General features: G+C 70.0%; 107 protein-coding genes and 1 pseudogene (2 of these 108 cut by a window edge). 53 read left to right on the forward strand and 55 right to left on the reverse strand.

Features of this window, described 5'->3' with window-relative positions; all coding sequences use genetic code 11:
• The 3 genes in view from ACIBQX_RS27485 to aceB are tightly spaced (at most 47 nt apart) and all read right to left on the reverse strand, a layout consistent with a single transcriptional unit that may run on beyond the window.
• On the reverse strand, positions 1-60 hold the 5' portion of the coding sequence (locus ACIBQX_RS27485; RefSeq protein WP_397009336.1) for an FAD-binding oxidoreductase. Its footprint begins 1,179 nt before the window's first position; the window shows 60 of its 1,239 coding nt (coding positions 1-60); it begins with the start codon at positions 58-60; the stop codon falls past the left edge of the window.
• On the reverse strand, positions 60-1,499 hold the full coding sequence (locus ACIBQX_RS27490; protein ID WP_397009338.1) for an FAD-linked oxidase C-terminal domain-containing protein: 1,440 nt from the start codon (positions 1,497-1,499) through the stop codon (positions 60-62). The genes ACIBQX_RS27485 and ACIBQX_RS27490 overlap by 1 nt, the downstream gene beginning before the upstream one ends.
• A 47-nt stretch (positions 1,500-1,546) precedes the next feature.
• On the reverse strand, positions 1,547-3,124 hold the full coding sequence (aceB, locus tag ACIBQX_RS27495) for a malate synthase A (protein WP_397009340.1): 1,578 nt from the start codon (positions 3,122-3,124) through the stop codon (positions 1,547-1,549).
• Between the two features lie 162 nt (positions 3,125-3,286).
• Between aceB and ACIBQX_RS27500 the strand changes: the two genes are divergently transcribed.
• The 7 genes from ACIBQX_RS27500 to ACIBQX_RS27530 all read left to right on the forward strand — a co-directional run bounded on the left by ACIBQX_RS27500 (position 3,287) and on the right by ACIBQX_RS27530 (position 13,157).
• Entirely contained in the window at positions 3,287-3,976 is a 690-nt protein-coding gene (locus ACIBQX_RS27500; RefSeq protein ID WP_397009342.1) for a DUF4097 family beta strand repeat-containing protein, read from the forward strand.
• Between the two features lie 83 nt (positions 3,977-4,059).
• Positions 4,060-5,472 (forward strand): GTPase HflX, encoded by a 1,413-nt coding sequence (gene hflX / locus ACIBQX_RS27505; RefSeq protein ID WP_397009804.1) that lies wholly within the window; start codon positions 4,060-4,062, stop codon positions 5,470-5,472.
• A 416-nt stretch (positions 5,473-5,888) separates the two neighbouring features.
• Positions 5,889-7,097 (forward strand): imidazolonepropionase, encoded by a 1,209-nt coding sequence (gene hutI / locus ACIBQX_RS27510; protein WP_397009344.1) that lies wholly within the window; start codon positions 5,889-5,891, stop codon positions 7,095-7,097.
• Between the two features lie 13 nt (positions 7,098-7,110).
• Positions 7,111-7,917 carry a DegV family protein gene (locus tag ACIBQX_RS27515; RefSeq protein ID WP_397009345.1) on the forward strand — a complete coding sequence of 269 codons (807 nt, stop codon included), beginning with the start codon at positions 7,111-7,113 and terminating at the stop codon, positions 7,915-7,917.
• 265 nt (positions 7,918-8,182) lie between these two features.
• Positions 8,183-8,905, forward strand: coding sequence for a helix-hairpin-helix domain-containing protein (locus ACIBQX_RS27520; RefSeq protein WP_397009347.1), 723 nt, complete (start codon positions 8,183-8,185; stop codon positions 8,903-8,905).
• A gap of 73 nt (positions 8,906-8,978) precedes the next feature.
• On the forward strand, positions 8,979-11,483 hold the full coding sequence (locus ACIBQX_RS27525) for a ComEC/Rec2 family competence protein (protein ID WP_397009349.1): 2,505 nt from the start codon (positions 8,979-8,981) through the stop codon (positions 11,481-11,483).
• A 393-nt stretch (positions 11,484-11,876) separates the two neighbouring features.
• Entirely contained in the window at positions 11,877-13,157 is a 1,281-nt protein-coding gene (locus ACIBQX_RS27530) for a hypothetical protein (protein ID WP_397009351.1), read from the forward strand.
• On the opposite strand, the gene ACIBQX_RS27535 is transcribed toward ACIBQX_RS27530, so the two are convergent.
• Both ACIBQX_RS27535 and ACIBQX_RS27540 read right to left on the reverse strand, forming a co-directional pair.
• Complete coding sequence (locus ACIBQX_RS27535) at positions 13,141-13,542, reverse strand: hypothetical protein (RefSeq protein WP_397009353.1); 402 nt, start codon at positions 13,540-13,542, stop codon at positions 13,141-13,143. The genes ACIBQX_RS27530 and ACIBQX_RS27535 overlap by 17 nt on opposite strands.
• Positions 13,543-14,243: 701 nt before the next feature.
• The gene (locus ACIBQX_RS27540) at positions 14,244-15,143 is read right to left on the reverse strand and encodes an alpha/beta hydrolase family protein (RefSeq protein ID WP_397009355.1); all 900 of its coding nucleotides are present in this window, start codon (positions 15,141-15,143) and stop codon (positions 14,244-14,246) included.
• Between the two features lie 116 nt (positions 15,144-15,259).
• Between ACIBQX_RS27540 and ACIBQX_RS27545 the strand changes: the two genes are divergently transcribed.
• Positions 15,260-15,838, forward strand: a complete 579-nt coding sequence (locus tag ACIBQX_RS27545; protein ID WP_397009357.1) for a TetR/AcrR family transcriptional regulator — start codon at positions 15,260-15,262, stop codon at positions 15,836-15,838.
• Between the two features lie 112 nt (positions 15,839-15,950).
• Positions 15,951-16,922 (forward strand): DNA polymerase III subunit delta, encoded by a 972-nt coding sequence (gene holA, locus ACIBQX_RS27550; protein WP_397009359.1) that lies wholly within the window; start codon positions 15,951-15,953, stop codon positions 16,920-16,922.
• Between the two features lie 18 nt (positions 16,923-16,940).
• Here holA and ACIBQX_RS27555 read toward each other — a convergent pair whose 3' ends face one another.
• The 6 genes from ACIBQX_RS27555 to ACIBQX_RS27580 form a co-directional block, all read right to left on the reverse strand.
• On the reverse strand, positions 16,941-17,639 hold the full coding sequence (locus tag ACIBQX_RS27555) for an ABC transporter ATP-binding protein (protein WP_397009361.1): 699 nt from the start codon (positions 17,637-17,639) through the stop codon (positions 16,941-16,943).
• Positions 17,629-18,552: an ABC transporter ATP-binding protein gene (locus ACIBQX_RS27560; RefSeq protein WP_397009363.1), complete on the reverse strand. Its 924-nt coding sequence runs from the start codon at positions 18,550-18,552 to the stop codon at positions 17,629-17,631. The genes ACIBQX_RS27555 and ACIBQX_RS27560 overlap by 11 nt, the downstream gene beginning before the upstream one ends.
• Positions 18,549-21,152 (reverse strand): FtsX-like permease family protein, encoded by a 2,604-nt coding sequence (locus tag ACIBQX_RS27565; RefSeq protein WP_397009365.1) that lies wholly within the window; start codon positions 21,150-21,152, stop codon positions 18,549-18,551. The genes ACIBQX_RS27560 and ACIBQX_RS27565 overlap by 4 nt, the downstream gene beginning before the upstream one ends.
• Positions 21,149-24,253, reverse strand: a complete 3,105-nt coding sequence (locus ACIBQX_RS27570) for an FtsX-like permease family protein (protein WP_397009367.1) — start codon at positions 24,251-24,253, stop codon at positions 21,149-21,151. The genes ACIBQX_RS27565 and ACIBQX_RS27570 overlap by 4 nt, the downstream gene beginning before the upstream one ends.
• Before the next feature lie 193 nt (positions 24,254-24,446).
• The gene (rpsT, locus tag ACIBQX_RS27575) at positions 24,447-24,716 is read right to left on the reverse strand and encodes a 30S ribosomal protein S20 (protein WP_397009369.1); all 270 of its coding nucleotides are present in this window, start codon (positions 24,714-24,716) and stop codon (positions 24,447-24,449) included.
• Positions 24,717-24,847: 131 nt separating this feature from the next.
• Positions 24,848-25,840 (reverse strand): hypothetical protein, encoded by a 993-nt coding sequence (locus ACIBQX_RS27580; protein ID WP_397009371.1) that lies wholly within the window; start codon positions 25,838-25,840, stop codon positions 24,848-24,850.
• A gap of 14 nt (positions 25,841-25,854) precedes the next feature.
• Between ACIBQX_RS27580 and lepA the strand changes: the two genes are divergently transcribed.
• The gene (gene lepA, locus ACIBQX_RS27585; RefSeq protein ID WP_397009373.1) at positions 25,855-27,726 is read left to right on the forward strand and encodes a translation elongation factor 4; all 1,872 of its coding nucleotides are present in this window, start codon (positions 25,855-25,857) and stop codon (positions 27,724-27,726) included.
• Between the two features lie 23 nt (positions 27,727-27,749).
• Here lepA and ACIBQX_RS27590 read toward each other — a convergent pair whose 3' ends face one another.
• On the reverse strand, positions 27,750-29,249 hold the full coding sequence (locus tag ACIBQX_RS27590; RefSeq protein ID WP_397009375.1) for a DUF6297 family protein: 1,500 nt from the start codon (positions 29,247-29,249) through the stop codon (positions 27,750-27,752).
• Between the two features lie 64 nt (positions 29,250-29,313).
• A complete protein-coding gene (locus ACIBQX_RS27595) occupies positions 29,314-29,943 on the reverse strand; it encodes an ATP-binding cassette domain-containing protein (protein WP_397009377.1) in 630 nt (209 codons plus the stop codon).
• 190 nt (positions 29,944-30,133) lie between these two features.
• Here ACIBQX_RS27595 and ACIBQX_RS27600 point away from each other — a divergent pair, with 190 nt between their 5' ends.
• Entirely contained in the window at positions 30,134-30,445 is a 312-nt protein-coding gene (locus ACIBQX_RS27600; protein ID WP_397009379.1) for a hypothetical protein, read from the forward strand.
• 158 nt (positions 30,446-30,603) lie between these two features.
• Here the strand turns inward: ACIBQX_RS27600 and ACIBQX_RS27605 are convergent, their stop codons facing one another.
• The gene (locus tag ACIBQX_RS27605) at positions 30,604-31,860 is read right to left on the reverse strand and encodes a glycoside hydrolase family 18 protein (protein ID WP_397009381.1); all 1,257 of its coding nucleotides are present in this window, start codon (positions 31,858-31,860) and stop codon (positions 30,604-30,606) included.
• Positions 31,861-31,968: 108 nt separating this feature from the next.
• Between ACIBQX_RS27605 and hemW the strand changes: the two genes are divergently transcribed.
• Positions 31,969-33,189, forward strand: coding sequence for a radical SAM family heme chaperone HemW (gene hemW / locus ACIBQX_RS27610; RefSeq protein WP_397009383.1), 1,221 nt, complete (start codon positions 31,969-31,971; stop codon positions 33,187-33,189).
• Here the strand turns inward: hemW and ACIBQX_RS27615 are convergent.
• Genes ACIBQX_RS27615 through ACIBQX_RS27625 form a run of 3 tightly spaced genes read right to left on the reverse strand, consistent with a single transcriptional unit; the run spans position 33,182 to position 35,700 of the window.
• Positions 33,182-34,015, reverse strand: coding sequence for a DUF4870 domain-containing protein (locus ACIBQX_RS27615; RefSeq protein WP_397009385.1), 834 nt, complete (start codon positions 34,013-34,015; stop codon positions 33,182-33,184). The genes hemW and ACIBQX_RS27615 overlap by 8 nt on opposite strands.
• Positions 34,012-34,821 carry a DUF3097 domain-containing protein gene (locus ACIBQX_RS27620; protein WP_397009387.1) on the reverse strand — a complete coding sequence of 270 codons (810 nt, stop codon included), beginning with the start codon at positions 34,819-34,821 and terminating at the stop codon, positions 34,012-34,014. The genes ACIBQX_RS27615 and ACIBQX_RS27620 overlap by 4 nt, the downstream gene beginning before the upstream one ends.
• 18 nt (positions 34,822-34,839) lie before the next feature.
• A complete protein-coding gene (locus ACIBQX_RS27625; protein ID WP_397009389.1) occupies positions 34,840-35,700 on the reverse strand; it encodes a hypothetical protein in 861 nt (286 codons plus the stop codon).
• A 154-nt stretch (positions 35,701-35,854) separates the two neighbouring features.
• On the opposite strand from ACIBQX_RS27625, the gene hrcA reads away from it, so the two are divergent.
• A complete protein-coding gene (gene hrcA / locus ACIBQX_RS27630) occupies positions 35,855-36,874 on the forward strand; it encodes a heat-inducible transcriptional repressor HrcA (protein WP_397009391.1) in 1,020 nt (339 codons plus the stop codon).
• Between the two features lie 11 nt (positions 36,875-36,885).
• Entirely contained in the window at positions 36,886-38,025 is a 1,140-nt protein-coding gene (dnaJ, locus tag ACIBQX_RS27635; RefSeq protein ID WP_397009393.1) for a molecular chaperone DnaJ, read from the forward strand.
• Here dnaJ and ACIBQX_RS27640 read toward each other — a convergent pair.
• The gene (locus ACIBQX_RS27640) at positions 38,012-39,892 is read right to left on the reverse strand and encodes a nitrate- and nitrite sensing domain-containing protein (protein ID WP_397009395.1); all 1,881 of its coding nucleotides are present in this window, start codon (positions 39,890-39,892) and stop codon (positions 38,012-38,014) included. The genes dnaJ and ACIBQX_RS27640 overlap by 14 nt on opposite strands.
• 108 nt (positions 39,893-40,000) lie before the next feature.
• On the opposite strand from ACIBQX_RS27640, the gene ACIBQX_RS27645 reads away from it, so the two are divergent.
• A complete protein-coding gene (locus ACIBQX_RS27645; RefSeq protein WP_397009397.1) occupies positions 40,001-40,726 on the forward strand; it encodes a 16S rRNA (uracil(1498)-N(3))-methyltransferase in 726 nt (241 codons plus the stop codon).
• 9 nt (positions 40,727-40,735) lie between these two features.
• Here ACIBQX_RS27645 and ACIBQX_RS27650 read toward each other — a convergent pair whose 3' ends face one another.
• The gene (locus ACIBQX_RS27650; protein WP_397009399.1) at positions 40,736-41,392 is read right to left on the reverse strand and encodes a hypothetical protein; all 657 of its coding nucleotides are present in this window, start codon (positions 41,390-41,392) and stop codon (positions 40,736-40,738) included.
• Positions 41,389-41,901 carry a SigE family RNA polymerase sigma factor gene (locus ACIBQX_RS27655; protein WP_189145064.1) on the reverse strand — a complete coding sequence of 171 codons (513 nt, stop codon included), beginning with the start codon at positions 41,899-41,901 and terminating at the stop codon, positions 41,389-41,391. Before ACIBQX_RS27655 ends, ACIBQX_RS27650 begins: the two co-directional genes overlap by 4 nt.
• 271 nt (positions 41,902-42,172) lie before the next feature.
• Between ACIBQX_RS27655 and ACIBQX_RS27660 the strand changes: the two genes are divergently transcribed.
• The 8 genes from ACIBQX_RS27660 to era all read left to right on the forward strand — a co-directional run bounded on the left by ACIBQX_RS27660 (position 42,173) and on the right by era (position 48,123).
• Positions 42,173-42,517 (forward strand): HIT domain-containing protein, encoded by a 345-nt coding sequence (locus ACIBQX_RS27660; protein WP_397009401.1) that lies wholly within the window; start codon positions 42,173-42,175, stop codon positions 42,515-42,517.
• A 119-nt stretch (positions 42,518-42,636) separates the two neighbouring features.
• Entirely contained in the window at positions 42,637-43,665 is a 1,029-nt protein-coding gene (locus tag ACIBQX_RS27665) for a PhoH family protein (protein WP_397009403.1), read from the forward strand.
• Positions 43,662-44,138, forward strand: a complete 477-nt coding sequence (gene ybeY, locus ACIBQX_RS27670) for an rRNA maturation RNase YbeY (RefSeq protein WP_397009405.1) — start codon at positions 43,662-43,664, stop codon at positions 44,136-44,138. Before ACIBQX_RS27665 ends, ybeY begins: the two co-directional genes overlap by 4 nt.
• Positions 44,111-45,430 carry a hemolysin family protein gene (locus ACIBQX_RS27675; RefSeq protein ID WP_397009407.1) on the forward strand — a complete coding sequence of 440 codons (1,320 nt, stop codon included), beginning with the start codon at positions 44,111-44,113 and terminating at the stop codon, positions 45,428-45,430. Before ybeY ends, ACIBQX_RS27675 begins: the two co-directional genes overlap by 28 nt.
• 307 nt (positions 45,431-45,737) lie before the next feature.
• On the forward strand, positions 45,738-46,376 hold the full coding sequence (locus tag ACIBQX_RS27680) for a hypothetical protein (protein WP_397009409.1): 639 nt from the start codon (positions 45,738-45,740) through the stop codon (positions 46,374-46,376).
• Between the two features lie 10 nt (positions 46,377-46,386).
• Positions 46,387-46,719, forward strand: coding sequence for a cytidine deaminase (locus ACIBQX_RS27685; protein WP_397009411.1), 333 nt, complete (start codon positions 46,387-46,389; stop codon positions 46,717-46,719).
• A gap of 7 nt (positions 46,720-46,726) precedes the next feature.
• Positions 46,727-47,197, forward strand: a complete 471-nt coding sequence (locus tag ACIBQX_RS27690) for an NUDIX domain-containing protein (protein WP_397009413.1) — start codon at positions 46,727-46,729, stop codon at positions 47,195-47,197.
• A 17-nt stretch (positions 47,198-47,214) separates the two neighbouring features.
• Positions 47,215-48,123, forward strand: a complete 909-nt coding sequence (era, locus tag ACIBQX_RS27695; RefSeq protein ID WP_397009415.1) for a GTPase Era — start codon at positions 47,215-47,217, stop codon at positions 48,121-48,123.
• On the opposite strand, the gene ACIBQX_RS27700 is transcribed toward era, so the two are convergent.
• From ACIBQX_RS27700 to ACIBQX_RS27730, 7 genes are all read right to left on the reverse strand, one after another.
• A complete protein-coding gene (locus ACIBQX_RS27700; protein ID WP_397009417.1) occupies positions 48,114-48,620 on the reverse strand; it encodes a hypothetical protein in 507 nt (168 codons plus the stop codon). The two genes, era and ACIBQX_RS27700, sit on opposite strands and share 10 nt — an antisense overlap.
• Before the next feature lie 94 nt (positions 48,621-48,714).
• Positions 48,715-49,500 carry an urease accessory protein UreD gene (locus ACIBQX_RS27705; protein WP_397009419.1) on the reverse strand — a complete coding sequence of 262 codons (786 nt, stop codon included), beginning with the start codon at positions 49,498-49,500 and terminating at the stop codon, positions 48,715-48,717.
• A gap of 1 nt (position 49,501) precedes the next feature.
• Positions 49,502-50,164 (reverse strand): urease accessory protein UreG, encoded by a 663-nt coding sequence (gene ureG / locus ACIBQX_RS27710; protein WP_397009421.1) that lies wholly within the window; start codon positions 50,162-50,164, stop codon positions 49,502-49,504.
• A 12-nt stretch (positions 50,165-50,176) separates the two neighbouring features.
• On the reverse strand, positions 50,177-50,887 hold the full coding sequence (locus tag ACIBQX_RS27715; protein WP_397009423.1) for an urease accessory protein UreF: 711 nt from the start codon (positions 50,885-50,887) through the stop codon (positions 50,177-50,179).
• Positions 50,887-52,593 (reverse strand): urease subunit alpha, encoded by a 1,707-nt coding sequence (locus ACIBQX_RS27720; RefSeq protein ID WP_397009425.1) that lies wholly within the window; start codon positions 52,591-52,593, stop codon positions 50,887-50,889. The genes ACIBQX_RS27715 and ACIBQX_RS27720 overlap by 1 nt, the downstream gene beginning before the upstream one ends.
• The gene (locus ACIBQX_RS27725) at positions 52,586-52,897 is read right to left on the reverse strand and encodes an urease subunit beta (protein ID WP_397009427.1); all 312 of its coding nucleotides are present in this window, start codon (positions 52,895-52,897) and stop codon (positions 52,586-52,588) included. Before ACIBQX_RS27725 ends, ACIBQX_RS27720 begins: the two co-directional genes overlap by 8 nt.
• On the reverse strand, positions 52,894-53,196 hold the full coding sequence (locus tag ACIBQX_RS27730) for an urease subunit gamma (protein WP_397009429.1): 303 nt from the start codon (positions 53,194-53,196) through the stop codon (positions 52,894-52,896). Before ACIBQX_RS27730 ends, ACIBQX_RS27725 begins: the two co-directional genes overlap by 4 nt.
• 227 nt (positions 53,197-53,423) lie before the next feature.
• Between ACIBQX_RS27730 and urtA the strand changes: the two genes are divergently transcribed.
• Genes urtA through urtE form a run of 5 tightly spaced genes read left to right on the forward strand, consistent with a single transcriptional unit; the run spans position 53,424 to position 57,860 of the window.
• Positions 53,424-54,599 carry an urea ABC transporter substrate-binding protein gene (urtA, locus tag ACIBQX_RS27735; protein ID WP_397009806.1) on the forward strand — a complete coding sequence of 392 codons (1,176 nt, stop codon included), beginning with the start codon at positions 53,424-53,426 and terminating at the stop codon, positions 54,597-54,599.
• Positions 54,599-55,447, forward strand: coding sequence for an urea ABC transporter permease subunit UrtB (urtB, locus tag ACIBQX_RS27740; RefSeq protein ID WP_397009431.1), 849 nt, complete (start codon positions 54,599-54,601; stop codon positions 55,445-55,447). The genes urtA and urtB overlap by 1 nt, the downstream gene beginning before the upstream one ends.
• Positions 55,444-56,460, forward strand: a complete 1,017-nt coding sequence (gene urtC / locus ACIBQX_RS27745) for an urea ABC transporter permease subunit UrtC (protein WP_397009433.1) — start codon at positions 55,444-55,446, stop codon at positions 56,458-56,460. Before urtB ends, urtC begins: the two co-directional genes overlap by 4 nt.
• Positions 56,444-57,187, forward strand: a complete 744-nt coding sequence (gene urtD, locus ACIBQX_RS27750) for an urea ABC transporter ATP-binding protein UrtD (protein ID WP_397009435.1) — start codon at positions 56,444-56,446, stop codon at positions 57,185-57,187. Before urtC ends, urtD begins: the two co-directional genes overlap by 17 nt.
• Positions 57,171-57,860 (forward strand): urea ABC transporter ATP-binding subunit UrtE, encoded by a 690-nt coding sequence (gene urtE, locus ACIBQX_RS27755; RefSeq protein ID WP_397009437.1) that lies wholly within the window; start codon positions 57,171-57,173, stop codon positions 57,858-57,860. Before urtD ends, urtE begins: the two co-directional genes overlap by 17 nt.
• A 5-nt stretch (positions 57,861-57,865) precedes the next feature.
• Here the strand turns inward: urtE and ACIBQX_RS27760 are convergent, their stop codons facing one another.
• The 3 genes from ACIBQX_RS27760 to ACIBQX_RS27770 form a co-directional block, all read right to left on the reverse strand.
• The gene (locus tag ACIBQX_RS27760; protein WP_397009439.1) at positions 57,866-58,594 is read right to left on the reverse strand and encodes a Mut7-C RNAse domain-containing protein; all 729 of its coding nucleotides are present in this window, start codon (positions 58,592-58,594) and stop codon (positions 57,866-57,868) included.
• On the reverse strand, positions 58,582-59,586 hold the full coding sequence (locus tag ACIBQX_RS27765) for a GNAT family N-acetyltransferase (RefSeq protein WP_397009441.1): 1,005 nt from the start codon (positions 59,584-59,586) through the stop codon (positions 58,582-58,584). The genes ACIBQX_RS27760 and ACIBQX_RS27765 overlap by 13 nt, the downstream gene beginning before the upstream one ends.
• Before the next feature lie 65 nt (positions 59,587-59,651).
• Entirely contained in the window at positions 59,652-59,897 is a 246-nt protein-coding gene (locus tag ACIBQX_RS27770; RefSeq protein WP_397009443.1) for a DUF2630 family protein, read from the reverse strand.
• Between the two features lie 38 nt (positions 59,898-59,935).
• Here ACIBQX_RS27770 and ddaH (ACIBQX_RS27775) point away from each other — a divergent pair, with 38 nt between their 5' ends.
• Entirely contained in the window at positions 59,936-60,682 is a 747-nt protein-coding gene (gene ddaH, locus ACIBQX_RS27775; RefSeq protein ID WP_397009445.1) for a dimethylargininase, read from the forward strand.
• Positions 60,683-60,952: 270 nt separating this feature from the next.
• On the forward strand, positions 60,953-62,659 hold the full coding sequence (gene leuA, locus ACIBQX_RS27780; RefSeq protein WP_397009447.1) for a 2-isopropylmalate synthase: 1,707 nt from the start codon (positions 60,953-60,955) through the stop codon (positions 62,657-62,659).
• 124 nt (positions 62,660-62,783) lie between these two features.
• On the opposite strand, the gene ACIBQX_RS27785 is transcribed toward leuA, so the two are convergent.
• From ACIBQX_RS27785 to ACIBQX_RS27800, 4 genes are all read right to left on the reverse strand, one after another.
• Positions 62,784-62,909 (reverse strand): hypothetical protein, encoded by a 126-nt coding sequence (locus ACIBQX_RS27785; RefSeq protein WP_397009449.1) that lies wholly within the window; start codon positions 62,907-62,909, stop codon positions 62,784-62,786.
• 464 nt (positions 62,910-63,373) lie between these two features.
• Positions 63,374-65,566, reverse strand: coding sequence for a hypothetical protein (locus tag ACIBQX_RS27790; RefSeq protein ID WP_397009451.1), 2,193 nt, complete (start codon positions 65,564-65,566; stop codon positions 63,374-63,376).
• Complete coding sequence (locus ACIBQX_RS27795; protein WP_397009453.1) at positions 65,563-65,805, reverse strand: hypothetical protein; 243 nt, start codon at positions 65,803-65,805, stop codon at positions 65,563-65,565. The genes ACIBQX_RS27790 and ACIBQX_RS27795 overlap by 4 nt, the downstream gene beginning before the upstream one ends.
• A gap of 555 nt (positions 65,806-66,360) precedes the next feature.
• A complete protein-coding gene (locus ACIBQX_RS27800) occupies positions 66,361-66,540 on the reverse strand; it encodes a DUF397 domain-containing protein (protein ID WP_397009808.1) in 180 nt (59 codons plus the stop codon).
• A 199-nt stretch (positions 66,541-66,739) separates the two neighbouring features.
• Here ACIBQX_RS27800 and ACIBQX_RS27805 point away from each other — a divergent pair, with 199 nt between their 5' ends.
• Positions 66,740-67,087 carry a hypothetical protein gene (locus ACIBQX_RS27805; RefSeq protein ID WP_397009820.1) on the forward strand — a complete coding sequence of 116 codons (348 nt, stop codon included), beginning with the start codon at positions 66,740-66,742 and terminating at the stop codon, positions 67,085-67,087.
• Positions 67,088-67,091: 4 nt separating this feature from the next.
• Positions 67,092-67,356, forward strand: a pseudogene (locus tag ACIBQX_RS27810) (transposase family protein); the annotation flags it as partial.
• 234 nt (positions 67,357-67,590) lie between these two features.
• Here ACIBQX_RS27810 and ACIBQX_RS27815 read toward each other — a convergent pair.
• Both ACIBQX_RS27815 and ACIBQX_RS27820 read right to left on the reverse strand, forming a co-directional pair.
• Entirely contained in the window at positions 67,591-67,803 is a 213-nt protein-coding gene (locus tag ACIBQX_RS27815; RefSeq protein ID WP_397009454.1) for a DUF397 domain-containing protein, read from the reverse strand.
• Entirely contained in the window at positions 67,791-68,618 is an 828-nt protein-coding gene (locus ACIBQX_RS27820) for a helix-turn-helix domain-containing protein (protein WP_397009456.1), read from the reverse strand. Before ACIBQX_RS27820 ends, ACIBQX_RS27815 begins: the two co-directional genes overlap by 13 nt.
• Before the next feature lie 197 nt (positions 68,619-68,815).
• On the opposite strand from ACIBQX_RS27820, the gene ACIBQX_RS27825 reads away from it, so the two are divergent.
• The 6 genes from ACIBQX_RS27825 to ACIBQX_RS27850 all read left to right on the forward strand — a co-directional run bounded on the left by ACIBQX_RS27825 (position 68,816) and on the right by ACIBQX_RS27850 (position 75,364).
• Complete coding sequence (locus tag ACIBQX_RS27825) at positions 68,816-69,244, forward strand: ATP-binding protein (RefSeq protein ID WP_397009458.1); 429 nt, start codon at positions 68,816-68,818, stop codon at positions 69,242-69,244.
• 485 nt (positions 69,245-69,729) lie between these two features.
• Positions 69,730-70,152, forward strand: coding sequence for a hypothetical protein (locus ACIBQX_RS27830; RefSeq protein ID WP_397009459.1), 423 nt, complete (start codon positions 69,730-69,732; stop codon positions 70,150-70,152).
• 329 nt (positions 70,153-70,481) lie between these two features.
• Positions 70,482-70,769 carry a hypothetical protein gene (locus ACIBQX_RS27835; protein WP_397009461.1) on the forward strand — a complete coding sequence of 96 codons (288 nt, stop codon included), beginning with the start codon at positions 70,482-70,484 and terminating at the stop codon, positions 70,767-70,769.
• 248 nt (positions 70,770-71,017) lie between these two features.
• A complete protein-coding gene (locus ACIBQX_RS27840; RefSeq protein WP_397009463.1) occupies positions 71,018-72,403 on the forward strand; it encodes an MFS transporter in 1,386 nt (461 codons plus the stop codon).
• Positions 72,400-74,745 (forward strand): PEP/pyruvate-binding domain-containing protein, encoded by a 2,346-nt coding sequence (locus ACIBQX_RS27845; protein WP_397009465.1) that lies wholly within the window; start codon positions 72,400-72,402, stop codon positions 74,743-74,745. The genes ACIBQX_RS27840 and ACIBQX_RS27845 overlap by 4 nt, the downstream gene beginning before the upstream one ends.
• 10 nt (positions 74,746-74,755) lie before the next feature.
• A complete protein-coding gene (locus ACIBQX_RS27850) occupies positions 74,756-75,364 on the forward strand; it encodes a TetR/AcrR family transcriptional regulator (protein WP_397009467.1) in 609 nt (202 codons plus the stop codon).
• Here ACIBQX_RS27850 and ACIBQX_RS27855 read toward each other — a convergent pair.
• Complete coding sequence (locus ACIBQX_RS27855; RefSeq protein ID WP_397009469.1) at positions 75,318-76,031, reverse strand: TetR/AcrR family transcriptional regulator; 714 nt, start codon at positions 76,029-76,031, stop codon at positions 75,318-75,320. The two genes, ACIBQX_RS27850 and ACIBQX_RS27855, sit on opposite strands and share 47 nt — an antisense overlap.
• A 114-nt stretch (positions 76,032-76,145) precedes the next feature.
• Between ACIBQX_RS27855 and ACIBQX_RS27860 the strand changes: the two genes are divergently transcribed.
• The 3 genes from ACIBQX_RS27860 to ACIBQX_RS27870 are packed head-to-tail and all read left to right on the forward strand — an operon-like array spanning position 76,146 to position 78,303.
• The gene (locus ACIBQX_RS27860; protein WP_397009470.1) at positions 76,146-76,499 is read left to right on the forward strand and encodes a YrdB family protein; all 354 of its coding nucleotides are present in this window, start codon (positions 76,146-76,148) and stop codon (positions 76,497-76,499) included.
• A gap of 2 nt (positions 76,500-76,501) precedes the next feature.
• Positions 76,502-77,413 (forward strand): NAD-dependent epimerase/dehydratase family protein, encoded by a 912-nt coding sequence (locus tag ACIBQX_RS27865; protein WP_397009472.1) that lies wholly within the window; start codon positions 76,502-76,504, stop codon positions 77,411-77,413.
• Complete coding sequence (locus tag ACIBQX_RS27870) at positions 77,410-78,303, forward strand: Gfo/Idh/MocA family protein (protein ID WP_397009474.1); 894 nt, start codon at positions 77,410-77,412, stop codon at positions 78,301-78,303. Before ACIBQX_RS27865 ends, ACIBQX_RS27870 begins: the two co-directional genes overlap by 4 nt.
• Here ACIBQX_RS27870 and ACIBQX_RS27875 read toward each other — a convergent pair.
• From ACIBQX_RS27875 to ACIBQX_RS27890, 4 genes are all read right to left on the reverse strand, one after another.
• Positions 78,281-79,114 carry a trypsin-like serine peptidase gene (locus tag ACIBQX_RS27875; RefSeq protein ID WP_397009476.1) on the reverse strand — a complete coding sequence of 278 codons (834 nt, stop codon included), beginning with the start codon at positions 79,112-79,114 and terminating at the stop codon, positions 78,281-78,283. The two genes, ACIBQX_RS27870 and ACIBQX_RS27875, sit on opposite strands and share 23 nt — an antisense overlap.
• Before the next feature lie 101 nt (positions 79,115-79,215).
• Positions 79,216-79,440 carry a zinc ribbon domain-containing protein gene (locus ACIBQX_RS27880; protein ID WP_397009478.1) on the reverse strand — a complete coding sequence of 75 codons (225 nt, stop codon included), beginning with the start codon at positions 79,438-79,440 and terminating at the stop codon, positions 79,216-79,218.
• A complete protein-coding gene (locus ACIBQX_RS27885; protein WP_397009480.1) occupies positions 79,346-79,873 on the reverse strand; it encodes a helix-turn-helix domain-containing protein in 528 nt (175 codons plus the stop codon). Before ACIBQX_RS27885 ends, ACIBQX_RS27880 begins: the two co-directional genes overlap by 95 nt.
• A gap of 271 nt (positions 79,874-80,144) precedes the next feature.
• Positions 80,145-81,416, reverse strand: coding sequence for a Glu/Leu/Phe/Val dehydrogenase (locus ACIBQX_RS27890; RefSeq protein WP_397009482.1), 1,272 nt, complete (start codon positions 81,414-81,416; stop codon positions 80,145-80,147).
• Positions 81,417-81,722: 306 nt separating this feature from the next.
• On the opposite strand from ACIBQX_RS27890, the gene ACIBQX_RS27895 reads away from it, so the two are divergent.
• The 3 genes from ACIBQX_RS27895 to ACIBQX_RS27905 all read left to right on the forward strand — a co-directional run bounded on the left by ACIBQX_RS27895 (position 81,723) and on the right by ACIBQX_RS27905 (position 85,129).
• Positions 81,723-83,219: an alkaline phosphatase D family protein gene (locus tag ACIBQX_RS27895; RefSeq protein ID WP_397009484.1), complete on the forward strand. Its 1,497-nt coding sequence runs from the start codon at positions 81,723-81,725 to the stop codon at positions 83,217-83,219.
• A gap of 124 nt (positions 83,220-83,343) precedes the next feature.
• A complete protein-coding gene (locus ACIBQX_RS27900; RefSeq protein WP_397009486.1) occupies positions 83,344-83,877 on the forward strand; it encodes an RNA polymerase sigma factor in 534 nt (177 codons plus the stop codon).
• A complete protein-coding gene (locus ACIBQX_RS27905) occupies positions 83,870-85,129 on the forward strand; it encodes a CU044_5270 family protein (RefSeq protein ID WP_397009488.1) in 1,260 nt (419 codons plus the stop codon). Before ACIBQX_RS27900 ends, ACIBQX_RS27905 begins: the two co-directional genes overlap by 8 nt.
• 60 nt (positions 85,130-85,189) lie before the next feature.
• Here ACIBQX_RS27905 and rocD read toward each other — a convergent pair whose 3' ends face one another.
• From rocD to ACIBQX_RS27920, 3 genes are all read right to left on the reverse strand, one after another.
• Positions 85,190-86,398, reverse strand: coding sequence for an ornithine--oxo-acid transaminase (gene rocD / locus ACIBQX_RS27910; protein ID WP_397009490.1), 1,209 nt, complete (start codon positions 86,396-86,398; stop codon positions 85,190-85,192).
• Positions 86,395-87,195 carry a dimethylargininase gene (gene ddaH, locus ACIBQX_RS27915; protein ID WP_397009492.1) on the reverse strand — a complete coding sequence of 267 codons (801 nt, stop codon included), beginning with the start codon at positions 87,193-87,195 and terminating at the stop codon, positions 86,395-86,397. Before ddaH (ACIBQX_RS27915) ends, rocD begins: the two co-directional genes overlap by 4 nt.
• Before the next feature lie 124 nt (positions 87,196-87,319).
• The gene (locus ACIBQX_RS27920; protein ID WP_397009494.1) at positions 87,320-87,817 is read right to left on the reverse strand and encodes an Lrp/AsnC family transcriptional regulator; all 498 of its coding nucleotides are present in this window, start codon (positions 87,815-87,817) and stop codon (positions 87,320-87,322) included.
• Positions 87,818-87,910: 93 nt separating this feature from the next.
• Here ACIBQX_RS27920 and ACIBQX_RS27925 point away from each other — a divergent pair, with 93 nt between their 5' ends.
• Together ACIBQX_RS27925 and ACIBQX_RS27930 are read left to right on the forward strand one after the other, a co-directional pair.
• The gene (locus tag ACIBQX_RS27925; protein WP_397009496.1) at positions 87,911-90,256 is read left to right on the forward strand and encodes a GH1 family beta-glucosidase; all 2,346 of its coding nucleotides are present in this window, start codon (positions 87,911-87,913) and stop codon (positions 90,254-90,256) included.
• Between the two features lie 66 nt (positions 90,257-90,322).
• Positions 90,323-91,507 (forward strand): hypothetical protein, encoded by a 1,185-nt coding sequence (locus ACIBQX_RS27930; RefSeq protein WP_397009498.1) that lies wholly within the window; start codon positions 90,323-90,325, stop codon positions 91,505-91,507.
• A gap of 10 nt (positions 91,508-91,517) precedes the next feature.
• On the opposite strand, the gene ACIBQX_RS27935 is transcribed toward ACIBQX_RS27930, so the two are convergent.
• The 5 genes from ACIBQX_RS27935 to ACIBQX_RS27955 form a co-directional block, all read right to left on the reverse strand.
• Entirely contained in the window at positions 91,518-92,924 is a 1,407-nt protein-coding gene (locus ACIBQX_RS27935) for a glycoside hydrolase family 16 protein (protein ID WP_397009500.1), read from the reverse strand.
• Positions 92,925-93,078: 154 nt separating this feature from the next.
• The gene (locus ACIBQX_RS27940) at positions 93,079-93,786 is read right to left on the reverse strand and encodes a hypothetical protein (RefSeq protein ID WP_397009501.1); all 708 of its coding nucleotides are present in this window, start codon (positions 93,784-93,786) and stop codon (positions 93,079-93,081) included.
• Positions 93,787-93,796: 10 nt separating this feature from the next.
• Positions 93,797-94,813 carry a hypothetical protein gene (locus tag ACIBQX_RS27945; RefSeq protein WP_397009503.1) on the reverse strand — a complete coding sequence of 339 codons (1,017 nt, stop codon included), beginning with the start codon at positions 94,811-94,813 and terminating at the stop codon, positions 93,797-93,799.
• A gap of 146 nt (positions 94,814-94,959) precedes the next feature.
• On the reverse strand, positions 94,960-95,679 hold the full coding sequence (locus ACIBQX_RS27950) for a DUF5941 domain-containing protein (RefSeq protein ID WP_397009505.1): 720 nt from the start codon (positions 95,677-95,679) through the stop codon (positions 94,960-94,962).
• Entirely contained in the window at positions 95,676-97,214 is a 1,539-nt protein-coding gene (locus ACIBQX_RS27955; RefSeq protein WP_397009507.1) for a CDP-alcohol phosphatidyltransferase family protein, read from the reverse strand. The genes ACIBQX_RS27950 and ACIBQX_RS27955 overlap by 4 nt, the downstream gene beginning before the upstream one ends.
• A 149-nt stretch (positions 97,215-97,363) precedes the next feature.
• Here ACIBQX_RS27955 and recO point away from each other — a divergent pair, with 149 nt between their 5' ends.
• Together recO and ACIBQX_RS27965 are read left to right on the forward strand one after the other, a co-directional pair.
• The gene (recO, locus tag ACIBQX_RS27960; RefSeq protein ID WP_397009509.1) at positions 97,364-98,098 is read left to right on the forward strand and encodes a DNA repair protein RecO; all 735 of its coding nucleotides are present in this window, start codon (positions 97,364-97,366) and stop codon (positions 98,096-98,098) included.
• Positions 98,095-98,868 (forward strand): isoprenyl transferase, encoded by a 774-nt coding sequence (locus tag ACIBQX_RS27965; RefSeq protein ID WP_397009511.1) that lies wholly within the window; start codon positions 98,095-98,097, stop codon positions 98,866-98,868. The genes recO and ACIBQX_RS27965 overlap by 4 nt, the downstream gene beginning before the upstream one ends.
• Positions 98,869-99,669: 801 nt before the next feature.
• On the opposite strand, the gene ACIBQX_RS27970 is transcribed toward ACIBQX_RS27965, so the two are convergent.
• Entirely contained in the window at positions 99,670-100,218 is a 549-nt protein-coding gene (locus tag ACIBQX_RS27970; RefSeq protein ID WP_397009513.1) for a CGNR zinc finger domain-containing protein, read from the reverse strand.
• A 69-nt stretch (positions 100,219-100,287) separates the two neighbouring features.
• On the opposite strand from ACIBQX_RS27970, the gene ACIBQX_RS27975 reads away from it, so the two are divergent.
• Positions 100,288-101,205, forward strand: coding sequence for a DMT family transporter (locus ACIBQX_RS27975; protein ID WP_397009515.1), 918 nt, complete (start codon positions 100,288-100,290; stop codon positions 101,203-101,205).
• Here the strand turns inward: ACIBQX_RS27975 and ACIBQX_RS27980 are convergent.
• The 5 genes from ACIBQX_RS27980 to ACIBQX_RS28000 form a co-directional block, all read right to left on the reverse strand.
• Positions 101,145-101,534 carry a Fur family transcriptional regulator gene (locus ACIBQX_RS27980; protein WP_397009517.1) on the reverse strand — a complete coding sequence of 130 codons (390 nt, stop codon included), beginning with the start codon at positions 101,532-101,534 and terminating at the stop codon, positions 101,145-101,147. The two genes, ACIBQX_RS27975 and ACIBQX_RS27980, sit on opposite strands and share 61 nt — an antisense overlap.
• Positions 101,531-102,403, reverse strand: a complete 873-nt coding sequence (locus ACIBQX_RS27985; protein ID WP_397009519.1) for a metal ABC transporter permease — start codon at positions 102,401-102,403, stop codon at positions 101,531-101,533. Before ACIBQX_RS27985 ends, ACIBQX_RS27980 begins: the two co-directional genes overlap by 4 nt.
• On the reverse strand, positions 102,400-103,191 hold the full coding sequence (locus ACIBQX_RS27990) for a metal ABC transporter ATP-binding protein (protein ID WP_397009521.1): 792 nt from the start codon (positions 103,189-103,191) through the stop codon (positions 102,400-102,402). The genes ACIBQX_RS27985 and ACIBQX_RS27990 overlap by 4 nt, the downstream gene beginning before the upstream one ends.
• The gene (locus tag ACIBQX_RS27995; RefSeq protein ID WP_397009523.1) at positions 103,179-104,141 is read right to left on the reverse strand and encodes a metal ABC transporter substrate-binding protein; all 963 of its coding nucleotides are present in this window, start codon (positions 104,139-104,141) and stop codon (positions 103,179-103,181) included. Before ACIBQX_RS27995 ends, ACIBQX_RS27990 begins: the two co-directional genes overlap by 13 nt.
• A 287-nt stretch (positions 104,142-104,428) precedes the next feature.
• Positions 104,429-105,406, reverse strand: a complete 978-nt coding sequence (locus tag ACIBQX_RS28000; protein WP_397009525.1) for a 2-dehydropantoate 2-reductase — start codon at positions 105,404-105,406, stop codon at positions 104,429-104,431.
• A 253-nt stretch (positions 105,407-105,659) separates the two neighbouring features.
• Here ACIBQX_RS28000 and ACIBQX_RS28005 point away from each other — a divergent pair, with 253 nt between their 5' ends.
• The 4 genes from ACIBQX_RS28005 to ACIBQX_RS28020 form a co-directional block, all read left to right on the forward strand.
• Complete coding sequence (locus ACIBQX_RS28005; protein ID WP_397009526.1) at positions 105,660-107,324, forward strand: thiamine pyrophosphate-binding protein; 1,665 nt, start codon at positions 105,660-105,662, stop codon at positions 107,322-107,324.
• A 13-nt stretch (positions 107,325-107,337) separates the two neighbouring features.
• On the forward strand, positions 107,338-108,561 hold the full coding sequence (frc, locus tag ACIBQX_RS28010) for a formyl-CoA transferase (protein ID WP_397009528.1): 1,224 nt from the start codon (positions 107,338-107,340) through the stop codon (positions 108,559-108,561).
• Positions 108,561-110,687, forward strand: coding sequence for an acetate--CoA ligase family protein (locus ACIBQX_RS28015; protein ID WP_397009530.1), 2,127 nt, complete (start codon positions 108,561-108,563; stop codon positions 110,685-110,687). Before frc ends, ACIBQX_RS28015 begins: the two co-directional genes overlap by 1 nt.
• Positions 110,688-110,844: 157 nt before the next feature.
• Positions 110,845-112,060 carry the 5' portion of an Nramp family divalent metal transporter gene (locus tag ACIBQX_RS28020; RefSeq protein ID WP_397009532.1) on the forward strand. Its footprint extends 191 nt past the window's final position, so 1,216 of the gene's 1,407 nt are visible here — the first part of the coding sequence; its start codon is at positions 110,845-110,847; its stop codon lies beyond the right edge, outside the window.

Raw genomic sequence — 112,060 nt, forward strand, 5'->3', positions numbered from 1 at the left:
GTCGTCGGGACCGGCTTCCCTGAGCGTCACGCCGGTCCTCGCCAGCTCCCGCGCCGGCATCAGAACTGCTCCGCCCGTCCGGACTCCACCAGCGGATGCACGCCCTTGCGCACGCCCGGCACCTCGCCGCAGAGCCGCGGGGTGGGGAACACCTTGCCCGGGTTGGACAGGCCGCGCGGATCGAAGGCGCACCGGACCAGCTGCATGGTGTCGAGATCCGCCTCGGAGAACATCTTCGGCATGTACTTCGCCTTGTCCACACCCACCCCGTGCTCTCCGGTGATCGAGCCGCCGTGCTCGATGCACAGATCCAGGATCGCGCCCGAGACCGCCTCGGCCCGCTCGCCGGCCCCCGGCTCGGCGTCGTCGAACAGCACCAGCGGATGCAGGTTTCCGTCACCGGCGTGGAAGACGTTGGCCACCCTGATCCCGTACGCGGCCGAGAGCCGGTCGATCTCGGCCAGCACCCGGGGCAGCGAGGTGCGCGGCACCACGCCGTCCTGCACGATGTAGGCGGGGCTGATCCGCCCGACGGCCGCGAACGCCGACTTGCGGCCCTTCCAGATCGCCGCCCGTTCTGCCGGATCCGCCGCCACCCGCAGCTCGAACGCGTCGGAGCAGATCTCCTCCAGCCGGGCGAACTGCCGCTCGACCTCGACCGCGGGCCCGTCCAGCTCCACGATCAGCACCGCGCCGGCGCCGGCCGGGTAGGCGCAGGCCACCGCCGCCTCGGCCGCCTCGATGGACAGGGCGTCCATCATCTCGATCGCGGCGGGCACGATGCCCGCGCCGATGATCGCCGACACGGCCTTGCCGCCCTGCTCGATGCTCTCGAAGGCGGCCAGCACCGTGGTGACCGCCTGCGGCGCGCGGCTCAGCCGTACAGTGATCTTGGTCGCGATGCCCAGCGTGCCCTCGGAGCCGACGAACGCGCCCAGCAGGTCGTAGCCGGGGTCCATCCGGTCGAGCGTCACCAGGTCGCCGTCGGGCGTGACGATCTCGCAGGCTTCGACGTGGTTGACGGTGAAGCCGTACTTCAGGCAGTGGGCGCCGCCGGAGTTCTCCGCCACGTTGCCGCCGATGGAGCAGATCTGCTGGCTGGAGGGGTCGGGCGCGTAGTAGTAGCCCTCGTGGCGCACCGCCTCGGTGATCGCCAGGTTGGTGACGCCCGGCTCCACCACCGCCCGGCGGTTGGGCAGGTCCACCTCCAGGACGCGGCGCATCCTGGAGGTGACGATCAGCACGCCGTCCTCGCGCGGCAGCGCCCCGCCGGACAGGCCGGTGCCGGACCCGCGGGCCACGAACGGCACCGCGAAGTCGTTGCAGAGCACGACCACCCGCGCGACCTGCTCCGCGGTGTCCGGCAGCACGACCACGCCGGGCGTGGCCCGATGGTAGGTGAGTCCGTCACATTCATAGGTACGCAACCGCACCGGGTCTGTGATCACCGACTCGGCGGGCAGCGCGCCACGCAGTGCCTCGATCAGCGTGTCCAGCATGACGCCTCCCGCATGCTCGCCCTATATACGTAAATATATGGCGACACTTACGGCATGCGGGCGTAGGCCGGAAGCGTCAGGAACTCGGCGAAGTCGTCGTCCAGTGCCACCTCCTTGAACAGCGCCGTCGCCTGGCCGTACAGCTCTTCGTCGTAACCCGGCTCGGCCGCGATCCCCGCCAGCTCCTCCGCGATGATCCGCTCGACCAGCTCCTTGGTCACCGGCGCGCCGGTGTCGGCGAGCGTGATGCCGTTGTGGATCCACTGCCAGATCTGCGACCGGGAGATCTCCGCCGTGGCCGCGTCCTCCATCAGGTTGTGGATCGCCACCGCGCCGAGCCCGCCCATCCAGGCGGCCAGATAGCGCAGCGCCACGTCCACGTTGTTGCGCAGCCCGGTCTCGGTGATGTCACCCGGCGTCTCGGAGACGGCCAGCAGGTCGGCGGCCGAGACGCTGACGTCCTCACGCAGCCGGTCGAGCTGGTTCGGCCTGGAGCCGAGCACGCCGTCGAACACCTCCCGGCACACCGGAACCAGGTCCGGGTGGGCCACCCAGGACCCGTCGAAGCCGTCACCGGACTCGCGCGTCTTGTCGCCGCGCACCTTCTCCAGCGCCGTCGCGTTCACCTCGGGGTCGCGGCGCGACGGGATGAACGCCGCCATCCCGCCGATCGCGTGCGCGCCGCGCTTGTGACACGTACGCACCAGCAGCTCGGTGTAGGCGCGCATGAACGGCGCGGTCATCGTCACCGCGTTACGCTCCGGCAGCAGGAACTCGCGGCCACGGGTACGGAACTTCTTGATCACGCTGAACAGATAGTCCCAGCGGCCCGCGTTCAGCCCCGCCGAGTGGTCGCGCAGCTCGTAGAGGATCTCCTCCATCTCGAACGCCGCCGGGTAGGTCTCGATGAGCACGGTCGCCCTGATCGTGCCCTGCGGGATCCCCAGCAGCTCCTGCGCCCGGACGAACACCTCGTTCCACAGCCGCGCCTCCAGGTGCGACTCCAGCTTCGGCAGATAGAAGTACGGTCCCCGCCCCTTGTCGATCTGCCGCTGGGCGCAGTGGAAGAAGTAGAGGGCGAAGTCGAACAGCGAGGCCGCCACCGGCCGCCCGTCCACCAGGGCGTGCTTCTCGTCCAGGTGCCAGCCGCGCGGCCGGACCACGACCGTGGCCAGCTCGGCGTCCGGCTTGAGCGCGTACGTCTTGCCGCCGCTCTCGAAGTCGATCGTCCGGTCGAGGGCGGCACGCAGGTTGAGGTGGCCGCTGACGCAGTTGGCCCACAGGGGGGAGTTGGCGTCCTCGAAGTCGGCCAGCCACACCTTGGCGCCGGAGTTGAGCGCGTTGATGGTCATCTTGCGGTCCACCGGGCCGGTGATCTCCACCCGGCGGTCCTCCAGGCCGGGAGCCGGCGGCGCGACGCGCCAGTCACCCTCCCTGACGGCCTTGGTCTCCGGCAGGAAGTCCAGCGTGCCGCCCGCCGACAGCTCCGCCTGCCTCGCCTGGCGCGCGTCGAGCAGCTCAAGGCGCCTGGCGCCGAACTCCCGCTGCAGAGCCGCCACGAAGTCCAGCGCCTCCGGCGTCAGGATCTCGTCGAACCGGTCGAGCATCTGGCCGGTGATCTCCATGGGCCCCTCGTCTCTTTTCCACTAGATGGAAACCGAGTTTTGTATTATGGAAGTGAAGTTATGCCATGGGGGTTCGACGGGTCAAAGGCGGGGGAAACCCCGGGTGGTGTTCGGGGGCATCCCCGATGTACGGAGGGCATAACACGGGCGATCATTCAAGGCATGAAGACGATCGCGATCGCGGGTGGACTCCTCGCATCCGCCGCCCTCCTGTCGGGCTGCGGCCTCGCCGGCCTCGGCGGCCCGACCAACCAGGACACCGTCAGCTACGAGGTGACCGACAAGGTGGCCAAGCTCCACGTCAAGAGCGGGGCCGGCGACACCGTGATCACCGAGACGGACGGCAGCGCCATCCGCGTGGTCGAGACGCTCCAGTGGCGTGACAACAAGCCCAACGCCGAGCACTCGGTCGACGGCGACACGCTGTTCGTCAGGTACGACTGCGAGCAGGACTGGGGCAGCTGCAGCGTCAACTACAAGATCGAGATCCCCAAGGGGCTGGCGGTGGACGCCGACGCCGGATCGGGCGACATCACGCTCAGGTCCCTGACCGGCCCGCTCAACCTCACCGTGGGTTCCGGCGACGTGGACGCCTCCGGCCTGGCGGGCAAGAAGGTCTTCGCCGAGGCGGGATCGGGCAACATCGAGCTCAAGTACACCGCCGCGCCCGACAGCGCGGAGCTCGAGGCCGGCTCCGGTGACGTGACCCTGCACGTGCCCGACGGCGCCTACGACGTCAAGACCCAGGTGGGCTCCGGCGACACGAACGTGGCGGTCGACAAGGACCCGAACTCGCCGCGCAAGGTGTCGCTCACCACCGGCTCCGGGAATGTCAGCGTGATCGCGGGATAACCAGGTGATTACATCTGGGATGTCGTGTCACCATCGGGGAAGACACTGAGGTGTCCAGACGTTGCCTATTAGAGATGACACGAATGCACGAATACTCCGCGCTCGACGAGTTCGAGAACGGCGACATGGACCTCGAGGAGCGCCAGGCGCTGCGCCGCGTGGCGGGCCTCTCCACCGAACTCCAGGATGTCTCCGAGGTCGAATACCGCCAGCTGCGGCTCGAGCGGGTCGTCCTGGTAGGCGTCTGGACCTCCGGGACCATCACCGACGCCGAAAACTCACTCCAGGAGCTGCGGCTTCTGGCCGAGACCGCAGGCTCCCTGGTGCTCGAAGGCCTCATCCAGCGTCGCCAGTTCCCGGACCCCGCCACCTATATCGGCTCCGGCAAGGCGCTGGAGCTGCGTGACGTGGTCGAGACGACCGGCGCCGACACGGTGATCTGCGACGGCGAGCTGAGCCCCGGCCAGCTCCGCCAGCTCGAGGAGACGGTCAAGGTGAAGGTCATCGACCGCACCGCCCTGATCCTCGACATCTTCGCCCAGCACGCCAAGAGCCGCGAGGGCAAGGCCCAGGTCGAGCTGGCCCAGCTGCAGTACCTCATGCCGCGCCTGCGTGGCTGGGGCGGCAACCTGTCGCGCCAGGTCGGCGGTCGCGCCGCGGGCGGCGTCGGCATCGGCGGCCGTGGCCCCGGTGAGACCAAGATCGAGCTGGACCGCCGGCGCATCCGCGAGCGGATGGCCAAGCTGCGCCGCCAGATCAAGGGCATGTCCACCTCACGCGACACCATGCGGCACCGGCGCCAGCGGCGCGAGGTGCCCGCCGTGGCCATCGCCGGCTACACCAACGCGGGCAAGTCCTCACTGCTCAACCGGATTACCGGTGCGGGCGTGCTGGTCGAGGACGCGCTGTTCGCCACCCTCGATCCGACCGTGCGCCGCGCTCGCACGCCCGAAGGCAGGGTGTTCACGATCGCCGACACCGTCGGCTTCGTGCGCCATCTGCCGACGCAGCTGGTGGAGGCGTTCCGGTCCACGCTGGAGGAGGTCGCCGACGCCGACCTGATCCTGCACGTGGTCGACGGCTCGCACCCCGACCCCGAAGGCCAGCTCACCGCCGTGCGCGAGGTCTTCGCCACCATCGAGGGCGTGGGTGACGTGCCCGAGATCGTGGTGATCAACAAGGCCGACGCCGCCGACCAGGAGGTGCTCGACCGGATCGCCAGGCGCGAGCGCGACAGCATCGTGGTCTCCGCGCGCACGGGCGCCGGGATCGGTGAGCTGTTGGAGCTCATCGAGCGCCGGATGCCCCAGCTGGATCACGAGGTCTCGCTGCTGATCCCGTACGACAGAGGCGATCTGATCTCGCGCGCCCACAAGGAGGGCGAAGTGATCTCCGTCGACCACGTCGGCGACGGCACGATCCTGCACGCCCGCGTGCTGCCCAGCCTCCATCAGGAGCTGGAGCGGGTGGGCAAGCCGGTCGAACGCGTCTCTTAGCGGTACTCCTGGGCAGCTCTCGCTCGAAAGGGCGCAGGGCTGCCCAAATGCCGCAGTGGTCCCGCAACGCTGGGATTGCTAGGATTAGCGCAGCCTTACCGATCTAAGGCACAGGTTTCGGATGATGACTCCTGCGATCCAGGACACACGCGGGAGTCTGTGGACGAAGGTGTGGCAGGGTGACGGTTGGGATCAGTGAGCTTTCTTCCGAATAACCCTGTACAGCGAGCGCACCTGTGAAATAACGTAACTGAACTGAAATCGCCGGATCATGAGTCTAGCGATACGGTCACCGCAAGCTTTTCGCGGATGAGAGCAGGAGACCCCCCCATGTCGTCCGGACCCGGAGCGGACTCAGTGGGCGCGGCGCAAGCAGCCGTGCGCTGCGTGCTGCTCAAGCGTGGGGCGGTGATGCGGTGACCGTTCGGCTTCTGACCAACATCGGCCGCCTCTGGACCGGAAACGAAGTCCTCAGCAACGCGGCCATTCTCGTGCACAACGACCGCATCGCGTGGGTCGGGCGAGCGCCCGACCTGCCGCAGAGCGTGCCCGGCGTCGTCGACGACATCGTCGACGTCGACCATGTCGAAAACCTCGGCGGCGCGCTCGTCACGCCCGGCCTCATCGACGCCCACACCCACCCGGTCTACGCCGGCAACCGCTACGCCGAGCTGGCCATCCGCACCGGCGGCTCCACCTCCGCGTCGATCGCCGCCGCAGGCGGCGGCGTGGGCTCCACCGTCACCGTGACCCGCGGCACCGACCCCTGGACGCTCTGCAACGGCGTCCGCGAGCGTCTGCGCGACTGGCTGCTCGACGGCACCACGACCGTCGAGGCCAAGACCGGCTACCACCTCACCCGCGACGGCGAGCTCGCCGACGTGCGGCTCCTGCGCGAGCTGGAGAAGGAGCCGATGATGCCGCGGGTGCACGTCACCTTCCTCGCGGCGCACGTGGTTCCTCCCGAATACTTCGGCCGTCAGCGCGAGTACGTCGAGGCCGTGGGCGCCTGGTGCGCCGACGCGGCGGCGGCCGGCGCCGACAGCGTGGACGTCTACTGCGACGAGGGCCACTTCACCACCGAGGAGTCCCGCTGGGTCCTCGCCTCCGGCCGTAACGTCGGCCTGCTGCCGCGCATCCACGCGGGCCTGTTCAGCCGGCGCGGCGCCGTTCAGCTCGCCGCCGAGCTGGGCTGCGCCTCCGCCGACGGGCTGCACAACATGTCCGAAGAGGACATCGCGATCATGTCCCGCTACGGCGTGCCCGCCGTGGTCTGCCCGGCCACCGCGCTCCAGCGCGGCAAGCTCCCGCCCGTCCGCCAGATGATGAAGCACGGCGTGCAGATCGCGCTCGGCAGCGACCACAACCCGGGCCACTGCGGCATCACCTCGATGTCACTGGTCATCGCGATGGCCGTGTCGGCGTTCGGGATGAGCGTCAACGACGCTTTGCGCGCCGCCACACTCGGTGGCGCCAACGTGCTCGGCGCTCCCGACCGGGGCGTCCTGGCGCCGGGCCGCCTGGCCGACATCGTCCAGTGGGACGCCGACCACGAAGGCGCCTTCGCCTGGTCCTTCGGCCTCAAGCCGCGCCGCGTCTGGCGGGGTGGGACACCGGTTCAGTAGCCGACCTCGGTCCATGCCGCCAGCCGTCGCCGTAGTCACCGATTCCACCGCCTATCTGGCCGACCTGCCTGGCGTCACCGCCGTCCCCGTACAAGTGATTTGCCAGGATAAGTCCTGTGATGAGTGGGATTTTTCCGGAGATTTCGCGTTAGCGACCACTTCGCGCCCTTCTCCCGCGCGTTTCGCGCGCTGCTACGACGAGCTCGCCGCAGCCGGTGCGACGGGCGTCGTCTCCATCCACCTGTCGGGCGAGCTCTCCGGTACGGTCCACTCCGCCCTGACGGCGGCCGTGGACGCTCCCGTGCCGGTCGAGGTGATCGACAGCCGCTCCATCGCCATGGGCCTCGGTTTCCCGGTCCTGGCGGCGGCCCGCGCCGCGGCGGCTGGCGACCCCCTGGAGTCGGTGGCGGAGGCCGCCAGGCGGTGCGTCGCGCAGACCCGCTCGTTCTTCTACGTCGACACCCTGGAGCACATCCGCAGGGGTGGCCGCATCGGGGCCACGGCGTCGCTGGTGGGCTCGGCGCTCATGATCAAGCCACTGCTGCACCTCGTCGACGGACGAATCTCGCTGCTGGAGAAGGTCCGCACCTCCAGCCGTGCCCTTGCCCGGCTGGAGGATCTGGCGGTACAGGCCGCGGGGGAGGGGGCCGTGGAGATCGCGGTCCAGCACCTGGCAGCCCCGGACCGCGCCGCTTCCTTGGCGGAGCGTTTGGCCAAGCGGGTGCCTGGGCTGGTGCGGTCGCGGGTGGTGGAGGTGGGGGCCGTGGTGGGGGTACATGTGGGGCCGGGCATGCTGGGCCTTACGGTCACGTCGGCTTGACTGCCATGCCGGCTGGCAACTTCGACCGGCCGGTCACGATCGCCTGGGGTTTGACGGTCGCCTGGCCGGTCACGGTCACCTGGGGTTTGACGGTCACCTGGCCGGTTGCGGTCACTTGGGTTTGACGGTCATCTCGACTGGCTTCGGCTTGCTGGTTGTTTGGGTTTCGAGGTTGTCCACAGCGCTGTGGCCGACCGTTCTCCGTTGTCCACAGAACCCTGTTCGGTGGGATGCATAGGGTCAGGGGCCACGTAGGTTCTCCGCCGTGCGCACTCCAGATCCCACCGCTGAGCGGACCATAGCCGAGTCCCGGCTGCGATCCATCACCACTCCTGAGCGCGCTCCCCTCCTCGCCCACATGCCGGCCACCTTCCAGGAGTTCCGCGCGGCCGTGACCGCACCGGGCCTGGACCCGGGCAGACCAGGTCTGCGAGTCCTGCTGGCACTGGCCGCCGCCGCCGTGATCGTCGCCGGCTTCTTCCTCTGGCGTTCCCAGCCCACCTTGGAGCCACTGGCCGCCCCCACCCCCATCTCAAGCCCTCCCCCCGCCGCCTCGTCCCGGCCATCCTCGACGGCCCAAGTGACGGTTCACGTAGCAGGCAAGGTCCGCAGACCAGGCGTCTACTCCCTCCCCATGGGCGCCCGGGTGACCGACGCGGTCACGGCCGCCGGAGGCGTGCGCAAAGGAGCCCCCCTCGGCCCTGTCAACCTGGCCAGACGCCTGACGGACGGCGAGCAGATCTTGGTGGGCGCCACCGCCCCAGCCGCCGTAGCCGGCGCCGCTCCGCCGGAAACAGCCATCCTGGACCTGAACTCAGCCACCCCGGACCAACTGGAGCAACTGCCAGGCGTAGGCGAAGTCCTGGCCTCTCGCATCGTGGACTACCGCACCACCCACGGCGCCTTCACCACGATCGACCAACTCCGCGACGTAAGCGGCATAGGGGCAAAGAAGTACGAGGAGATCAAACCAAAGGTCCGCGTCTGACATGCCCCCGAGAAACGGAAGCCGCTCTCCGCATGCCGATCCTCCGGACGGTGGCCCGGACGACGCCATCGTCTTGGGACGCGTCTGGCCGCTCACCTTCCCCGCCCTGGCGGCCTGGGTCAGTGCTCTCATCCTCCTGGGCTGCCCCGCCACCGTCGGAGCGACGGTGGCGGCCCTGGCCGCTGCCGGCGCCGGCTTCGCCGCATGGCTGGCCCGCTCGTCTTCCCACCGCAACGTGACGATCGCCGTCCTGGTGTGCCTAGCGGCGACGGCCGCCTCGATCGCCCTCCGCGTCCACGCGGTCACCACAGGCCCGACGGTCGCACTGGCAGCCAGGGGCGCCACCGTCACCGCCGAGATCACCCTGACGAACGACCCCAAGATCAGGCGCTCCAAGACCGCCTACTTCACCCGCGACAGTGTCATAGCCGAGGCCACTCTGGAATCACTCCGAACCGGACGCCAACGCATGGTCGTACACACCCCGATCGTCGTGTTCGCCAACGGCTCCGAGTGGCGTGACCTCCTGCCCAGCCAGCGCCTGCGCGTATCGGGCCGCCTGTCCGCACCCACCTCGGGCCACCTGACAGCCGCCGTCCTCCTGGTCCGAGGGCCACCTCGAATCCTCACGCCCCCTTCGTGGATCCAGACCGCAGCGGGCGCTTTCAGGCAAGGCCTCCGCAGAGCCGCCGACGTCCTTCCCCCGGACCAGCGCGGCCTCCTCCCCGCCCTGGTAGTAGGAGACGTCTCCCGCATCGACCAGCAGGTGAACTCCAACCTCCAGGAAGCTGGCCTAAGCCACCTGAATGCCGTAAGCGGCGCAAATCTAGCAATCGTCGCGGGAGCCGCCCTCGCTCTCTCCCGCCTCGCCGGCCTGCCCCTAGCCCCCCGAGCCGCCTTCGCGGCCCTCGCCATGCTCGCCTTCGCCATTGTGGCCAGACCCTCGCCCAGCGTCCTACGAGCCCTCCTCATGGGCCTGGTGGCGGCCGCCGCCCTCGGCACCGGCCGAGCCAAGGACGGCATGGCGGCCCTGTCGGTGACCGTCCTCCTGCTGATCCTCTTCGCCCCCGAACTGGCCCGCTCCTACGGCTTCGCCCTATCGGTAACCGCCACCGCCGGCATCCTCCTCCTAGCTCCACGCTGGCGCACCCGCCTCACGGGCTCCGCCCCCACCCCCTCGAACAACGACACCCCCACCCCAGACATCGTCCCGTCGGGTTCACGCTGGCGCGCCCATCTGGTGGGCTTCGACCCCACTGACACCTCCACCACAGCCAGCACGCCTGTGGAGGCGCGCGTGACGGCATCGGGAAGGCCGGTGGGAGAGACGGGGAGACGCCTGCGGCTGCCCCGGTGGGCGGCGGAAGCCGTGGCGGTGCCTGCGGCGGCGCAGGCCGCCGTCACGCCGGTGCTGGTGCTCATGTCGGGCCAGGTGAGCCTCATAGCCGTCCCGGCCAACCTGCTCGCAGGCGTGGCCGTGGCCCCCGCGACCCTGCTCGGGTTCGTCGCCGCACTGATCGCGCCCTTCTGGCCCGAGGCCGCCCAGGTCCTGGTGATCCCGGCGGGGTACGCGGTGGGCTGGATCATCATGGTGGCGCAGTGGGCCGCGAACGTGCCCATGGCCAATCTCCCGTGGCCGGCGGGCCTGGCAGGGTTGGGCCTGCTGGTGGTCGTCGTGGCGGTCGCGGTGCCGGTGATGAGACGGCGCGCGTGGCGGACAGTCACCCTGACGGTGGTGGGAGCGGCCCTCGCCGCGATGCTCGTTCTACGACCGATCATGGCCCCCTGGCCGCCTCCGGGGTGGCTGATGGTGATGTGTGACGTCGGCCAGGGCGACGGGCTGGTGATCGCGGCAGGCCCACAACAGGGAGTGGTCGTCGACGCGGGTCCGGACCCTTCCGTCATGGACGGCTGCCTACGCAGAATCGGCATCCGTGACGTGCCGTTGGTGATCCTCACACACCCGCACGCCGATCACGTGGACGGTCTGACGGGCGTGCTCCGGCACAGGCGCGTAGGGGCGGTCCTGACCAGCCCGTACCAAGAATCCCCGCCACAGAGTGCCCACTTCACCGCAGACCTCGCCCGCCGTCGCATCCCGACATGGACCGCACACCCGGGCACCAGATGGCGATTCGGCCCGTCGGAGCTGACGGTCCTGGCCCCCGACCCGGCGAACGCCCAAGCAGGCGGACAAGGAGAGGGCAGCGCCGCCAACAACTCCAGCGTCGTGATCCACGTACGCTGGCCCAAAGGCTCGGCCCTCCTCTGCGGCGACATCGAGTCCGAAGCCCAGGAGGACCTGCTCCGGGGCCCCCTGCCGCAGGCCGACATCCTCAAGGTGCCCCATCACGGCTCGCCACGCCAAGTCCCCGCCTTCTTCAACGCGATCGACCCCCGCGCCGCGCTGGTCAGCGTAGGCGCGGACAACGGCTACGGTCACCCCGCCCCGAAGACGCTTGCCGCGCTACGCCACCTCGGAGCCCGCATCTACCGCACCGACAAATCCGGCGACCTCGCCATCGTCGCCACAGACACCGGCCTGGCGGTGGTAGCTCGGGGTTCTCGCGCACGGTGATCTGGTGGTACTGCAGCGAATCAACCCGAGCAGCGGCGTCACCGAGGCCGACTACCGCGTTCTTCTGGAGTGGCTGCGCAGCATCGACGCCACTCCGCCATCGAGTGCCTCCTGAGAGCCTTGGAATCATGGGGACGGCGGAAGACGATCAGCCCCTTGCCGCATTCCTGGCGGCCGTGGACGTTGGCGACACCCTCGCCGGCACCGTGGCCGACGTCACGCGATCGGGGGCACCTTCCCACGTTCGGCTGGTGGGATCCGGCAGGTCGGCGACCGGGTGTCTGCCGAGGTCATCGCCGTCGATTCTCAGGGCGGGCACGTCCTGCTCTCCCGATCAGCCGCCGAGAACCCCCCACTCTGGGCGTTCCCAAGGCATTGCGACCGGGACAGCGCTTGTTCGGCACCGTGGCGGCTATCGAGAGTTTCGTCATCTTCGTCGATCCGGACGACGGGCCGAGGCATCCCGTCTTCCCCGGCGTCGGCTTCATCACCATGCCCGAGCCGTCCTGGCGCAGATGCGAGGACCCGTCCGAGATCGTCTCGATGGGACAGCACATCACCTGCGAAGTCCGCACATTCGATATCACCAACGGTGAGGCCGGTTCCGGCATACTCGGCAGCATGTCGACCGCCCATATCACCCTCGACGAGTGGCTCCACTTCGACCGAAAGGCGGCTGCAGCCACGGCCGAGGCTACCGCTCAGGCCGTAGGCGGTGTCGTCACGTCCGTCCACCTGCACGAATTCGCCGGACGAACCGCCTACAACGCGATCATCGAGGTCGACGGGAGGTCGTTCGCCTTCGTCCCCGGCGGACACGCTCAGCTCGGCTTCGACCCCGAATCCTGGACGCCGACCGACGAGGAGGTTCTTTCCTATCTCGGTAGCCACGCAGCGTTGGATCTGTTCCCCGAGTCCGCCGACCTTGAGCCGGATGACCGAGCTGAGGCCCTCGCCCGCCGGACCGACAGTACTGTCGACGGGATCCGCGAACACATCGCCGCGATCACCTCGCGCCCCCGTGCTGCGCATGTGAAGGCGTTCCTCGCCGCAGTGCACGCTGACGAGGCCGGTGTGAGTGAGGCTCCCCTCGATCACCCGATCATCACCGCGCTCATCCAGAAGTGGAAGCCTGGATACCAGGAACTCGTCGACGATCTCATCCTGCCCGAAACCGACACGGGCACCCACGGCAGAGTCCGCTTCGCCCCAGGCGGAAAACCCACGGCGGCGTGGCTGGCGGCCCACACCACCTACGACACGATCACCGATGAGCTGGGACGGACCGGCCGACGTCTGCCCACTCCCAATGAATGGGAACACGCCTACGCATTCGGCGCACGAAGCCTGTTCCCCTGGGGCGATCGCATGCCGACCCGATGGCTTGAGGACGGCAACACCCTGGTCATGCCCGACGGCGTCCGCGTGGCCGGAGCATCGCCGACGCTGTCAGGACTGCACATGGCCCAAAACCCCTACAAGTGGGAACTGACCGCCGACCGCCGCGAGGTCCGCGGCGCCGACGGCGGTGGTGCCGAGTGCGGTGGCGAACCCTGGTTCACCAAGTGGTTGATTCAGGCAAGTGCCTATCGCGACCCCGAACACGGCGAATTCGTTGCGAAACGCCCGCACACACGCGGCACCCTCGTCAGGCCTGTCATCCCGCTGGATTGATGAGGTGGTCGGCCCCCAACGGCGCGTCGCCTCGAACCTCGCGGGCGAAGGCGGCGCTGGTCACAAGCAGCGCGGCCCCCGTCACATAGTTCAGGAAGGGGCCGAACCAGACGGCGTCCCAGAGGGAGAACCGGATCGTCTCACGGCACCCGACCTCGACGACCTCGATCGCGAACGGGATCGAGAACACCACCGCGCCCACGAGAAAGAGCCCGGCCCCCGCCCACGCCGCGATCGCGCTCCACCGGCCCCTCAGCGCGATGACGGCGGCCAGAGCGAGGGCCATCACACCGGTCGGCCGGCCGTTCAGCTCCGCCGAGATTGTCGGCCAGTTGATCGCCAGGAGCCAGTCGACGTCGGTGCTCGCGTATGGTTCGGCGCTCAAGGGACAGGTGAAACCCTCTGCCGTGAAGACGGGCCCCTCAGGGAGGTACCACCACGTTGTCCGCAGAGCGGGGGCGGCCAGCGCGGCCAAGGCGGACACGATGACGAGCCGCAGCGGGAGGAGGGGCGGTAACGGGAGCACGGAACCCCTCACATCTCATGATCAGCGAGGGCCTCAGCATAGAGCGTCGTGCGGCCTGCGGCCTGCGGCCTGGAGGATGCCGGGTCGTCCGCTGCAACCCAACCGGGTGATCCCCGATGGTAGATGATCACCGATGAGGACTACGGCCGCACCTAGAGCTGCGGGAACCTCTATGGGTTTCCAACGTGTTCACGGCGTAGTCCGTCCGGTCTGGCCGGTTCAAAGGACAAGGTCTCCTTTCCGCCCGCACGCCATCCGGTGCCCAGCCCGTGTCCTGCATGCCCGTCGTGCCCATGCGGCGTGTCCTGCCCGTGCGGGCTGGCAGGTTCGGAGGTCGTGCCGAGGGGGACGCGGGTGTCCGTAGACGGCGTCATCGGGATCGGATAACCGGCTCAGTCCGAGGCGGAGACTTCCCAGCGAGGAGCGACTGGTGATCGGGGCTTCGGTGAGCCGCAGTAGTCGAAGGTCACGGTGGGCCGGGTAGCGTGCTGCGGGCGTGTGGGGCTGGGCCCACTGAGCAGTTTGCGAGAGCGCGTTCACCCGGTCCGGTGGCGTGGGTTCTATTTGGAGTCGAGGTGGCCCAAAGCGCTGTCCACCGAAGCCGGCCAGGTGGAGTCCTTGAGGCCGAGGGTGTCGCGAAGGTAGGCCCAGGTGAGGCGCTGGATCAGGGCGACCCGTTCGGGGCTCTCGTCCGTCGTCTCGGTGGATTCGTAGGCGGAGATGCCACCGAGCGAGTGCTCCGCCCCGGCCAGGGTGAGCAGGCTCTTGCCGGCCGGGCTCAGGTGGTACGCGTCGGTGAACCAGTCCGGCCCCCGGAGCGACAGCGGGGAGTCGTCCTGGTCGCCTGCGACGATGAGGGCCGGGGTGGTCATGTCCGTGAAGCTCGGGCTCATGAAGGGGAAGTGCTCGGCCGCGAACGGGGACAGGTCGGCTCCTCCCGTGCCTGTCACGGCCAGCAGGACGCCGGCCTTGATCCGTGGGTCCGACATGTCCTCGCCGGGGGTGCCGTCGGCGTTGAGCACCCGGGCTCCCAGCAGGGTGCTCGCCGTCTGGGCGCCCCAGGAGTGCCCGGCCACGGCGATGCGGGTGCGGTCGAGGCGTCCGGCGAGGCCGGGGACGGACGTCTCCAGGAGGTCGAGTCGGTCGAGAACGAGCTTCAGGTCGTCGACCCGGAGCTTCCAGATGAGTGGTGTACGCGGGTCGTCAGACGGGAGGTTCAGCGTCCGCGAGTCGAGGTGGGTGGGCTGGATGACGACGAAGCCGTGGGAGGCCCAGAAGTCGGCCAGCGGGGCGTAGCCGGTCGCGGACTGGCCGAAACCGTGGGAGAAGACGATGACGGGCAGTTCGTGGCCGGTCACGGGTGCGGAGATCCGTACCCGCAGATCCTCGCCGCGATCCGGCGCTGGCAGCGTGGTCGGGTGCACCGAGACGACCGGCGTGGGCTCTGGCATTGCGTGCATGGTTGTTCCTTCGCGACTTGGCATCGGCCTGCCGGGCTGGCATCCTGTCAATGCGGAACTTGGTTCCGACTGGAATATACGGAACAGTGTTCCGTTTTGCAAGACGGGAGTGGACGATGGCCGGCGCCAGTGGCGAATCGGTGGCTCCGAGGAGACGGGCTGACGCCCGGCGTAACGAGAAGGCGCTGCTGGACGCGGCCGCCTCGGTGTTCGTCGCCTCCGGCGTCGACGCCCCGGTGCGGGAGATCGCCGGCAAGGCCGGCGTCGGCGTCGGCACGATCTACCGCCACTTCCCGACACGGGCCGATCTCATCGTCGCGGTCTACCGTCACCAGGTGCAGGCGTGTGCCGACGCAGGCCCGGCGCTGCTGGCGGAGAGCGCCACACCGCACGCCGCACTGGCGAGCTGGATCGACCTCTTCGTCGACTTCCTGGTCACCAAGCACGGCCTGGCCGAGGCGCTGCAGTCCGACCAGGAGGCGTTCCAGACGCTGCACGCCTACTTCCTGGACCTCCTCGTCCCCGTCTGCGCGGACCTGCTCGACGCCGCCGCCACAGCGGGCGAGATCGTCCCCGACATGGACGCCCTCGTTCTGATGCGCGGCATCGGCAATCTCTGCATCGGGGCCGAAAGCCCTCGCTACGACGCGCGCCGCATGGTCGGGCTCGTCATCGAAGGACTGCGGCTCCGCTAGGCGTGCTGCGTGGCGGCCGGCGGCGGTCCCGCCGCGCGTTCCATCCAGTACGACCACACGACTCACCAGGGTGAGTTCCGGGTTGTCGGTGGGGCGTGGCATGCTGCCTGACATGGCGGGAACCGATCCAGCACCTGTGACCCTGGTGGTCGGCGACGAGGAGTTGCTGGCCGAGCGGGCGGTGGCCGCCGTCGTCGCGGCGGCGCGGGCCGGGGGAGACGGGGCGGAGGTGCACGATCTGGTCGGATCCAAGGTGACGACCGGTGAGCTGACCCAGCTGACGTCGCCCTCCCTGTTCGGGGATCGGATCGTGGTGGTGATCCGGTCGGCACAGGATCTGGTGAAGGATGTCAGCGCCGAGGTCCTGGCCTATGCCAAGCAGCCCTCCGACGACGTCGTCCTCGTGCTGGCGCATCCGGGAGGGGCCAAGGGCAAGGCACTGGTCGACGGGGTCAAGAAGGCCGGCGCCAAGGTGGTCACCATCACCAAGGTGACCAAGGCCGGGGATCGGCTCGACTTCGTCAAGAGCGAGGTCAAGAGGGCCGGCCGTAGCATCGCGCCAGATGCGGCTCAGGCGCTGCTCGACGCGGTGGGCAATGATCTGCGGGAGCTCGCGGCGGCCTGCAGCCAGCTGGCGTTCGACACGCAGGACAAGACCATCAACCTCAATGCGGTGGCCCGCTATCACAAGGGGCGGGCCGAGGTCACCGGGTTCAACGTGGCGGACTCGGCGGTCGAGGGGCGGCTGGGGGAGGCGCTGGAGCAGCTGCGCTGGGCGCTCGGCACCGGGGTCGCCCCGGTGCTGCTGGTGAGCGCGCTGGCCGGCGGGCTGCGGTCCATCGCCAAGGTCGGGGGCGCGCCTCGTAATCTGCGTGGTGGGCAGCTGGCCAGCCACCTGGGGATGCCGCCGTGGAAGATCGACCGGGTCAAGCGGCAGCTGAACGGCTGGGGTCCAGAAGGGCTCTCGCAGGCCATGCAGGCAGTCGCCGACGCCGACGAGCAGGTCAAGGGCGGCGGCGCCGACCCCGCCTACGCTCTCGAACACACCGTCCAGGTCATCGTGGCGAGCCGCACCGGCCGCTGACCGCAGCCGCCTCGGGGGTCAGGTCTCCTGCAGGGCGGTCTCGCGCAGGACGCCGTCGCCGATCTCCAGGACCCGGTCCGCGAGTGTGATCAGGTTCGGGTCGTGGGTGGCGACCAGGGCGGTGACGCCCTCGCTGCGGACCAGGGCTCTCAGCAGGTGCATGATCTGTCGTCCGGTCTGTGAGTCGAGTTGCCCGGTCGGCTCGTCGGCGATGAGCAGGCGGGGACGGTTGGCGAGCGCGCGGGCGATGGCGACGCGCTGCCGCTGGCCGCCGGACAGCTCGTAGGGACGCTGATTCACGTGCTGCTCCAGGCCGACGAGGGAGAGCAGCATGCGGACGCGTTTGTCCCGTTCCGGCACGGGCGTGCGCGCCAGCCGCATGGGGACGCCGACGTTCTCGGCCGCCGACAGCACCGGGATGAGCCCGAACGACTGGAACACGAACCCCACCACGTCGCGCCGCAGCGCCAGCAGGTCGTTCTCCGCCATCGCGGTCACCTCGTGCCCGGCCACGAGCACCCGCCCGGCATCAGGCTTGTCCAGCCCGCCGATCTGGTTGAGCAGGGTGGTCTTGCCCGATCCGGACCGTCCCCGGATGGCGATCAGCTCGCCGGGGAACGCCTCGAAGGACACCTCCCTCAGGGCGACGACCTCCTGCGGGCCGCTGCGGTAGACCTTGCGCAGTCCTTCGACGACGACCAGGGGCTCACTGCTCATCGGAGGGCTCCTCTCGTGCCGGCCATACCCCGATATGGTCGGCTTCCAGCTCAAGGCGTACGCGGCGTTCCATGTCGAGGGCGTTCATGAAGTCGCGGGGGAGCTGGAGCCTGCCGACGCGGTCGAGCACGGCGTACTCCTCGGCGATGATCTGACCCTCGGCGTCCTCGCGTCTGAGCGTCTCGCTGCTGGTCCGCCCGTCACGGATGCCGACCGTGCGGTCCACCTGCTCCGACACCAGGGGGTCGTGGGTGACGACGACCACGGTCACGCCCAGCTCCCTGTTGGCCTTGCGCAACGCGTCGAACACCTCCTCCGACGTCTCGCTGTCGAGCTCGCCGGTCGGCTCGTCGGCGAGGATGAGCTGCGGCGAGTTGGCCAGCGCGACCGCGATGGCGACGCGCTGCTGCTCGCCTCCGGACATCTCGGGCGCCTTCCGGCCGGCGCAGTAGCCGACGCCCAGCAGCTCCAGCAGCTCCGCCGCCCGGCCCCGGCGGGCCTTGCCCGCGAGCTTCATGGGCAGCTCGACGTTCTCCCGCGCCGACAGGTAGGGCAGCAGGTTGCGCGCGGTCTGCTGCCAGATGAATCCGACCACCTCGCGCCGGTAACGCAGCCGGTCCTTGGCGGTCATCGCGAGCAGGTCCATGCCCGCCACCTTGGCCAGCCCGGCGGTGGGGACGTCGAGCCCGGACAGCACGTTCAGCAGCGTCGACTTCCCCGAGCCGGACGCGCCCACGATGGCGAGCAGCTCGCCCTTCTGGACGAGCAGGTCGAGCCCCTGCAAGGCGACCACCTCCACGCCCTCGGTCTTGTAGATGCGCACCAGGTTGTCGCAGACGATGTGCGCGTCGCCGCCGAAGGCGGCCTTGCGCTCGCCGGCCTGCGCCTCCAGTTCGGACAGGGTCGGGTTCAAGTCAGGTCACCCACTCTGAGTACGGCGCCGAGGCTGCGGCGGCGGCTGATGGCGGTGTGCGCGTAGGCGCCGAGCACGGCGACGACCGCGAGCCCGGCGGCCAGCGCGGTCGGCGTGACCAGGTCGAGCTCGTAGTCGCCGACGGGCAGGCCGCCCGCGTAGGCGGACAGGTCGACGCCGGGCCCGAGCGCGGCGGGCAGACCCAGGCCGAGTGCGAGGCCGGCCAGTGCGGTGACGACGATCATCGGGAGGATCTCCAGCACGGTCAGCCGCTCGGCCTGCCGGTCGGACAGGCCGAGGGTGCGCAGGAACGACAGGGCCTTGGCCCGGTCAGCGGCGCCGATCACCAGCGTGATGACGACCGCGACCAGCGCGTAGCCGGCCAGCGCGACCGTCACCACGAGGAGCGTTCCGCTCACGGTGCTGGTCAGCGGGTCGTGCTGGATGGCGGCCAGCGCCCCGGCCCGGGACTCGACCCGGCCCTGCGGGACCACCCGCGCCAGCGCGGTCTCCTGGGCGTCGCCGCTGATCAGCAGAGTGTTGACCACCGGCCGCTGGTTGACGTCGAACGGCACGACGATGAACTTGCCCTCGGTGAAGAAGCCGGGCAGCGCCGGGATCACGCCCTGGGTGGTGATCCGCAGCCGTGACTGCCAGCCGATCTCGAACGTGCCGCGCCCGTGCAGCTCCTGCGAGACCAGCGCCGGGATGCCGGAGGAGGCGGCGGGCACCGAGGGCAGGCTGATCGGCGTGCCCGTGAGCAGCTCCCGCCACCGCGCCAGGTCGACCGCGATGATCTCGGCCCGTTCGGCCGTGTGGCCGACCTGCACCGTGGCGGTCTGCGCGGGCACCACCCGCGTCACGCCGGGCACCTGGCGGACGCGCTCGACCACGTCGGCGGGCAGCTCACGCTCGGACGTGATCTTGACGGGCGCGCCCACGCTCTGCCACGCCGCCAGCCCCTGGGTGCCGGCGACCCCGCTGGAGATCACCGACGCGAACACCGACACGCCCAGCGCCGGCAGCAGGATCAGCACCGGCAGCACGCTGAACGAACGCGCCCTGGCAGCCCGGGTCAGCCCCAGGAAGGGCACCGCCGGCCGCGTCCGGGCCGTCAGCCGTACGAGAAGCCGAAGAGGGTACGGATAGCAGCGCATGGTGATCAGCGCGGCGGCCAGCGTGAGCGCGAGCGGCACCAGCAGCAGGAACGGATCCTGCCCGTCCTGCGCCACCTGGGTGGTGAGCCCGCGCGTGCGCAGCAGGTACGCCCCGGCCAGCGCGAGGCCGATGACCAGCACCTCCAGGGTGATCCGCCGGGCGGAGGGGCGGGCGGCCACCACGTCGTCGCGCCGCTCGTGCAGCGGGGCCCGGTGCGTGACGGCCACCCGTGCGGCGGCGAACGCGACCGCCGTGCCGACCACCACGACCGGCCCCAGGTGCACGAGCGGCAGCATCGGGCCGGGGAAGAGGTACGACAGCGCGTATCCGGCCAGGGCGCCGGGCGCGACGGCGAGCCCGGTCAGTCCGGCGGCGGCCCCCGCCACCTGCGGCAACGAGCCGCCACGCGCCCGCGTCAGGGTGAGCCCGTGGTCCATCCGCTCGGTCAGGAGCCGCACGGCCAGCACGATCACGCCGAGCGAGACCACCAGCAGCCCGCCGAGCACCAGGAACATGATGGTCTGCGCGGTGGCGAGCGCGGTCCGGAACTCGCCGAGCAGCGTCGGCAGCCCGGTGGACAGCGTGCTTCCGGCGTAGACGCCGGGCTGCAGCCTCATCAGCCGCTCGAACTCGTCCACCGCGGCGTCGTAACCGGGGACGTCGAGCGCGCCGGCCGAGCGGTGGTCGATCGGCAGGACCCACTGGTAGGAGAGGTTGCGGTCATCGCCGGAGAGCCTGGTCAGGGCGGCGTCGGGGATCAGCGCGGTGGTGTACCACTCCAGGTCCAGTTTGCCGGTCTGCTGCACCTGGCGGACGTTCAGGATGTCGCCGTTGTGGCTCCAGTAGCGATCGGCGGCGTCCTTGGCCCTGAAGATACCGACGATCTTGATGGCGGCGTAGTCGCTCTCACCGAGGATCTTCGTCTCGCCGAGGCCGAGCCCCATCCTGTCCCGGGCCTCGCCCACGACGCCGACCTCGAAGAGCGGGATGGTCGTCCCGCGCCAGCGCATCTGGCTCACCTCGCGCGGCGCCCTGCCCTCGACCCAGTCGACCCGCCGGTCGCCGTCGGACAGCCAGCCGAGGTTGACGAACGTCCGCCCGCCCGATGCGTACACCGGCGTGTTGTAGGTCTTGGCGCTGGCGTGGCCGGCGGGCGCGAGCAGGCCGTTGAGCGGCGCGGGCACGAGCGTGCGCAGCCGCTCGTCCTGCACCTGGAACAGGGCCGGCTCGCGCAGGTCCTGGTCGCCGCCGTTGGATCTCAGGACCGCGGTCAGGTCCGCGTGCTGGGCGGGCGCGGTGGCCAGTGACTCGCGCAGTGCCTGGTCGAAGGCCGCCTGCATCACTCTCGGCAGGCCCGACACGAGCAGGCACGCGCTCAGCGTGAGCAGGAGCAGGACGGCCACCGCGCCGAGATGCACCCGGGCGAGCAGCAGAAGCCTCACTGGGACTCTCCCATCCGCAGCACCTGACCGGGCTCCTGTCCGGGCCCCTGTCCGCGCAGGCTGCGCGCCAGCCCGGCGACGATGGCGAACAGCACGGCGGCGACCAGCGCCAGCATGACCGCCGTCGCCGCCCACGGGATGTCGAGCAGCACGCCGGGTGTCACGGCCGACGCCTGCCCGGTCAGCACGATGTGCGGGACCACCAGGCCGCCCACGACGGCGGCGAGCGCGGTGCCCGCGACCAGGGACAGGCCGATGACGAACGCCTGCTCGACGGCGAGCAGCCCGAACATCTGCCTGAAGCTGACGCCGAGCGCGCGCAGGATGGTGAACTCGGCCATCCGCTCGCGGGCCGCCACGGCGGCGTTGACGACGAAGCCGAGGACGGCGAAGAACAGCGCGGCCGCGAAGCCGAGGATCAGCGCGCCCTGCAGGCCGCTCGCCAGCGGGTCGTCGCGCAGCTCCGTGGCGAGCCGGCGCTGGTCGACGGCGGTGACGTCCCACTCCGGGTTGCGCTTGAGCGCCGCGTGGGCGGGGCCGGTGTCACCGCCTTCGCTCGCGAGCCACCATTCGGTGGCGGGCCGGGGCGGCTGCCCCGCCGCCTGCCCGTGGGCCTGCAGCGCGGCCCAGTCGGCGAGGACGGCGGGCCGGCCGGGCTCCGTGGTGGGCATCTGGTCGACGATCCCGGCCACCTTGACGTCGATGACCCGGCGGTCGAGGTTGATCTGCCCGGTCTGACCGACCGTGAGCTTGTTCGCGGCGGCGAGATCCGCGGTCAGGACCACCGGCAGGGGGCCGGGCGCGGGGAGCGGGGCGAAGGCGGCCACGACCGGATGGGCGCCCGTCGCCCGTAGCGTGACCTCGGGCGCGCCGAGGTCACGGCCGTCGGCGCTCAGGCGGGTCAGCCTGACGTTCACCGCGCCTTTCTCCGGCGGGGTGGCGACGAAGCCGCGGACCGAGAGCGGGTAGGTGATCTTCCCGCTCCGGCCCGCCGGCGCCTTGAGGTCCACGCCGAGCCGGTCCGCACCGCGCGCGGTCAGCGGCAGCTCGCGCCAGACGCCGAGCGCGTCGGAGATCTGTACGCGCAACGGCAGCTCACGGTCCAGATGAGCCTCCACCGTGAGCGTCGCGGGCTCGCCGGGCAGCTCCAGCGCGCCGGCGCCGGCGCGGCTCGCGCCCAGCGCGCGGGCCATCTCGTCCACGGACCGCGCCGACAGGTCGGGACGCAGCTGGAAGATCCGCGTCAGCTTGCCGGCGTCCAGGCCGAGCAGGGTGGCGGTGTCGCCGCCGACGTCGGCCTGGCCCCGGAAGGCGGGCGAGGCGGCCGTGACGCCCGGCAGCGCCGCGAACGCGCTGCCCCGGCCGAACGTGCCCAGCTCCGGCCCGTCAGGCGGACCGGACAGCCGCAGGTCCGCGCCCGCCTGATGGCGTGCCTGGTCGAGCTGGGAGGTGCGCCAGGTGGAGGCCGTCGCCATGGACACGATGCCGATCGCGATCGCCATGGTCAGCAGCAGCGCGGGCCCGGCGTACCGGAGCGGGCGCCTGCTCACCTGCCACGCGCCGAGCGCGGGCGCCAGGCTCGGCCGCCTCGTGGTGAGCCGCTCGGCCAGCCTGGAGATGCGCGGGACCAGCCGCAGGCCCAGCATGCCGCCGGTGAGCAGCGCCAGCGCGGGCCCGGAGACGATGAGCGGGTCGATGCCGAGGGCGCCGCCCGCGGTGCCGGTGACGGGCGCCCCGTAGTGCCGCAGCTGCCAGATGGCCAGCGCCGCCACCACCAGCAGCGCGACGTCGGCGCCCGCCCGCTCCATCAGGCCGCGCCCGCCGCCGCGACCGCGCGAGGTCTGCTCCTCGACATAGGTACGGCGAGCACCGGTCAGGGCGGGCAGCATGAGCAGCACGGCCGAGGCCAGCGCCACCGCGATCGAGACCAGGAACGTGCCCAGATCCGCCGCCGGCGCGAGCCGGACGCCGGAGGCATCGATCCACGGCAGCGCATGGACCAGCGAGAGCAGCGGCGGCGCGAGGAACGGCGCGGCGACCGCGCACGGGACGGCCACCAGCAGCGCCTCACCGCCCGCCAGCGTGGCCAGGCTCAGCGTGCCCGCGCCGCGCGAGCGCAGCAGCGCGACCTCCATCCGCCGGTGGTCGGCGAGCAGCCGGGCGGTCAGCATGAGCGCGTACGTCGCCAGCAGCAGCAGTTGCAGCACCGGGATCAGCATGGTGGAGCGGGCCACCAGGGAGGCGGTGTCGAGCTGGGTGAGCATGTCCGGCAGGCGCGTGACGGAGGTGCAGGCCGGGCAGCCGTTCGCCTTGAGCGCCTCGGGCAGCTCGGCCACCCCGGCGGCCAGCGGGCGCAGCCCTTCGGGCGTCAGCTTCCGCAGGTCGGGGACGGCGGTCCAGGTGGCGCTGACGTTCGTGGCGAAGCGGGCCAGGAACGTCTCGCGCGCCACCGTCAGCGGGCCGTACGTGGTGAACTCGCCCGTCTCGACGCCCCGGCCGAGCAGTTGCTCACCGGCCCACCGGTCGCCGAACGGGTCGTCGAGCTGGAAGACCCCGGTGATGCGGACCTTGACCGGCCGGCGGTCGAGGCGGCCTTCGACGGTGATCTCCCGGCCGGTCTCGAACCCGGCCGCCGACGCCGCGGACAGGGAGATCACGGCCTCGACAGTGTCGCCTGGGCCTGTGGTGGGGCGTGGCCAGGCGCCGGAGATCAGCCTGGCGTGCTCGCCGAGGTCGTCGTAGCTGCCGAACCTGAGCAGCTCCGGCACCTCGCGGCGCTCCTGGCCGGGCATCACGTACGAGTCGGAGCGGAAGCTCGTGGAGATCTCGGCGGCGGCGCCGGTGAAGGCCGCGGCCACCTGGGATCGCACGGCCCGGTCCCGATCCTGGAACGTCTCGGCCGTCACGGGGGCGCCGACGGTGACGGCCACCTGGCTCAGCGGCGCGGTCTCCATCGTCCGGCGCACTCCCGCCTCGGCGATGGAGGAGGCGTACATCGTCAGCGCGACCAGGGTGGTGGTGGCGAGCAGGATCGAGCAGAACGCCGCCAGCAGGAGCAACGGCTCGCTGAACGCCCGCTTGACGACCAACGGCCCCCGCATGCGACCCCCTTCACCCCGATACTCGAACCATCGGGGAGGGAAGCCGGAGAGGGCAAGGAGATCGTTTCAACGGAGACGCAGCCGATACGCTGCGGCGATGCGCACGTGATATCGAAATCGTGACAAAGTCACCAAGTCCAGACAGCAGAAAACGCCGCACCCGGATGGGGGTGCGGCGCTCCGGTGAGCAGACCTACTTGGCGGAGAGCGCCGCGGCCTGCTTGGCGATCGCCGACTTGCGGTTGGCGGCCTGGTTCTTGTGGATGACGCCCTTGCTGGCTGCCTTGTCGAGCTCGCGGGACGCGGCGCGCTGCAGCGTCGCGGCCTGCTCAAGGTCGCCCTGCTCGGCAGCCTCGCGGAACTTGCGGACAGCGGTCTTCAGCGAAGACTTGACATGCTTGTTGCGCAGACGGGCCTTTTCGTTCTGCCTGTTGCGCTTGATCTGGGACTTGATGTTCGCCACGAAGAAGCCTCGGTGAAAGTCTGGGTGATGGATGGGCGCGCGGGCTCGATGAGAGGGCGCGCCACACGCAAGTGAACAGAGTATCAATAACCCGGGAGGCTGCTCAAATCAACGCCCAGGGTTGTGGCCTTTCAGGATAGCCACCCGGCGGAGTATTCCTGCCAGTCCTGCTCGGTCGCGGCGAAATCCACGTAGAGCGCCAGGCCGAACCGCTCGCGCCTGCCGTGGTCCGACAGGGCCAGCTTGGCGCCCTGGGCCGCCAGGGCGACGCTCTCGGCCGCGTCGCTCCAGGGGACGCCGTGGTCGTGGTAGGCCGGGGCGCCGATGACGACGCTCTTGGCCTCCGGGACCAGGTCGAGGGCGAGCGCCGCCTGCCGTACGACGTGGCCGCCGTAGAGGCTCTGCAGGGGCATGCCGGAGTCGTAGGACATGACGGCCACCTGGTCGACGCGGTCGACGACCTGCTTGAAGTAGCCCTGGGACCAGTACTTGTCGTGGTCGATCGCGGCTCTGGCGGCCACGCGCATCAGTGGGTACGGCTCGATCTGCGGGGTCGACGTGGACAGCAGGCTCGTGTGCTGCCTGGTCAGGTCGAGCAGGTCGAGGAAGTCGGTGTCGCCGTCGCTCAGGGGCTCGAAGTTGTAGTGGATGCCGTCGTAGCCGGTCTTCATGATGGCGGCGACGCCGTTCAGGATGTTCTGACGGGCCTTCGGGTCGGTCATGTCGAGTCGTCCGTGGTCCACCTTCTGGCCGAGCCAGGCGGAGACGCGGGTGCCGGGTAGCTCTTTCTTCACCCATTTGACGAAATTTCCGGCGTTGGGGTATTTGGCTGGATCTAAGCGGCCATCCATCGTGAACGGGCCGGAGTGGACGTACAGGTCCTTGATGCCTGTGGGGCGGAGGCGGGCCGCCAGGCGCGCCACGTCCTGCTCGGTGCGGCGGCCGTCGACCCACATGTGACCCAGCCACAGGGCGTCATTGCCGGTGCTCTTCGCCCAGCCCTCCGGCGCGCCGGTAAACTGAAGGCGGAACGCGCCGGCGATGACGACGACCAGCGCGACCAGGACGGCCAAGGCAAGCGCGAGGACGCGCAGGCCACGGCGGATGACGGTTCGGGCAATCACCCGGGCATGTCACCATGAAAGACTGCTCGACCTCAACCCTGTCGAAATGGACTTCGGTGCGCACTCAGCCTGGCCAGACCGACCCCGCGTTGATCCGCAACTTCTGCATCATCGCGCACATCGACCACGGCAAGTCGACCCTTGCCGACCGGATGCTGCAGATCACCGGGGTGGTGGACGACCGCTCCATGCGCGCTCAGTATCTCGACAGGATGGACATCGAGCGCGAGCGCGGCATCACGATCAAGTCGCAGGCCGTGCGGCTGCCCTGGGACGGGCACGTGCTCAACATGATCGACACCCCCGGCCACGTCGACTTCACCTACGAGGTGTCCCGGTCGCTGCAGGCGTGCGAGGGCGCGATCCTGCTGGTCGACGCCGCCCAGGGCATCGAGGCGCAGACGCTGGCCAACCTCTACCTGGCGATGAACAACGACCTGCACATCATCCCGGTGCTCAACAAGATCGACCTGCCCGCGGCACAGCCGGAGAAGTTCGCCGAGGAGCTGGCCGGCCTGATCGGCTGCGACCCGTCCGACGTGCTGCGGGTGTCGGGCAAGACCGGCGTGGGCGTGCGCGAGCTGCTCGACCACGTGGTCCAGACCGTTCCGCCGCCCATCGGCGACGCCGAGGCGCCCGCCCGCGCGCTGATCTTCGACTCCGTCTACGACACCTACCGGGGCGTCGTGACCTACCTTCGGGTGATCGACGGCCACCTGGGCAAGCGCGAGCGCATCCTCATGATGTCCACCAAGGCCGCGCACGAGACGCTGGAGATCGGCGTCATCTCGCCCGAGCCCAAGCCGTCCGACCTGGGGCTGGGCGTCGGCGAGGTCGGCTACCTCATCAGCGGCGTCAAGGACGTCCGGCAGTCGCGGGTCGGCGACACCGTGACCACGGTCGTCAAGCCCGCCGAGGAGATGCTGGCCGGCTACGACCATCCCCGCCCGATGGTGTTCTCCGGCCTGTACCCGATCGACGGCGACCAATATCCCGAGCTGCGCGAGGCGCTCGACAAGCTCCAGCTCAACGACGCCTCCCTCATCTACGAGCCGGAGACCTCGGCCGCGCTCGGGTTCGGCTTCCGGGTCGGCTTCCTGGGCCTGCTGCACATGGAGATCATCCGTGAGCGGCTGGAGCGGGAGTTCGACCTGACGCTGATCTCCACCGCGCCCAACGTCGTCTACCGGGTGGTCATGGAGGACGGCAGCGAGCTGACCGTCACCAACCCGTCGGAGTTCCCCACCGGCGGCAAGATCGCACAGGTCTTCGAGCCGGTCACCAAGTCGACGATCCTGGCCCCGGCCGAGTTCATCGGCGTGATCATGGAGATCTGCCAGGGCAGGCGCGGTCAGCTCCTCGGCATGGACTACCTGTCGGAGGACCGCGTCGAGATCCGCTACACGCTGCCGCTCGGCGAGATCATCTTCGACTTCTTCGACCAGCTCAAGTCCCGCACCCGAGGCTATGCCTCGCTGGACTACGAGCCCGCCGGCGAGCAGGAGTCCGAGCTGGTCAAGGTGGACATCCTGCTGCAGGGTGAGGCGGTCGACGCCTTCAGCGCCATCGTGCACAAGGACAAGGCCTACGCCTACGGCGTCGACATGGCCAAGAAGCTGCGCGAGCTGATCCCCAGGCAGCAGTTCGAGGTGCCGATCCAGGCCGCGATCGGAGCCCGCGTCATCGCCCGCGAGAACATCCGCGCCATCCGCAAGGACGTCCTGGCCAAGTGCTACGGCGGCGACATCTCCCGCAAGCGCAAGCTGCTGGAGAAGCAGAAGGAAGGCAAGAAGCGGATGAAGATGGTCGGTCGCGTCGAGGTGCCCCAGGAGGCCTTCGTCGCCGCCCTGTCGACCGACGGCGGCGCCGACAAGGCCAAGAAGTAGTTCCTTCCCGGCGCCGGGGGTGCCTACCGGGGCCGGGCCGGGCGGGCGCGCAGTACGTACGTGACGAGCACGGCGGCGCCTGTCACCGCCTGCGCGGCCAGCAGGGCGGCGAGGCCGGCGGGCGGCGCCGTCAGGGCCACGAAGGCGGGTAGACAGCCGACCAGCGCCAGATCGACCCCGGTGAGCGCCCAGAGCACCGGTCCGGTCGGGATCGCGCCGCCCGGAGTGTCGATGACGGGCATCGCATGGTCGACCGGCGCCCTCCTGGCCATCCTCAGGGCCGCCGCCGCCAGCACGGGGGCGGCCAGCGGCCCGAACAGCCACAGCGCGCCCACGCCTGCGGGCTGGACCAACCCTGCGGCCGCCAGCGCCGTCGCGATCCAGAGGCCGCTGAGCAGCGCGGGCAGCAGGGCCCGCGCCAGCACGGCCGGACGCGTCCCCACACCGAGCAGCCGGGCCAGCGCCGGATTGTCCTGGTCCCTGCGCGTGCCGGACACGCCGGTGGCGGCCACCGCCAGCCCTCCCGCCAGTACGGTCACCCCCACCAGGGCGCTGCCACCGCCCGCCTGCGCGAGCACGGCGGGCAGCGCGGCGCAGGCGGCCACCACCGCCAGCCGCCCCGGACGGCGCGCGAGCCGGACCCAGTCCAGCCACGCCATGGCGAGCGGCGCGGGCATCGACGGCCAGCGGGCCGAGCGCAGCTTGCGGCCCCGCCAGTGGTTGTCCTCGGCGATCCAGGCCAGCGCGCCGGGATCCAGCACCGCCGCCGCCGTCGCCACATGCCCGGCCCTCGTGGAGGCGGCCAGCAGGGACCTGGCGGGAATCCGGCCGAGCATCGTCCACGCACGCCGTACCAGAAGAGCGGCGAACAGCGCCGCGCCCGACGCGGCGGCGGCCACCGCCGTCACCGGCGCACCCGCGACGGCGGCGAGCGGCGCGCGCACCGGCCCGAACGCCGCGGCCACGGCCACGACCAGGAGCACCACCAGCGCCACCGACAGCCACGCGTGCCACGTCTGGGACGCCTGGCCGAGCACGGCCAGCGCCATCCCTCCCGCGCTCGCGGAGACGCCCAGCACCAGCGCGCCGACGAGCCGCCACCCGAGCTGGTCGGGCGCGCCCAGCACGGCCACCAGGCCCAGCCCCAGCAGGCCGCCCGCCACCAGCGCGACCAGCGCCAGGACCCGCGCCGAGCGGCCCAGCACACTTCGCCGATCCAGCGGCGTCAGCACCAGCCACGCCGCGTCGGACGCGGGGAGCGTGACCGGCCCCAGGGCCCGCGCCGCGGCCAGGCCCACCGCCAGCGACAGCGCCAGCAGCGCCACCCCCGCTCCCATCCGGGTCAGATCCGCCTGACCGGCGAGCCCCTCCACCGCACCCGAGAGGGGCCGGCCCAGCACCGCCGCCAGCAGCGCCAGCATGAACCCGGAGGTGTAGCGGTCGCTCAGGCTGGGGGAGACACGCCGCCGCGACCGGACGAATGCCCGCACCTCGCGCACGGAGCCGAGAGGGTGAGCGCTCATGTGGCCTTCCTCGTGGTGTGGGGGTGTCGACTGGCGGTGTTCGGTGTCATGCGCGTGCGTGCCGTCATGCGGTCAGCCGGCCGCCGGTAGGGGTGACCTGGCGGGCGCGCGCGGCGAGTGCGGTGTCGTGGGTGGCCATGACGACGGTGCCGCCTCCGGCGGTGTACTCCTCCAGCAGTACGGCCAGCCGCTCGCGGAAGGCGGCGTCCAGGCCGCGTTCCGGCTCGTCCAGCAGCAGGAGCTCGCTGGGCCGCAGCAGCGCGGTGGCGAGGAGCAGGCGCTGGCGCTGGCCCGTGGACAGGTTCAGCGGCGGCGCGTCGGCGCGCACGGCCAGGTCGAACAGCTCCAGCGCGGCGTCCACGGTCAGGCGCGGTCCGGCGTGCACCGTGTGCGTGAGCTCCAGGTGCTCGCGGGCGGTGAGGCCCGGATACCAGGCCGGCTCCTCACTCACCAGCGTCGCCCGCCGCCAGAAGGCCGGCTCGTCTACAGGCGGCGCGCCGAAGACCTCCACCGTGCCGCCGGTGGCGGGCAGGAGCCCGGCCAGGCAGCGGAGGAGGGTCGACTTGCCCGATCCGTTGGGGCCGACCACGGCGACCAGCTCTGCGGGGGCGACGGTCAGGTCCAGGTCGCGCAGGACCGGGTTGCCGCCGAGCTCCACGGAGAGACCTCTGACAGAGATGGTCATGTCGTGCATGTCCCGAGCCTAGCCACCTCACCGAGGCGGCAGGGGCTGCTGTCCGTCGGGCCACCTCGTCGGGGCGGCAGGGGTCGCGGTCCGCCGGGCCACCTCGTCGGGGAGGCCGGGATCGCCGTCGGCGCCGGGGATTCTGTCGGTGGCGGCGGCTAGCTTTTGAACCCGAACACCTGTGCGACTGGAGGGTGACATGATTGCTGCTGAGCGATTCGAGCGTGCCGCTGTTCTGGGGGTCGCCGTGGCGGAGGAGGCGCGGCGGTTGATCCGGCTGCATCTGATGCCCGCCGAGGTGGGGGCGGACGGGAAGGTCGTGGTGGACGTCCCGATGCCCGACGCCGCCGTGGTGACGGCCCTGCTCGACGTGGCGGCGGACTGTTTCGGCGAGCGGGGAGGGTCGGTCGAGGAGGCGCGCCAGGCGGCCCTGGAGACGCTCTTACAACTCGCCGACTTCGACACCGACTCCCAGCTCAACGCCTCCCCGCTGAACGCCACGCCCCCGTAGGGGCTGGGCCTCGCGCGGACACTGGCGCGTGCGTGTCCGCGCGAGGAGCGACGGGTCCTCAACAGGAGTGCTGGGCCGTCAGGGGGCGCGACGGGCCAACAGCGGGTGTGCCGGGGCCCGCAGCGGGTGTGGGGCGGGCCGTCAGCGGGAGTGCCGGCTCATCTCAGGACCGCGTGGAGGGCCGAGGTCAGGGAGGCTCGGGAGTCGTCCTGGTCGATGGACCACATCATCGCGCCGCCCAGGCCCTTGAGCCGGATGTACGCCGCCTTCTGCAGCAGCACCGCCGGGTCGTCGTAGGACCAGAACTCGTTGCCGTCGTACAACCACATCGTGCCGGTGCGCAGGTCGCGGTGGCGCTTGCCGGGCTTGGTCACCAGGTCCTTGTAGTCCTCGACGCCCGCTGCCCACTTGCCGGGGGCAGGGCCGGTGGCCGGCCGGTACAAACCGTTGCCGCCGGCCGTGACGCCGGTCCAGCCCTGCCCGTACGCGGGGACGCCGATGACGAGCTTGCGGGCCGGGGCACCGCGCTCACGATAGTCGCGGACGGTCTGGTCGACGCTGTAGCGGACCTCGTTGGGGTCGCGGCGGTCGGTGAACAGGTTGCCGTTGTGCCCGGTCCGGGTCTCCCAGCTGCCGCGCAGGTCGTACCCCTGGATGGTGGCGAAGTCGAGCTGCCTGAAGACGCGCCGCACCTCGAAACCGGAGTCGATCTTGGCAGCGGCGGCGGGGAGGAAGGCGGTGAGCTGCGCCTCGGCGGAGAACGCCGTGAGCTGGGCGCGGAGTTCTTCGACGAAGAGGGTGAAGTTGCGCTTGTCCTCGGGCCGGATGATGTTGCCTTCGGCGCCGGCCGACCCCGGCCACTCCCAGTCCAGGTCGATGCCGTCGAACACGCCCGCGCCCGCGCCCGGTTCGAGGCCGGGGAGGTTGCCGCGCAGCCACAGGTCGACGCAGGACCGGGCGAGTTCGGCGCGGGACTCGGGGGTGAGCACGGCGTCGGAGAAGTACTTCGAGCCGGTCCAGCCGCCGAGCGAGATGAGGGCCTTGAGCCCGGGGTGCTTGGCCTTGAGCTTGCGCAGCTGGTTGAGGTTGCCGTTGAGCGCCTGACCGGGCTCGTCGGCCACGCCGTCCACGCTCTGCTCGGCCGGGACGGGCCGCTGCCAGTCGGCCCAGGGGTCGGCCGAGTAGCAGGCGCCTTCGGGGTTGACGAAGCCGAAGGCGTAGTTGATGTGGGTGAGCTTGGCGGCGGCGCCGCTGGTGTCCATGTCCTTGACGTGGTAGTTGCGGGCGTACACACCCCACTGGATGAAGTAGGCGACCCGTTTGAAGCGGTCGTGCGTGCTCGTATCGGCCTGGGCGGGCAGCGGGACCGCCGTGAGGCCGAGTAACAGGGAGAGGGCGATGAGGATCTTCTTCACGGGGGGCGCCTCCCGGGGAGCATGAATTTATAGGAAACTTTCTTATAAGTTGTCCGGATCGTAGGGCCACGGGATCGGGCAGTCAATGGCAGCGGGCACACTGGTAGCGTGCCCTCCACGTTGCCTGACGGCGATCCCGCGCCCGCCTCCGGCGAGCTGCCCGACAGTGCCCTGCTCGGTCTCGGTGAGCGGCCGTTCGGCTTCTATGTGCACGTCCCGTTCTGCGTGACCCGCTGCGGCTACTGCGACTTCAACACCTACACCGCCACCGAGCTCGGCCCCGGCGCCTCCCAGCGCGACTACGCCGACACCGCCATCGAGGAGGTACGCCTCGCGCGGCGGGTCCTCGGTGACGTGGACCTTCCGGTCGAGACGGTGTTCTTCGGCGGCGGCACGCCGACACTGCTGCCGGCCGAGGACCTGTCCCGGATCCTGGCGGCCATCGACGCCGAGTTCGGGCTGAAGGCCGGCGCGGAGGTGACCACGGAGGCCAATCCCGAGTCCGTCGACCAGCGCTACCTGGAGCGACTCCGCGAAGGCGGCTTCAACCGGGTCAGCTTCGGCATGCAGAGCGCCCGCGAGCACGTGCTGAAGGTGCTCGACCGCCAGCACACGCCGGGCCGGGCCGCCCAGGCCGTGCTGGAGGCGCGCAAGGCCGGGTTCGAGCACGTCAACCTCGACCTGATCTACAGCACGCCGGGGGAGTCCGACGACGACTGGCGCGCCTCGCTGGCCGCCGCCGTCGCCGCCGAGCCCGACCACGTCTCGGCCTACTCACTGATCGTCGAGGAGGGCACCCGGCTGTCGGCCAGGATCCGCCGGGGCGAGCTGCCGATGCCCGACGACGACGTCGCCGCCGACCGCTACCTGATCGCCGACACGATGCTGGCCGAGGCCGGTTTCCGCTGGTACGAAGTGTCCAACTGGGCCACCTCGGACGAGGCGCGCTGCCGCCACAACCTGCTCTACTGGACCGGCGGCGACTGGTGGGCCGTCGGCCCCGGCGCGCACAGCCACGTCGGCGGCACCCGCTGGTGGAACGTCAAACATCCCGCCCCGTACGCTCAGCGCCTGGCCGAGGGCGTCTCACCCGCCCACGCGCGCGAGGAGCTGACCGGCGAGGACCGCGACACCGAGCGGCTGATGCTGGAGCTCAGGCTCGACACCGGCTACCCGCTCGCCGACGTCGCGCCCGCCGCCCGTCCGCGCGTCGCCTCGGCCCTGGCCGACGGGCTGCTGGAGGTCGAGGCGTTCAAGGCCGGCCGGATGGTGCTCACCCTGCGCGGACGGCTGCTGGCCGACGCCCTGGTACGCGACCTGCTCAGCTGATCAGGCGGATGCAGATGGGATAGCGGTAGTTCTCGCCCCGGTTGGCGGAGATGGCGGCCTGGATCTGGAAGATCAGCGCCACGATCCAGACGACCGGGAGCAGCACGATGCCGATGACCACGATCGTCAGGATGCCGGTGATCATGTAGGCGGCGAACGCGGTGATCTGGAAGTTGAGCGCCTCGGCGGCCTGGTCCCTGACATAGGGGGACTCGTCCTTCTTGACCAGGTAGAGGATCAGCGGGCCGACCCACGAGACCAACAGGCCGAGCAGGTGGGCCATCATGGCCATCGTGTTGTCGTCGGTGCCGGGGCGGGGACCGTACCGTCCGGGCACGTACGGCTCCTGGCGGCCGTGCGGCGCCGCGTAGCCGTACGGCGGCGGCTGCTGTCCAGGCGGCGGCTGACCGTAGCCGTACGGCGGCTGCTGACCGTACGGAGGCTGCTGGCCATAGCCGTACGGTGGCGGCTCGTAACCAGGCGGGGGCTGCTGGCCGTAGGACGGCGGTGGCTCGTAACCAGGCGGCGGAGGTGGCCCACCGTAGCCTGGCTGGGGTCCTTGCACGGGCTGGGAGCCAGGCTGAGTGCCATACTGCAGGCCATGCTCCGGGCCCGAATGAGGGCGGAACTGTGGCCCGGACTGTGGCCCGGACTGAGGGCCTCGCGCCTGCGGCCCGGACCCCGTGCCGGACCCCGTGCCGGGGTCGGGGGTCGGTTGGGGGCCCGAGTCGGGCTGCGGGGCCGGGGGTTGGGCGCCGGGGACGTCGGAGGCGGTGATGCGGCGCGTCGCGTCGTCGTCCGGCGGGGGCTGCGGATCGTGGCTCATGGTGTCTCCGTAACGAAGTCGATCAGTTCCTCGACCCGGCCGAGCAGCTCGGGCTCCAGATCGGCGAAGCTTGAGACGGAGCCCAGGATGCGCCGCCACGCGTCGGCCGGCTCCACGCGCCAGCCCAGCGCGGCGATCACACCTTCCTTCCAGGGGACCCCGCGCGGCACGTCCGGCCAGGCCGGGATGCCGACAGAGGACGGCTTGACCGCCTGCCAGATGTCGATGTACGGGTGGCCGACCACGAGCACGTCCGGGGAGGTCACCCGGGCGGCGATGCGGCTCTCCTTGGAGCCGGGCACCAGGTGGTCGACCAGCACGCCGAGCCGCCGGCCCGGCTCGGGCGCGAACTCCTCGACGATCTCCGGCAGGTCGTCCACGCCTTCGAGATACTCGACCACGACGCCCTCCACCCGAAGGTCGTGGCCCCAGATCTTCTCCACCAGGGCGGCGTCGTGCACCCCTTCGACGTAGATGCGGCTCTGCCGGGCCACCCTGGCCCGCAGCCCCTCCACGGCGATCGAGCCGGAGGCGCTGCGCCTCGGGGCACCGTCGGGCACCGCCTGTGGCCGTACCAGCGTCACGACCTTGCCCTCCAGCAGGAACGCGGCGGGGTCGAGCGGGAACAGCCGGCGCTTGCCGAAACGGTCCTCCAGCGTGACCGCCTCCTTGTCGCAGGCGACCACCGCGCCGCAGAAGCCGCTGTCGGCGTCCTCCACGACCAGATCGCGCTCGGCCGGCACCTTCGGGATCTTGCCCCGGCCCGGACGCCGCCAGTTTCCCGCTAGAACATCACCCTCGTACACACGGGGGACCGTAGCAAATCACGCGCTGACCGCAAGGCGCTTACGCTGGCTGCTGCGGCGCATCAGGACCACGATCGTCACGATGATCGCGGCCAGGATGCCGACTCCAGGGACGGCCACCAGCACGACCACCCCGCCCAGGGCGCCGCCCACGGCGCTTGAGATGTCCCGGCCGACACCGAACCGCGCGCTCGCGCCCTCCGTGACGGTGCAGGTGACCTGGTAGTCACCTGCGGAGGGTGCGTCGATCCGCAGGATCTGCTGCCACTTCGTGCCGTTCACCGTGAGGGTTTGGACGCCGGAGACGGGCAGGAGCTTCGCCCTGTTGGCGATCTGGCACTCGTAGCGCACCCGCGTGCGGCTGGTGAGGTAGAGCACTGGGCTCTGGGCCGGGTCGAGGGCGACGGTGACTCGCTCGCCGGCGGCGAACGTCCTGGTCGGCGCGACGTTGTCGACGCTGCTGAGCAAACCGCTGACGAAGAGGATGACGCCCGCGGCGATGCACAGGGCGGCGACGCCCCAGGAGACGCCGATCCACCGCAGTTGCGGCCTGAGGGTCTTCGAGTTCACTCCCGGCCCGGACCCCGGCGGGTACTGCTGGCCGAACTGCGGTTGCTTGCCGTACTGGCCGAACTGCGGCTGCTGGCCGTACTGCGGGGGTGGGGCTTGTGGGTACTGCGGCGGCTGGGCCCGTGGGTCGAAGGGCTGCCCCTGCGGGGGCCGGCCCTGCTGGTCGAAGGGAGGCGCCTGGCCGTACTGCTGCTGGACGTACTGCTGCGGCGGGCCGTACGGGGGTGGTTGTCCCTGGGGTGTCTCCCCCGGGGAATGCCCGGGCTCTGACGGGGGACCATATGACTGAGGGTGTGAATTGTCCGTCACGTTACAAGTGTGACGGGTGTGGTCGACGTTGCGCCAGCAGCCTGGGGCCCACGGCGTTATCGCACCTTGTGAGTGAGAGCCGTACACTTGGCACTCGGGAACACAGAGTGCTAGACCTGTCGTTTCCCGGAAGGCAGCGGTAGGAGGTGCTCACGTGCTCGACGATCGTAAACTCGCGGTGCTCCGCGCCATTGTCGAAGACTACGTGTCGACCAACGAACCGGTGGGCTCCAAAGCGCTGGCGGAGCGCCACAACCTGAAGGTCTCCCCGGCGACGGTCAGGAACGACATGGCCGCGCTGGAGGAGGAGGGCTACATCACCCAGCCGCACACCAGCGCCGGCCGGGTGCCGACGGACAAGGGATACCGCCTGTTCGTCGACAGGCTCTCGCAGATCAAGCCGTTGTCCGGAGCCGAGCGCAGGGCCATCGAGACCTTCCTGGCCGGCGCGGTGGACCTGGACGACGTGGTGACCCGCACGGTGCGGCTGCTCGCGCAGCTCACCAGGCAGGTCGCGGTGGTGCAGTATCCGACGCTCACCCGCTCCACGGTGCGGCACGTCGAGCTGGTCCAGCTCGCCGAGCGGCGCGTCATGCTCGTGCTGATCACCAACACCGGCCGCGTCGAGCAGCGCGTGATCGAGCTGCCCGAAGTGGTGGAGGACACCCGCATCGCGCACCTGCGCGCGGTGCTCAACAGTTGCCTGGACGGCTGCGGGCTGGGCAATGTGCCCGACCTGGTGGCCGACCTGCCCGAGCGGCTGCCGGCCGAGGATCGGCCCGTCGTGGCCACGATCCTGTCGGTGCTGCTCGAAACGCTCGTCGAACGCCACGACGAGAAGATCGTCTTCGCCGGCGCGGCCAACCTCGCGGGGGCCGGCTTCAGCGTCGGGCTGCGCGACGTGCTCGAGGCGCTGGAGGAGCAGGTCGTGCTCATGCGGCTGCTCGGCGAGACGTCCACAGACACACCGTCCGCTCTCACCGTGCGCATCGGATCAGAGAACGCCTACACCGGACTAGTGGGCACGTCCATCGTCGCCACGGGATACGGTTCAGGCGACAACCAACTGGCTCGGCTCGGCGTGCTGGGCCCCACGAGGATGGACTACCCCGTGACGATGGGCGCCGTGCGCGCGGTGGCACGCTACGTCAGCCAGATCCTGGCTGCATCTTAAGAGGTCGATAAGTGGCAAACAGCGACTACTACGCCACCCTCGGGGTGCGCCGTGACGCCAGTCAGGACGAGATCAAGAAGGCTTACCGCCGGCTGGCTCGCGAGCTGCACCCTGACGTGAATCCCGATCCCGCCACCCAGGAGCGGTTCAAGGAGATCACGCAGGCCTACGAGGTGCTGTCGGATCCGAGCAAGCGCCAGATGTACGACCTGGGCGGCGACCCGTTCGGCGGCGCGGGCGCGGCGGCCGGGGCCGGCGGTTTCGGCGCGGGGTTCCCGTTCAGCGACATCATGGACGCCTTCTTCGGCAACGCGGCCGGCGCGCGCGGTCCGCGCTCGCGTGCCCGCAGGGGTCGCAACGCGACCATCCGGGTCGAGCTCGACCTGCGCGAGACCGCGTTCGGCACCACCCGCGAGCTGGTCGTCGACACCGCCGTGCTGTGCGAGGTGTGCCAGGGCGCGGGCGCGTCCCCGGGCACCCACCCCGACACCTGTGACATGTGCAACGGGCGCGGCGAGATCAGTCAGGTCACCCGGTCGTTCCTGGGCCAGGTCATGACCTCGCGGCCGTGCCCGCAGTGCGGCGGTTTCGGGAGCATCATCCGCAACCCGTGCCAGGAGTGCTCCGGCGACGGCCGGGTGCGCACCCGCCGCACGATCAAGGTGCGCATCCCCGCGGGCGTCGAGGACGGCACCCACATCCAGCTCGCCGGCGAGGGCGAGGTCGGCCCCGGCGGCGGCCCGCCCGGAGACCTGTTCCTGGAGATCGTCGAGCGCCCGCACGAGATCTACGAGCGGCGCGGCGACGACCTTCACTGCACCGTCCAGATCCCGATGACGGCCGCCGCACTCGGCACCATCCTCACCGTCGAGACCCTCGACGGCGCCGAGGAGATCGACGTCCGGCCGGGCACCCAGTCGGGTCAGGTCATCACCATGTACGGGCGCGGCGTGCAGCGGCTCAACGAGACGGGCCGCGGCGACCTGCTCATCCACGTCAACGTCGAGACGCCGCACCGCCTCGACACCGCTCAGGAGGAGCTGCTGCGCGAGCTGGCCAAGCTGCGCGGCGAGGAGCGCCCGCCGGGCAAGTTCGCCCCGGGCCAGCAGGGTTTCTTCTCGCGGCTGCGCGACGCCTTCAACGGGCGCTGACGCCGCCGAGCAGCTCTGGCGGTTGCTCCGGTCGCGGTGGCGACGGCCGCACCGCCAGCAGCTCCTCGGGCAGCGCCACCCGCGCGGTGACGCCGCAGCGCAGCGACTCGTGCAACCACACCCGGACGCCGAGCCGTTCGGCCAGCCTGCCCACCACGTGGTGGCCCAGGCAGCGGGTGGGGGGCACCAGGAAGCTCTCCGCGCCGCGCAGCCGGGCGTTGGCCGTGGCCAGCTCCTCGGCGGTCATGCCGATGCCGTGGTCGGTGATGGTGATCCGGCACTCGCCCTCGTCCGCGCGTGCCCACACCTCCACCTTCGAATCGGGCGGCGAGTAGGTCAGCGCGTTCTCCACCAGCTCGGCCAGCAGGTGGGCGACCTCCGCCACGACCGCGCCCCTGACCGGCGCGCCGTCCACGACGCGCAGCGTCACCCGGTGATGGTCCTCGACCTCGGTCAGGGCCAGGCGCAGCACGTCCGCCACCGGTACGGGCTCCGACGAGCGGCGCGCCCCCCGCTTGCCGGCCAGGACCAGCAGGCTCTCGGCGTTGCGGCGCATCCGGCTCGTCAGGCGGTCCAGCTCGCAGAGCCTGGCCAGCGTGGCGGGGTCGGACTCGTTGTGCTGCAGCACGCTGATGAAGCTCAGCTGGCGGTGTGCCAGGTTGCGGTGGCGTACGCCGAGGTCCACCAACGACTCGGTGGCGACGCGCCGCAGGGCCGTGTGCTCGGCAGCCAGTCGTACGGCGCTGCGGTGCAGGTCACCGAGCGCGCCGGCCACCTCCGCGAACTCGTCGGCGTGGCGGCCCGGTCCCGGCTCCTGGAGACGCGCCGCGAGGGCGTGGTCCGGGGTGTCGTCGCCGTGCTCCTGGACGACCCGGGAGACCTGGTCGGCCAGCGTGTCGGCCAGCGCGCCGGCATGGTCCGAGAGCCGCCGCAGGGGCCGCAGCACCGAACGCCAGGCGAGCACGCCCAGCACGGGCATGCCGAGCACGAGCAGCGCGGCCAGGGCACCCAGCATGACCAGGTGCCGGGTGGCCTGTTCCACGGCGGCCAGCGCCGGAGCGCGCACCTCTTCGGCCACCGATCGCTGCACGCTCCGCAGGGCGTCGTCGTAGCCGATGGTGGCGTGGTGCCAGGCGCGCGGGCTCGCCGACAGCGGCGCGCCGCCGGAGCCGTCGACGGCCTGCCTCTCCATGGCGGCGAGCCTGGGGGTATGGCTCTGCTGGGCGCGGGCCAGCGCCGCCCGGCCCGCCGGGGTCGCCAGGCGCTCGAACCTGGCGAACGCGTCCGCCTTGACCGCCCGGACCTGGAGCAGGCCGAGATGCCCCGCCGAGGTGAACGACCCGGCCGTGAACGCCGCGGTCACGAGGGCGCGCTCCTGACTGGTCGCCTCCTTGGCCCTGCTGATGGCCTCCAGCGCCTGCATGCCCCCCGGCCGGGCGGCGAAGGTGGCGTCCAGGAGGGCCGAGATCGCGCCGGTGTAGGCGGTGAAGGCCTCCTGCGCCGTGGCGGAACGGGCCTTCCGGATGTCCGCGAGCGCCGTGCGCAGGCCCGGCGTGGCGGCGTCGAGCCGGGCCCTGGCCCGGTCCGTGGCACGGCGTTCGGTGTCCAGGTCGGCCGCGAACCGGTCATCGCCGGCCAGCACGCCCAGCGCCAGGCCGCGCTCCCGCTGGAGCGCGTGGACCAGCTCCTGCGCGGCGAGCGCCCGGCCGACGTGACGGACGGTCCCGGCCGCGTCGGCCCTGGCGCTCAGCCGGTCCGTGGCGCCCGCCCCCAGGCCGGCGACCAGCAGGAGCGTCGAGACGGCCAGCGGCAGCGCGAGGCGCGCCCTGACGGGCGGCGGCCAGGGGAGCCGGCGGGAGACTGTCATCGCGCTGACCCCTCGTAAAGTGACTCAGGAAAGTGCGACTGCACGTGACACGATATTGCGCCACGTGTTCGCTCGACTGCATAACGTCAAGAATCTGGAGTGCCTGGGGTGACGGTTCCGGTGTTCCTCGCGGCCGATCTGAGCGGGTCCGAGCTGGTGCTCGACGGTCCTGAAGGGCGGCACGCCGCCGCGGTCCGGCGGCTGCGGGAGGGTGAGCGGATCGACCTGACCGACGGGGCAGGCGGGGTGGCCGAGTGCGTCGTGCGCGAGGTGCTCAAGGACGCGCTCAGACTGGACGTGCTCGCCCGGCACGAGGAGCCGGCGCCGAGCCCCCGGCTGGTGGTCGTCCAGGGCCTGCCGAAGGGCGACAGGGGCGAGCTGGCCGTCGAGATGATGACCGAGGCGGGCGTGGACGTGATCGTGCCCTGGGCGGCCTCGCGGAGCATCACCCAGTGGAAGGGCGACCGGGTCGCCAAGGCGCTGCACCGGTGGCGGTCGACGGCGCGCGAGGCGGGCAAGCAGGCGCGCCGGTTCCACCTGCCCGAGGTGACGGAGCCGGCCTCCACGGCGCGGGTCGAGGCGCTGCTGGCGGACGCGGCGCTGGGGCTGGTGCTGCACGAGGAGGCGGCCGAGCCGCTGTCCCGGGTGGCGCTGCCGGTGGAGGGCGACATCGTCGTGGTGGTGGGGCCCGAGGGCGGCGTCTCGGATCAGGAGCTGGCCGCGTTCCAGGCGGCGAAGGCGGTGCCGGTCCTGCTCGGGCCGACGGTGCTGCGCACCTCGACGGCGGGAGTGGCGGCGGCGGCGGTGCTGCTCGCCCGGACCGGCCGCTGGTGACGGGTCAGCTCAGCTGCCGGGCGTGCCGAGCAGCGGGCTGAGGACGTCCGTCGGCGTGGGGGCCGGGTCGCCGGGAGGGCACTCCTCCATCGGGCACGGCGTGTCCGGCAAGGCCGTCTCGGACATCGTCGGAGTCGGTGACGGGGTGGGCGTCGGCGTGATCGTGGGGCAGTCCGACGGCAGCTCCGCCTGCTCCTCCACGGTCGACGGGCAGGGCGTCGGGGTGGGCGTGGGCTTCGGGGTGGGCGTCGACTTGCTGGTCGACCTGGCCGTCTCCGACGCGGGCTGCGGCGCCGGCGACGTGGCCGGGACGGAGACGATCCCGGGCGGCGGCACGTCCTCGCGGACGGTCGACTTGGGGGACGGCGGCCGGCTGGTCGAGGACTTGGCCGGCGGTGTGCTGCTCGAAGTGCTGCGCACCTCCTGGTAGGGCTGCTCGATCACGCGCTGGCGCAGCTCCGGGACCACCATCACGATGGTGCCCGCCACCAGCAGCGCGCTGGCGGCGGCGGCGCCCGCACGCCACCAGAACAGGTTGCGCACTCCACGCCGCTCGATGCGGGCGCGGATGATCTCCAGTCCTTCCGGCGAGGGTACGACCGCGTCCGCCTCCGCGCGGAGCGCACGGCGAAGGATCTCGCCGTGCTCGTCGGGGGGCTGGGTCATGACATTTTCTCCAGGACGGATCGCAAGGCGGCCATGCCACGTGCGGTGTGGCTCTTGACCGCGCCCTTGCTGATGCCCATGGCGTGGGCGATCTCAGCCTCGGACAGATCACCGTAGTAACGAAGGACCAGTGCCTCTCTCTGACGTGTCGGCAGGGATCTCAGTGCCTCGATGACGGCGGAGCGTTCCAGCTCGCCGATCGCGCCGTTCTCGGCGCTGGGCGCATCGGGCAGTCCCTTGGGCGCGTACTTCTCCACGACCGCGCGGTGACGCAGCACCGAACGGGATCGGTTGACGACGGACTGACGCAGGTAGGCGAGTGCTTTGTCGGGGTCACGCAGTCTGCGCCAGGCGCCATGGATGGCGACGAACGCGTCCTGCACGACTTCCTCCGCGGTTGCCATGTCGCGCACCAGCAACACAGCGAGACGCACCAATGACCGAAAATGCGCACTGTAAAGCGCGGTCACGGCCATGTCGGCATCCCACCCGACCGGCACCGCCCCCATGGACCTGTCGGCCAGGAGGGTTTCGGTGGTCACATCAGTGGGACGCGCGGCCTTGCCTGAGGGTTTACGCTCTTCCGGTTCCTTAGGGGGCATGACCCAGTCGTGTCCTCGCCAGGTGGCCTCGCCCGACCCTGAATCGTGTTTTTTCCTTGAGTGTCGCACACACACCCTAACCGCGCCGATCTTCGGACGCCACGACGGAACGGATTACCGATTCGCAACGCTGATCAGGGGCACAGGGGAATCCGGAGCCTGTCGATAGGGTGACCGGATGACCGACTGCATCTTCTGCAAGATCGCGGCCAAGGAGATCCCGGCCGAGGTCGTCCTGGAGACCGACAGAGCGCTGGCGTTCCGCGACACCAACCCGCAGGCGCCCACCCATGTGCTGGTCATCCCGAAGGCGCATCACGCCGACGCGGCCGCTCTGGCGCAGGCCGACGCCGGGCTCGCCGACGAGGTGCTCAAGACCGCGCACGCGGTGGCCGTCGGTGATGACGTGGCGGGCGCCGGTTACCGGATCGTGTTCAACACCGGTCCCGCCGCCGGGCAGACCGTCTTCCACGTGCACGCCCACGTGCTGGGCGGGCGTGAGCTGACCTGGCCGCCCGGGTGACCTGGGCACGGTGATTTGGGCCCGGATATATTGGCACGAGTAATTCCGCTGCTCCCGGCTACGATGTGGGGAGAAGAACAGCCGAACAGACCGGGAGGCATCAGGCCACTGGCCTGCCCATGTCCGAACTACACGAATCCCGACGCACGGCACCTCCATCGCGCACACAGGCCAAGGTGCTGATTCCGGACGAATACCCGATGGTCAGCCTCCTGGGCTCCCGTGACGAGCTGCTACGCGTCATCGAGGGCGCCTTCAAGGCCGACGTCCATGTGCGCGGCAACGAGATCACCGTCACCGGCAGCCCCGACGAGAGCAGCACGGTGGTGCGGCTGTTCGAGGAGCTGGTCGAGGTCCTGCGCAGCGGCGGGGAGCTGACGCCCGACGCGGTCGAGCGGAGCATCGCCATGCTGCGGATGACCTCCGACCGCCCGGCGGAGGTGCTGTCCCTGGACATCCTCTCCTCACGCGGCCGCACGATCAGGCCCAAGACCGTCAACCAGAAGCGCTACGTCGACGCGATCGACAAGCACACCGTCGTGTTCGGCATCGGCCCCGCCGGCACCGGCAAGACCTACCTGGCCATGGCCAAGGCGGTGCGGGCGCTTCAGGAGAAGCTGGTCAACCGGATCATCCTGACCCGGCCCGCGGTCGAGGCGGGAGAGCGCCTGGGTTTTCTGCCGGGCACGCTCTACGAGAAGATCGACCCCTACCTGCGGCCGCTGTACGACGCGCTGCACGACATGGTCGACCCCGACTCCATCCCCAAGCTGATGGCCGCGGGCACGATCGAGGTCGCCCCCCTCGCGTACATGAGGGGAAGGACGCTGAATGATGCCTTCATCATCCTCGACGAGGCCCAGAACTCCTCGGCCGAGCAGATGAAGATGTTCCTGACGCGGCTCGGCTTCAACTCCAAGATCGTCGTGACGGGTGACGTCACCCAGGTCGACCTGCCCTCGGGCACGACCAGCGGCCTGCGGGTGGTGCAGGAGATCCTGGAGGGCATCCCCGACATCCACTTCGCCCACCTGTCCAGCGCCGACGTGGTGCGCCACAAGCTGGTGAGCGAGATCGTCGACGCCTACGGCCGTTACGACGCGCTGCAGGACCCCAAGCCTCTCCAGCAGCGGGGGAAGCGACGATGAGCATCGAGATCAACAACGAGACGGGCGCGGAGGTCGGCGAGGAGCTCCTCGTCTCGCTGGCCACCCACGTCCTCGGCGAGATGGGCATCAACCCGCTCGCCGAGCTCTCGATCGTGATCGTGGACGAGGACGTCATGTCCGAGCTGCACGAGAAGTGGATGGGCGAGGCGGGCCCGACCGACGTGCTCGCCTTCCCCATGGACGAGCTGCGACCGGGCGGTGGGGCGCGCGGAGACGCCGACACCCCGACCGATCCGGCCCTGCTCGGCGACGTGGTGCTCTGCCCCGAGGTGGCGGCCAGACAGGCGGCCGAGGCGGGGCACAGCGCCCAGGAGGAGCTGGAGCTGCTGTGCACCCACGGCATCCTCCACCTGATGGGCTATGACCACGCCGAGCCCGAGGAGCACAAGGAGATGTTCGGCCTGCAGGCCCGACTGCTCGAAGGATGGCGGGAGGTGCGCAGCTCCCGGTGAACGCCTGGTTGCTGTTGGCCGTCGTCCTGGTCATGGTCGGCGGCCTGATCGCCAGCGCCGAGACTGCGCTGACGCGCATCTCCAGGGTGCGCGCCGAAGCGGTCGTGCGTGACGGGAAGCGCGGGGCCCAGCGGCTGCACGCCATCGTCGCGGACGCCCCGCGCTACCTCAATCTGCTGCTGCTGCTCCGGCTGAGCTGCGAGCTGGTCGCGACGGTGGTCGCGACGCTGCTGTTCATCGACCTCCTGGACGACCAGGGCTGGGCGTACGTCTCCGCCGCGGCGGTGATGATCGTGGTCAGCTATGTGATCGTCGGGGTGATGCCGCGGACCCTGGGCCGTCAGCACGCCGAGCCGATCGCGCTGGCGAGCGCGCCGATCGTCTACGGGCTGACCAAGATCTTCGGTCCGCTGCCCATGCTGCTCATCCTGCTCGGCAACGCGCTGACTCCCGGCCGGGGGTTCCGCGACGGCCCGTTCACCTCGGAGGCCGAGCTGCGTGACCTGGTCGACCTGGCCGAGGAGCGCAGGGTCATCGAGCCGGACGAGCGCGAGATGATCCACTCGGTGTTCGAGCTGGGTGACACGCTGGTGCGCGAGGTGATGGTGCCGCGCACCGACATGGTCTACATCGAGCGCGGCAAGACGCTCAGCCAGGCGCTGTCGCTGGCGTTGCGCAGCGGCTTCTCCCGTGTCCCCGTCGTCGGCGAGAACGAGGACGACGTCATCGGGATCGCCTACCTCAAGGACATCACCCGCCGGGTGCACGAGTCCGGTGAGGGCGGCGGGGAGGAGCGGATCGAGTCGATCATGCGCTCGGCCACCTACGTGCCGGAGAGCAAGCCGATCGACCAGCTGCTGCGCGAGATGCAGGCGAAGCAGATCCATCTGGCGATCGTCATCGACGAGTACGGCGGGACGGCCGGGCTGGTCACCATCGAGGACGTGCTGGAGGAGATCGTCGGCGAGATCACCGACGAGTACGACCAGGAGGCGCCCCGCGTCGAGCCCATGTCCGACGGCGCGCTGCGGGTGACGGCCCGGATGCCGGTGGACGAGCTGGCCGAGTTGTTCGACACCGAGATCGAGGTCGACGACGTGGAGACGGTGGGCGGGTTGCTCGCGCACGCGCTCGGCCGGGTGCCGATCGCCGGGTCGCAGGCGGAGGTGGCCGGGCTCCGGCTGACCGCCGAAAGCCTGGCCGGCCGGCGCAACCGGATCAGCACCGTCATGGTGCGCCGGGTCACGCCGGCCGAGGGCGACGTCGTCCCGGCGGCCGCCGAGCACGACTGAGCAGCGGCGCAAGCCTTCTACAAGCGTTCTGCAAGCGGTGTGGGCCAGTCTCTTCATCGACGCCCTGTGCGGTGGGTGTCACAGAGGGATGTGTCCGAAACGCCGGGTGGGGTTCGCGGCGCCAGGACACTCCCTGGGGGGACGGCAACGTCACGGCCTGCTAGCCGGCCGGGACGTTGGTCGGCGTAAAGGGTGTTCTCGTCCGGATAACCGGGCGAGAGCACCCTTTTAGCGTTTGATCGTTTATTGGCAACTCCGGTGGATTGCCGTATTCGTCGGCCGGGGAGGTTGCGACTCGGGGGGAATCATGAAACGCGTACTGCGGATCATCGCCTGCGGGCTCCTGGCCGGTGCCCTGGGGGGATGCGGCGACCGGGGCATCGCCGAGGTCGACGGGGTCGACATGAAAGCTCTGGCGCACATGCGGGAGATCCTGAGCAAGGAACCCAGATTGCCCGACGGCTTCTCGCCTCGGCCCGACCAGGCGTGGCAGGCGCCGTTCACGCCGGCGGATCACAACTGCCGAGCCGTACTGGACGCGGCGGGCGGGCGGGCGCCCGAGCGGGCGCTGACCGCGCAGGCGGCGGCCAGCTATCAGGGTGACGAGCTGGGAGAGCAGGTCGGGGTGGGGCTGGCCCGATACGCGGGCTCCGAGGCCGAAGGGCACATCGCCGAGCTGGCCAGGGCGCTGGAGTCCTGCCGGGCGGTCCGGGCGGGCAGCGGCACCCACTTGCGCACGACCATCCTGCCGATCGGGGACGTGGCCGACGAGGCGGTGGGCGGCGAGCTGCGCGGAAAGCTGAACGGCTACCCGTACACGCTGGACGTGGTGCTGGCCCGATCCGGTGACACGCTCGTCTCGCTGGTGCACACGAGCATGGCCGAGGTCGAGCCGCAGCGGACGAGGCAGCTCCTCGACGCGGTGATCAGGATGGCCACCGCCTAACCTGGTCCTCGTGACTCTCGATCCTGAAGACAGCAAGATCATTACGTTGGCGCGTGCCGCCAGGGCCCGTAACGGCTCGGCCGAAGGCGCCGCCGTGCGTGACGAGACGGGCCGCACCTATTCGGCCACCGACGTCGCGCTCACCTCGCTCACGCTGTCCGCCGTGCAGGTGGCGGTGGCGATGGCCGTGTCCAGCGGCGCGCGGTCACTGGAGGCCGTCGCGCTGGTGACCGCCGGCGAGCCGAGTGCCGCCGACGAGGCCGTGGCGGCGGAGCTGGGCGTCAAGGGCCTGCTGGTGGCCGATCCCGACGGCACGCCGCGCGCTGCGGGGGGCGGGCGCTGAGATGCCGATGTCGCCGTTCCTGGCAGCGCTGCGGGCCAAGGTCGGGCCCGACCTGTTGATGTTGCCCTCGGCCAGCGGATGCGTGTTCGACCGTTCCGGCAGGCTGCTGGTGGCCCGCCACGGCGACGTGGGGCTGTGGGCGTCGCCCGGCGGCGGCATCGACCCTGACGAGCGGCCACAGGACGCCGTGGTGCGGGAGCTGCGCGAGGAGCTCGCCATCGAGGTGGAGGTGCGCGGCCTGATCGGCGTCTACGGCGGGCCGCAGTTCCGCACCCTCTACCCCAACGGGCACGAGGTCGCCTACGTGATCGCCGTCTACGGGTGCGCCCTGGTCTCGGGCACGCCCACCCCGGACGGCGACGAGATCACCGACGCCCGATGGGTCACCGAGCAGGAGCTGGACGGGCTCACGATGACCGCGTGGTCGCCGGGGGTGCTCCCCGACGCGTTCGCCTGGTGGCGTGACCAGGCTCGTTGATGGGCCAGAATGCACATGTGACTTCGCCAGACAACCATCGCGCCGGATTCGCCTGCTTCGTGGGGAGGCCGAACGTCGGCAAGTCCACGTTGATGAACGCCCTGGTCGGGACCAAGGTGGCGATCACCTCCTCCAAGCCGCAGACGACCAGGCGGGTCATCAGGGGCATCGTGCACCGCCCCGAGGCGCAGATCGTCATCGTGGACACGCCGGGCCTGCACCGGCCGCGCACGCTGCTCGGTGAGCGGCTCGACAGCCTCGTGCTGTCGACGCTCACCGAGGTGGACGTGATCGGCTTCTGCGTGCCGGCCAACGAGCCGATCGGCAAGGGCGACCGGTTCATCGCCGACAAGCTCACCGCGGTGAAGAACACCCCCGTGGTCGCCGTGGTGACCAAGTGCGACCTGGCCACCCGGGAGCAGATCGCGGCGCAGCTCCTGGCGGTGTCGCAGATCGCGGAGTTCGCGGCCGTCGTCCCCGTCTCCGCGCGGTCGGGGGAGCAGCTCGACGTGCTGGGCGACGTGCTCATCGAGCACCTGCCCGAGTCGCCGCCGCTCTACCCCGGCGGGCAGCTCACCGACGAGCCCGAGCAGGTGCTGGTCGGCGAGCTCATCAGGGAGGCGGCGCTGGAGGGCGTCCGGGACGAGCTGCCGCACTCCATCGCCGTGGTCGTCGACGAGATGATGGCGCGCGAGGGGCGTGACGATCTGCTCGACGTCTACGCGCACATGTTCGTCGAACGTCCCTCGCAGAAGGCCATCGTCATCGGCCACAAGGGCGAGCGGCTGCGCGACGTCGGCACCAGGGCGCGTAAGCAGATCGAGGCGCTGCTCGGCACCAAGATCTATCTGGACCTGCGGATCAGCGTCGCCAAGGACTGGCAGCGCGACCCCAAGCAGCTGCGCCGGCTGGGCTTCTACGACTGACGGCCCCCGCGCCGGTCGGCTTGCCACGGCTGACGGCGTACCAGCGTCGCGACGGCGAGGACGACCACCGCGAGCGCGGACGCCAGCGCGGCGAACCAGCCGAACCTGATCACCGGCTCGACCGACAGCAGGCGGCCCAGATCGATCGAGATCCGGTCCCGGATGCCGGCCGAGTCGGTCACGAACAGCACCAGCACCAGCGCGGCCAGTGCCCCCGGCAGCGACGCCAGCGCCGCGACCCGCGGCCGGGTGAGCACCCCCGCCACCCCGCAGCCGAGCGCGGCCAGCCCCGCGAGCAGCGCGAGGACGCCGAGAACGTCGTCGACGCCGCGGATGTCGTCGGACACCCCGCCGCCGATCAGCTCGCTCCTGGCCTCGACGCCCGCCCAGGGCAGAATCGCGCAGAACACCAGCGACGCCCCGGCCACCATGACGCCGAACGCGTAGCCGCGGCGGGTGCCCTGTCCGGTGGGAGACGGCGAAAGGTAGTCGGCCACCCGATCACGATAAGCCGGGACCGCCGCGCCGCCTACTATCCGCACGACCTGAATGGCGAGACCGTCCCCGCCGGACGATCACGATCGCGTACGGCTACGCGGGGCTCGGTGGACGGCCGGGCGAGACGGTGGATTCGCCCCAGTCGAGCCTGGCACGGAGGGCGACGGCGTCGGGGGCCAGGGCGGAGATCAGGATGGCGGGGCCCGCCAGGGGCAGCACGGCGACCCCGTCGGCGACGATGGCCTCCGCCGGAGGGGCAGCGCCGGTGATCAGGGTGGTGCCCACACAGCGGGCGTCGCCGTAGACGGCCGGGGAGGTGTCGAGAGCCGGGTCGCCGACCGTGAACTCCTGCCTGAGCAGGGGGCGGCCGTCGAGAGTGGCGTCGAAGCGGGCATGGCAGCGTCCCGGCTGCTCGCCGTACCGGCCGAAGACGATCTCCTCGCGCCACCGCACCCGGGCGTCCGAGGCGAGCGTCAGCCGCACCTCGACGCGGTGGAGGCAGCCGGCGGCGAGGACCGTCGGCTCGGGCGTGAACCGGAGGGTGGCTCCGGCGCCGACGCGGGCGGTGATCAGCGTCCGGGACTCGCCCGGACCGGGCAGGACCAGGGTGCTCGCGACCGAGCCGAGCTCCAGCGTGGTGCCGGGGGCGAGGTCCAGGTCGAGTTCGAGGCGGTCACCGCCGAGCGGCCCCGCCGCCGTCGAGACGAGGTGAACGGAGTGCGGCCCCGTCTGGCGGAGCGTCAGCGGGGGCGCGGATCTCAGCACCGGGACGCTGGTGCGGCCCGCCACCAGAGCGGTGGCGAGAGCGGCCCGCGCGTGCATCGCGCGCCGTCCCACGACAGGCGGTGAGGGCAGCGAGGGCAGTGGGGTGGTGGGCATGTCAGTGGTGTTGGTGCAGCCAGGAGTCGACCTGGTCGCGTACCCAGGTGGCCACCTCGTCGGCGGTGGGGTCCTGTCTGATGGAGGTGAACAGGACGGGTCTGTCGCCGCGTACGGCCGCCGCGTCCCTGGCCATCACGTCGAGGACGGCGCTCACCAGGGGAGCCAGGTCCGTCTTGTTGATGACCAGGAGGTCGGCGGTGGTGACGCCGGGGCCGCCCTTGCGGGGGACCTTGTCACCGCCCGACACGTCCAAAACGAAGATCTGCTTGTCCGCCAGGCCGCGGCTGAACGTCGCCGTCAGGTTGTCGCCGCCGCTCTCCACGATGACCAGGTGCAGCGGGCCGAAGCGGTGTTCCAGGGTCTCCACGGCGTCCAGGTTGGCGGCGATGTCGTCGCGGATGGCGGTGTGCGGGCAGCAGCCGGTCTCCACGGCGAGGATGCGGTCCTCGTCGAGCACGCCGGCCTTGCGCAGGAAGTCGGCGTCCTCGGTGGTGTAGATGTCGTTGGTGACCACGCCGAGCTGGAGCGTGGGGCCGAGGGTCCGGCACAGGGCCGCGACCAGGGCCGTCTTGCCGCTGCCGACCGGGCCGCCGATGCCCAGGCGCAGCGCGCGGCCGTGGCCGTCGGGGGCGTGATGGTGGTCGTCATGGTCGGCGCTCATGAGGGGTCCTTCCTAGGAGACGAACAATCTGACCTGAGCTCGCGCATGCCGCTCGGCCAGCAGGTCCAGGGCCGGGGCGGAGTGGGCCGGCAGATCCGCCCAGACGGACTGCCGGGCGTCCGGCCGGGCGCCCGTCCAGGCGACCGGGGGATGCGTGGGAAGCTCGCGGGACAGGTCCGCGAGCAGGCGGTGGACGGCCACCGGGTCGAGGCCGAGGAGCCGGACCGCCGCCGTGGCCGGGCCGCTGATCGCGTGATAGGCCGCCGCCAGCGCGGCGTCCTCGGACGAGGCTCCCGCCGCGTGCGCCGCCGCACCGAGCGCGAGCGGATGATGGGGGCTCGGTACGGCCTCCGCCAGCTCCTCCAGCACCGGGGACGGCCACAGGCGGCGCGCCACCCGGAGCAGCAGCCTGCCCTGCACCCGCGACGCGGCCCGCTGGGCGGGCGACGCGGTGCGGGCATCGACCTCGGCGTCAAGGTCGCCCCAGGTGGGCGGGGCGCCGGCCGTACAGGAGGCGAAGGCGCAGGACGCCGCCGCGAGGGCGGCTGCGACCGCGCCCGCGGTGTGCAGGCGGCCCCTGAGGAAGGGCTCCAGGGAGGGCACGTCGTGTACGGCGCCGGACGTGACCGCCTGTTCGACGCCGCCCGAGTGGGCGTGGCCTCCGGCGGGGAGGCGGGAGTCGGTGAGGAGCAGGATCGCGGCGTTCATCACAGGGGCGTTCATCAGAAGAGGAAGTAGCGCTGCGCCAGCGGCAGCGTCCGGGCGGGGGCGGGCTCGATCAGGTCACCGTCGATCCGGACCTCGAACGTGTCCGGCGCCACCTCGATCCTCGGCAGCGCGTCGTTCAGCGGCATCGACTCCTTGCCGCGTCCCCGTACATCCGTCACGGGTGTCAGGCGGCGGCGGACGGCGAGGCGGTCGGCGAGGCCGGAGTCCAGCGCGTGCGGCGCGACGAAGTGCAGTGAGGTGGCGGCGGCCGTCGCGGGGGCGGCGCCGAACATGGGGCGGGGCAGCACCGGCTGGGGCGTGGGGATGGAGGCGTTGGCGTCGCCCATCTGGGCCCAGGCGACGACGCCGCCCTTGAGGACGAGGGTGGGCTTGACGCCGAAGAAGGCGGGGTCCCACAGGACGAGGTCGGCGAGCTTGCCCGTCTCGACGGAGCCGACCTCGGCCGCCAAGCCATGGGCGATGGCGGGGCAGATGGTGTATTTGGCGATGTAGCGGCGGGCGCGGAGGTTGTCGGCGGGGCCGCCGAGCGAGCCGCGGCGGCCCTTCATGACGTGCGCCGTCTGCCAGGTGCGGATGATCGTCTCGCCGACGCGGCCCATGGCCTGCGAGTCGGAGCCGATCATCGAGATGGCGCCCAGGTCGTGCAGCACGTCCTCGGCCGCCATCGTCGTCGGCCTGATCCTGGACTCGGCGAAGGCCAGGTCCTCGGGGATGGCCGGGTTCAGATGGTGGCAGACCATGAGCATGTCGAGGTGCTCGTCGAGGGTGTTGACGGTGTGCGGCCTGGTCGGGTTGGTGGAGGAGGGCAGCACGTTGCCGTACGAGGCGACGCGGATGATGTCGGGCGCGTGCCCGCCTCCGGCGCCTTCGGTGTGGTAGGCGTGGATCGTCCGGCCGCCGATGGCCGCCAGTGTGGATTCGACGAATCCGGCCTCGTTCAGCGTGTCGGTGTGGATGGCGACCTGCACACCGCTCGCGTCGGCGACCTTCAGGCAGGCGTCGATCGCGGCGGGGGTGGTGCCCCAGTCCTCGTGCAGCTTGAAGCCCGACGCGCCCGCCGCGAGCTGCTCCCACAGCCCGTCGGCGGAGACGGTGTTGCCCTTGCCGAGCAGCGCGAAGTTGAGCGGGTAGGAGTCCAGGGACTCCAGCATCCTGCCCAGATACCAGGCGCCGGTGACGGTGGTGGCCTTGGTGCCCTCGACGGGTCCGGTGCCGCCGCCGATGATCGTGGTGACGCCGGAGCCGATCGCCTCGTCGAGGACCTGCGGGCAGATGAGGTGCACGTGGGAGTCGATCGCGCCCGCTGTGAGGATTTTGCCGTTGCCGGCCAGGATCTCCGTGGACGGGCCGATGACGATGTCGACGCCGTCCATCGTGTCGGGGTTGCCGGCCTTGCCGATGGCGGCGATCCGGCCGTCGACGACGCTCACGTCGGCCTTGACCACGCCCCAGTGGTCGAGGATCACCGCGCCGGTGATCACCAGGTCGGCGGCGCCCTCGGCGCGGGTGGTGCGGGCCTGGCCCATCGACTCGCGGATCACCTTGCCGCCGCCGAACACCGCCTCGTCGCCCGCCCCGGCCGGACCCATGGACAGGTCCTCGGTGACCTCGACGAACAGGTCGGTGTCGGCGAGCCTGATCCGGTCGCCGGTGGTGGGGCCGTAGAGGGCGGCGTAGCGGGCGCGGGAGATCTCAGGCATCGAGCGCTCCCGCCTGCTCGGCGCGCAGTCCCGGCACCACCCGGTGGCCCGCGAGGGGCACCAGGCTCACGTCACGCTCGACGCCCGGCTCGAAGCGGATCGCGGTGCCGGCGGGCACGTCCAGGCGCATGCCCCAGGCGGCCTGCCGGTCGAAGTCCAACGCGGGGTTGCAGGCGGCGAAGTGGTAGTGGGAGCCGACCTGTACCGGCCGGTCGGCCGTGTTGACGACCCGCACGGTCACCCGCTCGCGGCCCGGGTTCAGCGGGATCGTCCCCTCGGGGTGGACGTACTCGCCGGGGATCACGGGATCGGCCTGTGCACGGTGACGAGCTTGGTGCCGTCGGGGAAGGTGGCCTCGATCTGCACGGTGTCCAGCATCTCGGGGACTCCCTCCATGACGTCGTCCCGGCCGAGCACGGCGCGTCCGGCCGCCATCAGGTCCGCCACCGTCCGGCCGTCCCTGGCCCCCTCCATCAGGAACGACGCGATGATCGCGGTGGCCTCGGGATGATTGAGCCGCAGGCCCCTGGCCTGACGGTCGCGCGCCACTCCGGCCGCGACGTGGATGAGCAGCCGTTCCTGCTCGTGTGGGGTCAGCCGCATGGGCCGGACCCTAGAAACCCGCCGTTTCCACGGTGTTGCCGAGGCGTGTCGGGCCGGTTTCCTCTGGGTCGCAGTGCTCCGGATCCCCCTGTGAGGCACCGGCAATGGGCTCTTAACGTACGTGATCTCACGCCGACATCAGGCCGGATCACCGTACTCGCAGAGCTCGTCTGCAGGAAGGAACGGCAGTGCGTATTCCTCACGCGATCATCTCAGGAATTCTCATCATGTCCGTCGCGGCGTGCGGGGCGTCGGGTTCGCAGTCCGGTACCGCGTCCAGTGAGAGCGAGATCAAGGTCGGTCTCCTCCACTCGCTCAGCGGCACGATGGCGATCAGCGAGGTGACCGTGCGGGACGCGGAGCTGCTCGCGATCGAAGAGATCAACAAGGCCGGCGGGGTGCTCGGCAAGAAGCTGGTGCCCGTGGTGGAGGACGGCGCCTCCGACTGGCCGACGTTCGCCGAGAAGGCCACCAAGCTCATCCGGCAGGACAAGGTCGCCACCGTGTTCGGCGGCTGGACCTCGGCGAGCAGAAAGGCGATGCTGCCGGTCTTCGAACGCTACAAGGCGCTGCTGTGGTACCCGGTGCAGTACGAAGGGCTGGAGAGCTCGCCGTACATCTTCTACACGGGCGCCACCACCAACCAGCAGATCATCCCCGGCCTGGACTACCTCAAGGAACAGGGCAAGAAGAAGATCTTCCTGGTGGGCAGCGACTACGTCTTCCCGCGCACCGCCAACAAGATCATCAAGGCGTACGCCGCCGCGAACGGCATGGAGATCCTGGGCGAGGAGTACACCCCGCTCGGCCACACCGAATACTCCACGCTGGTCAACAAGGTGACCCAGGCCAAGCCCGAGGCCGTGTTCAACACGCTCAACGGCGATTCGAACGTCGCCTTCTTCAAACAGCTCAAGAGCGCCGGCGCCACCGCCGAGAGCATGCCGGTGCTGTCGGTGAGCATCGCCGAGGAGGAGGTCAAGGGCATCGGCGTGGACAACATCGCCGGCCAGCCGGTCGCCTGGAACTACTACCAGACCACCGACACCCCGGCCAACACCGCCTTCGTCAAGGCCTTCAAGGACACCTACGGCCAGGACAAGGTCACCAGCGACCCGATGGAGGCCGGCTACAACGCCGTCTACCTGTGGGCCGAGGCCGTCAAGAAGGCCGGCACGGTCGAGGTCGAGGCGGTCAAGAAGGCGGCGGGCGGCATCGCGCTGGAACGTCCCGAGGGCCTGGTCACCATCGACGGTGAGACCCAGCACATGTACAAGACGGCCCGCATCGGCATCGTCCAGTCCGACGGCCTGATCAAGCAGGTCTGGGACTCCGGCAAGCCGATCAAGCCCGACCCGTACCTCAAGGGCTACCCCTGGGCGAGCGGGCTGGCGCAGAGCTGATGGAGGCCATCGTCAACCAGCTCCCCATCGGGCTGTCGATCGGCGCGGTGCTGCTGCTCGTCGCGCTCGGCCTGACGTTCACGTTCGGCCAGATGGGCGTGATCAACATGGCGCACGGCGAGTTCATCATGGCGGGCGCCTACACCGCCTTCCTGCTCCAGGACCTGCTGCTCGCACTGCCCGCGGCCTTCCTGGTCGCCGGGCTCATGGGGTTGATCCTGGAGCGGGCCGCCATCCGGCACTTCTACGGCCGGCCGCTGGACACGCTGCTGCTCACCTGGGGTGTCAGCCTGGTGCTGCAGCAGCTGGCCCGCGACCTGTTCGGCGCGCCGAACGTGCAGGTGGCGGCGCCGTCGTGGCTGACCGGGGCGATCGGCATCCTGCCGTACAACAGGCTGTTCATCCTGGCGCTCGCCGTGGTCGGCGTGGTCGCCGTGTGGGCGTACCTCGGCCGCACCCGGCAGGGCCGCAGAACGCAGGCGGTCGTGCAGAACAGGCAGCTCGCGGCGACCAGCGGCATCGACACCGGCCGGGTGGACATGCTCACGTTCTTCATCGGCTCGGGGCTGGCCGGCGTGGCCGGTGTCGCACTGACGCTGATCGGGCCGGTCGGGCCCGCGCTCGGCACGTACTACATCGTGGACGCGTTCCTCGTGGTGGTCGCGGGCGGGCTCGGGCAGCTGCGCGGGGCGGTGCTCGCCGCCGCCGGGCTCGGACTGCTCAACTCCTACGCCGAGTTCTGGTCCGACGCGAGCCTGGCCAAGGTGATCGTGTTCGCGGCCGTCATCGCGTTCCTGCAAGTGCGGCCCCAGGGGATGTTCGTGCTCAGGTCGAGGGCGCTCACATGATCAGAAAACACCTGCCCTTCGCCACGATCGCCGTGCTGGCCCTGGTCGCGGCCCCGCTGCTGCTCGAACCCTTCAGGCTGAGCCTGCTGGCCAAGTATCTCTGCTACGCGATCGTCGCCCTCGGCATCGGGCTGGCCTGGGGGCAGGGCGGCATGCTCTCCCTCGGCCAGGGCGTCTTCTTCGGCCTGGGCGGCTACTCCATGGCCATGTACCTCAAACTGGCCGAAGGCGGCGGCCTGCCCGACTTCATGGTGTGGAGCGGCGTGGAGGAGCTGCCGGCGCTGTGGACGCCGTTCGCCAACCCGGTGTTCGCCCTCGGCACGGCGGTGCTCGGCCCGGTGGCGATCGCGGTGGTCCTCGGCACGCTCGTCTTCCGGCAGCGGGTACGCGGCGCCTACTTCGCCATCCTCACCCAGGCGCTGGCCGCCGCCATGGTGATCCTCCTGGTGGGGCAGCAGGGCCTGACCGGCGGCACCAACGGCATGACCAACTTCTTCGAGCTGTTCGGCGCGGACCTGGCCGACGACTCCACCCAGCGCGGGCTCTACCTGGTGGTCGCCACCGTGCTCGGCGTGCTCTACCTCGCCACCCGGCAGCTCGTGCACAGCAGGTTCGGCAGGCTGCTGGTGGCCGTACGGGACGGCGAGGACCGGGTCAGGTTCCTCGGCTACGACCCGGCGACGGTCAAGACGGTGACCTTCGCCGCCTCCGCGGGCATGGCCGGGCTGGCGGGCGCCCTGTTCGTCCCCGTGGTGGGCATCATCTCGCCCGCGCTGCTCGGCGTGGTGCCCTCGCTGGAGCTCGTCGTCGCGGTGGCGGTCGGCGGGCGGCACGCGCTGGCCGGGGCCGTGCTCGGCGCGGTCCTCATGGGATACGCCAAGACGGCCTTCAGCGAGCAGTTCGCCGACGGCTGGCTCTACCTGCAGGGTGCGCTGTTCATCCTGGTCATGACGCTGGCCCCGAAGGGCATCGCCGGCATTTTGGGGAGGTTGCGAAGTGCTCGAGCTACGTGACGTACGAGTGGTGTTCGACGGCTTCCACGCCCTCGACGGCGTCGATCTGACGGTGCCGGAAGGGGAGCTGCGCTTCCTGATCGGCCCCAACGGCGCCGGCAAGACCACCCTCATCGACGTGATCACCGGCCTCACCCGACCGGCCGCCGGGACGGTCACCTTCGACGGGCACGATCTGGTGGGCCGCAAGGAGCACCGGATCGTCCGGCTCGGCGTCGGCCGTACCTTCCAGACCTCGGTCGTCTTCGAGGAGCTGAGCGTCGTCGAGAACCTCGACCTGGCGGCCTGCTTCCGCCGGCCCCTGTGGTCGCTGGCCCGCCGCCGCAAGGGGGTCTCGCAGGCCGTCGAGGAGGCGCTGACCAGGACCGGTCTCGAAGAGCTCGCCGACCGTTCAGCCGGCGTTCTCTCCCACGGCCAGCGCCAGTGGCTGGAGCTCGGCATGCTGCTGGCGCAGCGCCCCAGACTGCTGCTCCTGGACGAACCCGTGGCCGGCATGTCGCGGGAGGAACGCGAGCGGACGGGGGAGCTGCTCACCCGGATCGCCGACGACCACACGGTGATCGTGGTGGAGCACGACATGGAGTTCCTGCGCCGTCACGCCTCCAAGGTGACGGTGCTGCACGAGGGCAAGGTGCTCGTGGAGGGTTCGGTGGAGCAGGTCAGCGCCGATCCGCGGGTGCAGGAGGTCTATCTGGGGAGGAAGCCCAGCGATGCTGTCGGTAAGTGACCTCGAATCCGGTTACGGCAGGGCGCGGGTGCTGTTCGGCGTCTCGCTCGACGTCGAGCCCGGCCAGCTCGTCTGCGTCATGGGACGCAACGGCGTCGGCAAGACCACGCTGCTCAACACCGTCATGGGCGTCCTGCCCGCGACCGCGGGCGCCGTCACGTTCGACGGCCGCGACGTCACCAAGCTCAAGCCGCACGAGCGGGTACGTCTCGGCATGGGGTACGTCCCGCAGGGCCACCAGTGTTTCCCGCAACTGTCGGTGCTCGGCAACCTGCTGGTGACCGCCGAGGCGGCGAAGGCGCCGAAGAACGCCATCGATGAGGCGCTGGAGCTCTTCCCCCGGCTCAAACCGCTGCTCAAACGCAGAGCCGGGCACCTGTCGGGCGGCCAGCAGCAGCAACTCGCCATCGCCCGCGTCCTGGTGACCGGACCCAGGATGCTGATCCTCGACGAGCCGACCGAGGGCATCCAGCCGTCGATCATCCAGGAGATCGAGGAGGCCATCGAGCGGCTGCACGCCTCGGGACTCGCCGTGCTCCTCGTCGAGCAGTATCTGGACATCGCGCTACGGCTGGCCGACCGGTTCGTCATCCTCGACGGCGGGCATGTCGTACGCACCGGCGCCGCCGAGGAGCTGAACGGGGAGGACGTACACCGGCTGCTGGCCGTCTGACCAGGTCAACCGGCGGCCCACTGGCGGGCCGAGCGGACGATCTCCTCCAGGTCGCCGCTGTGCGCGCCGTGCCAGTAGACCTGGCCGCACACCCGGCACTGCCCGTAGGCGTCGTAGCTCCTACGGGTGCCGGCGCGCAGCATCGGCTCCACGTCCCGCTTGGCCACCGTGCTCAGCTCGCCGTTGCAGGCCGTACACCTCGTCCATGGACGAAGCGGCGGGGAGAAGCGTTCGAGCAGGTCGCGGAGCTGGTCCGGCGCCCGCGAGCCGCGCACGTACGCGCCCAGCCACAGGGCGCGGCGGCGCAGCAGGCCGCGGTCCTGGGTGAGCAGCACCCGCCGCTCCTCGTTGGCCTGCACGACCAGCGACGGGTCGTCCATGTCGTTGTGGTAGGCCGCGTCGATGCCGAGCAGGCGCAGCCGCCTGGCCAGCGTGCCCAGGTGGACGTCGAGCAGGAAGCGCGGCTCCTCGGGCAGCGGCTGCGGCCTGGGCACCGCCCGCACCTCCACCACGTCACCAGGACGCGGCTGGTAGGACGGCGGCACGCCCCGGTCACCGACCGTCATCGGGCCGACCTCCGTCAGCGGGACGCCCGCCGACTCCACGTGGTGCCCCAGCGTGGAGGAGCCGTCGAGGGCGATCCGCTGAGTGCTGGTACGGCGGCTCGCGGGCAGGAACATCATCAGCTCCGGCGCGATGCGAAGAAGTACGTGCCGTTCCGTCACAACGCCCATTCTGCGCTCTTCCTTGTCTGGAGCGGGAGTCGCCACTCGTTCCACTCGTCCAGCAGCTCGAAGCCCATGGCCTCGTTGATCGCCAGCATGTGGGCGTTGGACGTCGCGTTCCAGGTGATGACGCGGTCGAGGTGCGGCTCCCGCTCGCGCAGCCAGAACAGGTTGGTGAGCTTGAGCAGCAGGCCGAGGCGGTGGCCGCGGTGCTGCCTGAGCACGGTCGTGTCGCCCTGGTGCACCCAGCCGTCCGCGCGATCGGCCGTGAGGAAGACGCGCGTGTAGCCCGCGGGGGCGCCGTCGGAGGTCCGCCTGGCCAGGACGGTGTAGGAGTCGTCGCCGCCTTCGCGGGTGCGCTGCTCGTCGGCTCGGACTCGTTCGAGGGGGAGGTTCATCGCCTCCACGCCCGCGTCGCGGGGCGCGTCGTTCATCCCGTCCATCACCGTGGCGAGATCGGGCAGCAGCTCCGGACTCGTGGGGCCGGTCCATCGCTCCAGGCGATAGCCCCCGCTGCGGGGGAGCATCCGCTCAAAAGCGTCCCAATCGACCTTGCGGAGGTCGAGCACGCGGCGGGCCTCGGCCACGCCGACCGTGAAGCCATGCGTCAGTGCGAACCGCGCGCCGGGGCCCTCGGCGGGCGTCTCCGCGAGCAGCAGCCGTCGGCCGTCGGCGCGCAGCCGGTCGAGGGCGTGGGCGAGCAGGGCCGAGCCCATCTCCTGCCGACGCCGCTCGGGGCGCACCACGAGGGGGAACAGGACGCCCATGTGGGTGTTGTCGTAGCGGGGGAAGCTCAGCCCGTAACCCGCGACGACCTGGCCGCCCTCGACCACGACCCAGGCCTCGGCACGCGCCCCGGGGCCGCCCCCGCCGACCACCCGCCGGAACCGGGCGGCAGAGACCTGCGGGCCGGGCACCCCCTCCATGGCGGCGACGAACGCGTCGTGGAAGTCGTCGAGCAGGCGGCCGGGGTGCTCGGCGTCGATGCGCTGGATCTGCATGAGCCCACACAAGCGCACCCGTCGCCGGGCACGCGAGCCATTTACTGGCGGTAGTCCTCCACCTGTTACTGCCGGTAGTTCTCCACCTGGTCGGCGGGACGGGCGGCGGCGCCGTCCGGGTCCTCGCCGACCCCGCGCCGCGCCCGGCGCTGCCGGAGCAGGTCCCAGCACTGGTCGAGGGCCACTTCCAGTTGCTTGACCCGGGCGTTCTCCTCATCGGTGCCGAGCTCGCCGGTCCGCAGCTTGCTGCGCAGTTCGTGCTCCTCGTCGACCAGAGCGCTGATCGTGGAGAGAATCTCGTTGTCCCGCATGACCGAGACTCTACCGACCACGTGATAGAAAACGCCCTATGTCCGGTATCGCGCTGGTAAGAATGCCTGGTCCTCGAATCGCCGAGGGGATCGTCACCCATGTCCGGCGAGAGGCCGTGGACAGCGAACTGGCCGCTGACCAGCACGCCCGTTACGTGGCCGCGCTCGCTGCGAACGGCTGGCGGGCGGTGTACGCCGAGCCTGCCGACGACCTGCCCGACGCGCCGTTCGTGGAGGACACGGTCGTGGTGGCCGGGCAGCTGGCCGTACTGACCAGGCCGGGCGCGCCGGAGCGGCGGCCGGAGGGTGAGTCCGTGGCGGCGGCCCTGCGGGAGCTCGGGGTGAAAGCGGTGCGCATCGCCGCGCCCGGGACGCTCGACGGCGGGGACGTGCTGCAGGTCGGGAACACCGTTTACGTCGGCAGGTCCGCGCGGACCAACGACCAGGGGATCAGGCAGCTCAGCGCGCTGCTGCCGGAGCGGCGGATCGTCCCCGTGCGGCTGACCGGGGTGCTGCATCTGAAATCGGCGGTCACCGCGCTGCCGGACGGCACGCTCATCGGCGATCCGGCGTACGTGGACCTGCCCGACCTGCTGGTACCGCTGGAGGAGCCGGGGGCGCACGTGGTGCCGCTGGGCGATGACCGGGTCCTGATGGCGGCGTCCGCGCCGCAGACCGCGGCCATGCTGGAGAAGCGCGGATTTAAGGTGACGGTGGTGGATATTTCGGAATTTGAGAAGCTGGAGGGGTGTGTCACCTGCCTCAGCGTCCTCATCTCCTCGTGACTTCCTACGGTGAGGCTTCTTACGGTGAGGCTTCTTACGGTGGGCCTCCTACGGGCTTCTTACGGTGGGCCTTCTACGGTGTGACTTCTCACGATGTACTTCTCACGATGTGGAACCGGGCGGGGTCACGGTGAGACGTCTGATAGCGTGAAAGCCATGCTGCGCGGACTGCTTCTTAGCTGCCGCGGCGGGGGCCTCTAGGCCGGCTCCCTCGCCGCGGAGCCTGTCATGCGCGTCGGCCGTTTCCCTTCGACCGACGAGGAGCCCGACATGACCTCTCAGCAGCCCAGCCCGATGCCGTTCCAGCGCTACCAACCCTTCGAGCCGATCAGGCTGACCGACCGCACCTGGCCTGACAAGGTCATCACCGAGGCCCCGCGCTGGTGCGCGGTCGACCTGCGGGACGGCAACCAGGCGCTGATCGACCCGATGGACGCCCACCGCAAGCTCCAGATGTTCGAGCTGCTGGTGAAGCTGGGCTACAAGGAGATCGAGGTGGGCTTCCCGGCCGCCTCACAGACCGACTTCGACTTCGTACGCCAGATCATCGAAGAGGACCGGATCCCCGACGACGTGGTGATCCAGGTGCTGACCCAGGCCAGGCCCGAGCTCATCGAGCGCACCTACGAGTCCATCCAGGGCGCCAAGCAGGCCATCGTCCACCTGTACAACTCCACCTCCACGCTGCAGCGCCGGGTCGTCTTCGGCATGGACCGCGAAGGCATCACCGCGATCGCCGTCGAGGGCGCCAAACTGGTCAAGAAGCTCGCCGACGCCAGCGACGTGGACGTACGCTTCCAGTACTCACCCGAGTCGTTCACCGGCACCGAGCTGGAGTACGCGGTGGAGGTGTGCGACGCCGTCAACGAGGTGTGGCAGCCCACCCCCGACCGCAAGGTCATCCTCAACCTGCCCGCCACGGTCGAGATGGCCACCCCCAACATCTACGCCGACCAGATCGAATGGATGCACCGCAACCTGGCGCACCGCGACTCGATCATCCTGTCGCTGCATCCGCACAACGACCGCGGCAGCGCCGTGGCCGCCGCCGAGCTCGGCTATCTGGCCGGCGCCGACCGCATCGAAGGCTGCCTGTTCGGCAACGGCGAGCGCACCGGCAACGTCTGCCTGGTCACGCTGGGCATGAACCTGTTCTCCCAGGGCGTCGACCCGCAGATCGACTTCAGCGACATCGACGAGATCCGGCGCATCACCGAATACTGCAACCAGCTGCCCGTGCATCCTCGGCACCCGTGGGGTGGGGAGCTGGTCTACACAGCTTTTTCTGGGTCGCACCAGGACGCCATCAAGAAGGGGTTCGAGCACCTGGAGCGGGACGCCGCCGCTGCTGGGGTGCCGGTGGATTCGTTCACCTGGGAGGTGCCGTACCTGCCCATCGATCCCAAGGACATCGGGCGGACCTACGAGGCGGTCATCCGGGTCAACAGCCAGTCCGGCAAGGGCGGGGTCGCCTACATCATGAAGGCCGACCACCAGCTCGACCTGCCGCGCAAGCTGCAGATCGAGTTCTCCAAGGTCGTACAGGCGCGCACCGAGGCCGAGGGCGGGGAGATCAGTCCGGCCACCATGTACTCCATCTTCCAGGACGAGTACCTGCCTGCTCCGGACAACCGGTGGGGACGGCTCGGGCTGATGGCGCACCGACACGAGTCCACGGTCGACGACAAGGACCGGATCAGCGCTGATGTGCGCGTTGACGGGGAGATTCGGGAGATTTCGGGAGTTGGCAACGGGCCTATCTCGGCGTTCGTTGATGCCATTGCTGGGGTGGGGGTCAAGGTGCGGGTGCTCGATTATGTCGAGCACGCTATGAGCGCCGGGGCCGATGCCAAGGCTGCGTCCTACCTGGAGTGTGACGTTGATGGGCAAGTGCTGTGGGGGGTTGGGATCGACGCCAACACCACTACGGCATCCCTCAAGGCTGTTATCTCGGCGGTAAACCGCGGCTCGCGCTGACCGCTTCCCTTCACCGGCCCTGCACGATCTGCGGGGACTGGTGCTCGGCATGCCGCCCACCAGGCACGATGCCACCTCTTCTCGACCGCGCCCAGCTCACCATGAGGGGTGCGGTCGAGGTGTTTTATCCGGCGGTGAGGGTGCAGTCGTGGATCTGGCTGTAGCGCTTCTGGGCGATGCGCATGAGGTCGGTGAGGTCTTTAAGCGTGTCTCTGCCCTTGGTGACCTGAGCCAGGTAGATATCAAGCATTCGTTCTTTACTGTCGCAGCGGAACTTTGCGCTAACTCGGTACGGTTGCGTGGCTAGTAGGCCGTTCGTCACGTAGGCGGCCATTCCGTCACCGAGGTCGGCAGGAAGGGTTAGTCCGCCGTGGCGGGTGTAAATGTTACGCCTGCTGTCCGACAAAGAGCTTAGATGCTCTGAAGGCATTCCAGGTCCCTCCTCCCTCCACCACACCTCCAGCGGTTGAGGGGTCGTATCAGGGGCCCGGCAGTCGCCGTTTCTCTCAGTGCCGTTGGTTCTCTCGTTGAGAGGTCCGACTGCACCGGTGACAAGGCGAAATGCCTGTTCGGGGATGAAGTTGCAGACATATGGTGTGGAATCCACGACCGGCTGTGGAGCTGCAGTCGACGTGGAGGCAACCTGCCTTTCCGGGCTACAGGCTGAGGCTATCAACACAAGAGATGTCGTAGCTACGGAGAAAAGAGAGTGCCTCATTCGCTACCTCCCGATGAGGAGCGGATGTCAGTGCCGAGATGGTCATTTACCTTAGTGGTATTGCGAAAAGTGTTCTCGAAAGCATCGATTAGCTCGCTACTCCCTCCCGTTTCGCGAGTCCAGTGGAGGAACTGGCTATATTCCTGGGAAGTCATATCGGCGAAAGGCTTTATCGTACGCGAATCGCTACTCGCAAATGGCTGTTTCTCCAAATCTAGACTGTCGAGCAGGCCCTTGTTCAACATGGATGTGGCGAGCATTTGCTCCGCCAGCCTCTCTACCGCCAGCCGGTTGTTCGCCGGTGTCTCGTACCTCCCGTCCAGACTACGGCCCTGTTCGGACATTTGCTGAGCAACGTGTCGGGAAAGCTCGTCATAAGCAGCTCCAGATAGCTTTTCATATCCCTTGCCTACCAACTCCCCGAAGGCTCCGGTGGCCAGTTCGCTCACCCACTTCGTGCCAGGTACGGGAAGCAGTCCTATCGCGTTGGCCACCATGGTCTTCAGCGAGTCATCCGCCTTCTTATCATCTAGCTCCTGGGCGATCAGGACTTGTCGGCGGATCTCCACTATGTGATTGAAGGGGGTTGCTTCCTCGATGGTGCGGTTCTTCAAAAATCTAGTGGCGTCGTCCGCGTCGACCCATCCATTCCCGTTGCGATCAAACCTCTCAACGTCGGCCACGGCGAAACCGAGCCGCTCGGCGTTGGTGGCATTGAGCCCGACTGGGGGTGCGGTGTCGAGTGCCGCTCGCAGGTGTTCGGTCTGTGCGCTTACGAGGGCCGCGAATCCGGCTTCGTGGAAGGTGGCGATCACCAGCGCATAGGACATGTCCCCGACTTTGACCTCGCCGAAGGCCTCACCGTTCAGGTAAATGCGCGAGAGTTGGTCGATGTTGGCAGCTAGTGCGCGAGCCAAGGGGTAGCTCAAGGGGGCCAGCCGATCGAATGCTTCTCTGTTTCGTATCTCCAGATTGCCGTCGGTAGCTTGGCCGAAGGCTTCGCCCATCTCGTTAGCGACGATCTTGGTCATCTCGGTGGCCAACCCTTGGGAGGTGGCGTCCTGGCCCGTTGTCGCGGTCACTAACATGTTGTTCAGCGGCGCGTAGTTGCCCAGATAGCGGGAAACGTCCCACCGGGTCGTCAGCAGGTAGTCCAGCATGGACTTCTTCCACCCGGCCGGAGTGTGGGTCAGGAGGGCATGAGAGGCTTCCCGGCTGGACTTCGCCGCGTGGAACAGGTCGTCCACCACCGCTGACGAGCTCTTCGCCCCCGGAGCGCCGGCCTGCGTCCCCGGTCTCAGCAGAGTGCCGAGTCCGAGAACACCGGCCAGGTCGACGATGGGTCGTTGAGCCCACGAGTAGTCCTCGCTCGCCTTCCACGCGCTTTCGCGCTGCTCGCGCTCGTAGACGATCACGTCGCGTCCGACGATCTCCATGAACTCCTTCGAGTACGGTGGCTCCCCCTCGTGAGCACGCCAGATGAGTGCCTGAGCCTGGTAGCCCGAGTACTTCATACCGCTGGACTCGTGCTCGGTCCGGCCCTGCTTCACCAAGTCTCGGGTGAAATCAGCACCCAGGTAGGCGGGATTCTTCGGATCGGTCGCCTTGGCCAGCGTCCTGCTGAGCATGCCCAGTGCCCTCTGGCCCTGGGCTGAGAGCGAGGCCACGTGCGCCGAATCGCCGTGGTCCGAGGCGGCGCGCACCTGCGCGGCGATCGAGCCGGGCAGCCGCGTCGCCCCTCCGGCTTCCAGAACGCCGAGGAATACCTTGACGAACTCCGTGTCCCCGGTCCGCGACGCGTACTTCTCCAGTTCGGCCAGCGCCCTGGCGTCCCCGCGCGAGGCGTTGAGCGCGGCGCGACCGGCCAGTGTCCCGTCCAACAGCCCCTTGGCGGCCTCCAGGCCGTCGGGCATCTCCAGGAAGCTCCCGGCTGGAGTGCTCGTCCCGAAGCTGACCTTCTGCCGCCGCAACTCGTGGACCAGTTTCTGCCGCCGCCGCAGGTCTTCGGCCTGTGTGGTGACCCGTCCGGCCAGCTCCCGAAGCCGTGCCGCCAGCGAGGTGTCGAGCCCGGCGCCCTGCAGTTCGCAGTGCAGGGCCTGCGCCAGCTCGGCCAGTTGCCCGGCCGCTTGGGTGTGCTTGCCCGCCATCGTGTCGAAGTCGGGTTGCTTGACTCCGCTGAAGTCCGTCATGGCTTGTCCGGAAGTGAGGCCAGCTTCTGATTCGCACTATGGATGGCCTGCTTGAGCAAGGTCCACAGCTCTCTCTGGTCAGCGTGGACCTGGGTGCCGAACCGGCTGCCTGCCGGCCCCACCCACGTGTCGTTCTCCATCAGGCGGCAGGAAGGATGAAGCGCCCACCAGTGCTCGTCCGACAGCCGCTGGATCCGCTCCGCGACAGCCTGCATCGCCTGGCGATCGAGGTCGGCCAAGATGATCCCCTTGTACGGCTCGCTGCACCAGAACAGGTCAGGAGGCGGCATCCCCCATGTCTTTCACACGGTAATCAACATCACAGCAACAGAACAAGCATAACCTCGATGAAAGGCATAGCGAGTACGAGTTTTGTTCGTGAATCGGATGTTATGCCTGGTTGACCCACGGCTCCAGTTGCCTTCGGGGAGAATCGTGTGGAGCTGACGCTCTGGTAGAAAAGCGATCTTCGGGTAATTTCGTCGAACGGGGAATGCGCGGTGAGTCGCTCAATGAGGATGAAACCTGGTGGGCACTCGTTGAGCATCGGCTGAAACAGCAGAAAATTGAATCGGCATCGGATGATCGACGAGTGCGGCAAAGCGGCTGGGTAGGTCATGGGCGCGTGTGGCGACCTGAGGTGGGGAGCGCAACCGTGTGCTGACCCCGCCTGAATACCGTCCGGGTGTTCCCGCACGGTTGTGAGGTCAGCGGCCGTCCATCAACATCGACGACGGCATGGAATAGGCCGGGCAATTCGCCAGGAAGCTCCAGGAGTCTTCGCCGCCCTCTGCCTATGGGGCGAACCGGCGCCCAAGGGCCAGGAGGCCCGCCCTCGATGTGGGGTTGCGAAGCTGGTGATACCTAGCCGAACTTGCCGTTCTGCACGCTCCGATGAAGGCGTCGCATTTGCTGGGAGTGAAGATTAGTACCGGGCCGGTGGGGTCTTTGCTGTCGCGGACGCCGGCGCCCAGAGGAGAGCTCGGCTACTTCAACGCAGTTGCCGCCGTTGGATCCTGATCGGTGGACCTGCGCCAGGTGGCTGTTTCGAGTTCTCGGTTCAGCTCGTCCATCGTTGCATTGATCAGTCCAGGGACTCGCGCTGGGACGGTGAATTCATTTGGGACGGGAAGACGAGCAGGCCGCTGCGCGGAAGCATGTGAAGATGCTCGCATGAGACGAACGACCACCGGTGGCCCGGTCTTACGCTGGGCAGTGGTGCTCCTGGCCGGCGCACTTCTCCTCGTGGGGCTCGTCTGGCTCGCGCCCGGCGAGGACGATCGGTTTGCTGACTCGGCTCCCCAGATGGAGGCCGTCGCGCGCACGTTGGGGAAGGACGAGGTGCTCAAGCGCCAGACAATCGGCGTCCTCACATTCGATGCGGTCTACTGGGACGGCGACGCGGTCGTCTTCTCCCTCAGCGACAGCCACCTCGCGTACATATGGAGCCCTGACAGGAGGCCGGGCGACACATTGCCCCTGTGGGGCCCGTGGTACACGTTTTGGAGCGATCCCCACTGAAGACTTCGCGGACAAGGGTTATCAAGGCGCGGGCGGCACGATCCGGACGCCGTTCAAGCGGCATCGCCATTGTTCCTGGCTCTCCCGAGGGCAGCCGGGAGGTCAACCCCGCCCATGCCCGCATCTGTGCCATTGGCGAACGCGCCGTCGCAACCTTGAAGGCATGGAAGGTGCTGACCAAGCTGCGCTGCTGCCCGCATCGCGCGAACGCGATCGTGCAGGCCATCCTCGTCCTCCGGCTGGTCGAAGACGACCGTTACTCAGGATGAAATGGCTCAGCACTTCGGAGCGAATCCCTCATATCTGCATTTAGGGCGCAAAGGTCTTGTTATTTGGTTCATGATTTAGGCTGACATGGCCCCGAAGAGCTCGCCTCACCTCATCTTTGTGAGGCCATGAGGAGAGAAGCGTCTGGGAAGGGTGTGGCAGAGGACCTTCTCGGAGAGAATCTCTGGGAAAAGGTCCTGTGCGCGTGCCTATTGGCGAGATACAGCTGGTGGTGACTAGTCAAACTCGCCGTCCTTGACGCCATTGATGAAGGCGTCCCATTCTCCTGGGGTGAAGACTAGCGCCGGTCCGGTGGGATTCTTACTGTCGCGGACGCCTCGATGTCCGCCGGAGAGTTCGGCGACCTCGACGCAGTTGCCGCCGTCGGGTCCCGATCGGGTGGACTTGCGCCAGGTGGCTGTTTCGAGCGCTCGGTTCAGTTCGTCCATCGCTGCAGCGCCTCCTTGATCAGTTCCAGGGACTCGCGCTGGGACAGTGCTTCGGAGCGAATCCCTTCATATCTGTATGTTAGGACGCTGACGTCCTCTGGTCGCTCCGTTACTCGGCTCATGACCCCGGCGGATTCGACGTACGCCGTGTCGAAGACTCCGTGTGCTTGCGCGATGGCGAAACCCCCAGCGAGGCCGGTGGTGGAATAGGCGTTGAGAGGCAGAACCTGAATGGTGATCCGGGGTGCCAGGCCTGCTTCGAGCAGGTGGGTGAGCTGTGCTGACATCACGGCCGAATTGCCGATCGGCCGGTGTAGAACCGCCTCGTCGATTACGGACCACAACAAGGGTGGTTTGGGGCGTCTGAGGATCGACTGACGTTCCATTCGAGCAATCACCTGCTCCTCGATTTGCTCGGGCGTCACGCCGACATCGCCGCCCAAGACGGCTCGGGCGTAGTCCTCAATTTGGAGCAGGCCGGGCACCACCAGCGGTTCCCAGGTTCGGATCGCTTCGGCTGTGGCCTCCACATCGAGCCAGGGCCGGAACCATGGAGGGGCCGATGCGTGGCTGACCATCGGCCAGAGCCGCATCAGGGCGCCTTCCGCCTCAAGCGCTTCGTCGCAGCGGCGGGCGAAATCCTCCGTCGGTGACCGCCTGGCTGTCTCGATCATGCTGATCGTGCCGATGGAGTAGGACACCGCCTTCGACAGGCGAATCTGGGACCAGCTTCGCGCCTTGCGGTGTCGTCGCAGCTCGAAGCCGAAGAGGGCGGTCGGCGAATCGGCGGGGCACAGCTCGCTTTCCTTTGGCACCTGACCTCCCGGGGGGCTGCCATCCGTTTCAACGGAAGTTTCACCGAAACGGTTGATGGCATAACGAAGTCAATCGACTACTAACTGTAGCTAAAGCTTGGGATGGTGGGAAGGCCGATCGAGGCCGACTTCTTCAAGTGGGTGAAGTGATGAAAGCAGCGAGTACGGAGCCGAGGGTCATCGGTTCGATTCAGCTGGTGGGCATTCGCGAGTCCGTCTCGTACGCCCGCTCACAAGTGCGCAGCTGGCTCGGGGACGATCACCCTGCGGTCGACGACGCCGTGCTGGCGGTGTCCGAGCTGGTGACGAACGCGTTCCGGCACTCCGACGCCAGGCCGTATGACTTCATCGGCCTCACCGTCACCGAGGCGGAGGGGATGATCTACGTGGAGGTGCGTGACCCCGGCTCCGCCTTCTCCGACCCGCACATCCGGCAGGAGCCCGAGGTGGAGGACGGTCGTGGGCTGCTGATCGTCCGCGAGATCTCCCAGGGCTGGGGGATCCGCGAGCACGGCCGTGGGCTGGGCCGTACCGTCTGGTGCGCCATCCGGGCCGCCCCTCCTTCCCCTGATCCGTCCGCTGTCGAACCGGTCTTCGGATCGGTCGGCGGACGCGGCCCTGGCTGAGCGGTGCGGTCAGTCGGGGCTGGGCGACTCCGCCTTCCCGCGGAGGGTGGGCGGCGGAGTCGTCGCCACAACGTCCGGCCGGGATCTTCCCCGTAGTTCCAGGGCCGGGCATGGCCCCGATGAGGGTGCATCCTTCCCACCTCATCGGGGGCCATCTGCTTGACGTTTCAGGACGCTGTACCCGTTCGGCCGAGAAAGTCGGGAGACCCGTCGTATTCCCGGCGTATTCCACGGTGCTACCGGCGCGTGCAAAGATCACTCCAGTAGGGCCTGGCCGCCTGGAGGGCGTTTCTCCGGGCGGTGAAGTCTTGGCTGTTCAGCGGGCTGGAGGCTGAGGACCTGCTTGGGGTGGGGATGCCGAGCTTGGTGAGCAGGGCTTGGTGGGGCCGGTGACCTGCTGAAACGTGCCGGTTCTGAGCCGAGGTCCCGGCTGCCGCCGACGCGGCGCTACGTCATCCCACGGACCGCGAGAAACATCCCGAAAAATGATCATCTTCCTCAAGCATGCTTTGTGTACGGGAGGCGTGGCCAGAGTTGGCCGGGTTCTCCATGAAAGGATCATTGTGTTTCATATGGTTCGGCGTTCTGCCTTGGTAAGCGCGCTCGCGATGGGTGTCGCCATGGCGGCCATCGGGTTCACGCCCGCCTCGGCCGCGGCGACACCGCCGTATGCGCTCGTCAAGCTGGTCTTCAGGTGTACGCACGTGAACCCGGTGAGGGTCACCGTCAAGGGACCGGGCGTCGTGGGCGCCGTTCGCCGCAGCACGGGCACGAGCTACTTCCGGGGCCGGCCCGGCGTCTACAGGGTCAAGCGCATTGGGAACGGCCGGATCGCACCGAGGACCAGGTACTTCAAGATCAAGGATAACTCGACCCGCACCATCAACGTCTGCTCCCTGAAGTGGTGATCGCTGGTCCGGGAGAATCCGGGCCTGCATGATCCCAGGGCCGCCTTTCTTGACCTTGTCCCCGGTCGGCCACCGCCTGGGCGGCTCTGGTCTTTGGCGCAGTGGCTTGGCTCCCGTGCGGAGCTTGCCCATCGAGCGCTCTCCTGATTTGGAGGACGTGCCGCTCTCCAAAGCGCCTGGTCGGCCGTGAACTTGTGAAAAACGCCTCAATGCACGTTTTGCGTACAAGGACCGGGGCTAAGGTGCGCCCGGTCCGCCAGGAAAGGATCATTGTGTTTCGTATTGTTCGGCGTTCTGCCTTGGTAAGCGCGCTCGCGATGGGTGTCGCCATGGCGGCCATCGGGTTCACGCCCGCCTCGGCCGCGGCGACACCGCCGTATGCGCTCGTCAAGCTGGTCTTCAGGTGTACGCACGTGGGTCCGGTGTCGGTCACCGTCCAGGGTCCGGGCGTCGCGGCCAGCGCTCGCCGCAACACGGGCACGAGCTACTTCCGGGGCCGGCCCGGCGTCTACAAGATCAAGCGCCTCGCGAACGGCCGGATCGCACCGAGGAGCAGGTCCATCGCGATCAAGAAGTTCTCGACCCGCACCATCAACGTCTGCTCCCTGAAGTGGTGATCGCGGGTCCGGGAGAAGCCGTTCATATGTGACCCCCGGACCGCCGGTCGTGGCCGTACCCGTTGGTGAGCTCCGAAAGCTCCCGCGCAGGTCGCCACGGTGATGCCCCGCTCTCGTACCTGAGGGCGGGGCATGGGTGTTCTGGGGGCTGGACGAGCATGTCCACCCCAACCGGTTAGTGAACGTTGCGTTTCCTAACGGTGACGTCTACTCTTCTTAGAGAACGACTAGTTCTCTAGGGGGTCGCCGTGGGGCTTGTGCTGTCAGGGCTGGTGCTCGCCATGCTGCTCGGCGCGCTCGACCAGACGATCATGACCCCCGCCCTCCCCGCCGTGGCGGGCAGCCTCGGCGGCCTCGACCAGATGCCCGCCGTCATCACCGCCTACCTGGTCGCCGCGACCGTCGTCATGCCCCTGTACGGCAAGCTGGGCGACCGGTTCGGCCGGAAGCCGCTCATGCAGGTGGCGATCGTGGTGTTCGTCGTCGGCGCGGTGCTGTGCTCGATGGCCGCCACGATGCCGCAGTTCATCGCCTTCCGGGCGGTGCAGGGGATCGGCGGCGGCGGGTTGATGATCGGCGCGCAGGCCATCATGGGGGAGATCGTCAGCCCTCGCGAGCGCGGCCGCTACCTGGGATTGATCGGGGCGGCGTACATCGTGGCCGCCGTGGGCGGGCCGCTGGTCGGCGGGTTCTTCATCGACAGCGTCGGCTGGCGGTGGATCTTCGCCATCTATCCGCCGCTCGGGCTGCTGGCGTTCGCCGTGCTGACCGCCACGCTCAAGCTGCCCAGGCCGGTCGCGCGGGCGCCGATCGACGTCGCCGGGGCCATCACGCTGGCCGTCGCCGTGGTGGGGGTGGTCATGCTGGGCCAGACCCGCGAGCCGGTGTTCCTGGCCGTGGCGCTGGCAGGGGTGGTGGCGTGGCTGGTGAGCGCGCGGCTGGCGACCGATCCGATCCTGCCGCTGCGGCTGTTCAAGGACCGCGCGTTCGCCGTGCCGGTGCTGATCAGCCTGTTCATCGGGTTCGCGCTGTTCGGGACCATCACCTACATTCCCGCCTACCTGCAGATCGCGCTCGGCTCGTCGGCCACCCAGGCGGGGCTGCTGGTGACCGCGTTGATGGGCGGCGTGCTGACCACCACGATCGTCTCCGGCCGGCTGATCAGCCGGACCGGCCGCTACCGGGGCTACCCGGTGGCCGGAACGGCGCTTGCCGGGGCGGGGCTGGCGTTGCTGCCCATGGCGGCGGGCCGGGCGGCGACGCTCGCCGGGGTATTGCTGCTCGTCGGCCTCGGGGTAGGGCTGGTCATGCAGGTCATGGTCCTGGCCGCGCAGAACTCCGTGGCCTATGCCGACCTGGGCACCGCCACCTCGTCGGTGACGTTCCTGCGCCAGATCGGCGCCTCCGCCGGGGTGGCCGTGGTCGGGGCGCTCATCACCTGGCGGTCAGCCGAGGCCACCGGACATCAGCTGCCTGCCGAGGCCACCGGAACCCAGCTGCCCGCCGCCTTCGCCGAGGCCGTGCCGCCCGTGTTCGCGGCGATGGCGCCGCTGCTCGGGGTGGCCTTCCTGCTCGCGCTGGCCCTGCCGGCGCGTCCCCTTCGCACCACCGCGTATGCCGAGGAGCACTCATGAAACTCGTCGCACCCCTGCGGTCCTTCGGCCGTGCGGACCTCGCCCTGGCGGGCGGCAAGGGGGCCAACCTGGGGGAGCTGATCGCGCACGGCTTCCCCGTGCCTGACGGCTTCGTCGTCACGACCGACGCTTACGCGCAGGTCGCGGCCGGGCTGAGCACCCGCGACAGCGTCCAGCGGGCCGAGGTGCCCGACGAGCTGCGCCGGGAGATCATCAGGGCGTACGCCGAGCTCGGCGATGGCGGCGGGCCGGTGGCGGTGCGCTCCAGCGCCACCGCCGAGGACCTGCCGGGCGCGGCGTTCGCCGGTCAGCAGGACACCTACCTCAACGTCGTCGGCGAGGACGCGCTGGTCGACGCGGTGCGCCGGTGCTGGGCCTCGCTGTGGACGGATCGGGCCGTCGCCTACCGCGACCGGCTCGGGATCGACCACGCCGGCGTGCGCATCGCCGTGGTCGTGCAGCGGATGGTGGAGGCGGAGAGCGCGGGCGTGCTGTTCACCGCGAACCCCGTCACGGGGCATCGCGGCCAGCTCGTGGTCGACGCGAGCAGCGGGCTCGGCGAGGCCGTCGTCTCCGGCCTCGTCACCCCCGACCACTACGTGCTCGAACCCTCCGGGAAGGTGGCCGCGTACACACCTGGCCGCCGTGAGGTGGTCGTCCGCAGCACGGCGGGCGGCGGCGTCACCCACGACGAGAGCGGCAGCCCCGTCGAGCGGCTGCCCGACCAGGCGCTGCGCGAGCTGGCCAGGCTCGGCACCGAGGTGGCCGCCCACTTCGGCCGCCCGCAGGACATCGAGTGGGCGTACGCGGACGGCAGGGTCAACCTGGTGCAGGCCCGTCCGATGACCGCGCTCCCGCCGCCGCCGCTCGGGCGGCTCAACCCGATCCAGCGCAAGCTCGGCTCGGTCCTGCTGGAGTACGTCCCCGTCAGGCCCTATCCGATCGACATGTCGACCTGGCTGCCGTACGGCCCGGCGGGGCTGATGGGAAGGGTGACGGGGTACTTCGGCGTGCAAGGGGCGTTCGACAAGTTCCTGGAGGAGCAGGACGGAGTCGTCTACCGGATGGTGCCGCCGACCCCGCACCCCACCCCGCGCGTGCTGACCGCCCCGTTCCGCTTCGCGGCCAAGGCCAGGCGGTACGACCCGGCGCGGTGGACGGATGACCCGCGCTTCCGAGAGTTCTTGGAGACGAATCGCGAGCTGACCGCCCTCGACCTCAAGGCGCTGCCGTGGCAGGAGCTGGCCCGGGTGCCCAGGAGGGCGCTGGAGGCGGTGCAGCCGGTGGCGGACCTGCGTATCGACTACCTGCCCGGGACCGGCCTGGCGCTGCTGCGACTGCTGCTGGCGGTCAAGCTGCTCGGCCGGGGCGCCCTGTTCAGCGGTCTGATCGCCGGCGGTCGCACCCGCACCGGGGACGCCAACCACGCCCTGGAGGAGCTGGCCGAGGAGGCCAGGCGGACCGGCGCGCTCGACGGCGCCGCCTTCGAGGCGAAGCTCCGGGCCTTCCTGGCCGAGTACGGCCACCGCGAGACCGCCACCCCGCTGCTGGTCACCCCGCCCTCCTGGGCGGACGCGCTGGAGACGGTGCTCGACCTGGTCAGGCTGCTGGCGGCCGAGCCACCCACGCCCGCCGCCCCGGGCGACGACGCGCTCGACAAGCTGCTCGCCCACCCTCTCCTGCGCCGTAGAAAGGCACGCTGGGTGCGGGCGGCCCGCGCCGGCGTCGCCTTCCGGGAGGACAGCCACTTCTATTTCACGATGCCGCTGCCCGTCCTGCGCAGGTCGCTGCTGGAGATGGGCCGCCGGCTGCGTGACGCGGGCGCGCTCGACGCCCCGGAGGACGTCTTCCACCTGCGGCTGGAGGAGCTCGAACGGCTCCCGGACAGTGATACGGACAGCGACTCCGGGCGGCACCTGCGCGCGCTGGTGACCGCCAGGGCCGCCAAACGCGAGGAGCTCGCGGGTGTGCGGCTCATCGACCCCAGGGCCGTCTTCCCCGTCAGGGAGCTGGGTGACGCCCTCGTCGTGGGCACGCCCGCCAGCGCGGGCCTGGCGACGGGGCCGGTGCGGATCGTCCGCGACCCGTCGGAGTTCGGCAGGCTCGGCGGCGGCGACGTGCTCGTCTGCCCCTACACCAACCCGTCGTGGACGCCGCTGTTCCAGCGGGCCGCCGCCGTGGTGGTCGACGCGGGCGGCAGCGCCTCGCACGCGGCGATCGTGGCCAGGGAGTACGGCATCCCCGCGGTGATGGGCACCGGCGAGGCGACCGCCACGCTGACCGACGGCCAGATCGTGACCGTGGACGGCGATGCCGGACGGGTCACGGCGGCGGCTCCGTAGGATTCCTGACATGGTCACCGACCACCGCAAGCTTCCCCGGCGCCGGGGCGAGGCGCTCAACTCCGCCATCTTCCAGGCGACCCTCGACGAGCTGGCCGAGGGAGGATACGCCCAGCTCACCATGGAGCGGGTCGCCGAGCGGGCAAGGGCGAGCAAGGCGTCGCTCTACCGCCGCTGGCCCACCCGTGTGACGCTGGTCATGGCGGCCGTCTATCACTCGCTGCCCGACATGGTCTCCGTGCCCGACACCGGGAGCCTGCGCGAGGACCTGCTCGACGTGCTGCGGCGGTCGTCGGCGGCGCTGTCGGGGCCGGCGGGCGAGGCGATGCGCGGGCTGCTCAGCGAGGTGCTGCGGGACGAGTCCGTCGCCCAGGCGTTCCGGGAGAACTCCCAGGGCGCCAGCCGCAAGATGATGGCCGAGATCGCCCGGCGTGCCGTCGAGCGCGGCGAGATCGACCCGGCCGCCGTCACACCGCGCCGGCTGGACAGCGGCCAGGCGCTGATCAGGCAGTACTTTCTCTTTCACGGCCCGCCCATCCCCGACCGGCTCATCGTGGACGTGGTCGACGAGGTCATGGTTCCGCTGCTGGCCGGCGCAGGCCCAGCGCCGCGCCCATGATGCTCATGGAGCGCTCGAAGGCCGTGCGCCGCTCGTAGATGGTCTTCTCCAACTGGCCGAACAGCTCGAAGCTGACCCAGCCGTACAGCGCGGTCCACGCCGAGAACGCCCGGAGGGCCACATCGTCCGGGACGCCCGGCATGACGGTCCGGAGGTTCTCCGCGTCGGCGCGCAGCGTCTCCGGGGGAGGGCCGGCCAGGGCGGGCGGGTCGAGCGCGCCGGCCTCGTGGGCCTGTGAGACCAGCCGCCCCATGACGATCACATCGCGCAGCCGGGCCGGGATGGTGTCCTGGGGCGCCTCGTAACCGGGCACCGGTGAGCCGAAGAGCAGCGCGTACTCGTGCGGGTGGGCCAGCGCCCAGTCCCGCACGCCGTGGCAGATGGCCAGCCACCGGCCGGGGTGGTCGTCGCCGGGACAGGCGGCGTCCGCCTGCTCGACCGCCTCGCCCAGCGCGTTGTAGCCGTCGATGATCAGGGTGGTGAGCAGGTCGTCGCGGCTGGGGAAGTAGCGGTAGATCGCCGACGACACCATGCCCATCTCGCGCGCCACGGCGCGCAGCGACAGACCGCCCGCGCCCTCGGTGGCGAGCTGGCGGCGCGCGATGTCGGCGATCTCCTTGGTGAGCTCGGCTCTGACACGTTCTCTCGCGGTACGGCTCGCTGTCATGCCCTGCACGCTACCAGAGCGGCAGAAAGAAACGAGAGCACTGCTCTTGACGATTGGTGCTCTCATGCGAGAGCATTGCTCTTGTTCGAGAACGACAGTCATACGGAGGAAACGATGCTCACTCTGGCAAAGGGCGCGAACCTGGCCCTGATGTTCCTGCTGGAGCTCGGTGTGCTCGTCTCCGCCGGCTACTGGGGTTTCACCGTCAGCCCCAACTGGGCCGTAAAGCTGCTCGCCGGGATCGGCGCGCCGGCCCTGTTCATCGCGCTCTGGGCCGTGTTCGGCGCGGGTGGCGGCGAGAACGCCGTCCTCCCGGCCATGGGCGCGGCCCGGGTCGTTCTGGAGATCGTCTGGTTCGGCGGCGGCGCACTGGCGCTCTACGCGGCGGGGGCCGTGACCCCGGCCGCCGTCTTCGCCGCCCTCTTCATCCTCAACGCGGTCCTCCGCATCGTCTGGAAGCAGGTCTGATCATGGGTAAGCACATCGTGGTGGGTTCCGGCCAGGTCGGCACGCATCTGGCCACCAAGCTCCTCGCGCAGGGACACGACGTCACCGTGGTGACCCGCTCGGGCGGCGGCCCTGACGGCGCCGTCAAGGTGGCCGCCGACGTGGCCGACCAGGCCCGGCTGACCGAGATCAGCAAGGGCGCGGACGTCCTCTACAACTGCGTGAACCCGCAGTACCACCGCTGGCTCACCGACTGGCCGCCGATGGCCGCCTCGTTCCTGGCCGCCGCCGAGGCGACCGGCGCGGTGCTGACGATGGTCGGCAACCTCTACCCGTACGGTCCCGTCACCGGCCCGATGACCGAGGACCTGCCGCTGGCGTCCACCACCCCCAAGGTGCGGGTCCGGACCAAGATGTGGGCCGACGCCCTGGCCGCCCACCGGGCGGGCCGGATCCGGGTGACCGAGGTGCGCGGCTCCGACTACTTCGGCCCCGGCGCCACCGACCAGTCCTATCTGGGGGAGCGGTTCCTGCCCGCGCTCAAGGCGGGCAAGACCATCTCGCTCATGTGGCCCGCCGACATCCCGCACAGCTGGACGTACCTGCCCGACGTGGCGGACGCGCTGATCGTCGCGGGCGGTGACGAGCGCGCCTGGGGCCGGCCGTGGCACGTGCCCAGCAACGCGCCGATGACGTTCCGGGAGATCGGCGAGCGGATGGCCGCGCTGCTCGGCCGTCCGGCGCCCAAGATGCGGACGCTGCCCTGGCCGCTCGTGCAGGCGGTGGGCATGGTCTCGCCCATGATCCGCGAGCTCAAGCACACCCGCTACCAGTTCGTCGCGCCGTACGAGCTCGACTCCTCCGCCTTCCAGCGGACCTTCGGCGTCGCGCCCACGCCCATGGACGAGGCGCTGAAGGCTACGCTCGGCGCATGAGGATTGCCATGATCGGCCTGGGTGACATCGCGGAGAAGGCGTACCTCCCCGTGCTCGCCGCTCAGGCCGGCGTCGACCTGCACCTGTGCACCCGCGACAGCGCGACGCTGGACCGGCTCGGCGAGACCTACCGGGTGGCCGGCCGCTCCACGTCCGTGGCCGAGGCGATCAAGGCCGACCTCGACGCGGCGTTCGTGCACGCGGCCACGGTGGCCCACCCGGAGATCGTCGAGGAGTTGCTCAGCGCCGGGGTGCACGTCTACGTGGACAAGCCGATCGCCGACAACCTGGCCGACTGCGAGCGGCTGGTGCGGATGGCCCGCGAGGAGGGCAGGTCGCTGATGGTCGGCTTCAACCGCCGCCACGCGCCCGGCTACGCGGAACTCGCCCGGCTTCCCCGCCATCTGGTGCTGATGGAGAAGAACCGCCGGGAACATCCTGACGTGGCGCGCCGGGTGGTGTTCGACGACTTCATCCATGTGGTGGACACGCTGAGGTTCCTGGTGCCAGGACAAGTGATCGGCACCCGGTTCAGCACCCGGACCAGCGACGGGCTGCTGGAGCACGTCGTGCTGGAGCTGTCCGGCGACGGCTTCACCGCCATCGGCGTGATGAACCGGGCGAGCGGGGCGAGCGAGGAGAGCTGCGAGGTCATGGGCGCGGGCGTCAAGCGCCGCGTGGTCAACCTGGGCGACGTGATCGACTACGCCGGCGGCGAGGTCCTCACCAGGCGGCTCGACTGGGTGCCGGTCGCCCGGCAGCGCGGCATCGAGCAGATCTGCCTGGAGTTCCTCGCCGCGGTCCGCGACGGCCGCCTGATCACCGCCGACGACGCGCTGGTCAGCCACGCCATCTGCGAGGAGATCGTCATGGCGAGCTCGCCTGCCTGAGCCGCATGGCCCGGTCGGCCTGCTGGTACATACGGGTGAAGGACTTGCCGCCGAGCCGGGTGAGCACGGTGAAGCCCTTGGCGTCCTTCAGCGGGCTGGAGGAGGACACCACCCCCGCCACCTCCTCGCCGTACACCGCCGGCCCGCCGCTGCCGCCCGCCGCCGCGTGGCAGTTACGCGTGACGAGCACCCCCGGGCCGCGCTCGGTGCCCTCCACCGCGTCGCCCAGGCAGCGATACATCCGGGTGCCCGGATACTGCTTGCCCTTGGGGTAGCCGAGCAGTTCCAGCCCGCGTAGCGCGGTCCCCTTGCCGGTGGCCAGCGGGCGCAGGCCGGGCCCGGTCACGTCCTCCAGCGACCGCCGCTCCGAGGTCGCCACCCCGACCAGCCCGACGTCGTACGGCAACAACGCGGGGGAGTACGGCCGGCCGCGCCAGCGAGCCGGCACCCACGTCCGCACGGCCGGCCAGACGCCCAGCGGCGGGCTGCCCCGGTCGTAGGCCGGCAGGAAGGCGAGCTGCCGCAGCAGCCGGCCCTCGTGGTAGAGGCAATGGGCGGCCGTCAGCACCAGGCTGCGACTGCGCGAGCCGAGCACCACGCCGCCGCACATCAGGTGCGTGCCGGTGACAGGGTCACGGCCGACCAGCACCCCGGTCAGCCGCCGCGCGCCGGTGAAGGGACGGGACACAGGGGCGTACCCCAGCCGGTCGCCGTCCGGGGTGAGCACCTTGTGCGACGGGATGTTGCGATGCGAGACCTCCGTGACGGCGGTCGGGTCGAGCAGGGCCAGAGCGAGCAGCAACCTGAACACCTACCCACTTCTAGCAGGAAACGATCACCCCTTTGAACTGCGACATCAGTGTTTACCCAACCTGGGTGACTCCTCCGCTCACTGAAGGGAGCGGCTTCTCGCTAAGCCGCTTCCGCAGCCTGGCGAAGGGCAAGCCCTGCCCTCAAGATGTTGATCGCCGCGTTCACGTCGGCGTGCGCGGCATGCCCGCACGCCGTACGTCGGAACTCGGCCTGGCTGACACGGTGGTCATCACAGGACAGCACCACGAACCAGCGCGAGCCTTCCCGCTTCACCGAGATCGTCTTCACCGTGCCGAGCACCCGGCGGTGCCGGTGGACCCGCACGTGCCCGACACCTTGAAGACGGACGAACCTGGCCGTGGGATGTTCGGGTTGGGAGTCCCACCGGCAGCCGTCGCCGTCCTTCGGCCACTCGACCGTGTCGAACCGGCCGCGCCCCTTGAACCGGGGAAAAGCCCGGCGTGCGGCCTGCGCGGACCCGCTTGAAGAACGCCGTGAACGCCTTGTCCAGCCGTCGCAGCGTGGCCTGCTGGGAGGAGAACGACCAGCGTGCCTGCCCGTCCGGGTCGTCGGCGCGGATGTGCTTCAACTCGGCCGACTGATGGCCGTAGCGGACCGTCACTCCCGCCTTGCGGTAGGCGGTGCGCCGGTGCTCCAACGCCGCGTTGTACAACTCACGGTGCTCTTCCAGACACGCGGCGAGCGCGGCGGCCTGCTTGCCGGTGGGGCGCAGCAAAAATTTGAACGACCTGCGCACACCCACCTCCCACGTTCCCCAGCGAGATCACCACGCTATCGGCCCGCACGGACAAAATCCGGAAGGAAACCCTTGATGCGCAGACCGGACAGGTCCCCGCACGCTCGGGCCTTGACAGCCCTCCCGGGCCCGATTCCCCCGTCGCCTCAAGACGACAGTCGCCTCGGGAGACGTTGATGGAGAGGCGGGTCCGACCGGCTGTCACGGCGGGAGCCCGCGCGTGAGAGCCGGTCGGGCCGGCGCGCCGTCACGGGCGGGCCGGTCGTCCTGGTTACGGGAGGAGTGCGCGCGTCTGGTGGGCCTCGGCGACGCGGCCGACCGCGATGACGTGAGCCGCCTGGCGCAGCGTCAGACCGCGCCGCGCGGCCAGCGTGGTGACCTCGGCGTAGGTGCCGGCCATCAGGTCCCGCATCCTGCGCTCGGCCTGCTCCACGCTCCAGGAGTAGGCCTGCATGACCTGGACCCACTCCAGGTAGGACACGATCACGCCGCCGGCGTTGGCCAGGATGTCGGGCACGACCGTCGTGCCGTTGGCCGTGAGGATCTCGTCCGCCTCGGGCGTGGTGGGGCCGTTGGCGCCCTCCACGACGAGGCGGGCGCGCACGCGCGGCGCGTTCGCCTCGGTGATCGCGCCTTCGAGCGCCGCCGGCACCAGCACGTCCACGTCCAGCTCGAACAGCTCGTCGTGGCCGAGCGCGTCGGCGTGGCGGTAGCCGAGGACGTGGCCGGACTCGGCCACCCAGGCCCGCAGGCCGGCGAGGTCGAGCCCGCCGGGCGCGTACACGGCGCCCGAGAGGTCGGAGACGGCGACGACCTTGCAGCCGGCGTCGGCGAGGTACTGGGCGGTGAGCGCGCCGACCTTGCCGAAGCCCTGCACCGCCACCGTCGCGCCCTCCGGCGAGCGGCCCAGCGCGGACAGGGCCGCGATCTGCACGCCGCGCGAGGTCGCGCCGGCCTGGCCGGGCGAGTCGCCCGGCGCGGCGCCGGTGACGACGCCGGGCAGCGCGTGGCCGGCGTTGACGCTGTAGGCGTCCAGGATCCAGGCCATGGTCCGTTCGTCGGTGCCGACGTCAGGGGACGGGATGTCGTTGTCCGGGCCCATCATCGGCAGGATCTCGTTGACGTAGCGGCGGGTCAGCCGCTCCAGCTCGCGGATGTCGAGCGTGGCCGGGTCCACGGCCACGCCGCCCTTGGCGCCGCCGTACGGGATGTCGGCCAGGGCGCACTTCCACGTCATGCCCATGGCCAGCGCGGTCACCTGGTGGATGTCGGTGCCGGGATGGAACCGGAGGCCGCCCTTGGCGGGGCCGCGCGAGACGTTGTGCTGAACCCGGTAGCCCTGGACGACGTCCATGTGGCCGTCCGCGCGGCGCACCGGGACCGAGACGGTCAGCGATCGGCGGGGCGTGCCGAGCATCGTGCGGAGCCCGTCGCCGAGCCCGAGATGGTCGGCGGCCTGGCCGAGTTGGTAGAGGGCGGTGTCGAGGGCCTGGCGGCCGGATGTGATCTGTGCCGGCGTCTTTGACGGCACCATGACGCTCATGAAAGAGGTCCTCCTGTTATGGACGCCCTATATTTGGGTAAGGCGCCGTTGCCTAAACCCATTTGGGCGTACTTGTCGTGATCAGCCTAGAGCGGGGTGTTTGGTGTTGCCTAGAGGGCTCTCGTCGTTACTGAGGCGATGCGCGGTCCTTGGAAGTCAAGCCACCGATCCGGGTGCCCTGAACGCGACACTCTGGCAAGCTTGTGGCCCGAAGTGTGCCGAACTGTCAGACCGGGGGGTGTAATGCCCGCACTGGTGATCGGGCCGATGTTGCGCTATGTGGATTCTGCCAGCGCTTCGATTTTCGTGGAGACCGAAGAGCCCTGCGAGGTGACCGTCGAGGCCGACGGCAGGCCGTACAAGTCGCCTACCTTCACCGTCCACGGTCACCATTATGCGATGGTCGACATCACAGACCTTTCCCAGGATGCGGCTCCCTATACCGTGAAGCTGGACGGCGAGGAGGTGTGGCCGCTGGAAGGGCGGCCACCCAGCCGGATCCGGCTGTTCCCTGCGGAGGGGCCGGGCAGGATCGCGTTCGGGTCGTGCCGGACCAGCGCGCCGCACGACGCGCCGCATGAGATCACCCACGGGTACGACATGCTGCGCTCCCTCGGCTGCCATCTGTCGCAGGGCGACGACGAGTTGGGGCCGGATCTCCTGCTGCTCCTCGGCGACCAGGTCTACGCCGACAGTCCTTCGCCCGAGATGCTGGAGTTCATCCACGCCCGGCGGAACAACGACGAGCCGAAGAACGAGATCGCCGACTTCGAGGAGTACGCCGAGCTCTACCGGCAGGCCTGGACCGACCCCGACATCCGGTGGCTGCTGTCCACCGTCCCCACAGCGATGATCTTCGACGATCACGATCTGCGCGACGACTGGAACACCTCCAAGACCTGGCGCGAGCAGATGGCCAAGACCAGCTGGTGGCCGCGCCGGGTGGTGGCCGGGCTCGGCGCCTACTGGGTCTACCAGCACCTCGGCAACCTCTCGCCGGCCGAGCGGGCGGACGATCCGCTGCTGCGAACGCTGATGGGCAGCGGCGGCGACGGCGCGGCCGCCCTCGACGCCTTCGCGGCGCGGGCCGACGCCGACACGACCAGCAACCGGTGGAGCTACTCCCGCGACCTCGGCCACAGCCGGCTCATCATGATCGATACCCGGTGCGCCAGGCAGCTCACGCCGGGCGACCGCCGGATGCTCGACCCGCTGGAATGGGCCTGGCTCGAAGAGGAGGTCGCCAAGCCCACCGACCGCCTGATCATCGGCTCGTCCATCCCGTTCCTGCTGCCCGAGGGCGTGCACGGCGTGCAGAACTGGAACGAGGCGCTCTGCGACGGCGCCTGGGGACGCCCGGTCGCGCGGCTGTCGGAGCAGCTCAGGCAGGCCGTGGACCTGGAACACTGGGCGGCCTTCAGACGCTCGTTCGAGGATCTGTCCCGGCTGCTGATCGGGCTGGGCAAGCCGGTGCTGATCCTGTCCGGCGACGTGCACTACTCCTACGTCTCCAAGGCCAACACCGGGCCGGTCTACCAGCTCGTCTGCTCGCCGATCCGCAACCCGCTCAGCCGGACGCTGCGCTGGGCCAACGTGCTCACCCAGTTCGGCGTCGCCACGCTGATCGGCGGGCTGCTGGCGCGGTCGGCGAAACTGCCGAAGCCGCCGTTCAGATGGCGGGTGATCAAGGGCCCGTGGTTTCAGAACGCGGTCGCGATGCTCTCCTTCCCGGGAGCCGAGGCCACCTGGTACGACTCCACGGGCGACGACATCCGTGAAGTGGGCTCCATGAAACTGGAATGAAATAGTCGGAACCGGATCCCGCCGTGCGGTCAAGAACAGGGTGACCGCATGAGAGAGGACCGGCAACGTGGTGGCTGTTCACGAAGTGTCCGATACGGACGACTCAACGCTTATCGGGCGTTCGTTGGACGATCCGGAGAGCTTTGCCGCGCTGTTCGATCGGCATGCCGACGAGATCCACCGCTACGCCGCCAGACGCCTCGGCCCGGAGCCGGCCGAGGACGTCACCGGCGAGGTGTTCCTGGTCGCCTTCCGGCGCCGCGCCCGCTACGACCCCGCCTGGTCCGATGCCAGGCCCTGGTTGTACGGCATCGCCACCAAGGTCGTCGCCCAGCACCGCAGGACCGAGCGGCGGCGTAACCGCGCCATGGCCAGGGTGGGGGCGGAGCGGCCGGGCACGTTCGACGACCGCAGCGCCGAGCGGGTCACCGCCCAGCAGCTCCAGCCCCGGCTGGCCCGGGCACTGACCCTGCTCAACTCGGGGGAGCGTGACCTGCTGCTGCTCGTGGCCTGGACCGATCTCACCTACGAGGAGACGGCGATCGCCCTGGGCGTGCCGGTCGGCACGGTGCGGTCCAGGCTGCACAGGCTCCGCGTGAAAGTGCGCCGGGCACTCGGCGGCAACGATCCCTTCGCAGAGGAGCCCCAGCATGGATGACGACTTCAAGGACGGGGAGTTCAAGGACTTCGCCGACAACCGCCCCGCAGTGCCGCCGTACCGGCCGGAAGCCCGCGCCAGGGCGCGGGAGCGACTGCAGCGCGAGGCTCGCCGCGGCTTCCGCTTTCCCAGGCTGGGCTGGCAGGTCGTGGCCACCTTCGGAGTGACGATCACCCTCGTCGGCGGCGTGGCGGTGGCCCTGGCGGCCTACGGCACGGGGACCGACCAGAGGATCTCCACGGCCACCTCGGTGACGAGCTTCGCCCAGCAGGGCTTTCCCGAGCTCCACCCCAAGCCGGGGCAGTTCATCCTCATCGAGTCCGACACCATGTACGGGTTCACGGCCGCCTCGGCCGGCTCGGCGGCGAAGCCGACCCGGCACCTGTACCGGACGCACCGGAAGATCTACCAGTCGGTCGACGGGCAGGCCCCCGGGCTGCTGCTGATCGAGGAGCTGGAGCCGAAGCCGTGGCCCGGGGAGGAACTGCCGGAGAACGCGCACCGGTTGCGCGGGCCGACCCGATCACTGCTCGCGGCCTGCCCCGACCAGCTGGGGGACCGGCGGGACGACTACTCCTACCTGAGCACGCTGCCCGCCGACCCGGAGCGGATGCGCGAGCGCTTCCATCGGGACGGCGCGGGTGATCGGGACGTGGCAGAGGCCGCCTTCGACGCGGCGGGCGAGCTGGTCAGGGAGACCTACCTGCCCAGGGCGCAGCGGGAGGCGGTGTTCGAGGCCATCAAGGCCATGCCCGGGGTCGAGGAGGCCCAGGGGGTGCCGGACTCGGCCGGGCGCACGGGGGTCGCGCTCGGGCGGCGGTCGCAGGGGACGCTGCACCAGCTCATCTTCGACCCGGCGACCCGCACTCTACTGGGGGAGCGGGGCACGGTCGTGGACGCGAAGGTGGCCGGCGCGCCGGTGGGGAGCCTCGTCGCGCACACCGCCGCGCTCCGCGTCACGGTCGTGGACAAGCTGCCGGAGGTCGGCGACGTCGAGGGGGACGGCAGCTGCACGGCGCAGCCTGTTCTCGAGGCCGACACCCCGTCCCCGTCCACGAGCCCCGTGCCGTCCGCCTCCGTCGCCCCGACCGTCGTGACGGAAACTGCCGATCCGACCGAGTCCGTCGTCCCGACGGTCGCCGTGCCGTCCGCCTCCGTCGCCCCGCGGTCCTCGCCGGACGTCGTATCCACCGAGGCCCCCGACGGCCGGCGGGCTCGACCGTCCGCATCACCGGTGCCCACGACAGACTGACCGGGCCCTTCACCGAAACAGGCCCGCGCCCCCTGGGGGGTGCGGGCCGGGCCGGGTGGGTCAGCGGAAGGAGTTGATCGCGTCGGCGAGTTGGCCGACCGCCCAGAGGAGGTCCTCCTCGGAGATCACGATCGGCGGCGCGAGCCGGATCGTGGACCCGTGGGTGTCCTTGGCCAGCACGCCGCGGGCCATCAGCGCCTTGGACACCTCGCGGCCGGTGGCCAGGGAGGAGTCGATGTCGACGCCCGCCCACAGGCCGCGCCCGCGCACCGTCACCACGCCATGGCCGATCAGCTCGCGCAGCCTGGCGTGCAGCACCTCGCCGAGCCGGGCGGCCCTGTCCTGGTACTCGCCGGTGTTGAGCAGGTCGATCACGGCGTTGCCGACGGCGCACGCGAGCGGGTTGCCGCCGAACGTGGAGCCGTGCTGACCCGGCTTGATCACGCCGAGCACGTCCTCGTTCGCGGCGATGGCCGAGACCGGGACGACGCCGCCGCCCAGGGCCTTGCCCAGGACGTAGACGTCGGGCACGACGCCCTCGTGGTCGCAGGCGAAGGTCTTGCCGGTGCGGCCGAGGCCGGACTGGATCTCGTCGGCGATCATGAGCACGTTCTGCTCGGTGCACAGCTCGCGCACCTGGGTGAGGTAGCCGTCCGGCGGCACCAGCACCCCGGCCTCGCCCTGGATCGGCTCGATCAGCACCGCGACCGTGTTGGCGTCGATGGCCGACCTGATCGCCTCCGTCGAGCCGTACTTCACGACCGTGAAGCCCGGGGTGTACGGCCCGAAGTCGGCGCGGGCGTCCTCGTCGGTGGAGAAGCTGACGATCGTGGTGGTACGGCCGTGGAAGTTGTCCTCCATCACGATGATGTTGGCCTTGTCCCGTTCGACACCCTTGACCAGGTAGCCCCACTTGCGGGCGACCTTGATCGCGGTCTCCACGGCCTCGGCGCCGGTGTTCATCGGCAGGATCATGTCCTTGCCGGTGAGGTCGCCGAGCCCGGCGCAGAACCGGGCGAACTGGTCGTGGTAGAAGGCGCGGCTGGTCAGCGTCAGGTGCTTGAGCTGCTCCTGCGCCGCCTCGATGATCTTCTGGTTGCCGTGGCCGAAGTTCAGGGACGAGTAGCCGGACAGGAAGTCCAGGTAGCGCTTGCCCTCGACGTCGGTGACCCAGGAGCCGTGCGCCTCGTGGATCACGACGGGCAGCGGATGGTAGTTGTGCGCGCTGCGGCGCTCACTGACCTCTATGAGTTCTGCGCTGGTGGTCATGCAGTTTCCCCCCTGATCTCCAGTGTGCAGCACTTGGGGCCGCCACCTGCTTTGCGCAGCTCTGACAGCTCGACGGGGATCACCTCGTAGCCGCGCCGCTTCAGCTCCAGCTGAAGGTCGCCGGCCTCGGAGTTGATCACCACGTGGCTGCCGTCGCTGACCGCGTTGAGGCCGAGCACCTCGGCGTCGAGCGCCGTCGCGAGCACAGCGTCCGGGAACAGCCGGCGCAGCACCTCACGGCTGCCTGCGGAGAAGGCGCCGGGATAGTAGGCGACGTTGCGGCCGTCGAGCGGGAACAGGGCCGTGTCAAGGTGGTAGAAACGCGGATCTACCAGCGTCAACGACACTACCGGACGGCCCAGGAACTCCTGTGCCTGGTGGTGCGCGGCGAGGTCGGTGCGGAAGCCGGTGCCGGCGAGGATGACGTCGTCGAGCGTGAGGAAGTCGCCCTCGCCCTCGTTGACGTGCGCGGGCTCCAGCGTCTCGAACCCGCGCTCGGCGAACCAGCGCAGGTAGGCCGGGCCCTCGGGGACCCGCTGGGGGAAGGCGAAGCGGGCGCCGAAGACGCGGCCGCCGACGACCAGCGCCCCGTTGGCGGCGAAGACCATGTCCGGCAGGCCCTCGATGGGGTCGATCAGGCTGACCTGGTGCCCGAGGCTCTCGTACACCGCCTTGAGACCCTCCCACTGGCGGATGGCGAGGTCGCGATCGGAGCCGGCTTCGGGATGCATCCACGGGTTGATCGCGTACTCGACCGCGAAGTGGTCGGGGCGACACATCAGGAAGTGTCTGGGCATGCAGGGCTCCGGTGTGGTGCGTAGTGAAAGGTCCTCACATCAGGGGACGGATGACAGCTTAAGAAGCGGCGTTGTCGCAGGTAAGTGGGCGGTATTGCGTGTAGGTGAGGTTTTGTTGCGAGTCTCAGCCGGCGACCGGCGATCCGTTGCGCGGCTCCGCCACGGCGCTTCCGGGAGCGCTCCCCGGAGGGCTGTCGACCAGCCTGGACAGCACGATCGAGCTCTTCGTCCGCACCACGAACGCCTCCGCCGCGATCCGCTCGATCACCCGCTCCACATGGCGTACGTCGGTCGCCCGGATGTGCAGCAGCGCGTCCGCCTCGCCGGTGATCGTGGCCGCGCCGACCACCTCGGGATAGCGGGCCACGGCCAGCGCGATGTCCGACGGCTTGGTCTTGCCCTGGCAGAACAGCTCGACGTACGCCTCGGTCGTCCAGCCGAGTGCCTGCGGCGCCACCCTGGCGCTGAAACCGGTGATCGCGCCGGTGACCCGCAGCCGGTCCACCCGCCGCTTGACGGCCGACGCGCTCAACCCCACCTGCTGGCCGATCTCGGCGTAGGTCGCACGGGCGTCGTCGACGAGCGCGGCGATGATGTCACGGTCCAACCGATCCAGTTCCACGCGCTCTGTATACAGCCTCGCCCGTGTGGCGCGCGACGATCGAACCACGGGAGACTGGGTGCTACGCAAACTGGCCGGAAGGTTGCCGAAGAGATGAGCAGAACGAAGTTCCCGGAAGACTTCGTGTGGGGTACGTCCACGTCCGCCTACCAGGTCGAGGGCGCCGGCACGGAGGACGGCCGAGGCCCTTCCATCTGGGACTCCTTCTCCGACTCCGCCGCGGCCTGCGACCATTACCACCGTTATCCCGAAGACGTCCGGCTGATGAAGGACCTGGGCGTGGGCGCCTACCGGTTCTCGGTGAGCTGGCCCAGGGTGCTGCCCGAGGGGATCGGCCGGGCCAACCCGGCGGGGCTGGGCTTCTACGACAAGCTGGTCGACGAGCTGCTGGGCGCGGGGATCAAGCCGTACGTGACCCTCTACCACTGGGACCTGCCCCAGGCGCTGGAGGATCGCGGCGGCTGGCCGGAGCGTGACACGGCGCACCGGTTCGCCGACTACGCGCAGGTGGTGCACGACCGGCTCGGCGACCGGGTGAGCACCTGGTTCACGCTGAACGAGCCGTGGGTGGCGGCGTTCATCGGCTACGCCGCCGGCATCCACGCACCCGGCAGGAAGTCGGCCGCCGACGCGTTCACCAGCGCGCACCACCTCCTGCTCGGGCACGGGCTGGCGGCCCGCGCGCTCCGCTCGGCCGGTGCCGCCGAGGTCGGCGTGGTGCTCAACTTCTCCCCGGTGCTGACCCCCGGCCAGGTGACCGACCCCGGCAGGCGGCTGTCGGAGGAGGACGCCGAGGCGGTGGACAGGATCGACCGGCTCATCCACGGCCAGTTCCTGGAGCCTGCGCTGCGCGGCCGCTATCCCGACGGCCTGCTGGAGGTCGTGGACCGGGCCGCCGGGCTCGCCCATGTCCGTGACGGGGACCTGGAGATCATCGCCCAGCCCATCGACCTGCTCGGCGTCAACTACTACGCGCCCTGTGTGGTCCAGGCCCAGCCGGGCGAGCCGGCCGACGCCGCCTACCCGGGCAGCGAGAACATCCTGTTCACCACCGTGCCGACCGCCGTGACCGCCATGGGCTGGCCCATCGTGCCGAACGCGCTGACACTGCTGCTGGACCGCCTCTCGCGGGAGTACCCGGACCTGAACCTCATGATCACCGAGAACGGGGCCGACTTCGCCGACACCGTGACCGGCGACGGCGTCCGCGACACCGACCGCATCAACTTCATCGAGGAGCACCTGCGCGCCCTGCTGACCTCCATCGAGGCGGGCGCCAAGGTGCGCGGCTACCTCGTCTGGTCACTGCTCGACTGCCACGAATGGGCCGACGGCTACCAGCGCAAGTTCGGCCTCGTGCACGTCGACTTCGCCACCCAGCGGCGGCTCATGAAGGACAGCGCCCATTGGTACCGCGCCGTCATCAAGCGCGGCGGGCTCGGCGACGACCGGCTCAAGCGGCCCACGCTGGAGACCGTGGCCGCGCGCGCCGGCGTCTCCAGGGCCACCGTGTCACGCGTGGTCAACGGCGAGCTGTCGGTCAGCGCCGAGGTGCGCGCGAGGGTGATGCTGGCCGTCAAGGAGCTCGGCTACGTGCCCAACGCGGCCGCCCGGAGCCTGGTCACCCGCCGCACCGACACGGTCGCGCTGGTCCTGTCCGTCCCCGGGCAGCGCGGCGACGCCCTCACCGCCGCCGTCGTCCAGTACGTCACCAGCGTGCTCGAAAGCGCGGGCAAGCGGATCACCCTCATGCTCTCCGACACCGCCGAGAGCCACCGGCGCATCCTCCAGCACGTGGAGGCCGGGCTGGTGGACGGGGTGATCCTGCTGCCGGCGGACGACGCCGACCCGCTGACCGAGCGGCTGGCCCGCACCGACGCGCCCGTCGTGCTGCTCGGCAAGCCCGCCATCACCTCGCTCGTCCCGTACGTGGACGTGGACAACGTGGCGGGGGCCGCCGCCGCGACCGAGCACCTGCTGCGCCAGGGACGCCGGCACATCGGCATGGTCTGCGGCCCCACCCATCTGATCGCCGTCCAGGACCGGCTCACCGGCCACCGCGAGGCCCTCCAGCGGGAGGGCCTGCGGCCGCACCTGGCCCTCGCCGGCCACGAAGGGGAGACGGCCGTGGCGGCGACCGGGCGGCTCGTGCATGACGTGGACCACCTGGACGCGATCTTCGCCAGCAGCGACGAGCTGGCCGCCGGCGTGCTGCGGGCGGTGGCGGGGATGGGGCTGCGGGTGCCGGCCGACCTGGCGGTCGTCGGCTTCGGCGACGTGGCCGCCGCCTCCTGGACCGACCCCGCGCTGACCACCGTAGGAGTCCCCGTCGCGGGGCAGGCGAAGGCGCTGGCCAGGCTGCTGCTGTCCCGGCTGGAAGGCAGGCCGACCACGTCCGTCGTGCTGCCCACGAGCCTGGTGGTCCGGGACAGCGGATGAGCGCGGGACCTCGCGGCGGGCGGCCTGGCGGCTAGCATCGAAGGACAGCCCTTCGCTGGAGGCCAGATGCCCCTCTTCCGCCGGCACAAGGACGAACCCACCGATCCCGGGCAGATCGCCCGCATCGCGCCCGCCGTGGCGTACGACGGCGACCTCTATCACCTGCCCGACTGGGCGGCCCGCCGCCGCGAGGAGCGCGAGCTGGGCCGCGGGCACGCCGCCGACGGTCAGATCGACACGTTGACCCTGCAGACCGGCAGCGTGCCGCGCTTCCATGAGCTGGAGGACGAGCGGCTGGGCGAGCTGGCCCGGATCGAGGACCTCACCGAGCGGGAGATCCAGCAGGCGCGGGCCGCCTTCGAGGCCCAGAAGATCAAGCTGGCCGAGTCGCAGCGCGCCTTCACCGACGCCCGCGCGGCTTTGGACGACACCCGGCCACGGGTCGCCGAGCTGGAGCAGCCCAGCAGACGCCCCGGCGACGGCCGCCCCAGCTCGATCGCGCTGTCCGGCAGCCGCTGGCCCACCGTGCGCCGCTGGCTGCCCGCCGCCCTGCTGCTGCTCCTGCTGCTGATCGTCGAGGTGCCGATCCTCTATCAGGTGATCCTCAGCTGGGGCGACAGCGTCGCGATGACCGCGCTGCTCGCCGCCGGCACGGCCCTCATCATGCTGGTCGCGCCGCACCTGTACGGCAGGACGTTCCGGTCCTGGCAGGAGCACGGCAGCTCGGCGCGCGGGCGCTGGCTGCTGGCCGGCGTGGCACTGGTCTGGCTGGGGCTCATCGTCGCCGTCGCCGTGCTCCGCCGGGACGCCCTCGTCAGGCCGCTGGTCGTGGACGGGCAGGAGATCGGGCCCACCTCCGAGGGGGTCGGGCAGCTGCCCACGATGATCCTCCTGCTGGCCCTGCTCATCGCCACCGCGCTGATCGCGGCGGACCTCGGCCGCCGGATGCACAACCCCAACGACCGCAGGCTGCGCGAGCTGCGTGCCAAGCGGGACGCCGAGGCGCGGACCCACGCCGCCGCCCAGGCCGCCTACCAGCAGGACGCCGGTCACGCCGAGAGCATCGCCCAGTACCTGCAGTCCGCCGACCGGCGCCGGGCAGGCCGGATGCGGCAGCTCGACAGCGGCTTCGACAGCTTGGCCACGGCGTACCTCGGCGGTGTGGTGGAGGGGCTGCGTGATCCGGAGGCCGCGAGCTGGGCCGAGCGGATCGTGGCCAGGCGCCGCGACGCGGATGCGCGCGGCGCCTGACCTGGTGGAGCTAGGTGGTGGAGAAGGTGAACCAGTTGACGTTGACGAAGTCGGCCGGCTGGCCGCTGCTGAACGTCAGGTAGACCGTGTGCGTGCCGGTCACCGGCGACATGTTCGCCGGGACCGTCCGCCAGGACTGCCAGCCGCCCGTGTTCGCCAGCGCGAACTCGGCGACCGGTGGCGCGGTCGGGCTGTCGAGCCTTACCTGCACGAGCCCGCTCACCCCGGCGGCCGCCCCGGACGCCACCCTGGCCTTGAACTGGGTGGCGGCCTGGCCGCCGAAGTTCACGCCGTCGAAGCGGAGCCAGTCGCCGTTGGCGATGGCGCCGACGTTCCGGCCGCCGTCGGTGTCCGTGGTGTTCTCCGTGAAGGTGCCCTGCTGGGCCTGGTGGTTCTCGGCCTGGATGCGTGACCGGGCGTCCACGTTGCCGGGCTCGGGATCAGGATCGGGATCGGGATTGCCGGTGCCGCTCTGCCACACGGCCACGTAGTCGACCACCATCGGGTGTCCCGGCACGGTGGCCGCCGTCGGCGTGCTGCTGCCGGCGACGCCGTTCGGGAACGCGCCGCCCATGGCGACGTTGAGCAGCAGGAAGTAGCCGGCGTGGCCGGTCATGTTGTTCCAGGTGGCCGCGTCGAACCGCGACTGGCTCACGCTGTGGAACTGCTGGCCGTCCACGTACCAGCGCAGTTGGTTGGGACTGACGCTGCGGTCCCACTCGAAGCGGTAGGTGTGGAAGGAGGACTGGCAGGTCGAGCCGGGGCAGGCGCGGCTGGCGCCGAGGCCGTTGAACTCGTCGCACGGGCCGGCCGGGGCGACGCCGCAGTGCAGCACGGCCCACACCGAGTTGATGCCGTTGACGTTCTCCATGATGTCGAACTCGCCGATGCCGGGCCAGTTCCAGTAGTTGCCCCGGTAGGGGGAGCCGAGGGCCCAGAACGCCGGCCAGTAGCCGGAGGCGGCGGCGCCGGTGACGTTCGGCATCTGGATGCGGCCCTCGATGCGCAGGATGCGGCCGTCGGCGGGTTTGAAGTCGCTGCGCCTGGTCTCGACGCGCGCCGACGTCCACTCGCCCGAGGAGCTGCGCCGCGGCGTGATGCGCAGGTTGCCGGAGCCGTCGAGGCCCAGGTTGGTGGAGTTGGCGGTGTAGTTCTGGATCTCACCGGTGCCCCAGTTGTCGGGGCCGCCCGGGTAGTTGTGGCCGGTGTCGACGATCCAGTTGGCCGAGGATGGGGGTGAGCCCGCCGGGCCGTTGAAGTCGTCGGCCCAGACCTGGGACCAGCCTGAGGGGGTGGCCGGGACGTCGGCGGCCGCGCTCACGGCGCCGTGGACGAGGAGGCCGCTGAGCGTGACCACCGCCGCTGCCATCGCCGCGAGCCGCCTGCGGCCCGCCGTTCCTAAGGGTCGTAATGTCATCGCTGCTCCTGGGGGTGCGGAGGCGGAAGCGCGAGAGAGAGCGCTCTCTCACGAACGTAAACACATCGGTTAACGCGTTGTCAACGATCCGCACGGCGGGGTTGACCGTGGCGTGAAGGCCATGCGCTGCCGATGGGAGAGCGCTCTCAGTTGCTCACAGCAGGTCCACGGAGGTCGCTCCCGCCCCCTCCAGCGCCTCCCGCCAGAACGCCTCCAGCAGCGGGAACCGGTCCGGGCTCGACGTCTTCTCCCGCAGGAACCCGTGCACCGTCACGGCATAGCCGGTCAGATCGGGCAGCAGGCGGGCGTCCAGCAACTCCTTGACCTTCTGCTGTCTGGCCACCTCGCCCAGGTCCAGCTTGCCCAGGTCCAGCTCGCCCCGGTTGTTGATCAGGTCGCTGAACACGATGATCTGGTGCGCCTTGTCGGGCTGCCGCCGCGCGTCGGCCTGCTTCACCACATATCGCAGCGCGCCCAGCACATCCGACCCCTGGCCCTCGGCCGGGCAGTCGAACAGCTTCACCGCACGCGGCAGCACCTCGGTGCTGCGATGCTCGCGCACCCGCTCCTCGACGACCGGGTTCGCGTTCGGGTTCTCGGCCTTGGTGGCGGCGATGGCCACCGGGTCCTGGCGGCACGAACTGCTCTCCGAGCTGCCCGTCACGGCCGCGAAGCCGACCCAGTCGCACCCCTCGGCGAACGCCGGCAACTTCGAGGCGACGTCCTTCCTCGACGTGTCCGGATCGGCGTACGAAGTGGAGTCCACCACCACCCCGCACACCGCCCTCGCGTCCGTCCCGCACCCGGCCACGCCCACCGCGACCAGCACCACCACAGCGCCGGCCGCCACCCCACGCCGCACTCTTCGCCCGCTACTCAAGCCCACCGCCGCCTCCCCCGAACCCCTGCCTCCTACGCCCGTCACCTTCCACGGGCCCGCCACCGCTGTGGTCCTTCGCGAGGCCTTGACCCTCTTCTCCGCTCTCGCCAGGGCCTTGCAGTATGTCCTGCTCGATCGCCGGCACAGGCGTCGCCGACGGGCGTCGTGGGGCGAGGGAGAGGCGCGTGCCGGACCGCACGGCCGGCTCTCGGGGCAGGACCTCGGCGTGCCACACCTCGATGCGCTCCTCGACCTCGTGCAGGATGCGGCCCATCTCCTCCCGGCCGGAGACGCCCGCCGGGGTGTCGCCGGTGGAGTTCATCGCGACGACCTCGCCCTTCCACAGCGACGGGACCTCCTCCCGGCGCGGGTGCGAGCGCAGCACGCCGCTCCGGTAGGCGGCGATGAGCAGCTCGGCCCGGGCGTGCAGACCCTCCACGGCGTGGTCGCGCTCGATCAGGGCGCTCTCCCACTCCTGGGCGAGCCGCTCCAGGTGCGCGCGAGCCTGTAGCACGGTCTCACCGGCCTGCTTCAACTCCTGCCGCCGCCGCGCCTCCGCCCGCCGCCACCGGGCCTCGGCGATGGAGATGAACGGATCCGCCCCGCCCTCGGCATCGGCCGGCGGCGCTTCGGGAGCCGGGTGAGAGGCACGTCCGGGCTCGTGGTGCGGGCCGGGGCCGGAGGGGGAGGCGTCAGGGCCGGAAGGGGGGTGGCCGTTGGTGTGGGGGTCGGGGTGTAAGTCGGGTCTGCTCAGCTCGCGCATGATCGTCTGCTGGGCCCCCAGGGCTCGCTCCAGCAGGGCGGTGCGCCTGGCCGCCAGTTCTCTGTCGACCTCGGTGATCCGCTCCCGAGCCCGGGCGCGTACCTCCGTGACGTACGCGGGCTGATGGTCAGGATCGGTGAACTCGTTCAGCGGGTGCCGGCGCGCATCCCGCATGCCCTGCTTGCGCGCTTCCTCCCGCTCTGTCAGCAGATCGCTCCGCCTGAACAGCCGTGACAAGAACGCCATCCGCGTCTCCCGGCTCCGGGTGCCCTGGATTCCCAGACTAATCGGTCACATCCGGCCCCAAGCAGATGCCGCAGCCCGGAAAACGCGCGAAGCCGGCCGCCCCGGAAGGCGGCCGGCCACGTGCGTGAAGGGGGAGTCGGGAGAGCCTAGGCCTTCTCGGCCTCGCCCGTGGCCTGCTCCATGACCTCTTCCGGAGAGGCCTCCAGGTCCTGCTCGGCGTCCGCGCCGGCCTGCGCCGACGCCTTGTCGAGACGGACCCAGCTCGTCACGCTCTCCACCGCGAACAGCACGAACAGGTAGGCCGTCAGCACCGCCAGCACCGGCGTGAGCCAGCCCAGCGCGGCGCCCAGGCCGATGATGAGCAGCCGGAGCTCCCAGCCGAGGCCGGCGTGGAAGACCCAGGCCGGCGGCCAGATGCTCTGCCTGGTGCGGTAGACGGTGTCGTAGGTGTGGTAGCCGACGACGTACACCAGCACGAACAGCAGCCACTTGGGCGCGTCGGCCGCCAGGCCGATCACGATCATGGTGAGGAACTCGGCCGCGCGCAGCATCGGCGGCGTGAGCCAGTCGAGCCGGCCGAGGTGGTGGCGCGGCGCGGTGGGCAGCACCAGCAGCACCACGATCAGCGGCGGGACGAGCAGCATCGGGCCCGGGGTGAGCAGCCCGGTGGCGCTGACCGCGATGACGGCCAGCAGGGCCGCCAGCGTGGCGGGAACGGGGGGAAGGCCTTTGCCCAGCTTGCCGGCCACCGCGTGGACGAGCGGGCCGTCGTCGCGGTAGGCGAGCAGGCGGGCGGTCTGGACGCGCCGGCGCTCCTCGTCGGGGTCCGGCGTGGGGCCTGCGGCGGCCTGCGGTTGGGTGATCATGCGAGCGACCTCATGAGGCGTCCGGTCAGGGTGTATGTGGCGGCGACGGTGCCCCAGATCACCAGCGTGAGGAAGGTAATGCGGGCGTCGAAGAGGGCGGCGGTGATCGCGATGGCCGCGAACCGCTCGCCGATGGGGAACACGATCATCTTACGGGCCCAGTGGACGGCACGGTACTTGCCGGCCTTGGACCACATCTTCAGCAGACCGCGGATGCCCTGCTTGCGCTCCTCCTTACGGGCCACCAGGGCTCTGCGCAGGTCCCGGTCGTCGGGCGCGCTGAGCGGCAGCGTCGGCAGCTGCGCGGGCGCCTTGCTGCGGCGGTTGGAGATGCCGAAGGAGAAGTCGAGCAGGTGGCGTACGGACTGCAGGCCGATGGCCGCCAGCGCGAGGATCCAGATGTCGTCGCTGTTGCCCGAGACCACCCAGCCGATGGACAGACCGGCGAAGACGACGTACTCCTTGAACCGGTCGAACGTGGCGTCCAGCCACGCGCCCAGCACCCCGAACTTGCGGGCGTAACGGGCGACCTGGCCGTCGACGCAGTCGAAGACGAAGGCGAAGTAGATCAGCACCCCGCCCGCGATCATCCCGGGCCGGTCGCCGGTCGCGAAGCAGGCGGCGGCGGCGACGCCGAGCGCGATCGAGATCAACGTCACCTGGTTGGGCGTCAGGCCGCGCCTGGCCGCCCAGCGGGCGATGAAGCGGGAGTAGGTGGAGACGAAGTAGGTGGTGAAGAAGCCGTCGGCGCCCTTGACCGCGTGGTTGAGCCTGGCGCGGTCCTCGTTCATGCCGGACATCTCGGTGCCGGCCTCGTTGGCCTCCTCCTGGGTGGTGACCCGGCGGAAGAACAGGTCGCGGCGGCCTCGGATGCCGACCGACACGCCCTTGCGGACCAGGCCGAAGGCGATGAGCTGCACCAGGTCGTCGCTCTCGCCGAACGTGTCGGCCATGTCGGCCAGTTCGCGGCAGGTCTCGGCCAGCACGGGGGCGTTGCGTGTGCTGATCTGCATCGGCCCGAGCAGCACGGCGTTGGGCCTGGTCACCTTGTGGGTGGCAGTGCCGATGGACACCACCCGGGACTTGCCGATGCGGGCGCGGACGGGCAGGCCCTCGACCCGGCTCATGCCGATCTCGGGGTCGGCCTCGTCGATCGGGACGGTCTCGGGGACCTCTTGCTCTCCGGTCATCTGGCCGGCCGCCTCGTCGGCCGCCTCCTGACGCGGCTCCTTGGCGACGAGCACCAGCGCACCGCGCTTGGTCTTGTTGATCTGGTAGATCAGCTCGTCGTGGACGACCGAGTTGTCAGGAATGATGAACAGGTTCTCCGTCGCGGCGTCCGCGACTTCGGCCAGGGCGCGCAGGGCGGCGGCCACGTCGCCGGTTTCGATCGTGGCGGGCCGCGGGTCCATCGTGAGGACCTGGCTGCGCAGTCGCTCGACGACGGTGGGATTGCCGGGAAGTGCGGCGAGCCTCAAGCCGGTCGGAGCGGTGTCGGGGCCGGGCGAAGAGCCCAGCAGGACCACGCGGGTCATGACTCCCTTTCGAGGCGGTAACGGGGGGTTGAACAACTGGCGATGGGGGACAGGCGTCAAAGTCTAGTGAGGGTTGCGGAAAGTCGCGTCACACCACAAGGGGTGTTGCACGAACTTTCTCCACTTTGGTACGGCCGTAGGATGGCCTGGTGAGTCTCTACCGGGATGAGGGCGTGGTCTTGCGCACCCAAAAGCTGGGCGAGGCCGATCGCATCATCACCGTCCTGGCCAAGCGCACGGGCAAGGTGCGGGCCGTCGCCAAGGGCGTACGCCGCACCACCTCGCGCTTCGGTGCCCGGCTGGAGCCGTTCACCCATGTGGACGTGCAGTTTCACACGGGCCGCTCGCTCGACATCGTCACCCAGGCCGAGACGATCAGACCCTATGGCGAGGCGCTGGCGGCCGACTATCCCCGCTACACCGCGGGCACCGCGATGCTCGAAACCGCGGACCGGCTCACCCATGGCGAGAAGGAGCCCGCGCTGCGGCAGTTCCTGCTGCTGGTGGGCGGACTGCGCACGCTGGCGGACGGCGTGCACGAGTCGAGATTGGTGCTCGACGCCTATTTCCTGCGCTCACTGGCCGTCGCCGGTTATGCTCCGGCGCTGGAGGTCTGTGCCCGATGCCAGGCTCCGGCCATCAGGGCGTTCGCCATCGTGGCGGGCGGCGTGGTGTGCGGCGCGTGCAAGCCCGCCGGCTCGGCAGTGCCGGCGGGGGAGACGATCGGGCTCATGACGGCGCTGCTGCGCGGTGACTGGGCTTCCGCCGACGCCTCGGAGCCGCGCCACCGCAGTGAGTGCAGCGGCCTCGTGGCGGCCTACCTGCAGTGGCATCTGGAGCACGGCATTCGCTCGCTTCGACACGTGGAAAGAGAGCCGGTTTGAACGTCCGCCCGCCGTCACCCCACCCCTCGGGTGCGACGCCGCCGCCGATCCCGCGCGACCTGGTGCCGCGGCACGTGGCCATCGTCATGGACGGCAACGGCCGCTGGGCCAAGGCCCGCGGGCTGCCGCGCACCGAGGGGCACAAAGCGGGCGAGGCCTCGCTGTTCGACGTCATCGAGGGCGCGCTGGAGCTGGGCGTCCCCTACCTGAGCGCGTACGCCTTCTCGACGGAGAACTGGAAGCGCTCGCCCGACGAGGTCCGCTTCCTGATGGGCTTCAACCGCGACGTGATCCGGCGCCGCCGCGACGAGCTCCACGCCATGGGCGTGCGGGTGCGCTGGGCGGGCAAGCCGGGGCGGCTGTGGAAGAGCGTCATCTCCGAGCTGCAGACGGCCGAGGAGATGACCGAGCACAACCACAAGCTGACGCTGCAGTTCTGCGTCAACTACGGTGGCCAGGCCGAGATCGTCCAGGCGGCGGTCAGGCTGGCCGAGGACATCGGGGCCGGCCGCGTCAGGCCGTCGAAGGTGAACGAGAAGGTCTTCGCCCGCTACCTCGACGAGCCGGACATCCCGGAGGTGGACCTGTTCGTCCGGTCCTCCGGCGAGCAGCGCTTCTCCAACTTCCTGCTGTGGCAGTCGGCCTACGCCGAGATGGTGTTCCTGGACCGGCTCTGGCCCGACTTCGACCGGCGGGACCTGTGGCAGGCGTGCGAGACCTACGCCAAGCGCGACCGACGCTACGGCGGAGCGCTGCCCAATCAGGTCTAAGCGCCTCCTGGCGGCCCTCGAGCCGGCCGACGCCGAGGTCGTCACGTGAGCGCGGGAAGCTCGGATCGGTCACGGATCGCTCAGTTGGGAAGCAACGTGAAGGCAGCCGTGTGAATCGGTCGCACCACGCTGAAATCTCGGGTATCAAGCGTCATGATCTCAGTCAGATGCATCCGCTCCGCCACTGCCACCACAGACGCGTCTGCCGAGCCCAACGGGAGCGCGTCGTCCCCGAACATTGCCGCAACGATGGGGTCGGCATCTATGCCTAGGCCCCATACCCCTCGTGAAGTATCTCTTCCGTTCGCCGGGCTCCATCACTCCGCCCGGCCTGAGAGGCACCGAACGCCGTGGGTAGATCGTGGGTGTCCAGTTCAACTGATTGATCATTGGTGTGCACCAACTGCAGAACGCGGACACGCGCTTCACGAACCTGGTCCGGCGCCAGTCGATCGACAAGCCGGTGCAGGTCTTCGTACTCCTCAGCTGCGGCAGTCATGAGGCTAAGTCCACGTAAGTGTCCGCACTTGCCCCAGCTTAATCGGCTGCTTGAAGAAGAAGTTCAATCTCTGCGGTGGCCGCCATGACGGAGCCGGCGGTATACGCAAGTCATGCGGTGAATCAGCACCCAGGCGTCGACCTTCGGCGTCGATGTGGCCATGCGTGCGTCCTCTCATGGGCCTGCCACCGGGGGTGTGGGGGCCGGGAGGCCCCTGCCTTTGGGTTCGGGGCGGGAGCCCCGATCGGGACGTCCGAAGGGCCGTGCTTGTGGGGCGGGGGAACGGAAGGTGAAGGCCCCTGTCAGGCGCGGCGGCGGGCCCTGTAGGCGGCCACGTGCATGCGGTTGCCGCAGGTGCGGCTGTCGCAGTAGACGCGCGAGCGGTTGCGGGACTCGTCGACGAAGACGTTTTCGCAGTCGGGGGCCGCGCAGGTGCGCAGCCGCTGCCACTCGTCCTCGACCAGCAGGTGTGCCAGCGCCACCCCGCAGTCCGCCGCCAGGTGCTCGGCGAGGGTGGCGTCGGGGGCGAAGTAGTGGACGTGCAGAGGGTGGCCGTCGTGCTCGGTCAGCCGGGGGGTGATCCGGGTCTCCGACAGCAATGAGTTGAGGATGCGCACGGCGGTGGGTTGGTCGGGGGCGGTGAAAACCCGGTGGAAGGCTTCGCGTACCATCCGAACTTGACCGAGGTCGCGGGCGGTGAGCGTGGTGATGCCGCTGACCTGTCGCGATTCGACGAAGGACTGCAGCTCGGCCAGGCTCACCAGGTCGTCGTCGCCGCCGGTGGACGGCGAGGTGTTGATGAGCTCGACGACGGTGGCCAGTGCATGCACCATGTCATGGCCAAACGCCATATTGACTCCTGTCGGGGCTGGTTCTAGCGTGGTCAAGCGTATCTCCCCTGCGGGGGAGCAGGGGGGCTCGTGAGTGCACATCGCCGTATCGTGCTGGTCGCGGTCGCCGGTGCTCTGATCATTTCCACGTCCGCGCCCCTGGTGCGGATGGCCGAGGTCTCGCCGGCCACCTCCGCGCTGTACCGGTGCGCCTACGCGGTGCCGCCGATGCTGGTGCTGGCCTGGCTGGAGCGCCGCAGGCTCGGGCCGCTGCCCGGCAAGGCGCGCAACCTGGCCTGGCTGGCCGGTCTGCTGTTCGCGCTCGACCTGCTGTTCTGGCACCACTCGATCGACTACGTGGGCGCGGGCCTGGCGACCGTGCTGGGCAACTTGCAGGTGTTCATCGTGGCGTTCGCCGCCTGGGCGGTGTTCCATGAGCGGCCGTCGAACCGGCTCATGCTCGCCACCCCGGTGGTGTTCGCCGGCGTGGTGCTGATCTCCGGCGTCTTCGACAGCGCGGCGTACGGCGCGAACCCGGCACTCGGCGTGCTCACCGGCGTCGCCACCTCGATCGCCTACGCCGGGTTCATGCTGCTGTTGAAGGCCGGGGCGGGGCGCGCGGTGGGGCCGATCGCGCACGCCACCGCGGTCGCCACCCTGGCGATCGCGGCGCTCAGCCCGTTGTTCGGCGGCGCGGACTTCGCGCCGGTCTGGCCCGCGCACGGCTGGCTGCTGCTGCTCGCGCTCGGGCCGCAAGTGCTCGGCTGGTCGCTGATCGCCTACTCGCTGCCCCGGCAGCCCGCGGCGCTGACCGCCCTGCTCCTGCTCGTCCAGCCGATGACGACGGTGGCTCTGTCGGCGGCGCTGCTCGACGAGCGCCCGTCGGTGGCGCAACTCGCCGGCTGCGCGGTGATCGTCGCGGGCGTGCTGTGGGGCTCGCGGCGGCCTCAACCGGCCAGCGACGTCTTGGAGCAGGACGCGCAGGTGCCGAAGACCTCGACCGTGTGAGTGATCTCGGTGAAGCCGTGCTCGGTGCCGACCGTCTCGGCCCAGCGCTCGACGGCGGGGCCCTCCACCTCGACGGTCCGGCCGCAGCGGCGGCAGACGAGGTGGTGGTGGTGCTCGCCGGTGGCGCAGGCGCGGTAGACCGACTCGCCGTCGTCGGTGCGCAGCACGTCGACGTGGCCGCCGTCGGCCAGCGCCTGGAGCGCGCGGTAGACGGTGGTCAGGCCGATCTTGGCGCCGTGCTGGCGCATCTCGGCGTAGACGTCCTGAGCGCTGCGGAAGCCCGCGCTCTGCCGGAGGGTGTCATGGACGGCATCGCGTCTTGTGGTCATGCGACCTCCTTGACGCTCATGCCGCGTCGCTCGCTCACTGTGGACTCCTGGGATCGGCTTCGACGTACGAACTTACCGACACCGAGGGCCAGGACGAAGCCGAGCAGAGCAAGAAGCACGATGGCGGCGCCCGGCGCCACCTTGGCGGACTGGGACGAAACGAGCAGTCCCCCCACGGCGGCGATCACGCCGAACAGCATGGCCAGCAGCATAGTCGAGCGGAAGCCTCTGGTGAGCTGCTGACTGGTGGCCACCGGGATCACCATCAGCGCGCTGACCAGAAGCAAGCCGACCACGCGCATGGCGATGACCACGGTGAGCGCGGCCGTGACGGCGATGAGCAGGCTGAGGAAGCGCACCGGCAGGCCGCTGGCCTTGGCCATCTCCTCGTCCTGGCAGAGCACGAACAGCTCCCTGCCGAAGATCCCGACCACCAGGAGCACCGCGACGGCCAGTCCGCCGATGATCCAGATGTCCAGCCTGGTGACGCTGGCGATCGCGCCGAACAGGTAGGCGTTGAGCTTGGCGTTGCTGCCGCCGGGCGCGATGCCCATGAGCATGACGCCGCCCGCGATGCCGCCGTAGAACAGCAGCGCCAGCGCGACGTCACCGCTGGTGCGGCCGCGCGCCCTGACCACCTCGATGGCGACGGCGCCGGCGATGGCGACCGCGACGGCGGTGAGCACGGGGGCGGTGCCGGTCAGGAAGCCGAGCGCGACGCCGGTCAGCGCCACGTGCCCGATGCCGTCGCCGAGCAGAGCCAGCTTGCGCTGCACGATGAAGGTCCCCACGGCGGGCGCGCAGAGCCCCACCAGCAGCGCGGCGATCAGCGCGAGCTGGAAGAATTCCCTGCCGAGCAAGTCGATCATGCTTCTCCCTGCCAGCCTTGCAGCGGCCCGGCCGCGGCGGTGACCTCGGGGGCATGCGGGTGCACGTGCTCGTGCCCCGGTCTGGCGCACTCGCCTTCTGGTTGTGGTGGCGGCCCGTCGTGCGCGATGAGGCCCTCCCTGACCACGACGCCGCGGGTGATGAGCGGCTCCAGCGGGCCGAGCTCGTGCGCCACCAGCACGATGGTCTTGCCGTCGGCCACCAGCGTGGCCAGGGTGTCGGCGAGCATCTGCTGGGTGGCGGCGTCGACGCCGGCCGTGGGCTCGTCCATCACGTACGTGTCGGGCCGGCCGGCCAGCGCGCGGGCGATCAGCACCCGCTGCTGCTGGCCTCCGGACAGCGACTGCACCGGGTCGGCCGCCCTGCTGGACAGGCCGACGGCGTCCAGCGCGTCCGCCACCGCCTCGCGGTCGGCGGCGCCGGTGAGGCGGAGCCTCCGTTGCCGGGCGATGCGCCCGGAGGTGACGACCTCGGAGACGGTGGCGGGCACGCCGCCGCCCACCGCCAGGCGCTGCGGCACGTAGCCGATGCGCCACCAGTGCCGGAACTTCGCGGGCGGGGTGCCGTACAGGAGGGTCTGGCCGCCGGACAGGGGCGTGAGGCCGAGCAGGGCGCGGATCAGGGTGGATTTGCCGGAGCCGTTGGCGCCCATGATGGCGACGACCTCGCCGGGGTGGACGGTCAGGTCGACGCCACGCAGGATGGACCGCCGGTCGAGTGTCACCCGTCCGGCGGTCATCATGAAGGCGCGTTCGCTCATGGAGTGCATCCCAGGGAAGTCCGCAATGTCTGAAGATTGTCGCGCATGGCGGAAAGGTAGTCCCCACTGGGCTTGCTCTCCAGAGGGTCGAGCACCGCCGTCTTCGCGCCCGCCTCGGCGGCGAGCACCTCGGCGACCTTGGGGCTGACCAGGGCCTCGGTGAAGACGGTGGTCACCTTCTCGGCCTTGGCCAGCTTGGCGACCTCGGCGATGCGGGCGGGGGAGGGCTCGGTCTCCGGGTCGAGCGTGATGCCGACCTGCTTGAGCTGATAGCGGTCGGCCAGATAGCCGAACGCCTCGTGCGCGGTGATCATGGTCTTGGTGGAGCAGGCGGTCAGGCCCTTGGTGAACTCCTGGTCCAGGGTGGTGAGGGAGGCCGCGGTCTTGGCGGCGCGGTCCTTGTAGCCCTGCGCGTGCGCCGGGTCGGCGGTGGCCAGGCGCTCGCCCAGCTTGGTGGCGACGGTGGCGAAGCGGGAGGGGTCGAGCCAGATGTGCGGGTCGTAGGAGACCTCGTGCTCGTGGCCGGCCTCTTCCTCCGCCGCGTGCTCCTCCGCCGCGTGCTCCTCCTCGGCGTGCTCCTCCTCCGCGTGCTCACCGGCGGGGATCGTGGTGACGGCGGTGGCGGCGTCGAAGCTGCGGTCGGCGGCGACCGCCTCGTCCACGGCGGGCTGCACGCCCTTGATGTAGACGGTCAGCGTGGCGTCCTCAAGGTCGGCCACCTGCTGCGCGCCGAGCTCCAGGTCGTGCGGCTCGACGCCGGCGGCGGTCAGGCTCTGCACGGTGATGTCGGGACCGCCGACCTGCTCGGTCACCCACTGCAGCGGATAGAAGGCCGCGAGCACCTCGGGCTTGTCCACAGGGGCGGTGGCGGTCGTCGTGGAGCCGCACGCGGTGGCGGTGAGCACCATGGCGCCCGTGAGCATACCGACCGCACGCAGGCGGGAATGTCCTGACATCATGTGAGTCAGTATGCCGCAGAATGAAAATGGTTGTCAAAATCGTGGGTTGTTGGGATGCCGGACGGCGGCGCTGGGGGCCCGGCCTACGCCGTACGGCATCCCGCCATCACCCCGGCGGATGGGGCACACCGGCTGAGCCGTGACCGGTGTCCGGGGTGACGTTCGGCCGCTCGCCCGCGTGAACGCTCATCGGATTCCCACGCGGGAATCCGATGGGCCCCTCCTCTGCGCGGGCGGCGAACAAGTCAGGCCGTCATGATCCTCCATTCTGCATACGGTATTCCCCGCTAGACCGCGCGGACAAGGTTCTCGGCCAGAAGGTCGCTCACCGCGTGGATCGCGCGCAGTGTCGGGACCTCGGCGCTGGTCAGGTCGGCCAGCTCGACCACCGCCGCCAGGAGCACGTCGAGTTCTAGCGGCTTGCCTTTCTCCAGGTCCTGGAGGGTAGAGGTCTTGTGTTCGCCGGCCTTCTCGGCGCCACGCAGCCGGCGTTCGATGGAGATGCCGGGATCGCAGCCGACCCTGCGGGCCACCTCGACGGTCTCCGCCATCATGGCCCGCACCAGTTCCCTGGTGCCGCTGTGCCGGCAGATCCCGGCCATGGTGGCCCGGGCCAGGGCGCTGATCGGATTGAAGGCGATGTTGCCCATGAGCTTGATCCAGACGTCGCGGCGCAGGTCGCGCTCCACCGGGCACTTCAGCCCGCCGGCCACCGCCGCCTGGCTGAAACTCCGGCACCGCTCGCTGGACTCGCCGCTGGGTTCGCCGATGGAGAAGCGGGTGCCTTCCAGGTGGCGGATGACGCCCGGTTCCTCGATCTCGGTGGCGGCGTAGACGACGCAGCCGATCGCGCGTTCCAGCGGCAGCGCGGTGGTGACCGTTCCCGCCGGGTCGACGCTCTCGATGCGATAGCCCTCGTAGGGGCCCTTGAGCCCGTGGAAGTACCACCACGGGATGCCGTTCTGCGCGGCGATGATGCTCGTGGCGTCATGCAGCAGTGGCGTGATCATGGGGCCCGCGGCGGCGTAGCTGTTCGCCTTGAGGCCCAGGAAGATGTGGTCCACCGGCCCGACCTGGTGGGGGTCGTCGGTGGCATGGGGGTGGGCGACGAAGTCGCCCCTGGGAGTGAGCACCCGCACACCGGATCTGCGTATGGCCTGGAGGTGCTCCCCTCTCGCGATGAGGTGCACCTCCACTCCGGCCCTGTGGAGTGCGGCCCCCACATACGCGCCGATGGCGCCGGCGCCAAGAACAGCGACCTTCATGCTTTCGCTCCGTTCTCGCGTCGGATCGTGCATTCGGTATACAGTATGGAAAATTTCGGGTCAAGGAGTCGCCGAATGACCGATGTACGACATGGACCTGTGGCGGAGGCGCCGGGCGAGGCGGTCAGGACGGCTCGGGGAGCCTGTCGAACTGATCGAGTTGCCCTACGGGGCTAGACAGGCGTGTGACTAGAGGGTAACCATTGCGTTCATACGGTATGCAGTATGCGGGAGACACGAAGAAGGGTGCACGATGTCGGAAACGATCTCCGGTGGTCATCTGGTAGCCAAGGCGCTCAAGGCCGAGGGCGTGGACGTGATCTACACGCTCTGCGGCGGCCACATCATCGACATCTACGACGGCTGTGTCGATGAGGGCATCGAGGTCATCGACGTGCGCCACGAGCAGGTGGCCGCGCACGCGGCCGACGGCTACGCGCGCATCACCGGCAAGCCGGGTTGCGCGGTCGTCACCGCCGGGCCCGGCACGACGGACGCGGTCACCGGTGTGGCCAACGCCTTCAGGGCCGAGAGCCCGATGTTGCTCATCGGCGGTCAGGGGGCGCTCAGCCAGCACAAGATGGGCTCGCTCCAGGACCTGCCGCACGTCGACATGATGACCCCGATCACCAAGTTCGCCGCGACGGTGCCGAGCACGGAGCGGGTGGCGGACATCGTGTCGATGGCGTTCCGCGAGTGCTTCCACGGCGCGCCCGGCCCGTCGTTCCTGGAGATCCCGCGCGACGTGCTGGACGCGAAGATCCCGCTGGAGAAGGCGCGGATCCCGAAGAACTACCGGGCCTCCACCCGGCAGGCCGGCGACCCGGAGGCGATCGAGCGGCTGGCGGACATGCTGGCGCACGCCGAGAAGCCGTGCATCCTGCTCGGCAGCCAGGTCTGGACGTGCCGGGCGACGGCCCCGGCGATCGACTTCGTCCGGTCGCTGAACGTACCGGCCTACATGAACGGCTCGGCGCGCGGCACGCTGCCGCCGGGGGACCCGCACCACTTCCAGCTCAGCCGCAGGTACGCCTTCAACGAGGCGGACCTGATCATCATCGTCGGCACACCGTTCGACTTCAGGATGGGGTACGGCAAGCGGCTGTCGCCGACCGCCAAGGTGGTCCAGATCGACCTCGACTACCGCACTGTCGGGAAAAATCGGGACATCGACTTGGGGATCGTCGGTGACGCCGGCCTCATCCTGTCGGCGGTGGCCCAGGCGGCGAGCGGCCGCATCGACAACGCCGCCGCCCGGCGCAAGGAGTGGATGGAGGAGCTGCGCGCCGTCGAGATCCAGGCCTACGACAAGCGCCTGCCCCGCCAGCTCTCCGACGCCAGCCCCATCGACCCCTACCGCCTGGTCCACGAGATCAACGAGTTCCTCACCGAGGACAGCATCTACATCGGCGACGGCGGCGACATCGTCACCTTCTCCGGCCAGGTGGTGCAGCCCAAGTCGCCCGGCCACTGGATGGACCCGGGACCGCTCGGCACGCTCGGCGTCGGCATGGCCTTCGCGATGGCCGCCAAGCAGGCCCGGCGCGACAAGGAGGTGCTCTGCCTGTTCGGCGACGGCGCCTTCAGCCTCACCGGCTGGGACTTCGAGACCATGGTCCGCTTCGACCTGCCGTTCATCGGCGTCATCGGCAACAACTCCTCGATGAACCAGATCAGGTACGGCCAGGCCGCCAAGTACGGCGAGGACCGGGCCCGCATCGGCAACACCCTGGGCGACATCCGCTACGGCGACTTCGCCAAGCTCCTGGGCGGTTACGGCGAGGAGGTCCGCGACCCGGCGGAGATCCGCCCGGCGCTGGAGCGGGCGAGGCAGTCCGGCAAGCCGTCGCTGATCAACGTGTGGGTCGATCCCGACGTCTACGCCCCCGGAACCATGAACCAGACCATGTACAAGTAGGCAGGTCCCTGACATGAAGGCACTCGAAGGTGTCCGCGTCCTCGACATGACCCACGTCCAGTCCGGCCCGTCCTGCACCCAGCTCCTCGGCTGGCTCGGCGCCGACGTGGTCAAGCTGGAGTCCCCGACAGGCGACATCACCCGGCAGCAACTGCGCGACGTGCCGGGCGTCGACAGCCTCTACTTCACGATGCTCAACTGCAACAAGCGCAGCATCACCCTCAACATGAAGAGCGAGCGCGGCAAGGAGCTGTTCACCGAGCTGGTGAAGGACGCCGACGTCCTGGTGGAGAACTTCGGCCCCGGCGCGGTCGACCGCATGGGCTTCACCTGGGACCGGCTGCAGGAGCTCAACCCCCGCCTGATCTACGCCTCGATCAAGGGCTTCGGCACCGGCCGCTACGCCAAGTTCAAGGCCTACGAGGTGATCGCCCAGGCGATGGGCGGCTCGATGTCCACCACCGGCTTCGAGGATGGCCCGCCGCTGGCCACCGGCGCGCAGATCGGCGACTCCGGCACCGGCATCCACGTGGTCGCCGGCATCCTGGCCGCCCTCTACCAGCGCGAGCAGACCCAGCGCGGCCAGCGGGTGCAGGTGGCCATGCAGCACGCCGTGCTGAACCTGTGCCGCGTCAAGCTGCGCGACCAGCAGCGGCTCGCGCACGGCCCGCTGCGCGAGTACCCGAACAGGACCTTCGGCGACGAGGTGCCCCGCTCCGGCAACGCCAGCGGCGGCGGCCAGCCCGGCTGGGCGGTGCGCTGCGCGCCGGGCGGCCCGAACGACTACATCTACGTGATCGTCCAGCCGGTGGGCTGGAAGCCGCTGTCGGGCATCATCGGCCGCCCCGAGCTGGCGGAGGACCCTGAGTGGGCGACCCCCGAGGCGCGGCTGGCCAAGCTGGACAAGATGTTCCAGCTGATCGAGGAGTGGACGAGCCGCCACGACAAGTGGACGGTCCTCGACCGGCTCAACGCCGAGAACATCCCGTGCGGGCCGATCCTGTCGACCAAGGAGCTGGTCGAGGACGCGAGCCTGCGCGAGGAGGGGATCGTCGTCACGGTCGACCATCCGGAGCGGGGTGAGTTCACCACCGTCGGCAGCCCGTTGCAGCTGTCGGACTCGCCGGTCGACATCACCACGCCGCCCCTGCTCGGCGAGCACAACCAGGAGATCTACGGCCCGCTCGGCGTGAGCGCCGAGGAGCTGGCCGAGCTGAAGACGAACGGAGTCATCTAGTGGAGCAGACAGGCGCGGTCAGAGAGATCCTGGACAAGGCGCTCGCTGAGGGCCGCACCGGCCTGACCGCCCCCGAGGGGCGCGAGATCTGCCAGGCGTACGGCATCGCCACGCCGGGCGAAGGGGTGGCAGGCTCGGCGACGGAGGCCGCCGAGCTGGCCGCCAGGCTCGGCTTCCCGGTGGTGCTGAAGATCGTCTCGCCGGACATCCTGCACAAGACCGACGCGGGCGGCGTACTGGTCGGGCTCAAGACGGAGGATGAGGTACGGGACGGCTACGAGCGCATCCTGGCCAGTGCCCGCGCCTACGACCCCGGCGCCCGCATCGACGGCGTCCAGGTGCAGCAGATGGTCGGCGGCGGCCACGAGGTCATCATCGGCGCGGTCACCGACCCCACCTTCGGCAAGCTGGTCGCGTTCGGCCTGGGTGGCGTCCTGGTCGAGGTGCTCAAGGACGTAACCTTCAGACTTGCCCCGGTTTCGGACGAAGACGCACTGGGGATGCTGGACGACATCAAAGCGGCACAAGTGCTGCGAGGTGCCCGTGGTGCGGAGCCCGCGGACCGGGGCGCGCTCGCAGCGTTGATCGAGCGCGTCGGCAGGCTGGTCGGCGACTTCCCCGAGATCGTCGAAGTGGACCTCAACCCGGTCTTCGCCGACGCGAACGGCGCGGTCGCCGCCGACGTGCGGATCCTCATCGGCGAGCCGCCGGCGCAGGTCACCCGGCTCTCGCGGGAGGTGATCCTGGGCCAGATGAACCGGATCTTCAAGCCGCGCTCGGTCGCCGTCATCGGCGCCTCGGGCGAGACCGGCAAGATCGGCAACTCGGTGATGCGCAACCTCATCAACGGCGGCTACCAGGGTCAGATCTTCCCCATCAACCCCAAGGCCCCGGAGATCCTGGGGCTGCCCGCGTACAAGAGCATCTCCGACGTCCCGCACGACGTGGACGTGGCCGTCTTCGCCATCCCCGCCAAGTTCGTCCCCGCGGCCCTGGAAGAGGCGGGGCAGAAGGGCGTCGCGGGCGCCATCATGATCCCCTCCGGCTTCGCCGAGACCGGTAACGTGGCGGGCCAGCAGGAGATCGTCGAGATCGCCAGGCGGCACGGCGTGCGCATGCTCGGCCCCAACATCTACGGCTACTACTACACGCCGGAGAACCTCTGCGCGACCTTCTGCACGCCGTACGACGTGAAGGGCAGCGTGGCGCTGACCTCGCAGAGCGGCGGCATCGGGATGGCCATCCTGGGCTTCAGCCGCACCACCAAGATGGGCGTCTCGGCGATCGTCGGCGTCGGCAACAAGGCCGACGTGGACGAGGACGACCTGCTGACCTTCTTCGAGCAGGACGACAACACCCAGGCCGTGGCCATGCACCTGGAGGACCTCAAGGACGGGCGCGGCTTCGTCGAGGCGGCCCGCCGGGTCGTCAAGAACAAGCCGGTCATCGTCCTGAAGGCCGGGCGCACCGCGATGGGCGCGCGGGCCGCCGGCTCCCACACCGGGGCGCTGGCCGGCGACGACAAGGTCTACGACGACATCCTGCGGCAGGCCGGCGTGGTCCGCGCGCCGGGACTCAACGACATGCTCGACTACGCCCGCGCGCTGCCCGTGCTGCCCGCGCCGAAGGGCGAGAACGTCGTCATCATCACCGGGGCGGGCGGCTCCGGGGTGCTGCTGTCCGACGCCTGCGTGGACGCCGGGCTGACGCTCATGGACATCCCGCCGGACCTGGACGAGGCCTTCCGCGCCTTCATCCCGCCGTTCGGCGCGGCGGGCAACCCCGTCGACATCACCGGCGGGGAACCACCCTCGACGTACGCGAACACGGTCCGGCTCGGGCTCTCCGACGACCGGATCCACGCGCTCGTCCTGGGCTACTGGCACACCATCGTGACCCCGCCGATGGTCTTCGCCAAGCTCATCGCCGAGGTCGTGGCGGAGGAGCGGGCGAAAGGAAACGTCAAACCGGTCGTCGTGTCGCTGGCCGGTGACACCGAAGTGGAGGAGGCCAGCGAGTACCTGTACGAACACGGCGTGGTCGCGTACCCGTACACGACCGAGAAGCCCGTAGCGGTGCTCGGCGCGAAGTACCGCTGGGCACGGGCTGCCGGACTGCTCCGCTAAGAGCCGAGCTGGAGCAGGGCGAGGGGGCGCATCGGGGCCGCGCAGTAAGAAAAACAACCCCCCAGGAGGTCCGTAGGTGGACACATCGAACACTCCGGCGGCGTCAGCGCCACCGGCTGAGGACGAACGAGTATGGAAAGCGGGCCGGCTTGAGCCGATGCCCATCAGAAAACTTCCCGAAGCGCCTCCCTCGGTGCACATCCTGGGGCCCACCGTCTTCCTCGTGGCCCTGGGCGTCGGGATGGGCGAGTCCTACATGTGGCCCCGGCTGGTGCTGCTGTTCGGGCCGGAGATCAGGTGGCTGTTCCTGATCGGCGTGACCCTGCAGGCCGTGGTCATGCTGGAGATGGCGCGTTACGCGATGGCGACGGGGGAGAGCATCTTCTCCGGCGCCGCCCGCGTGTTCAAGCCGCTCATGTGGTTCTTCTTCATCGTCGCCATGGCCGTCTACATCTGGCCGGGACACCTGTCAGCCGGGGCGGCGGCGCTGGAACAGATCTCCGGGATCCCGTGGATGATAACCGCCATCGCGGGGCTCATCCTGGTCGGCGTGGTCTTCAGCTTCGCCAAGGTGATCTACAACCTGCTGGAGAACGTGCTGTCGCTGCTCATCGGCGCTCTTGTGATCGGCACCGCGGTGGTCGCCGCCATGGTCGGCACCTGGGGCGACGTGGTCACCACGATCACCGGCATGTTCTCCTTCGGCTACCTCCCGGCCGAAGCCATGACGGCGGCGTGGTTCCCGGTCATCGTCGGGGCGTGCGCGTTCGCCGGACCGTCCGGCATGCAGCAGATGTGGTACACGCTGCACCTGCGGGCCTCCGGCGCCGGCATGGGCGCGCACATCCCGAAGGTCCACGGCCTGCGGCACGCCGGCGAGGAAGAGGCCATGCCCTCGCGTGGCTTCATGTTCGACACCGACGACCCCGCGGAGATGGCCAAGTGGAAGGGCTGGCGGCGCTGGGTCACCTTCGACGCCCTCCTGCTCTTCTGGGGCATCACCATGCTGGTCACGATCTCCTTCACGGTGATCGCCCAGGCGGCGGCGCGGCAGAACCCCGATGTCCGTACGGCCATCCAGGGTGACGACCGGGAGGTGGCGCTCACCGCCATGGCGGACGCCGTCTCCTCGGCCGGCAGCTCGGCACTCGGCGTGATCTTCCTCGGATTCATCGCGCTGATCGGCCTGAACGCCACGCTCGGGCTGTTCGACTCCTTCTCACGCGGCCAGGCCGACATGACGTACAACTTCGTGAAGGGCGCGAAGAAGCTGCGCATGTCCCACCTGTACGCGGGCTTCCTGTGGGGAGTCATCATCTTCGGCATCCTGATCCTGCTGTTCGGCCCCGCCGACGGGCCCAGCGGGATCCTGG

The sequence above is a fragment of the Nonomuraea sp. NPDC049714 genome (genome assembly GCF_044465295.1).
Classification (GTDB): Bacteria; Actinomycetota; Actinomycetes; order Streptosporangiales; family Streptosporangiaceae; genus Nonomuraea.

Excerpts from the sequence above, each read along its gene's own strand:
- ACIBQX_RS27490 (WP_397009338.1), bottom strand. The coding sequence starts at position 1,499 with ATGCTGGACACGCTGATCGAGGCACTGCGTGGCGCGCTGCCCGCCGAG.
- aceB (WP_397009340.1), bottom strand. The coding sequence starts at position 3,124 with ATGGAGATCACCGGCCAGATGCTCGACCGGTTCGACGAGATCCTGACG.
- ACIBQX_RS27500 (WP_397009342.1), top strand. The coding sequence starts at position 3,287 with ATGAAGACGATCGCGATCGCGGGTGGACTCCTCGCATCCGCCGCCCTC.
- hflX (WP_397009804.1), top strand. The coding sequence starts at position 4,060 with ATGCACGAATACTCCGCGCTCGACGAGTTCGAGAACGGCGACATGGAC.
- ACIBQX_RS27515 (WP_397009345.1), top strand. The coding sequence starts at position 7,111 with ATGCCGCCAGCCGTCGCCGTAGTCACCGATTCCACCGCCTATCTGGCC.
- ACIBQX_RS27540 (WP_397009355.1), bottom strand. The coding sequence starts at position 15,143 with ATGCACGCAATGCCAGAGCCCACGCCGGTCGTCTCGGTGCACCCGACC.
- ACIBQX_RS27545 (WP_397009357.1), top strand. The coding sequence starts at position 15,260 with ATGGCCGGCGCCAGTGGCGAATCGGTGGCTCCGAGGAGACGGGCTGAC.
- holA (WP_397009359.1), top strand. The coding sequence starts at position 15,951 with ATGGCGGGAACCGATCCAGCACCTGTGACCCTGGTGGTCGGCGACGAG.
- ACIBQX_RS27555 (WP_397009361.1), bottom strand. The coding sequence starts at position 17,639 with ATGAGCAGTGAGCCCCTGGTCGTCGTCGAAGGACTGCGCAAGGTCTAC.
- ACIBQX_RS27570 (WP_397009367.1), bottom strand. The coding sequence starts at position 24,253 with ATGCGGGGGCCGTTGGTCGTCAAGCGGGCGTTCAGCGAGCCGTTGCTC.
- lepA (WP_397009373.1), top strand. The coding sequence starts at position 25,855 with ATGAAAGACTGCTCGACCTCAACCCTGTCGAAATGGACTTCGGTGCGC.
- ACIBQX_RS27590 (WP_397009375.1), bottom strand. The coding sequence starts at position 29,249 with ATGAGCGCTCACCCTCTCGGCTCCGTGCGCGAGGTGCGGGCATTCGTC.
- ACIBQX_RS27595 (WP_397009377.1), bottom strand. The coding sequence starts at position 29,943 with ATGCACGACATGACCATCTCTGTCAGAGGTCTCTCCGTGGAGCTCGGC.
- ACIBQX_RS27600 (WP_397009379.1), top strand. The coding sequence starts at position 30,134 with ATGATTGCTGCTGAGCGATTCGAGCGTGCCGCTGTTCTGGGGGTCGCC.
- ACIBQX_RS27615 (WP_397009385.1), bottom strand. The coding sequence starts at position 34,015 with ATGAGCCACGATCCGCAGCCCCCGCCGGACGACGACGCGACGCGCCGC.
- ACIBQX_RS27640 (WP_397009395.1), bottom strand. The coding sequence starts at position 39,892 with ATGACAGTCTCCCGCCGGCTCCCCTGGCCGCCGCCCGTCAGGGCGCGC.
- ACIBQX_RS27650 (WP_397009399.1), bottom strand. The coding sequence starts at position 41,392 with ATGACCCAGCCCCCCGACGAGCACGGCGAGATCCTTCGCCGTGCGCTC.
- ACIBQX_RS27655 (WP_189145064.1), bottom strand. The coding sequence starts at position 41,901 with ATGGGGGCGGTGCCGGTCGGGTGGGATGCCGACATGGCCGTGACCGCG.
- ACIBQX_RS27660 (WP_397009401.1), top strand. The coding sequence starts at position 42,173 with ATGACCGACTGCATCTTCTGCAAGATCGCGGCCAAGGAGATCCCGGCC.
- ACIBQX_RS27665 (WP_397009403.1), top strand. The coding sequence starts at position 42,637 with ATGTCCGAACTACACGAATCCCGACGCACGGCACCTCCATCGCGCACA.
- ybeY (WP_397009405.1), top strand. The coding sequence starts at position 43,662 with ATGAGCATCGAGATCAACAACGAGACGGGCGCGGAGGTCGGCGAGGAG.
- ACIBQX_RS27675 (WP_397009407.1), top strand. The coding sequence starts at position 44,111 with ATGGCGGGAGGTGCGCAGCTCCCGGTGAACGCCTGGTTGCTGTTGGCC.
- ACIBQX_RS27680 (WP_397009409.1), top strand. The coding sequence starts at position 45,738 with ATGAAACGCGTACTGCGGATCATCGCCTGCGGGCTCCTGGCCGGTGCC.
- ACIBQX_RS27690 (WP_397009413.1), top strand. The coding sequence starts at position 46,727 with ATGTCGCCGTTCCTGGCAGCGCTGCGGGCCAAGGTCGGGCCCGACCTG.
- ACIBQX_RS27705 (WP_397009419.1), bottom strand. The coding sequence starts at position 49,500 with ATGCCCACCACCCCACTGCCCTCGCTGCCCTCACCGCCTGTCGTGGGA.
- ureG (WP_397009421.1), bottom strand. The coding sequence starts at position 50,164 with ATGAGCGCCGACCATGACGACCACCATCACGCCCCCGACGGCCACGGC.
- ACIBQX_RS27715 (WP_397009423.1), bottom strand. The coding sequence starts at position 50,887 with ATGAACGCCCCTGTGATGAACGCCGCGATCCTGCTCCTCACCGACTCC.
- ACIBQX_RS27720 (WP_397009425.1), bottom strand. The coding sequence starts at position 52,593 with ATGCCTGAGATCTCCCGCGCCCGCTACGCCGCCCTCTACGGCCCCACC.
- ACIBQX_RS27730 (WP_397009429.1), bottom strand. The coding sequence starts at position 53,196 with ATGCGGCTGACCCCACACGAGCAGGAACGGCTGCTCATCCACGTCGCG.
- urtA (WP_397009806.1), top strand. The coding sequence starts at position 53,424 with ATGTCCGTCGCGGCGTGCGGGGCGTCGGGTTCGCAGTCCGGTACCGCG.
- urtB (WP_397009431.1), top strand. The coding sequence starts at position 54,599 with ATGGAGGCCATCGTCAACCAGCTCCCCATCGGGCTGTCGATCGGCGCG.
- urtC (WP_397009433.1), top strand. The coding sequence starts at position 55,444 with ATGATCAGAAAACACCTGCCCTTCGCCACGATCGCCGTGCTGGCCCTG.
- urtE (WP_397009437.1), top strand. The coding sequence starts at position 57,171 with ATGCTGTCGGTAAGTGACCTCGAATCCGGTTACGGCAGGGCGCGGGTG.
- ACIBQX_RS27760 (WP_397009439.1), bottom strand. The coding sequence starts at position 58,594 with ATGGGCGTTGTGACGGAACGGCACGTACTTCTTCGCATCGCGCCGGAG.
- ACIBQX_RS27765 (WP_397009441.1), bottom strand. The coding sequence starts at position 59,586 with ATGCAGATCCAGCGCATCGACGCCGAGCACCCCGGCCGCCTGCTCGAC.
- ACIBQX_RS27770 (WP_397009443.1), bottom strand. The coding sequence starts at position 59,897 with ATGCGGGACAACGAGATTCTCTCCACGATCAGCGCTCTGGTCGACGAG.
- ddaH (WP_397009445.1), top strand. The coding sequence starts at position 59,936 with ATGTCCGGTATCGCGCTGGTAAGAATGCCTGGTCCTCGAATCGCCGAG.
- leuA (WP_397009447.1), top strand. The coding sequence starts at position 60,953 with ATGACCTCTCAGCAGCCCAGCCCGATGCCGTTCCAGCGCTACCAACCC.
- ACIBQX_RS27785 (WP_397009449.1), bottom strand. The coding sequence starts at position 62,909 with ATGCTTGATATCTACCTGGCTCAGGTCACCAAGGGCAGAGACACGCTT.
- ACIBQX_RS27790 (WP_397009451.1), bottom strand. The coding sequence starts at position 65,566 with ATGACGGACTTCAGCGGAGTCAAGCAACCCGACTTCGACACGATGGCG.
- ACIBQX_RS27805 (WP_397009820.1), top strand. The coding sequence starts at position 66,740 with ATGAGACGAACGACCACCGGTGGCCCGGTCTTACGCTGGGCAGTGGTG.
- ACIBQX_RS27815 (WP_397009454.1), bottom strand. The coding sequence starts at position 67,803 with ATGGACGAACTGAACCGAGCGCTCGAAACAGCCACCTGGCGCAAGTCC.
- ACIBQX_RS27830 (WP_397009459.1), top strand. The coding sequence starts at position 69,730 with ATGATCATCTTCCTCAAGCATGCTTTGTGTACGGGAGGCGTGGCCAGA.
- ACIBQX_RS27835 (WP_397009461.1), top strand. The coding sequence starts at position 70,482 with ATGGCGGCCATCGGGTTCACGCCCGCCTCGGCCGCGGCGACACCGCCG.
- ACIBQX_RS27845 (WP_397009465.1), top strand. The coding sequence starts at position 72,400 with ATGAAACTCGTCGCACCCCTGCGGTCCTTCGGCCGTGCGGACCTCGCC.
- ACIBQX_RS27850 (WP_397009467.1), top strand. The coding sequence starts at position 74,756 with ATGGTCACCGACCACCGCAAGCTTCCCCGGCGCCGGGGCGAGGCGCTC.
- ACIBQX_RS27855 (WP_397009469.1), bottom strand. The coding sequence starts at position 76,031 with ATGACAGCGAGCCGTACCGCGAGAGAACGTGTCAGAGCCGAGCTCACC.
- ACIBQX_RS27860 (WP_397009470.1), top strand. The coding sequence starts at position 76,146 with ATGCTCACTCTGGCAAAGGGCGCGAACCTGGCCCTGATGTTCCTGCTG.
- ACIBQX_RS27865 (WP_397009472.1), top strand. The coding sequence starts at position 76,502 with ATGGGTAAGCACATCGTGGTGGGTTCCGGCCAGGTCGGCACGCATCTG.
- ACIBQX_RS27870 (WP_397009474.1), top strand. The coding sequence starts at position 77,410 with ATGAGGATTGCCATGATCGGCCTGGGTGACATCGCGGAGAAGGCGTAC.
- ACIBQX_RS27890 (WP_397009482.1), bottom strand. The coding sequence starts at position 81,416 with ATGAGCGTCATGGTGCCGTCAAAGACGCCGGCACAGATCACATCCGGC.
- ACIBQX_RS27905 (WP_397009488.1), top strand. The coding sequence starts at position 83,870 with ATGGATGACGACTTCAAGGACGGGGAGTTCAAGGACTTCGCCGACAAC.
- rocD (WP_397009490.1), bottom strand. The coding sequence starts at position 86,398 with ATGACCACCAGCGCAGAACTCATAGAGGTCAGTGAGCGCCGCAGCGCG.
- ddaH (WP_397009492.1), bottom strand. The coding sequence starts at position 87,195 with ATGCCCAGACACTTCCTGATGTGTCGCCCCGACCACTTCGCGGTCGAG.
- ACIBQX_RS27925 (WP_397009496.1), top strand. The coding sequence starts at position 87,911 with ATGAGCAGAACGAAGTTCCCGGAAGACTTCGTGTGGGGTACGTCCACG.
- ACIBQX_RS27930 (WP_397009498.1), top strand. The coding sequence starts at position 90,323 with ATGCCCCTCTTCCGCCGGCACAAGGACGAACCCACCGATCCCGGGCAG.
- ACIBQX_RS27935 (WP_397009500.1), bottom strand. The coding sequence starts at position 92,924 with ATGACATTACGACCCTTAGGAACGGCGGGCCGCAGGCGGCTCGCGGCG.
- ACIBQX_RS27945 (WP_397009503.1), bottom strand. The coding sequence starts at position 94,813 with ATGGCGTTCTTGTCACGGCTGTTCAGGCGGAGCGATCTGCTGACAGAG.
- ACIBQX_RS27950 (WP_397009505.1), bottom strand. The coding sequence starts at position 95,679 with ATGATCACCCAACCGCAGGCCGCCGCAGGCCCCACGCCGGACCCCGAC.
- ACIBQX_RS27955 (WP_397009507.1), bottom strand. The coding sequence starts at position 97,214 with ATGACCCGCGTGGTCCTGCTGGGCTCTTCGCCCGGCCCCGACACCGCT.
- ACIBQX_RS27970 (WP_397009513.1), bottom strand. The coding sequence starts at position 100,218 with ATGGCGTTTGGCCATGACATGGTGCATGCACTGGCCACCGTCGTCGAG.
- ACIBQX_RS27980 (WP_397009517.1), bottom strand. The coding sequence starts at position 101,534 with ATGACCACAAGACGCGATGCCGTCCATGACACCCTCCGGCAGAGCGCG.
- ACIBQX_RS27985 (WP_397009519.1), bottom strand. The coding sequence starts at position 102,403 with ATGATCGACTTGCTCGGCAGGGAATTCTTCCAGCTCGCGCTGATCGCC.
- ACIBQX_RS27990 (WP_397009521.1), bottom strand. The coding sequence starts at position 103,191 with ATGCACTCCATGAGCGAACGCGCCTTCATGATGACCGCCGGACGGGTG.
- ACIBQX_RS27995 (WP_397009523.1), bottom strand. The coding sequence starts at position 104,141 with ATGATGTCAGGACATTCCCGCCTGCGTGCGGTCGGTATGCTCACGGGC.
- ACIBQX_RS28000 (WP_397009525.1), bottom strand. The coding sequence starts at position 105,406 with ATGAAGGTCGCTGTTCTTGGCGCCGGCGCCATCGGCGCGTATGTGGGG.
- ACIBQX_RS28005 (WP_397009526.1), top strand. The coding sequence starts at position 105,660 with ATGTCGGAAACGATCTCCGGTGGTCATCTGGTAGCCAAGGCGCTCAAG.
- frc (WP_397009528.1), top strand. The coding sequence starts at position 107,338 with ATGAAGGCACTCGAAGGTGTCCGCGTCCTCGACATGACCCACGTCCAG.